The organism is Pelosinus fermentans DSM 17108, assembly GCF_000271485.2.
Classification (GTDB): domain Bacteria; phylum Bacillota; class Negativicutes; order DSM-13327; family DSM-13327; genus Pelosinus; species Pelosinus fermentans.
On record NZ_AKVN02000001.1, the window covers coordinates 1,747,132 to 1,862,474 of the forward strand.

General features: G+C 40.9%; 97 protein-coding genes, 10 tRNA genes, 2 pseudogenes and 1 riboswitch (1 of these 110 running past the window's edge). Of the genes and pseudogenes, 83 read left to right on the forward strand and 26 right to left on the reverse strand.

Annotation, left to right across the window (positions count from 1 at the left end; translation table 11 throughout):
* On the reverse strand, positions 1–1,905 hold the 5' portion of the coding sequence (ldhH, locus tag FR7_RS07735) for an L-lactate dehydrogenase (quinone) large subunit LdhH (protein ID WP_007930779.1). Its footprint begins 264 nt before the window's first position; 1,905 of the gene's 2,169 nt are visible here — the first part of the coding sequence; it begins with the start codon at positions 1,903–1,905; its stop codon lies beyond the left edge, outside the window.
* A gap of 4 nt (positions 1,906–1,909) precedes the next feature.
* A complete protein-coding gene (locus FR7_RS07740; protein WP_007930778.1) occupies positions 1,910–2,515 on the reverse strand; it encodes a LutC/YkgG family protein in 606 nt (201 codons plus the stop codon).
* Positions 2,516–2,834: 319 nt separating this feature from the next.
* On the opposite strand from FR7_RS07740, the gene FR7_RS07745 reads away from it, so the two are divergent.
* From FR7_RS07745 to FR7_RS23800, 7 genes are all read left to right on the forward strand, one after another.
* Entirely contained in the window at positions 2,835–4,463 is a 1,629-nt protein-coding gene (locus FR7_RS07745) for an L-lactate permease (protein ID WP_007930777.1), read from the forward strand.
* Between the two features lie 234 nt (positions 4,464–4,697).
* Positions 4,698–5,480 (forward strand): FadR/GntR family transcriptional regulator, encoded by a 783-nt coding sequence (locus FR7_RS07750; protein WP_007930775.1) that lies wholly within the window; start codon positions 4,698–4,700, stop codon positions 5,478–5,480.
* 138 nt (positions 5,481–5,618) lie between these two features.
* On the forward strand, positions 5,619–6,938 hold the full coding sequence (locus FR7_RS07755; RefSeq protein ID WP_007930773.1) for an MFS transporter: 1,320 nt from the start codon (positions 5,619–5,621) through the stop codon (positions 6,936–6,938).
* A 69-nt stretch (positions 6,939–7,007) separates the two neighbouring features.
* Positions 7,008–7,397 (forward strand): zinc ribbon domain-containing protein, encoded by a 390-nt coding sequence (locus tag FR7_RS07760; RefSeq protein WP_007930772.1) that lies wholly within the window; start codon positions 7,008–7,010, stop codon positions 7,395–7,397.
* An 81-nt stretch (positions 7,398–7,478) separates the two neighbouring features.
* Positions 7,479–7,553, forward strand: a tRNA-Arg gene (locus FR7_RS07765).
* 706 nt (positions 7,554–8,259) lie between these two features.
* Positions 8,260–8,436: a hypothetical protein gene (locus tag FR7_RS07775; protein ID WP_017531557.1), complete on the forward strand. Its 177-nt coding sequence runs from the start codon at positions 8,260–8,262 to the stop codon at positions 8,434–8,436.
* A gap of 497 nt (positions 8,437–8,933) precedes the next feature.
* Positions 8,934–9,071 (forward strand): hypothetical protein, encoded by a 138-nt coding sequence (locus FR7_RS23800; RefSeq protein ID WP_007930771.1) that lies wholly within the window; start codon positions 8,934–8,936, stop codon positions 9,069–9,071.
* Positions 9,072–9,398: 327 nt separating this feature from the next.
* On the opposite strand, the gene FR7_RS07780 is transcribed toward FR7_RS23800, so the two are convergent.
* Together FR7_RS07780 and FR7_RS07785 are read right to left on the reverse strand one after the other, a co-directional pair.
* Positions 9,399–9,788 carry a hypothetical protein gene (locus FR7_RS07780; protein WP_007930770.1) on the reverse strand — a complete coding sequence of 130 codons (390 nt, stop codon included), beginning with the start codon at positions 9,786–9,788 and terminating at the stop codon, positions 9,399–9,401.
* Between the two features lie 602 nt (positions 9,789–10,390).
* Complete coding sequence (locus FR7_RS07785; RefSeq protein ID WP_007930769.1) at positions 10,391–11,038, reverse strand: prepilin peptidase; 648 nt, start codon at positions 11,036–11,038, stop codon at positions 10,391–10,393.
* A gap of 230 nt (positions 11,039–11,268) precedes the next feature.
* Positions 11,269–11,352, forward strand: a riboswitch (cyclic di-GMP riboswitch).
* Positions 11,353–11,470: 118 nt separating this feature from the next.
* Between FR7_RS07785 and cpaB the strand changes: the two genes are divergently transcribed.
* From cpaB to FR7_RS07835, 10 genes are all read left to right on the forward strand, one after another.
* Positions 11,471–12,352, forward strand: a complete 882-nt coding sequence (gene cpaB, locus FR7_RS07790; RefSeq protein ID WP_007930768.1) for a Flp pilus assembly protein CpaB — start codon at positions 11,471–11,473, stop codon at positions 12,350–12,352.
* A gap of 12 nt (positions 12,353–12,364) precedes the next feature.
* Positions 12,365–13,639 carry a type II and III secretion system protein family protein gene (locus tag FR7_RS07795; protein ID WP_007930767.1) on the forward strand — a complete coding sequence of 425 codons (1,275 nt, stop codon included), beginning with the start codon at positions 12,365–12,367 and terminating at the stop codon, positions 13,637–13,639.
* A gap of 9 nt (positions 13,640–13,648) precedes the next feature.
* On the forward strand, positions 13,649–14,485 hold the full coding sequence (locus FR7_RS07800; RefSeq protein WP_007930766.1) for a CpaE/TadZ family protein: 837 nt from the start codon (positions 13,649–13,651) through the stop codon (positions 14,483–14,485).
* Between the two features lie 23 nt (positions 14,486–14,508).
* A complete protein-coding gene (locus FR7_RS07805; RefSeq protein ID WP_007930761.1) occupies positions 14,509–15,630 on the forward strand; it encodes a CpaE/TadZ family protein in 1,122 nt (373 codons plus the stop codon).
* Between the two features lie 3 nt (positions 15,631–15,633).
* Positions 15,634–16,593 (forward strand): type II secretion system F family protein, encoded by a 960-nt coding sequence (locus FR7_RS07810; RefSeq protein ID WP_007930759.1) that lies wholly within the window; start codon positions 15,634–15,636, stop codon positions 16,591–16,593.
* A gap of 52 nt (positions 16,594–16,645) precedes the next feature.
* The gene (locus FR7_RS07815; RefSeq protein ID WP_007930758.1) at positions 16,646–16,846 is read left to right on the forward strand and encodes a hypothetical protein; all 201 of its coding nucleotides are present in this window, start codon (positions 16,646–16,648) and stop codon (positions 16,844–16,846) included.
* Between the two features lie 99 nt (positions 16,847–16,945).
* Positions 16,946–17,353, forward strand: a complete 408-nt coding sequence (locus FR7_RS07820) for a TadE/TadG family type IV pilus assembly protein (protein WP_007930757.1) — start codon at positions 16,946–16,948, stop codon at positions 17,351–17,353.
* A gap of 2 nt (positions 17,354–17,355) precedes the next feature.
* Positions 17,356–18,750: a TadA family conjugal transfer-associated ATPase gene (locus FR7_RS07825; protein ID WP_007930756.1), complete on the forward strand. Its 1,395-nt coding sequence runs from the start codon at positions 17,356–17,358 to the stop codon at positions 18,748–18,750.
* Position 18,751: 1 nt separating this feature from the next.
* Positions 18,752–19,696, forward strand: coding sequence for a type II secretion system F family protein (locus FR7_RS07830; RefSeq protein WP_007930751.1), 945 nt, complete (start codon positions 18,752–18,754; stop codon positions 19,694–19,696).
* Positions 19,693–20,061, forward strand: a complete 369-nt coding sequence (locus FR7_RS07835; protein WP_007930750.1) for a DUF192 domain-containing protein — start codon at positions 19,693–19,695, stop codon at positions 20,059–20,061. Before FR7_RS07830 ends, FR7_RS07835 begins: the two co-directional genes overlap by 4 nt.
* Positions 20,062–20,078: 17 nt before the next feature.
* Here FR7_RS07835 and FR7_RS07840 read toward each other — a convergent pair whose 3' ends face one another.
* Entirely contained in the window at positions 20,079–21,329 is a 1,251-nt protein-coding gene (locus FR7_RS07840) for a pilus assembly protein TadG-related protein (protein WP_007930746.1), read from the reverse strand.
* Positions 21,330–22,131: 802 nt separating this feature from the next.
* Between FR7_RS07840 and FR7_RS07845 the strand changes: the two genes are divergently transcribed.
* From FR7_RS07845 to FR7_RS23160, 8 genes and pseudogenes are all read left to right on the forward strand, one after another.
* Positions 22,132–23,391 (forward strand): hypothetical protein, encoded by a 1,260-nt coding sequence (locus tag FR7_RS07845; RefSeq protein WP_007930745.1) that lies wholly within the window; start codon positions 22,132–22,134, stop codon positions 23,389–23,391.
* Between the two features lie 28 nt (positions 23,392–23,419).
* Positions 23,420–24,742, forward strand: coding sequence for a nucleotide sugar dehydrogenase (locus tag FR7_RS07850; RefSeq protein ID WP_007930744.1), 1,323 nt, complete (start codon positions 23,420–23,422; stop codon positions 24,740–24,742).
* An 18-nt stretch (positions 24,743–24,760) separates the two neighbouring features.
* On the forward strand, positions 24,761–27,385 hold the full coding sequence (locus FR7_RS07855; RefSeq protein ID WP_007930742.1) for a polysaccharide deacetylase family protein: 2,625 nt from the start codon (positions 24,761–24,763) through the stop codon (positions 27,383–27,385).
* A 112-nt stretch (positions 27,386–27,497) separates the two neighbouring features.
* Positions 27,498–29,321: a glycosyltransferase family 2 protein gene (locus FR7_RS07860; RefSeq protein WP_007930740.1), complete on the forward strand. Its 1,824-nt coding sequence runs from the start codon at positions 27,498–27,500 to the stop codon at positions 29,319–29,321.
* A 1-nt stretch (position 29,322) separates the two neighbouring features.
* Positions 29,323–31,194, forward strand: a complete 1,872-nt coding sequence (locus FR7_RS07865) for a polysaccharide deacetylase family protein (RefSeq protein WP_007930738.1) — start codon at positions 29,323–29,325, stop codon at positions 31,192–31,194.
* A gap of 21 nt (positions 31,195–31,215) precedes the next feature.
* Positions 31,216–32,250 (forward strand): glycosyl hydrolase family 18 protein, encoded by a 1,035-nt coding sequence (locus FR7_RS07870; RefSeq protein ID WP_007930736.1) that lies wholly within the window; start codon positions 31,216–31,218, stop codon positions 32,248–32,250.
* Between the two features lie 166 nt (positions 32,251–32,416).
* Positions 32,417–32,530, forward strand: a pseudogene (locus FR7_RS24710) (hypothetical protein); the annotation flags it as partial.
* A gap of 44 nt (positions 32,531–32,574) precedes the next feature.
* A pseudogene (locus FR7_RS23160) lies at positions 32,575–32,979 on the forward strand (transposase); the annotation flags it as partial.
* A gap of 422 nt (positions 32,980–33,401) precedes the next feature.
* Here the strand turns inward: FR7_RS23160 and FR7_RS07885 are convergent.
* The 3 genes from FR7_RS07885 to FR7_RS07895 form a co-directional block, all read right to left on the reverse strand.
* The gene (locus tag FR7_RS07885; protein ID WP_007930733.1) at positions 33,402–34,478 is read right to left on the reverse strand and encodes a tetratricopeptide repeat-containing glycosyltransferase family 2 protein; all 1,077 of its coding nucleotides are present in this window, start codon (positions 34,476–34,478) and stop codon (positions 33,402–33,404) included.
* A 574-nt stretch (positions 34,479–35,052) separates the two neighbouring features.
* Positions 35,053–37,125, reverse strand: a complete 2,073-nt coding sequence (locus FR7_RS07890; RefSeq protein ID WP_064448907.1) for a collagen-like domain-containing protein — start codon at positions 37,123–37,125, stop codon at positions 35,053–35,055.
* A gap of 767 nt (positions 37,126–37,892) precedes the next feature.
* The gene (locus tag FR7_RS07895) at positions 37,893–39,422 is read right to left on the reverse strand and encodes a collagen-like protein (protein ID WP_064448923.1); all 1,530 of its coding nucleotides are present in this window, start codon (positions 39,420–39,422) and stop codon (positions 37,893–37,895) included.
* A gap of 434 nt (positions 39,423–39,856) precedes the next feature.
* Between FR7_RS07895 and FR7_RS07900 the strand changes: the two genes are divergently transcribed.
* From FR7_RS07900 to FR7_RS07950, 11 genes are all read left to right on the forward strand, one after another.
* A complete protein-coding gene (locus tag FR7_RS07900; protein WP_007930707.1) occupies positions 39,857–40,270 on the forward strand; it encodes an acyl-CoA thioesterase in 414 nt (137 codons plus the stop codon).
* A 54-nt stretch (positions 40,271–40,324) separates the two neighbouring features.
* Positions 40,325–41,137 (forward strand): glutamate racemase, encoded by an 813-nt coding sequence (gene murI, locus FR7_RS07905; RefSeq protein ID WP_007930706.1) that lies wholly within the window; start codon positions 40,325–40,327, stop codon positions 41,135–41,137.
* 62 nt (positions 41,138–41,199) lie between these two features.
* The gene (locus FR7_RS07910) at positions 41,200–41,793 is read left to right on the forward strand and encodes a hypothetical protein (protein WP_007941668.1); all 594 of its coding nucleotides are present in this window, start codon (positions 41,200–41,202) and stop codon (positions 41,791–41,793) included.
* 2 nt (positions 41,794–41,795) lie between these two features.
* Positions 41,796–42,473 carry a coenzyme F420-0:L-glutamate ligase gene (locus tag FR7_RS07915; protein WP_007930702.1) on the forward strand — a complete coding sequence of 226 codons (678 nt, stop codon included), beginning with the start codon at positions 41,796–41,798 and terminating at the stop codon, positions 42,471–42,473.
* A gap of 109 nt (positions 42,474–42,582) precedes the next feature.
* Positions 42,583–43,560 carry a 2-hydroxyacyl-CoA dehydratase family protein gene (locus FR7_RS07920; protein ID WP_007930701.1) on the forward strand — a complete coding sequence of 326 codons (978 nt, stop codon included), beginning with the start codon at positions 42,583–42,585 and terminating at the stop codon, positions 43,558–43,560.
* 10 nt (positions 43,561–43,570) lie between these two features.
* On the forward strand, positions 43,571–44,335 hold the full coding sequence (locus tag FR7_RS07925; protein WP_007930699.1) for an acyl-CoA dehydratase activase: 765 nt from the start codon (positions 43,571–43,573) through the stop codon (positions 44,333–44,335).
* Entirely contained in the window at positions 44,265–46,001 is a 1,737-nt protein-coding gene (locus FR7_RS07930; RefSeq protein ID WP_237714766.1) for a hydantoinase/oxoprolinase family protein, read from the forward strand. Before FR7_RS07925 ends, FR7_RS07930 begins: the two co-directional genes overlap by 71 nt.
* Positions 45,995–47,314, forward strand: a complete 1,320-nt coding sequence (locus FR7_RS07935; protein ID WP_007930695.1) for a histone deacetylase family protein — start codon at positions 45,995–45,997, stop codon at positions 47,312–47,314. Before FR7_RS07930 ends, FR7_RS07935 begins: the two co-directional genes overlap by 7 nt.
* 86 nt (positions 47,315–47,400) lie before the next feature.
* Positions 47,401–48,144 (forward strand): ribonuclease PH, encoded by a 744-nt coding sequence (gene rph, locus FR7_RS07940; protein WP_007930694.1) that lies wholly within the window; start codon positions 47,401–47,403, stop codon positions 48,142–48,144.
* Entirely contained in the window at positions 48,141–48,737 is a 597-nt protein-coding gene (locus FR7_RS07945; RefSeq protein WP_007930692.1) for an XTP/dITP diphosphatase, read from the forward strand. Before rph ends, FR7_RS07945 begins: the two co-directional genes overlap by 4 nt.
* On the forward strand, positions 48,734–49,210 hold the full coding sequence (locus FR7_RS07950; RefSeq protein WP_007930688.1) for a metallophosphoesterase: 477 nt from the start codon (positions 48,734–48,736) through the stop codon (positions 49,208–49,210). Before FR7_RS07945 ends, FR7_RS07950 begins: the two co-directional genes overlap by 4 nt.
* A 95-nt stretch (positions 49,211–49,305) precedes the next feature.
* Here the strand turns inward: FR7_RS07950 and FR7_RS07955 are convergent, their stop codons facing one another.
* On the reverse strand, positions 49,306–50,556 hold the full coding sequence (locus FR7_RS07955; protein WP_007950506.1) for a dicarboxylate/amino acid:cation symporter: 1,251 nt from the start codon (positions 50,554–50,556) through the stop codon (positions 49,306–49,308).
* 396 nt (positions 50,557–50,952) lie between these two features.
* Here FR7_RS07955 and FR7_RS07960 point away from each other — a divergent pair, with 396 nt between their 5' ends.
* The 27 genes from FR7_RS07960 (at position 50,953) to FR7_RS08090 (ending at position 75,561) form a co-directional block, all read left to right on the forward strand.
* Positions 50,953–52,227: an ATP-binding protein gene (locus FR7_RS07960; RefSeq protein WP_237769510.1), complete on the forward strand. Its 1,275-nt coding sequence runs from the start codon at positions 50,953–50,955 to the stop codon at positions 52,225–52,227.
* A gap of 60 nt (positions 52,228–52,287) precedes the next feature.
* Entirely contained in the window at positions 52,288–53,148 is an 861-nt protein-coding gene (locus tag FR7_RS07965; RefSeq protein WP_007930679.1) for a response regulator, read from the forward strand.
* Positions 53,149–53,355: 207 nt separating this feature from the next.
* Entirely contained in the window at positions 53,356–54,435 is a 1,080-nt protein-coding gene (locus FR7_RS07970; RefSeq protein ID WP_007930678.1) for a type II asparaginase, read from the forward strand.
* A gap of 252 nt (positions 54,436–54,687) precedes the next feature.
* Positions 54,688–55,644, forward strand: a complete 957-nt coding sequence (locus FR7_RS07975) for a GntR family transcriptional regulator (protein WP_007930677.1) — start codon at positions 54,688–54,690, stop codon at positions 55,642–55,644.
* A 48-nt stretch (positions 55,645–55,692) separates the two neighbouring features.
* Complete coding sequence (gene glmS / locus FR7_RS07980; protein WP_007930672.1) at positions 55,693–56,109, forward strand: methylaspartate mutase subunit S; 417 nt, start codon at positions 55,693–55,695, stop codon at positions 56,107–56,109.
* Between the two features lie 13 nt (positions 56,110–56,122).
* Positions 56,123–57,505 carry a methylaspartate mutase accessory protein GlmL gene (gene glmL / locus FR7_RS07985; protein WP_007930671.1) on the forward strand — a complete coding sequence of 461 codons (1,383 nt, stop codon included), beginning with the start codon at positions 56,123–56,125 and terminating at the stop codon, positions 57,503–57,505.
* Positions 57,506–57,510: 5 nt separating this feature from the next.
* Positions 57,511–58,965: a methylaspartate mutase subunit E gene (locus tag FR7_RS07990; protein ID WP_007930670.1), complete on the forward strand. Its 1,455-nt coding sequence runs from the start codon at positions 57,511–57,513 to the stop codon at positions 58,963–58,965.
* Between the two features lie 76 nt (positions 58,966–59,041).
* Entirely contained in the window at positions 59,042–60,292 is a 1,251-nt protein-coding gene (locus FR7_RS07995) for a methylaspartate ammonia-lyase (RefSeq protein ID WP_007930669.1), read from the forward strand.
* Positions 60,293–60,321: 29 nt separating this feature from the next.
* Positions 60,322–61,227 (forward strand): hypothetical protein, encoded by a 906-nt coding sequence (locus FR7_RS08000; RefSeq protein ID WP_007930667.1) that lies wholly within the window; start codon positions 60,322–60,324, stop codon positions 61,225–61,227.
* Between the two features lie 122 nt (positions 61,228–61,349).
* Positions 61,350–61,643, forward strand: a complete 294-nt coding sequence (gene citD / locus FR7_RS08005) for a citrate lyase acyl carrier protein (protein WP_007930665.1) — start codon at positions 61,350–61,352, stop codon at positions 61,641–61,643.
* Positions 61,643–62,515, forward strand: coding sequence for an HpcH/HpaI aldolase/citrate lyase family protein (locus tag FR7_RS08010; protein WP_007930663.1), 873 nt, complete (start codon positions 61,643–61,645; stop codon positions 62,513–62,515). The genes citD and FR7_RS08010 overlap by 1 nt, the downstream gene beginning before the upstream one ends.
* Positions 62,515–64,056, forward strand: coding sequence for a citrate lyase subunit alpha (citF, locus tag FR7_RS08015; protein ID WP_007930662.1), 1,542 nt, complete (start codon positions 62,515–62,517; stop codon positions 64,054–64,056). The genes FR7_RS08010 and citF overlap by 1 nt, the downstream gene beginning before the upstream one ends.
* Positions 64,057–64,058: 2 nt before the next feature.
* On the forward strand, positions 64,059–65,108 hold the full coding sequence (gene citC / locus FR7_RS08020) for a [citrate (pro-3S)-lyase] ligase (protein ID WP_007930661.1): 1,050 nt from the start codon (positions 64,059–64,061) through the stop codon (positions 65,106–65,108).
* A 261-nt stretch (positions 65,109–65,369) separates the two neighbouring features.
* A complete protein-coding gene (locus FR7_RS08025) occupies positions 65,370–66,773 on the forward strand; it encodes an aspartate ammonia-lyase (RefSeq protein WP_007930659.1) in 1,404 nt (467 codons plus the stop codon).
* Between the two features lie 218 nt (positions 66,774–66,991).
* Positions 66,992–67,837, forward strand: a complete 846-nt coding sequence (locus FR7_RS08030) for a fumarate hydratase (protein WP_007930658.1) — start codon at positions 66,992–66,994, stop codon at positions 67,835–67,837.
* Between the two features lie 14 nt (positions 67,838–67,851).
* On the forward strand, positions 67,852–68,409 hold the full coding sequence (locus FR7_RS08035) for a Fe-S-containing hydro-lyase (RefSeq protein WP_007930657.1): 558 nt from the start codon (positions 67,852–67,854) through the stop codon (positions 68,407–68,409).
* Between the two features lie 295 nt (positions 68,410–68,704).
* Positions 68,705–69,319, forward strand: coding sequence for a succinate dehydrogenase/fumarate reductase transmembrane subunit (locus tag FR7_RS08040; protein WP_007930656.1), 615 nt, complete (start codon positions 68,705–68,707; stop codon positions 69,317–69,319).
* 22 nt (positions 69,320–69,341) lie between these two features.
* Positions 69,342–71,093, forward strand: a complete 1,752-nt coding sequence (gene sdhA / locus FR7_RS08045) for a succinate dehydrogenase flavoprotein subunit (protein WP_007930655.1) — start codon at positions 69,342–69,344, stop codon at positions 71,091–71,093.
* 17 nt (positions 71,094–71,110) lie between these two features.
* Positions 71,111–71,869 (forward strand): succinate dehydrogenase iron-sulfur subunit, encoded by a 759-nt coding sequence (sdhB, locus tag FR7_RS08050; protein WP_007930654.1) that lies wholly within the window; start codon positions 71,111–71,113, stop codon positions 71,867–71,869.
* A 239-nt stretch (positions 71,870–72,108) separates the two neighbouring features.
* Positions 72,109–72,185, forward strand: a tRNA-Pro gene (locus FR7_RS08055).
* A 24-nt stretch (positions 72,186–72,209) separates the two neighbouring features.
* Positions 72,210–72,283 (forward strand) — tRNA-Gly (locus FR7_RS08060).
* An 18-nt stretch (positions 72,284–72,301) separates the two neighbouring features.
* Positions 72,302–72,378 (forward strand) — tRNA-Arg (locus FR7_RS08065).
* A gap of 263 nt (positions 72,379–72,641) precedes the next feature.
* Entirely contained in the window at positions 72,642–72,854 is a 213-nt protein-coding gene (locus FR7_RS08070) for a hypothetical protein (RefSeq protein WP_007930653.1), read from the forward strand.
* Between the two features lie 358 nt (positions 72,855–73,212).
* Positions 73,213–73,785, forward strand: a complete 573-nt coding sequence (locus FR7_RS08075; RefSeq protein WP_237714762.1) for a hypothetical protein — start codon at positions 73,213–73,215, stop codon at positions 73,783–73,785.
* 88 nt (positions 73,786–73,873) lie between these two features.
* On the forward strand, positions 73,874–74,956 hold the full coding sequence (locus FR7_RS08080) for an alanine/ornithine racemase family PLP-dependent enzyme (protein ID WP_007930650.1): 1,083 nt from the start codon (positions 73,874–73,876) through the stop codon (positions 74,954–74,956).
* Entirely contained in the window at positions 74,953–75,420 is a 468-nt protein-coding gene (locus FR7_RS08085) for a GNAT family N-acetyltransferase (RefSeq protein ID WP_007930648.1), read from the forward strand. The genes FR7_RS08080 and FR7_RS08085 overlap by 4 nt, the downstream gene beginning before the upstream one ends.
* Before the next feature lie 64 nt (positions 75,421–75,484).
* Positions 75,485–75,561: transfer RNA gene (locus FR7_RS08090), tRNA-Arg, on the forward strand.
* 109 nt (positions 75,562–75,670) lie between these two features.
* Here the strand turns inward: FR7_RS08090 and FR7_RS24615 are convergent.
* The 7 genes from FR7_RS24615 to FR7_RS08120 all read right to left on the reverse strand — a co-directional run bounded on the left by FR7_RS24615 (position 75,671) and on the right by FR7_RS08120 (position 85,436).
* On the reverse strand, positions 75,671–75,967 hold the full coding sequence (locus tag FR7_RS24615) for a tyrosine-type recombinase/integrase (RefSeq protein ID WP_081489998.1): 297 nt from the start codon (positions 75,965–75,967) through the stop codon (positions 75,671–75,673).
* A gap of 157 nt (positions 75,968–76,124) precedes the next feature.
* The gene (locus FR7_RS08095; protein WP_007930647.1) at positions 76,125–76,559 is read right to left on the reverse strand and encodes a universal stress protein; all 435 of its coding nucleotides are present in this window, start codon (positions 76,557–76,559) and stop codon (positions 76,125–76,127) included.
* Between the two features lie 200 nt (positions 76,560–76,759).
* On the reverse strand, positions 76,760–77,962 hold the full coding sequence (locus FR7_RS08100) for a CynX/NimT family MFS transporter (RefSeq protein ID WP_007930646.1): 1,203 nt from the start codon (positions 77,960–77,962) through the stop codon (positions 76,760–76,762).
* Between the two features lie 279 nt (positions 77,963–78,241).
* Positions 78,242–79,537: a TolC family protein gene (locus tag FR7_RS08105; RefSeq protein ID WP_007930645.1), complete on the reverse strand. Its 1,296-nt coding sequence runs from the start codon at positions 79,535–79,537 to the stop codon at positions 78,242–78,244.
* Positions 79,538–79,855: 318 nt separating this feature from the next.
* Positions 79,856–82,975 (reverse strand): efflux RND transporter permease subunit, encoded by a 3,120-nt coding sequence (locus FR7_RS08110; RefSeq protein ID WP_007930644.1) that lies wholly within the window; start codon positions 82,973–82,975, stop codon positions 79,856–79,858.
* Positions 82,972–84,090, reverse strand: coding sequence for an efflux RND transporter periplasmic adaptor subunit (locus tag FR7_RS08115; protein ID WP_007930642.1), 1,119 nt, complete (start codon positions 84,088–84,090; stop codon positions 82,972–82,974). The genes FR7_RS08110 and FR7_RS08115 overlap by 4 nt, the downstream gene beginning before the upstream one ends.
* Before the next feature lie 887 nt (positions 84,091–84,977).
* Positions 84,978–85,436, reverse strand: coding sequence for a MarR family transcriptional regulator (locus FR7_RS08120; protein ID WP_007930630.1), 459 nt, complete (start codon positions 85,434–85,436; stop codon positions 84,978–84,980).
* Between the two features lie 671 nt (positions 85,437–86,107).
* On the opposite strand from FR7_RS08120, the gene FR7_RS24430 reads away from it, so the two are divergent.
* Entirely contained in the window at positions 86,108–86,236 is a 129-nt protein-coding gene (locus FR7_RS24430; RefSeq protein ID WP_269085742.1) for a hypothetical protein, read from the forward strand.
* Positions 86,237–86,288: 52 nt separating this feature from the next.
* On the opposite strand, the gene wecB is transcribed toward FR7_RS24430, so the two are convergent.
* The 4 genes from wecB to FR7_RS08145 form a co-directional block, all read right to left on the reverse strand.
* Positions 86,289–87,365 (reverse strand): non-hydrolyzing UDP-N-acetylglucosamine 2-epimerase, encoded by a 1,077-nt coding sequence (gene wecB / locus FR7_RS08130; RefSeq protein WP_007930629.1) that lies wholly within the window; start codon positions 87,363–87,365, stop codon positions 86,289–86,291.
* A 278-nt stretch (positions 87,366–87,643) separates the two neighbouring features.
* Positions 87,644–90,976 (reverse strand): glycosyltransferase, encoded by a 3,333-nt coding sequence (locus FR7_RS08135; RefSeq protein ID WP_007930628.1) that lies wholly within the window; start codon positions 90,974–90,976, stop codon positions 87,644–87,646.
* Positions 90,973–92,037 carry a polysaccharide biosynthesis protein gene (locus FR7_RS08140; protein WP_007930627.1) on the reverse strand — a complete coding sequence of 355 codons (1,065 nt, stop codon included), beginning with the start codon at positions 92,035–92,037 and terminating at the stop codon, positions 90,973–90,975. Before FR7_RS08140 ends, FR7_RS08135 begins: the two co-directional genes overlap by 4 nt.
* 2 nt (positions 92,038–92,039) lie before the next feature.
* A complete protein-coding gene (locus tag FR7_RS08145; RefSeq protein WP_071524664.1) occupies positions 92,040–92,939 on the reverse strand; it encodes a dTDP-4-dehydrorhamnose reductase family protein in 900 nt (299 codons plus the stop codon).
* A 459-nt stretch (positions 92,940–93,398) separates the two neighbouring features.
* Between FR7_RS08145 and FR7_RS08150 the strand changes: the two genes are divergently transcribed.
* From FR7_RS08150 to arsA, 13 genes are all read left to right on the forward strand, one after another.
* Positions 93,399–95,366 (forward strand): methyl-accepting chemotaxis protein, encoded by a 1,968-nt coding sequence (locus FR7_RS08150; protein ID WP_007930625.1) that lies wholly within the window; start codon positions 93,399–93,401, stop codon positions 95,364–95,366.
* A gap of 363 nt (positions 95,367–95,729) precedes the next feature.
* Positions 95,730–95,805, forward strand: a tRNA-His gene (locus tag FR7_RS08155).
* 26 nt (positions 95,806–95,831) lie between these two features.
* Positions 95,832–95,907 (forward strand) — tRNA-Gln (locus FR7_RS08160).
* Between the two features lie 4 nt (positions 95,908–95,911).
* Positions 95,912–95,987: transfer RNA gene (locus FR7_RS08165), tRNA-Lys, on the forward strand.
* A gap of 14 nt (positions 95,988–96,001) precedes the next feature.
* Positions 96,002–96,085: transfer RNA gene (locus FR7_RS08170), tRNA-Leu, on the forward strand.
* A 200-nt stretch (positions 96,086–96,285) separates the two neighbouring features.
* Positions 96,286–96,450, forward strand: a complete 165-nt coding sequence (locus FR7_RS23805) for a hypothetical protein (RefSeq protein WP_007930623.1) — start codon at positions 96,286–96,288, stop codon at positions 96,448–96,450.
* 347 nt (positions 96,451–96,797) lie between these two features.
* Positions 96,798–97,244, forward strand: a complete 447-nt coding sequence (locus tag FR7_RS08175; protein ID WP_007930622.1) for an arsenate reductase ArsC — start codon at positions 96,798–96,800, stop codon at positions 97,242–97,244.
* Between the two features lie 46 nt (positions 97,245–97,290).
* Complete coding sequence (locus tag FR7_RS08180) at positions 97,291–98,943, forward strand: FAD-dependent oxidoreductase (RefSeq protein WP_007930621.1); 1,653 nt, start codon at positions 97,291–97,293, stop codon at positions 98,941–98,943.
* Between the two features lie 115 nt (positions 98,944–99,058).
* The gene (locus FR7_RS08185; RefSeq protein WP_007930620.1) at positions 99,059–99,358 is read left to right on the forward strand and encodes an ArsR/SmtB family transcription factor; all 300 of its coding nucleotides are present in this window, start codon (positions 99,059–99,061) and stop codon (positions 99,356–99,358) included.
* A 397-nt stretch (positions 99,359–99,755) separates the two neighbouring features.
* Positions 99,756–99,989, forward strand: a complete 234-nt coding sequence (locus FR7_RS08190) for an arsenic resistance protein (RefSeq protein ID WP_017531500.1) — start codon at positions 99,756–99,758, stop codon at positions 99,987–99,989.
* 324 nt (positions 99,990–100,313) lie between these two features.
* On the forward strand, positions 100,314–100,673 hold the full coding sequence (locus FR7_RS08195; protein WP_007930618.1) for an ArsR/SmtB family transcription factor: 360 nt from the start codon (positions 100,314–100,316) through the stop codon (positions 100,671–100,673).
* Between the two features lie 87 nt (positions 100,674–100,760).
* The gene (gene arsD / locus FR7_RS08200) at positions 100,761–101,132 is read left to right on the forward strand and encodes an arsenite efflux transporter metallochaperone ArsD (RefSeq protein ID WP_007930617.1); all 372 of its coding nucleotides are present in this window, start codon (positions 100,761–100,763) and stop codon (positions 101,130–101,132) included.
* A 21-nt stretch (positions 101,133–101,153) separates the two neighbouring features.
* Complete coding sequence (arsA, locus tag FR7_RS08205; protein WP_007930616.1) at positions 101,154–102,905, forward strand: arsenical pump-driving ATPase; 1,752 nt, start codon at positions 101,154–101,156, stop codon at positions 102,903–102,905.
* Between the two features lie 86 nt (positions 102,906–102,991).
* On the opposite strand, the gene FR7_RS08210 is transcribed toward arsA, so the two are convergent.
* The 4 genes from FR7_RS08210 to FR7_RS08220 all read right to left on the reverse strand — a co-directional run bounded on the left by FR7_RS08210 (position 102,992) and on the right by FR7_RS08220 (position 107,563).
* Positions 102,992–103,471 carry a spore coat protein gene (locus FR7_RS08210; protein WP_007930615.1) on the reverse strand — a complete coding sequence of 160 codons (480 nt, stop codon included), beginning with the start codon at positions 103,469–103,471 and terminating at the stop codon, positions 102,992–102,994.
* A 185-nt stretch (positions 103,472–103,656) separates the two neighbouring features.
* On the reverse strand, positions 103,657–105,501 hold the full coding sequence (locus tag FR7_RS08215; RefSeq protein ID WP_007930613.1) for an APC family permease: 1,845 nt from the start codon (positions 105,499–105,501) through the stop codon (positions 103,657–103,659).
* 475 nt (positions 105,502–105,976) lie between these two features.
* On the reverse strand, positions 105,977–106,285 hold the full coding sequence (locus FR7_RS23175) for a hypothetical protein (RefSeq protein ID WP_007930611.1): 309 nt from the start codon (positions 106,283–106,285) through the stop codon (positions 105,977–105,979).
* A 45-nt stretch (positions 106,286–106,330) separates the two neighbouring features.
* Positions 106,331–107,563 carry a radical SAM protein gene (locus FR7_RS08220; RefSeq protein WP_007930609.1) on the reverse strand — a complete coding sequence of 411 codons (1,233 nt, stop codon included), beginning with the start codon at positions 107,561–107,563 and terminating at the stop codon, positions 106,331–106,333.
* Between the two features lie 155 nt (positions 107,564–107,718).
* On the opposite strand from FR7_RS08220, the gene FR7_RS08225 reads away from it, so the two are divergent.
* From FR7_RS08225 to FR7_RS08250, 6 genes are all read left to right on the forward strand, one after another.
* Positions 107,719–107,793 (forward strand) — tRNA-Gly (locus FR7_RS08225).
* Positions 107,794–108,020: 227 nt separating this feature from the next.
* The gene (gene tig, locus FR7_RS08230) at positions 108,021–109,310 is read left to right on the forward strand and encodes a trigger factor (protein WP_007930606.1); all 1,290 of its coding nucleotides are present in this window, start codon (positions 108,021–108,023) and stop codon (positions 109,308–109,310) included.
* A gap of 31 nt (positions 109,311–109,341) precedes the next feature.
* Positions 109,342–109,947: an ATP-dependent Clp endopeptidase proteolytic subunit ClpP gene (gene clpP, locus FR7_RS08235; protein ID WP_007930604.1), complete on the forward strand. Its 606-nt coding sequence runs from the start codon at positions 109,342–109,344 to the stop codon at positions 109,945–109,947.
* Positions 109,948–109,961: 14 nt separating this feature from the next.
* Positions 109,962–111,224 carry an ATP-dependent Clp protease ATP-binding subunit ClpX gene (gene clpX, locus FR7_RS08240; protein ID WP_007930602.1) on the forward strand — a complete coding sequence of 421 codons (1,263 nt, stop codon included), beginning with the start codon at positions 109,962–109,964 and terminating at the stop codon, positions 111,222–111,224.
* A 129-nt stretch (positions 111,225–111,353) separates the two neighbouring features.
* Positions 111,354–113,030, forward strand: coding sequence for an ATP-dependent protease LonB (gene lonB / locus FR7_RS08245; RefSeq protein WP_007930601.1), 1,677 nt, complete (start codon positions 111,354–111,356; stop codon positions 113,028–113,030).
* 20 nt (positions 113,031–113,050) lie between these two features.
* Positions 113,051–113,245, forward strand: a complete 195-nt coding sequence (locus FR7_RS08250; protein ID WP_007930600.1) for a DUF378 domain-containing protein — start codon at positions 113,051–113,053, stop codon at positions 113,243–113,245.
* A 60-nt stretch (positions 113,246–113,305) separates the two neighbouring features.
* On the opposite strand, the gene FR7_RS08255 is transcribed toward FR7_RS08250, so the two are convergent.
* Both FR7_RS08255 and FR7_RS08260 read right to left on the reverse strand, forming a co-directional pair.
* On the reverse strand, positions 113,306–114,784 hold the full coding sequence (locus tag FR7_RS08255) for an AAA family ATPase (protein ID WP_007930599.1): 1,479 nt from the start codon (positions 114,782–114,784) through the stop codon (positions 113,306–113,308).
* A complete protein-coding gene (locus FR7_RS08260; RefSeq protein WP_007930598.1) occupies positions 114,785–115,324 on the reverse strand; it encodes a hypothetical protein in 540 nt (179 codons plus the stop codon). It lies immediately after the preceding gene.
* Positions 115,325–115,343 lie beyond the last annotated feature (19 nt).

The following is a 115,343-nucleotide window of genomic DNA, read 5'->3' on the forward strand; positions in this document are numbered from 1 at the left end:
TTCTAGCAATTGTCTAGGTTCAGTGTGCACATTAAGACCACGTTTCATATGGCAAGAATCATGATAGGTTACTTTTTGTCCGCCAGTAGTTTTGGTTAGACGGCCAATTTTATCATATTCACCAGCAATAAAGCTAGTAAATTCACGTACATTGTGAACTAGTTTCTCGACTCGCTTGCTCCACTCTGGATCATCCTTAAACAGCTCTACATAGGTAAGGTGCCAAGTTTCAGCGCAAGTTGGGCAGGCAAACATAATATAGTCAGCTTTAGCTTCTTCAAAGGCAATAATATTTTGTTTGGCAATTTTTCTAGCTGTTTCATGGTCGCCCATACCTAATACTGGCTTACCGCAGCAGCTTTGATCTTCAGGGAAGACAACTTCCATATTGAGATCTTGCAGTACTTTATAGACGGATTCTCCCGTTTCAGGGAAGATAAAGTCGATATTACAACCACTGAAGAAGGCAACACGTTTCACTGGTTTGTCTATCTTTTTAGTAACTTTTTTTACTCGATCTCTAAACGGTTTGTCTGCTACGGCTGGTAAACTTCGATCAGCTGCTAAACCAGCAAAGAATAATGGTAGATGTCTAATAACACGTCCAGTGGTAAAAGGTTTTTGTCCAATTGAGGCTAAACGCAGTAAATTGTGGAAGACTTTTCGATTGGCAAGAACGTTTTCAAAGACTGCTTTTACACCAAAAGGCAGGCCATCTTGTTCAACGGATTTTGCTCGAAGATATTCAATCAGACCAGGAATATCAATTTTACCAGGACAGATTTCAGTACAACGGCGACAGCCAATACACATTTCATTGATTTGTTTGAAATCGTCCATGCTATTTAGGAGAGCAGTTAAGATGGCACCAATGCCACCTGCATAAATATGACCGTAAACATGTCCGCCAACCAAGGTATAAACTGGGCAAACATTCAAACAGGAAGCACAGCGAACGCATTGGTAAATTTGTTTTAATTTATCGTCTTTTGCTGCTTTTAAACGTCCGTTATCAAAAAGAATAACGTGAAGTTCTTTTTCTTGCTCCACCCATTGACCATCTTTTTTTACTAAAGCAGGAGCAGCACCAGAAATCATACTCATATAACTGGTCATGAGCTGACCCGTTGCATTCCTTGGCAAGGTTCTTAAGATCGGCACGGCATCCTTAATGGTAGGAATCAATTTTTCATAACCAATAATGACGACTTGAATTGGTGGCAGCGTTGCTACTAAGCGAGCATTTCCTTCATTGGTTACCAAGCCGGTAGCACCGTTTTCTGCAATACCGAAATTAGCACCCGTAATACCCATATCCGCATGCAGGAATTCATCCCTTAGGGCGATTCTGGCTTCTTGTACCATATAAGCAATATCAGGCTCTATATCTTTATTGAGTTCTTGGGAAAAATACTTTGCAACCTGATTTCGATCTAAATGTATGGCAGGCATAACCATGTGAGATGGTTTATGTCCAGCAATGGAAATAATCCATTCCCCTAAATCTGTTTCTTTAACATGTAATCCTTTTTCTTCTAAAAAGTGATTCAAATGAATTTCTTCGGTAGCCATAGATTTGGATTTGGCAATTCGTTTAACGCCTTTTTCCTTGCACAGATTAAAGAGATATTCTTTTAATGCATCGCCATCTTTAGCGCGAAAGACTTTTCCGCCTCTTTTGGTTACTTGTTCTTCGAATTGATCAGCAATTTTCTCCAAATTTTCCACGGTAGCTATTTTCATATCTCTTACAGAGTTACGTAAGGCGTCGATGTCATCAACACTTTCATAAGCCTTAGCGCGAGCAATTGGGTACGCTTCTGCAAATCGATTTAGAGAACCGCGCAAGGTTTCATCCATTAATTTTTCGTTAATTTCTTGTTTTAGGTTACGATTGCTAGACATTATTTCAGACCTCCCTTATTTCTTCATCAATAGCGATAATCACTAGCTGGCTAGGTCCGTGTACACCGATCGTTAACACTCTTTCAATGTCTGATGTACGGCTAGGGCCAGTGATGAAGCTGATGTAACCGCGATCAAATACTTTGGAAATCGTTTCAAAAGCTGCTGTTATGGTAGGTACCACATTTGCACTATTCATTACGACGATCGATATGGGAGGGAGGGTCGTAATGAGACGCTGTTCAATAGCAAGGCCATCTTCACAGACACTACCCGTTTCGGCAATGCCAAACTCCACACAGGCAATACCTATATCTGACGTATCGGCATGAGTTCGAATATCGGATTGCTCAGTGTATAAGTCTAAATTCATAGATTTTAGTATAGCAGGGAGGTCTAACGGGGATACTACTTCAGGAGTGGCTACCACTTTTTTGGCTTCGCTGGATTTTATGATTTCGACAATTACTGACTGGGCTTCTGCTGCTGTTTTTACTCTAAATACCTTAGCTGCAACATTCTGGGCACGCATTGCAAATTCCTCAAAAAATTCGGTTCCGACGCTTTCGGGTGGGAAAGCTTGCTTCCAATTAGTACTTACTTTTTTCATAAGTCACGTCCTCGCTTTTTGATAAAATAAAATATAAATTCTGGATGTAGTGGTCTGACCAGTATATTCTAACTTCAAGATACAAAATCCTCCTTAAATGCGTGAAAAAACGTAAAATTTTATTTATTTGAATTTTTTAAATATATAGGCAGGAATTTAGCCGAGTCTGTTGAAATATTATATCTATGGTCAGACCACTAGTCCAGTGATATGGCTAAAATACTGGTTGATCAAAGAGAGGTGAGAGAAGATTATACCAGTGATTAGGACTAATACGATTTAAAATAATGGAAAAACATAAAAAAGAGGTGTTTATTTAATGACATGGACTCAAGTTTATGATCCGATGAACAATTTGGCGCTTTCATCCCTTTTCGCAGCAATTCCTATTATTGTAATTTTCTATCTTTTAGCCATTCGCCGTACTCCAGGACAAATCGCAGGCGCACTCGCTGCAGCATCAGCAGTGTTAGTAGCAATTTTTGTATATCAAATGCCTGCAGGAATCGCAATCACTGCGACAGCTATGGGTGCTTTATATGGTGTATTCCCAATTTTTTGGATTGTTCTTACCGCTATTTTCATCTACAACATGACAGTAGAAACAGGACAATTTGAAATTGTAAAAGACTCAATTGCGACGATTACCGATGACCGTCGTTTACAAGCACTTTTAATAGCGTTTGGTTTTGGTGCTTTCTTGGAAGGAGCAGCAGGTTTTGGTACTCCAGTTGCGATTTCCGCGGGTATGTTGGTGGGTCTTGGGTTTAATCCTCTATATGCAGCTGGATTATGCCTGATCGCTAATACCGCCCCTGTAGCCTTTGGTGGTATTGGTATTCCTATTATTGTCGCTGGACAAGTGACTGGACTCGATACCATGAAAATTAGTGCCATGGTTGGTAGACAATTACCTTTCTTATCCATTATTATTCCTATCTGGTTAGTTGTATTAATGTCAGGTTGGAAAGCTGCAAAAGAAGTATTGCCTGCATGTTTAGTCGCAGGGATCTCTTTCGCTGGTGTACAATGGTTTTCTTCCAACTATATCGGACCAGAACTTCCCGATATTTTATCTTCACTTGCTTGTATTATTTCTTTGACGATCTTCTTAAAATATTGGAAACCAAAAAGCATTTGGCGCTTTGCTAATGAACCAGCACCTACGCTTGTTGCAAATCGTGCAGCATTAACTTTCGGTAAAGTAATGAAAGCATGGTCTCCATTCATTATCTTGACTGTAATGGTTATCTTGTGGGGCTTAAAACCAGTAGTAGCGATTTTGGATGCTGTTACACTGAAATTCTTAGTACCAGGTTTGGATAAAGTCGTTATGCAGGTGGCTCCAATCGCTAAAGTGCCAACTGCGATGGCAGCTCTTTATAAACTTAACTGGCTGAGTGCAGCAGGTACGGCGTTGTTTATTGCTGCAATCATTACAGCATTTGTATTAGGCGTTGGACCTGGAAGATTTATTTCCATTTTCACAAAAACGTTAAAACAATTAACAAAACCTTTGATTACGATTCCTTGTGTTCTTGGTTTGGCTTATATTATGAATTATTCCGGTATGAGCTCAACTCTTGGCTTATTCCTTGCAGGTACAGGTTCTTTCTTCCCATTCTTCTCCCCATTCTTAGGATGGCTGGGTGTATTCTTAACTGGTTCCGATACTTCTGCAAATGCGTTATTTGGCAACTTGCAGGCTGTTACAGGAACACAAGTTGGTGTTGATCCTATTTTGACAGTTGCTGCAAACTCCTCAGGTGGTGTTTGCGGTAAGATGATTTCACCACAAAGTATTGCAGTAGCTACTGCAGCTACTGGATTAGTTGGTAAAGAAGGAGATTTGTTTGGCTTTACGGTAAAACATTCTCTCGTACTGGCTGTTATCGTTGGTGTTATGACTTATGTGCAAGCTTACTGGCTGCAATGGATGATCCCATAGGTTCCCGGTAAAGGAATGTTATACTAGGGTCTAGACTTATGAAAGAAAATAGTATATCATAAAAGAAATATGATTATAAGTGATGTAATAGATAATCATCGTTACTAACACTTATCTAGTACATGGCGGGCGGCAAACTATGCAGCCCGCCATGTATTTAACTGATAAATCGTACATCCTTATCACTGACATTTATAGATCTCTGCAATGATTAAGGGGAAGATGGGGGATTATATGTTTAAGCCAGTTAAAACAAAAAAAGTTTATGAAGAAGTAATCGAACAAATTAAGCAGCTTATTGTTATCGGGGAATTGCAGCCAGGTGACAAATTATTATCGGAACGTGAATTATCAGAGAAACTAAATGTTAGCCGCGCTTCTATACGAGAAGCATTCAGTGCCCTAGAAATAATGGGGATTATAACGATACGTCCAGGAGAAGGCAGTTTTGTACGTCAGGTGTCTTTTGAAGGAATGCTTGAGCCATTATCTTTTTTATTACATGTAAATGTTGATGATGCAATGAATTTATTAGAAGTAAGAAAAACGTTAGAAGTTGAAATTGCCGCGTTAGCAGCTGCGCGTGCTACGCCAGAAGATATAGAAGAAATGCGGGCTGCGCTGCATCGCATGGTAGATGAAGTGAATGATGGAGAAGTGGGTGACAAGGCAGATGCAGATTTTCATTTTGCTATACTGAAAGCCGCTCATAACCCTATTATGATTAAATTAATGGGAGCAGTTTCTGATCTAATGAATAGTACCTATCGGTTTTCCAGGCAAAAAATTTTTATGGAAGAAAATATGCAGAATGTTTTGTATGATTCGCATTGTTCCATTTTTCATGCAATTGAACAGAAAAAACCTAGTCTGGCTCGAAAAAAAATGGGGAAACATATAACGATGGTAGAAGAATCATTAATTCAGCTCAAACGAGGCGGAATAACATCCTTAACTAAGAGTGAAAAGAACTTTGTACACAATAATATAAAAGCAGATTTTGGCTTTCCATCCTAAAAGGTTGGAGAGCTTTTTTTAGATAAAAACATGTATGGTGAGTGGGGATTTCTAGCAAACTAACTATTGTCATGGAGAGAGAGAAGCGCTATAATACATACATGTGACAAGACAGATGTTATTACTTTGGAGGGCTTTATGGATATTATTACTCGATTAGAAAATGTGCCTGTGACCAAATTCCATTATCGTTTATTAGTAATTACGGGACTTGGGTGGATGTTTGATGCCATGGATACAGGCATTATTGCTTTTGTTCTTCCTACTCTTGCAACAGTATGGGGGCTGACTAGTACTCAAGTTGGCTATATCGGCAGTATTGGTTTGGTGGGGATGGCGTTAGGAGCTGTATTGTCTGGATCAATGGCAGATCGTTTTGGACGTAAGAAAGTATTTTCAGCTACTCTTGTTATGTATAGTGTAGCTACAGGTTTGTGCGGCTTGGCATGGAACTTTGAATCCTTATTATTATTTCGGTTTTTGGTAGGTTTCGGTTTAGGTGGACAACTTCCAGTAGCAGTTACTCTAGTAAGTGAATATGCGCCGCCTACCGCTAGAGGACGTTTTGTAGTATTATTAGAAAGCTTTTGGGGGATCGGTTGGTTAGTTGCAGCTTTAATCTCTTATCTGGTGATTCCCAGCTATGGCTGGAATATCGCTTTTTTTATTGGTGCATTACCTGCTTTATATGTATTTAAGGTTTGGAAGTCAGTACCAGAGTCAATTCCTTATTTACTGGGCAAGGGAAAAGTCAAGGAGGCTCATGATCTTGTTAGTAAGCTGGAAGAGTCTGCAGGAATAAAGCCTGCTGCCAGCATAATTGCGCCAGAGAATAAAGATATAACGCCAGCTGTTTTTGCAGATCTCTGGAAAACGCAGTTTATTAAAAGGACAATTATGTTGTGGATATTATGGTTTGGCATTGTGTATTCTTATTATGGAATATTTACTTGGCTGCCTTCATTAATGGTAGGGCAGGGCTATACTGTTATTAAAACTTTTGAATATGTGCTAGTTATGACATTGGCCCAGTTACCAGGATATTTTGCTGCAGCCTATCTCGTAGATCGTATAGGGCGTAAAGCTACTTTATCCGGTTTTTTAGCGGCTTGTGCTGTGTGTGCTTATTTCTTTGGACAGGGAGGAAATGCAGCTACTGTATTATGGTGGGGCAGTATGATGTCATTTTTCAATTTAGGAGCATGGGGAGTCGTATATACCTATACTCCAGAGTTATACCCTACGAAAGTTCGTGCTTATGGGTCTGGCTGGGCAGCTGCTGTAGGCCGCATTGGCGGCATTTTGGCACCTACGGTTGTCGGTTATATGATAGCTGAAAATGACGGCTTTAATAATGTGTTTATGATGTTTACCATTGTGATGTTAGGAGTAGCGGTTATCGTTTGGTTATTAGGTGAAGAGACAAAAGGCAAGTCTTTGCAAGAAATTAGCAGCTAAGTCTTAGTTGTTGCCTACCTGCTGTTTTTGATGCTATAATAACGTATCATTAAGTAAGGTGGTTTTGATATGGGAATTAATATGTTGATTGGATTAATAGCCGCGTATTTTATATATAATGATGCAAAAAAACTAGGACAGCCTTTTTTTACCTCACTATTATGGGCTGTAGCTAGTATTCCGATGTCCATTGTAATCGTCCCATTATATTTGTTACTTGGCCGTAAACCCAATATAGACAGGCAGCGAAAGGCTGATCCGGATATCATTGATATAGAAGCAACTGTGGTAGAAGAGACGACCCCTTGTCCTATGTGTGGCAGTAAGGTCCAGGAGAGTTTTTTAGTATGTCCTTATTGTAAGCATACTCTGCAGTTAAAATGTCAGTCTTGTGGGAATGAGATAGAACGGGAATCTAAAGTTTGTCCTTATTGTCAGTCTCAGATCGATTATAAATGATGATAGCTTACATCGACAATTGATTAGACAGGATATTAGTTTTATGATATAATAAATTTTGTGACTAAAACTCATTAATGTGCGCCCGTAGCTCAGGGGATAGAGCATTGGCCTCCGAAGCCATGTGCGCAGGTTCGATTCCTGCCGGGCGCACCATATAGAAACTTAAGCCTTCCAAGGCACCTTTATAGAGCATAACACTATTTCCTATGCGCTAAACTCTAGAGTCTTTCTAGGGTTTTCTTTTCGTTCTCCTCGTAGAATATAGGAGGGTGAGCAGGATGGAGTTAGGACACGCAAAAAACAATATTTATAACTGCCAAGAAGAGCAAGAGTGTTACCTCTAGTACCTTAGTGACTTATGAAAGGAATCTAAAGAGGTTCTTTCCATTACCTATTAGACCCAATTGGGAGAGTCCTCAAGAGAACCTTAATGCAATATTTAAGGATGCGTGAAGAATATCTCAAGGGAGAATCCTGCAAGTGGCTCTTTGTAACGCCTAGGGCTACCAGAAGGATGATCATTGCTTGTTTAGCTAACCTCTTTCAGAAACTAAAGAAAACCCTTAAGCTGGCAGGTGAAAAGGTGTCTTGCCACACCTGGAGGCATCCCTTGCTAAGAACTATCTATTGAATGGTGGTGATATCTTTAGCCTATAGAAGATTCTAGGGCATGCGTATATTGTGACCACTAAGAATTATTTACATTTGAATGATAAAGAGGTTAAGAGTCAGCACGCAAAGTTTTAGCCCTTTAGATAATAAAGACTGGCTGTATTAATGACTAGAACTACTATTAATTATTGAGGACATATTGTATAATATAAGTACCTAAGATGCGTGGAAGGGGTCTACTAGAATTATGGAAAAGATACTACAACAAATCCTAGAGGAACAAAAGAAAACCAATACACGCCTTGAAGCTATTGAGGGTCGTTTAGACAACATCGAAGGAAACCTTGCAGAGAACACAAGGTTTATTCATGCGCTATCCCAAGATGAGCACGTACAGCAACCAAAGAGGATATTGCTACTGTAAATGTTAGTATAGAGACACTGAATACTCGCCTATTCAAGCAAGAGGTAGAGTTAACAGTATTAAAAACCGCAAAGTAATTCTTATAGGAACTTCATGGCATTACGCTGTGGGTATCCTATTTTTTTTGTCCTATTGGGATTCTCCTGGAGGTTGCCATAATACACCATTTAAGGATGTAATGCACAACATATCAAGGCGGTTCCCGGGCGAAAGACGGATGTCAAAGATGCGGAATGGATCGCAGATGTAGAGCTGCAGAGGAATTTCAGTAAAGATGCTGCAGTAATTTATGAGCACCATTTTGGTGATAATAGATCAGGATGGGAAGTAAAATATACTGGAATCGGATAAGTTATTTTTCTTGTCTTAAGTAAATCGGCAAGCACTTGCCAATTTAAAAATCACCACCTTGCTCTTATGAGTTTGCGATATTTTTGTGTTTTATCACTTTTAACACCTCAAAAACATATTATGTTATAATAAGGAGGTGTTAATTTATGTCATACGGAAATTGCCATGAAGACGAAAATAGAATAGAAAGATTAGAACTTGAAGTCGAAGAGATAGAAAGAATAGAACAAGAGCTCTTTCGAATAATTCGTGAATTGGCTGATGAAGATGATTGTCGTAGATAACTTTTAGGTTAGCCCGCCAGTGTAATTGGCGGACTTTACATATGTACTATGCGAGCAACAAGCACAGGACAAAAAACGTACTGCAAAACAAGCTTGATCTTAGTAATCAAAATACTGAAATGTTGGCGAACTTTATAACTTCATCAGATTTCATTCTGATCCCTCAGTCTTAATTTATTGAAATAAGGTATTCTCAACTTAGGAAAAGGTTCTTTTTTATTTCAGATAATACTATCTTCAATTTTAAAAGAGAATTGCTTGGCTTTGGCAAGGGAAAAGCTGTCGTCAGCGATATTATTATATCGCTAATGCGACAGCCTCATCTACTCATTTTAAAAACTTTATAGTAACATTATGGACGTATTTCATTTTAGTCGTAATTGGATCTTTGATAAAATTCGGTTCATCTGCAATCATGTTTTCAACAGTACTTTTTTCAAGAATTACATATGGCTTAACGATTCCAAAAGGAGTATGTATTTCTGAAGAAAGTGCCCCAGCTTCAAGATGAGAAATGGTTGCTCCATTGAAATAAACAGTGTACTCACCAATGGTACTTTCGTTTAGGGTAATGCGTATCCCTATGTGGTTCTTCTTGTCAGACATTATTTTTTCGGCAATTGAATATAGCGAACTATGGTTATTCATAAACGCTTCAAATGTACGCTTGTAAAAAGGCATAAACTCTTCCTGCATTAACTTGTCTGCATCAGCCATATAATCCCTCCATAAATTTGTTGTTTTTTTATTCTAACCCATAATCAAATTATTATTTGCTCATAAATAAAAACATCATGAAAACAATAAGAATATTACAGCCGTGGGCGAGTCCAATCGCCTGCGGTGCTAAAAAGATAGAAACTAGATCCTAGGCAACTAGCTACAATGCCATACGATTCAGGAAGACTATACCAAGTATGGAACTGTTTACTTCCATGGTGGAAAAAGAATTATGGAACTAAGATTAGGGAAAGTAATTGCAATAGCCGGCCTAGCGGATTGTCTTGAATAATCGGAAAAATATCGCAAAAAGAATAACTGATATGAAACTGCCTGAAGAACATATGAGAGAACGGGTTTATAAAGCTTTAACATTAATTATGGGGAACAGCCTATACTACTCTTGGTCATATGTATATAGTAATGTTCCTCCGCAATGAATCCGTATATATTTGAATAATATGCTTCTAGAAAACCATAGATACGTTTAGTTTGACTAGTTGATGATAAGCAACAAAAAGGATTAGAGAATATTATAGGTTTTTAAAAGGAAAGAGCAGTCTAAGGATATTTGGGTCTCTGATGTGTGGCACTATTATTCAGCATAATAAAGTGGCAATCGCACTGAGTGCGAAATAAGGACCGTAAGAGATAGTATCTTTGGGTCCTTTTATTTTCCCGAGCAGTAATACGGCACTAACAAATCCGCCGCTTAAAAAACCTAGAAATAAGGTAAATAATAATTTATCAGTACCTAGCCAGAGTCCGAGGACAAAAAGTAGTTTGATGTCACCACCGCCAACACCGCCTTTGGTTATAATTGCTAAAAGCAATAAAATACCGCCGCCAATCACTGCAGCAAAAAGACGGTTTAAAAGTAACGCTGGTAAAAATGGAGAAAAGCACAAGGCTAATACAAACAAGGGGAAAAGAATCTTGTCCAAAATGACCTGCTGTTCAAAATCCATGATACTGATGAGTACCATGAAAGTGATGAATATCCATAAAATAGCAAGCTGCAATCCATCAATCATTAAATAATAACTTAGGCTATAAAAGAAAAAAAGCAAACTAAACAAGTTTATTTCTCGCTTGATATGAGAGCCTGGCAATTTTTCAGGTTTTTCTAAGATAGAGATGGATTGGCATAAATAATATTGCATTATTTTCGATAGTAGTCGACTTACAATAAGTGTAAATATCACAAACAATAAAAAAATACATAAAAATTCAATTTGTTCAGACATAGAGGTCCGCCTTTCAAAGGAACCAGATTGCTATCTGGCATTATGTTCATTATATAATAAAATTTAAAAAAATATAAGAAAATCCCGGAACACTCTTGCCAATTATATTGATATTAAATAATTGTTATGATTTGCTAATTTTTTTATTATTTTTATCTGAAGGGTCTTGTATATTTTGCTGTAATGAACTATTATTAGCATAAATATTTACAATTGTTTTAGAACAAAAAAATTATAATTGGCAAACTTGTCGAAAGATAAGGACGCAAAGCCGTGGGTCTAAAGAGCTATTCTATGACTGCCTGGTTGCATAAATAAATGATATACAATTTTAGTTGTATTCTTTTTATGCAACCGGGTATTTTTACGTTTTAGAGAAAAGGAATATTTTGGTAAATATATTCCGTATGATTTTTGCTGGGAGGATTTATTTTGAATTTGTCTGAACTGCCTAAAAGTATAATGGAAAAAATGACACCGAAGCAGCTGATTCTATTGGCTTTTGCGGCGAGTTTTTTAGTAGCATTACTGCTTTATTTTTATTTGTCAGGATTAGAAGATCATCAGCAGAAAAAGGCACAAGTATTTACAGATGTAGTTATAGCGGTAAAGGATATTCCTGAAAGAAGCGTAATACAAGAAGAAATGCTGAAAACCGTTCAGATGCCAACAGATTTGATACAACCCGATGCAATTATGGAGTTGAAATCCGCAGTGGGAAAAACTACTAAAATTAAAATTCTACAAGGGGATTCCGTAACGGCGAAAAAGTTATTTACCGATGCCGGGATGGAAGGGTTTATCGGCAGTATTCCTTATGATAAACGCGCAATTTCCATTTCCATTACAGATACAACAGGAATTTCCGGTTTTGCCAAACCGGGAGATTATGTAGATGTAATGCTGATTACGGATAAGACCCAAAAGAATACAATTTCAGGTGAAATGATTTTACAGAGTATCCTTTTGCTGGCGATTAATAAGAGCAGCGATATTGTAGATGACAAAAAAGAGGCAAAAAAAGAACAAATGTCAACCGCAACGTTGGCCGTTTCTCCAAAAGATGCAGTCCAGCTTGCTGTGGCCCAGTCACAGGGAACAATCTATCTTGTGCTTCGACCTTTTAAACCTAAAGATAGCTTTATTCTCCAAACCGAAGTGCTAGCTCATCAGTATGGACAGGCAGCGGCAGAACCGGCGCCAGCCAGACCAGTTCAGGCTCCTTTGCCTCAGGAAACGCCAGTAATGAAAATACCGTCATACAGTATCCCTGTTATTCGCGGCAATGTGGTGAATACAGTTGAGGTACGATAAGGAGCAATGGCAATGAAGAAAATACCAAAAATATGCAGACAACTAATTTTTTTCGCCTGGGCTATGGTTTTCATGGCAGGGACTGCGATGGCTCAAGTAAGTATTTCAATGGATGTAAACCAGTCTACATGCCTTACTACCGGTGGGGAGATTACACGAGTTGCAATTGCCAATCCGGAAATTGCAGATATAACCATAATTTCCCAAGATGAGATGCTTGTTGTTGCAAAAAAAACGGGAACAACGACATTATACATATGGACAAATGATGGAATGCGTCAGGAATACGCAGTTAACATACGTGATCATGATACCCAAACCTCGATGGCAGTGGAAAAGATGATCGGCTATGCAGGGGTTGACGTAGAAAAGATAGGCAATAAGGTTTTGCTAAAAGGCAAAGTCAAAAATCAGCTGGAAAAAAGCCGTGCAGAAAAAATAGCAGAAATGTATGGTGAAAAGGTTGTTAATTTGCTGGAAATGACCCATCCTGATCAAATTCAGATTGAAGCGAAAATCTTGGAGATTTCCACAGACAAAGTGAAAAAATTAGGCATACAGTATGCTAATGCTTCCGATATTGATACAGACAGCGGAATCGTAACAATCGGGCAAACCGGTATGTTTGGCTTCGGACAGACCTTTTCCAATTCCCGTGATTCATCCAAGTCAAAGATGGGCGGTTATGCCGATATCAATGCAACGCTCCAGGCATTAATCACAAACGGTGATGCCCAAATTCTGTCCCAGCCAAGTATGGTTACCATGAGTGGCGAAAAAGCAAATATTCTTATCGGTGGGGAAATTCCAATTCCAATGAGTAATTCCGATGGGCAGATTACTGTAGAATGGCGGGAATACGGAATTAAACTTAATATTGAGCCAAGTGTTGATATAGACAATAAGATCACAAGTAAGGTGAATGCTGAAGTGAGTACACTTGACAGCTCTTCAGCGGCGGCGATTAATCTGAGCAGCGGCTTGTCGATACCGGCTCTGCGCTCACGCAAAGCAGAAACGGTTATTCACCTGTCGTCAGGCAGCACCATGGCGATTGGCGGACTTCTCAGTTCGGAAGAAGGCAAACAAGTTTCAAAAGTTCCATTTCTGGGTGATATTCCTATCTTAGGCAAGTTTTTCCGCAGTACGGCTACAAGTAAGGAAAAAAAGGAAATTATTATATTAGTGACACCAACGCTGGTAGATGAGACAACACCGATCAACATGTCAGATGAAATGAAGAAGCTGCTGAAAGGATCAAAAGTAGAGGAAACAGATATAAAGTAAAGATAAAGCGTGGTGAAGCAAAAGGTGGAAGAAGAAATCAGAAGCGGTATCATCATGACGGTATTTAGTACCGCATCTGCTGTTGGAAAAACGCTGCTGAGTGTTAATATGGCAGCTGAACTGGCGAGAAGCGGCTACAAAGTCTGCGTGGTAGATCTGGATTTACAGTTTGGCGATATCTGCAATTATTTGCATTTGTCTCCCCAAAAGACGATTTATGACGCTCACAAGGCGGCTGAAAATACTGTAGGCCAGTTGGATTACGGTGAATACATGACACCTTATGAATATGAAGATACAGTTTTTTCCGTATTGGCAGCACCACTAAAAATGGAAGAGGCATATAACATTCCGACTCAGGCTGTGATTGAAGTGCTTGCTGGAATTCGTGGGGAATATGATTATGTGGTGCTTGATACGACAGCTACGTTTAGTGATCTGAATTTGGCAGTGATGGATTTGAGTACCATGATCACGTTTGTCGGAATTGTGGATTTTATTCCTACGATTAAGAACATGAAAGTTGGCTATGATACCATGCGCAGTATCGGCTATGAAAAAAATAAAATTCGGTTTGTTCTAAATCGCAGCAATTCCAAAACCCATATTGAACTGCAGGATGTTGAGCAGCTATTGGAAGAGCGCTTTTACCATATCTTGCCCAATGATTTTCTAACTGCCATTGATTCTATTCATCAGGGAATTCCCTTGGTCATTAATGATGAAGAGACAGTGTTAAGCAGGGGAATGCAGGAACTGATTGAGAAATATACAAATCGTGCACGGCAAAGAAGCAGCAGGAAAAATGCCTCATTATCATCTTGGGTAAAGCGGTTATTTAAATAATAAAGGGAAAGGAGGAAATAGCCATGCCGGAATATCGTGTCCTGCTGATTGAACAGAATCGTATTATGATGGAGCGTTTATCTAGTGTAGTGCGAAACACAAAGAATTTTCAGCTTGTTTCCAGAGCCATGGATGCGCGGGAAGCTTTAGGACAAGGCGGTGTTTTTGTCCCCAATCTGATTTTATTAGATATTGATGCCCAGGAGAGTATGCAGCTTGTACGTGAATTTGTGCGTGCATTTCCCCAAGCGGGGATACTGGCCTTGAGTAGCCAATGGAATGCCCAGGCGGCCAGTACCATTGTCAAGGCAGGGGCCAAAGGGTATTTAATCAAGCCCTTTACAAGTGAAGAACTAATTGCCGCCATTAATACCTTTGGTAACAGTGGCATGGGGATGATTAGCGAAGTAATGACCTTTTTCAGTCCTAAAGGAAAAAGCGGCAAAACGACTTTGATTGCTAATTTGGGGATGGCTCTGGCACAAAAAAGCGGACAGAATGTGGCCATTATTGATGCCGATTTACAGTTCGGAGATATGGCAGTGTTTTTTAATCTCGATCCTCAAAGTACGATTGTGGAAGCAACGCGGGATATTAAGTTCTTGTCGCCTATTTCCCTCAATTCTTATTTCATGCCTATAGCCGAGCATGTCAGGGTGCTTTGTGGTACAAAACGCCCCGAATTTGCTGAAGATGTAAGTCCGAAAGCCTTTACTGATATGATCAGCATGGCCCGCAGTTTGTTTCGCTATATTTTAGTTGATGTCCCATCAGCTTTTAATCCCATTTCCGTTGCCGCTGCCGAAGCATCTGAGCGGGTTTATCTTGTTTCGATGATCAGTGGAGGTTATGAAGGTAAGCACATGCGGCAGGCGTTGGAGATTTTTAAAGCCTGGCCGGATTATGAGACAAAAGTAAAGACCATTTTTACAAGGGTTGAGCCATGTGATATACAAAAGCAGCAGCAATTAGAAACGCTGATCGAATATCCTGTATGCAGCATCCTGCCCAATGAATACCTGCTTGTTTCCGAAGCGGCTAATAATGGAAGAATGGCAGTGGATATCAAACCCGAATCACCTCTGGCCCGAAGTATTGATCTGCTGGCCGCTCAAATTTGCGGCAGACCGCATAAGGTGGGATAAATCATGCTGATCGTAGCCTTACTCAGCGGCATGCTGGTATTTATCATTTTCCTAGTCTTAATTGAATACTTCGGTAGAGGAAAAACCCATATCACTCGCAAAGTTCTGCGTTATACAGAAGATGCAAGGGATATGAACGATGTCGAGAAGAAAAATGACCATGTTGAAAAATTCATGAAGTTTATCCGGTATTTAGGCTTGAAAGTCCGTGGGGCACCTCAGGCAAAAAGTCTTGAAGTCAAGATGCAGCAGGCGGGTTTTCCCTTGCTGGGATCGGAGTTTCTTGCTCTTGTTGGTGTTGCAGTTCTCTCTGCAGGCATTCTTGGAATGATGCTGACTATGAAAGTGCTCTATGCCATGGCCTTTGGTATACTGACAGGATTGGGATGCTTTCTGTATCTGAATATCCGAATTGCCAATCGGCAGAAGGAGTTTAGCAATCAGCTGGGTGATGTGCTGATCATGATGTCTAATGCCATGCGTTCCGGTTTCAGTTTTATGCAGGCTATGGATTTGATTGCTAAAGAGATGAAACCGCCGGTTTCTGTGGAGTTCTTTAAAACCATAGCGGAAATCCGCCTGGGGGCAGATACAGAAACGGCTTTGCTTAATATGGGGAAACGGGTGCAAAGCTCAGATCTGGATCTTGCTGTTACCGCCGTTCTTATTCAGCGTCAGGTTGGCGGTAACCTGGCTCAAATCCTGGATACCATTGCCGGAACCATTAATGAACGAATTAAGATGAAACAGGAAATCAAAACCCTGACAGCCCAGGGACGTCTTTCCGGCTGGGTGCTGGCAGCGTTGCCCTTTGTGATTGCAATCTTTGCTTCTATTGCAAGTCCAGGATATATGCGGCCATTTATTGATGAGCCGATAGGGCGCGTGATGTTGGCAAGTGCACTTATTTCTGAGCTGATAGGTTTTTTGATTATACGTAAAATTGTCAATCTTGATGTCTAAAGCTTGTTTTAGCAAGCTTTTGCATAAATTATTATTCAAGGAGGAAATAATTATGTTAACTTACTTAAAACATCTCAAAATCCATTATTTGAATGAAAAAGGTCAGGGCATGGTAGAATATGCGGTAGTTGTTGCAGTGGTTATTGCTATTGGAGTTGCCTTACTAGGTGATGGTGGCGCTGGTACAATTACTGAAACAGTAACAAATCTCTATACTACCGTTTTTGGCAGGGCAGCAAATATAGGACAGTAGCCGAATAGAGAATTTGTTTAGTAACTGGGAAAGAAACAGTCTTTTGGTGGAACAAAGGACTGTTTCTTCTTTAAAAAACTTGCAAGGGAGGTTTTTCTCATGATGTATTTTAGGAATAACCGCGGCCAGGCTATGGTTGAATTTGCAATTATTATTCCTTTCTTCTTCTTTATGCTCTATGCTTGCTCTTACTTGGGAATGTTTTTTCATGATTATCTCATCTTAAATGAAATGACCCGTAATATTGCCCGACAGGCATCAGTGGGAATATCTCTTGATACCATAAAAATTAATTACAGTAATCAGACGTTTTTGACAAGCGTTTATATATTTGATTCAAATACAAATGTCCAATTGGTAACTGAGCCAGAAAATGAAAATGATACATCGGAAGGGCAGAATGTCACCGTTACATTGACGGCATCGCGGAATGTGACGAAAGACAGCTTTTGGGAAGTGCTTCCCGAAACCATTTCTTCATCATTAACGATGCGCAAGGAGGAATAGCAATGTCATTATTGGAACGCCTGGGGAAGAAAGAAGGCTTGGAAGAATCCAAACCGATTTTTGCCGGACGGAAAAATAGTTCTACAGATGATCAATACCAAGAATTGAAGCTGGACATCCATCGGCGTATTGTGGATGAAATGAATATCGAACAGCAGCAGATTTTGATGAATGGTCAGCAGGATCGCCGTGAAATTGAAGGCATCATAGCAGAGTATTGCAATCGGGTGCTGGATGAGAATCCCTTTGCCGTTCCCCGGGGAGACCGAACGGCGATTGTGGCGGATCTTTTGGATGAAATGCTGGGGCTGGGACCCATTGAGCCCCTGCTCAAGGATGAAACCGTTACGGAGATTATGATTAATGGACCGAAGCATATTTTTGTGGAACGCTTAGGTAAACTCCATCTTACCAAGGTGCAGTTTCATGATGATATGCATTTAATGAATATCATTGAACGAATCATTGCCCCCTTGGGCCGTCGGATTGATGAAAGCTCGCCCTTAGTTGATGCAAGACTAGAAGATGGTTCCCGTGTCAATATTATCATTCCCCCTCTGTCTCTGATCGGTCCTTGCGTGACCATTCGTAAGTTTAACAAAGACCCATTAACTGTGGAAAACTTGATTGGCTTTGGCTCCTTGAGTGAAACCATGGCAGGTTTTTTACGTGCCTGCATTGCGGCTCGCCTCAATATTGTCGTATCAGGGGGAACGGGGTCTGGTAAGACGACGACCCTCAATGTGCTTTCTTCCTTTATTCCTTCGGATGAGCGCATTGTTACTATTGAAGATGCGGCGGAACTGCAGCTGATGCAGGAGCATGTCGTCACTTTGGAGAGCCGTCCTGCCAATATTGAAGGTTCAGGGCAGATTACCATCCGGGATTTGGTTCGCAATGCACTGCGTATGCGCCCTGATCGAATTATCGTCGGCGAAGTGCGATCAGGTGAAGCGCTGGACATGCTCCAGGCCATGAATACAGGGCATGACGGTTCCTTGACCACAGCCCATGCCAATAGCCCCCGGGATGTATTAAGTCGTTTGGAGACTATGGTGCTGATGGCAGGCATGGATTTGCCCGTAAGGGCCATTCGCGAGCAGATTTCCTCGGCAGTGGATCTGATTATTCAGCAGTCCAGAATCCGGGATGGCAGCCGTAAGATTACCTATATCACAGAGGTCCAGAACATGGAAGGGGATGTCATCATTTTGCAGGATTTATTCCGTTTCATGCAGACCGGGGTTGATGAAAGCGGGAAGATCCTGGGAAATTTTGAGTCTACAGGAATCCGTCCTAATTTCATGGAAAAGATGGAAACAAACGGTATTAAGATTCCGAAGAATTTATTCAGCCTTGGCAATGAAATGCCAAGGGATGAAGATTGGGGGCAGTAAGATGGCGTTATGGATTGCCCTTGCCTCTGGATTTTTTTTGTTTTTGTTTTTTTATTTGTTTGTGATTACCAAGATAGCTCCCAAAACTCAGGTTAAGGAACGGGTACAGCGGCTGCGCCGTCCTGCTACTTTGGATGAACAGGTCCGCTTTGAAAGTGAAAATCTGAATAAACCTTTTACGGAACGTATTATTCTGCCTTTTTTTCATCAGATCGAAGAATGGATGATTCGTATAGCTCCCGGGCGTATTTATGAAATGCTGGCAGACCGAATTATGCGTGCTGGAAAACAGTATGTATGGAGTGTTAATGCCTTTGTTTGTTTTTGGATGATTTCTTCTGTTGCTTTTATGGTGGTTATGGTATTTTTTGCTTTCTACGTAAAGCATATGGCTTTTATTCAGGGCTTTGCTCTGGTGCTTTGTGCCCTGATTTTAGGAGCAGCATTACCCGTTGTATTTTTGGACTCGCTGATTGCCAAGAGGAGGAAGTTGATTTTGCGTCAGCTTCCCGAAGTCTTGGATTTACTCTGCGTCAGTGTCCAGGCGGGTCTGTCCTTTGATGGTGCCATGGCGAAGGTAGCAGACAAAATGAAGGGACCATTGATTGATGAATGCACTAAAATGCTGCGTGATATCCGCATGGGGATGACACGAAGGCAGGCTTTAACCAATATGGCAGAACGATGCCGGATTCAGGAAGTGCATCTATTTACAGCGGCCGTTGTTCAGTCCGATCGTCTGGGAGTCAGTATGGCAAAGACCTTAGTTGTGCAGTCAGAAAATATGCGGGAAAGAAGACGCCAGACCGTTAAGGAACAAGCCTTAAAAGCACCTGTGAAAATGCTGTTCCCCTTGGCAGTATTTATTTTCCCCGCATTATTCGTTGTTGTTCTTTTGCCAACGGTTTTTTCAATTTTGCGTAATTTGGGGTCGATTTCAAAATGAGAAAAATATACCTATCACTTCAAGATTCTGCCGCCGACAATGTACTGGAATTTTCTGTGGCAGATACATTTCTTTCTCGTTTAAAAGGTCTTCTGGGAACAACATCATTAGCAGAGAATCAAGGACTGCTGCTATGTAATTGTAACAGCGTTCATATGATCGGGATGCGGTATGTCCTTGATATTGTCTATTTGGATAAAAATGGCGTCATTTTAAAAATAGTAGAAAACCTCAAACCCTGGCAGGTGAGTTGTTGCTGGTCAGCGAAAGATACACTGGAAGTAAAAAGCGGAACCATACAGCGTCTTAGCTGGAAGGGAGGAGATCAATTGCAGTTAAATAAAAAAGGAGCGAAATCATCATGATTTCGCTCCTTTTTTATTTATTCTGTCAGTCTTACCTTGCCTGAACCGCCGCTGCCACCTGACCAATGAGAATTCTGATATGTTCGGGCACCTTGCCCTAAAGAGACACTCTGCCCAATAAGATAGCCGTTGATTGTTGTGCCGCCACCATTTACTGTAATACTTCCGTGGGGAGCAAGTGCATTTACATTAATCATGTTTCCGCCACTGATCATGATATTGCCGGTTAAAGAGATCAGAGTAATTGTTGCGGTATTGGAAAAGGTAATGGATGAAAAATTGAGTGCAATATCTCCTGTTGCAACAATTACTACATCATTATTTACTACGCCGCCATTAGAATTGGGACCGGAAATAATATTTTTTGTACTGTAGCCACTACCCAAATTTCCCTCTACATATAATGGGGAAGTAAGCTTTAAAGCATCAACCCCACTACCGCCTGCAGCAGAAGCTGGATGAGAAGTAGAAAAGGTATTTACTTTATTGGTGAGAGCATCAATTTTAGCTTTTACAGTTGGGTTGGTTTCAGTAATATCAATTTTATCTGTGCCATATGAAAACTTAGGTGCCAAAACCTGATTTGCGGTTTTATTTAAACCTCCAATATCATATTTTTCGGCTGTTATGGTAATAGGAGCATTAATTTCTGTTCCTGTGCTTGGAATATTATCGGTACCATAGCCCTTTTCACTATTTTTGTCAAATTGAAATATTCCGTTTACATGGATTGGCCCATTAAATTTATTACCGCCAGAACCCCATTCGCCCATTAAATAAAATGTTCCATCACCACCGGAGATAATACTATGATCAAATATACCAAGGGAGCTGCTGCTATAAGAAGCTATCGCATGTACAGTAAGCTTTATAGGATCGTCACTGAATTTGAACAAAGAAATGACAGAGCTCATAAATGGTAGCTGTGAATAGTGTATCGACTCTTCAATCTTTACACGAATTTTTTTTGCACTATCTTCATTAGGAAAGCTGATCTCGATTCCGTTACCGATCCCAATGCCTCCATCCGAAGCCTTCTTGTTTTTTTCTATGTATGTTAAAGCCAGTTGCTGCGCATCTGTTTTGCCCACACCAAGTTTTGATGCACCTGCCAGTACGGCGGCATCAGCAACATTTTGCATATGGGATCGTTGGACATAGAGATAGCCGCAGTCAACGGCAATCGCGCTGATAGCAAAGAGAAAGGGAATGGTAAAAGCCATAAGCATAAGAATAGAACCCTTTTGATTGAAATGAAAACGGTTCATGGAAATATCTCCTTATATAGTAAGAATCAGCTTCTGATGATTTATTATATAATGGATATAACATTATTTTCAAGAAATAGCTAAAAAACATTTTATTATTATAGTATGGAAAGTTTATTTTCTTTCTTTCTTTCTTGCGATCTGCTGATGAATCTTATGTAAAAAAATCTGAAAAAGAATTAAAACTAAACTGTTTCTGGAACTGAGTGCATCCTTCTCTACAGTTGTGCTTTCCAAAGGATCAGATTGCATAGAGCTTCGGATTCAAGCATAATAAGAAGTTTATAAAGATAGACCCGGATATGATGTTGCATCATATCCGGGTCTCGTTAGTATGTTTGATTATACAAAGCATTTCATTAGCGCATGCATTTTTTTATGGTTGATAAATAGCAGTTTCTTTTTGTGAGAACTGCTCAAATATTGAATCAGAGTAGTATTTAAAAATTCAAAATGCAATCACTTGAGTAATGGATAACATTTCTACTTTGCATGACTATATACTTATGGTAACCTGTTATTGTCGTCTAGAAAAGTTCATATATTGTAGATATAAAATTATTGTATTATAAAGACTAAAACAATTTTAATTACCTGAAATTGTGCACTAATTCCAGGTTGCAATTGCAACTTGGTAATTTTTTTATTTACATAAAATATTATAACAAAGTTAATTATTTGAAGAATTTTCATAATATCTATCATACATAGTACATAATCGCTTATACGCTGCAATTTAAATCAAATAAATGATTATCACGGTTTAACATAAACCTATTTTATCAGGGTGGTGAGTTAGTAAGTGAAAAAAAAATTTGGATTATTGTTTGCAATGGCAACTGTAATCAATATGGCTACAGGGAACCATTTTGATGGTGAGCCAAATGGGAACGTGGTACATGCTTCAACAAAAGCCATGGATATGAATGAAGTTGATCCTAATTCTACTGCTGTGTTGCAAGGAAATCCTGAAAAATTGGAAGCTGAAATTACGCAGCTCACAACGGAAATCATAGTACATACAGAGAGCAATGCCATCGGTATTGACAAGAAAACAACGTTTCTTAGGAATAATGCTGATATTGAATCTAAAGCAACGAGTAGACTTAACTATGCTACTGATGCTGACCATACATCATTTCTTAATACAGGTTATATTGATCAGGAAACCTATACAGCTCTCATAGATGAATTGATGCACGTGGGGATGCGAAGTAAGCATTCGGACAACAAGGTAAATTTTGATGGGGAAATTCGTTATCATTATGCATCTAACAATGGTTCCGAGCGCTGGGATCGGGATTCATCCGGAATTCGTATATATCTTGGGGCGGATGCTGTACTTAATAAGGATTGGCATGCTTATGGTGTGTTGGAAAGTAAACAGAGTTTAAGGAATTATAATAATGAATTTAAGCTTTCACGTTTATATGTGGTAGGAAAAGTTGGTACATCCACAGTAACGGCTGGTTCTTTTGGTTATTTAATGGCAGAAGGAAATATTTATGATAGCGGCTTTGAAGGGATTCAAATTGATTTTGGAGGACCGGTACAATACAGGCTGAGCTACGGAGAAACCAATGATACAAAAGAAACAGCGATTGCCACAGCACGGTATGAGGATTTTGATTATAACCTAGAGGCTGGCGTGTATCATTATCAGAGGGATGACAGCAAGCAAAACACGATTTGGACGATTGGTGGAAATTATAATTTCAGTAATTTCAGCATAGGAGCCATGGCTTTAGGCTCGAGTTTAAAAGATAGTAAGGGAAATAGCAATGGTTATGTATTGAGCCTTAGCTATGGAGAGCTAAAATCATGGAGACCGGGCACTTATGAGATAGTTGCTAAATCTTATAACCAGCCGGCAGGTACGTATATTGCTCATGGGATGAATGGTATAGGAAGTTCAATGCAGGGTTTTAAAGGCTATGGAGTGGGAATAAACTATACGCTTAAAGAAAACTTTGTCGCAGGTATAGAACATTACAAACTGACAGATAGAGTTTCTGAAGCCAAAGGTGACACTTGGTGGAGCCACTTAACGTATTATTTTTAAATGAATAGGTAAGTGAGATGAAATAGGTATGGAAACAATTGAAAGAATTCGAGCCAAAAAAGATTTTTTAGCAGTTGTCGGACTTGGTTATGTAGGTTTGCCGCTTGCGGTTGCTTTTGCTGAAAAAGTTAAAACCCTGGGATTTGATATTAACCAAGAAAAAATTAGTATCTACCAAAAGGGAATCGATCCTACTAATGAAATTGGTGATGAAAAAATCCAAAATTCAACCTTAGAATTTACCACAGATCCAACAAGACTAAAAGAAGCCAAGTTTATTATTGTAGCTGTTCCAACGCCTGTCAATGGTGATAAAACGCCTAATTTGGTACCGATTATCAATGCCAGTAAAATAATAGGAAGAAATTTATCCCAAGGCAGCATAATTGTCTTTGAATCCACAGTATATCCAGGAGTTACAGAAGACGTTTGCGGTCCTATTTTAGAAAAGGAGTCAGGTTTAGTATGCGGCAAAGATTTTAAAATCGGATATTCTCCTGAACGGATTAATCCTGGAGATAGGGTGCATACACTTGAAAATATTCAAAAAATCGTTGCGGGTATGGATGAAGAAACAGTGGAGAACATTGCGGCTGTCTATGAGCTGATTATTCATGCAGGTGTTTATCGAGCACCCAGTATCAAAGTAGCAGAGGCAGCAAAATTGGCTGAAAACGCCCAAAGAGATATTAATATTGCTTTTATGAATGAATTGGCAATGGCATTTGATCGAATGGGAATCAGTACCAAAGAAGTGATTGATGCCATGAATACCAAATGGAATGCGTTAGGCTTTTATCCTGGATTAGTGGGTGGTCATTGTATTGGTGTCGATCCCTATTATTTTATTTATCAGGCCAAAATGCTGGGCTATTACTCACAGATTATTGCCGCTGGCAGAAAAGTCAATGATAATATGGCGATTTTTGTCACCGACAATATTATAAAAAAAATGATTCAATCCAATATAAATGTAAAAAAATCTAACATTTACATTATGGGAATCACTTTCAAAGAAAATTGTCCGGATATGCGCAATTCAAAGGCGGTAGATGTTTGTAAACATCTTGCCACATATGGAATCAAAGTAAAGGTGGTAGACCCTATTGCTGATAAAGCAGAATTTAAAAAAGAATTTGATATGGATTTAGTAGATCTAAAAGATGTTCGAAACGCTGATTGTCTGGTATTTTTAGTAGCGCACCAACAATTTAAGGATTTGCGGACAACGGATTTTAGAAAGTTCTTTAAATCGCAAAAGTTACAAACAAAAGATGTCTTTATTGATATTAAAAGTATATTTGAGCAAAAGGCCATAGAAGAAGAGGGATATTCTTACTGGAGTCTTTAATGATAGGAGGTGATATACGTGAAAAATAAAAAAATGATATTAGTACTGGTTCTATTTATCAGTATTTGCCTCATTGGGATATTTTTCTTTAAAAACATTTTTATTAAGCCGACTGGCGGTGACTATCGCAATATTAGGGATTTAGATAGTTCTTATCATGCTGAGGCAGAAATTGAAGAAGCGTTAGCAAAGATAAAAAATAGTCAAGAAAAAGCAACTGTAATCATGGGCAGAAATAATGGTCAGCGTCAGATTGCTTTGACTTTTGATGGCCTAACAGATCGCACTAGCGTGCAGCAGATTTTAGACCTATTAAAAAAATATAATATGAAAGCAACATTTTTTGTAGATGGGATGCAGACAGCTGAAGATCCGCAAACAGTAGTAAATATTAAAAAGGCAGGGCATAAAATAGAAAACTATTCATTTTCCGGCATTAATAAAATGGAGACTCTGCCTATGGAAAGAGTAGTGAAAGATTTCAGCCGGGCACAAAAAATCATCAAAGTGATCACCGATCAAGGGCCAAATCTTTTAAAATGCAATGATACTAAATATACGGATCAATTGTTACAAGCAGCAAAAGCCTGCGGCTTTAATAGTGTAGTGAAAACTGATGTCTTTTTGAATGTGAAACAAATGAATTCTCTTGTGGCAGCAGACACATTTGTCGACAAGCTTAAACCGGGAAGCATCGTTTCTGTTAAACTAAAATCGAATGCTGAACCGATTACAAATGAACCAGGAAAAACGGATTTACAACCGGCAATTGACAAACAGCCCGGATTAAAAGAACTGTTACAAGAAGCAGACTTGAGAGAAAAGGAAACGATTGAAGCAGTAGAAAAACTTTTAATTGCTCTTAGCAAGGCAAATTATACTGCAGTCTATGTGGAAGATTTCGCAGCTGACGATCGTATTCAAAAGTCAGCAAAAACCGCTTTGCTTGACTCCTCTTTTCTGGTAAAAGCAGCTTCTTACCTGCAAGAACAAAGTACATCTTTATTTACCTTACCAACAGCTTTTGCAGCAGACATTGCGGATAATCATATAAAAGAAATTAAGATCATTTCTACTATAGAACCTGCGATTCCCTATACCTTCGGAGGATTAACCAATGAAATTGTGGTGAATGATGTACTCGGAAGATTGCATGATCTAGGGATAAAAGCAACTTTCTTTGTGGCGGAAGTAGAAATGAAAAAATATCCTGAAACGCTGCGGAGAATCATCGAAAATGGACACGAAATTGGGATTGCCATAAGACCGAAAGATGGAGAAACCTTTGAGGAAACCCGAAAATCGATTATGAGTGCTCGCAAGATATTACATGAACAATTTGGCGTGGACACAAACTTGATAAAGCAACCATGGGGTGCTGTATCGGATTTAACAAAAGAAGCCACTTCTAGCTTAGAATGCAAATTGATCGGTCAATCTGTCAACGTTGTGCAAAGTAAACACAAAGATTACACTTCAGCTGATCAAGTTATGGCAGAGATCTTCGGCAAATCCATGTTTTCTTTAGGTAGGGGACAAATTGTACATTTTAGAATGGATTATTATACAAATGATCGATTGATTGGTGATTTGGTTGAAACCATTAAACAACGTAAAGTGGATAACATTGCCTATGTAACATCTTATGATAATCCTGCGAGCAATCCGGATAATAATTCGCAGTATACCATTAAGCCAGTAGGAGAAATTCTCAATCACGATAATTTTATTTATCAGTATCCGGTAGATTCGGGTAATGTTCCGACCCGCATAAGAAATCACTGGCATGGACTAAAGATTGATCAGCATAATTTCCTGGTTGAGACCTCTAAACGCTATATAGGGAACAGAACTGTTACTTACGAAGACCGTATGCTCGGTTTTTCTAAAATGGATATCCGCCGTCTGGATAAGAGTGGATTCATACACACCAAAGATAAGGTTATTTTCCTTACCTTTGATGACTGGGGAACAGATGCAGCAATCAATAAAATACTATATGTCTTGCGTAAGCATAATGTTCCAGGGACATTTTTTATTCTCACGAACAATGTACTCAACAACCCCAATCTGCTCCGAACCATTGCTATGCAGGGTCATGATATCGGAGGCCACTCTGATAAACATAAGCCAATGGTAATTAATGATCCCAAAACTGGTAAGCTAACCCAAACCCAAGGTAAAGAAGAATATACTAAAGAACTTTCGACATCATATCAAAAATTGCAAGATGTTATAGGAGATGTGACGATCAACGGCAAACCTGCTTTGACCGGATTTTTCCGTCCACCACAGTTGGCAATCAGCAAAATGGGCGTTGAAGCGTTGTTTGAAACAGGTTATGAATATATTATTAATGGTTCATGCAGCACAAATGATTATAAAGCTGAAAATGTTCCTCAACTTATAAGAACAATTGAAGATGGAGTATATACAAAAGAAGGTGAAGTAAAAAAGGGTGCTATCTTAGTCATGCATATGTCAGATACCGCTGCCTATACTGCTGCGGCCTTAGATATACTGCTGACTGCAAATGAAGCCAAAGCAGATTCAGATCCTTCCAAATTTAAAGTAGGCAGGTTATCAGACTATTTAGTTGATGGCTATTCGCAAATCAACCGAAAAATTGCTGAATTGAAATAGTGATAATCATGTTTGACGCAGCAAAAGTATAAATCATCTTTTAATGAAATGACGAAGTGATTTAATCTATGCTGCTTTAATCAGCAGCATAGAAATGGCAAGGAAGTGGATAATGGATAAGATAAAAACAGAAGAGGATATTTTACTTGTTGCTAAACCTGATCGCAGGCTGATTTCTAAAGTACCTGATAAAGAACAGTTGCGTACCAATGTAGACAGACGCCGCGTTAAGGGGATTGAGGATACTAACGATATAGCAGCTCTTGCCGAAAATGAAAAAATGGGCAGACGGTACTTGGTAAATTATGATGTTTCCATCCAATATGTTTCTTCTGGAAAAAAAGTAACATGTCTGGGAAAAGGCGTTGATATATCAACTACCGGTATGTTGCTTGAGGTTTCGTCAGAAGTGGCCTTAGATTTGAGCTTGGCATCCAAAATCAAACTCAAGTTTGTCATAACGCCTGGCACGATGCCGGAAGGTTATGAAATGAAAGTTGATATTGCTGCCCAATATATTCGCTTTGGCAAAAATGCAGAAGGGAAAACTCTGTGCGGAGTAGCATTTTTAGAATCACTTGCACAATATGCAGCAAAGAAGAAAAATTGGTATATGCTCTCTGCAGCTTCATTTTTCCTATTCTTTATCACTGCCTGCATTCTTCTGATGAGAGCAGAAAGCGTACTTTATTTTAAATTTAACAAAATATTGTATATGTACAGCATTATTGCAGCTAGCTTTTTGCTGACCCGATACCTGTTTGGTTCTTTTTATCGCTCTGTTCCCATAGATAAAGACTTTACACCCGGAGTCACAATTATTGTTCCTTGCTTCAACGAGGAACAGTGGATACAAAGAACGATTTTAGGCTGCATTAATCAAGATTATCCCATCAACAAACTAGAAGTGATTGTTGTAGATGATTGCTCTAATGATAAATCCGTTGAGAAAATTAAAGAAATGATAGAAGAACTAAAGAGCAAGGAACAACGCTATGATGTTGAAAACAGGCTTCATTATATTGTTCAGGCAACAAATGCAGGTAAACGGGAGGCATTGGCAAAAGGAGCACTAATGGCACAGCATGAATTAATTGTGTTTGTTGATTCGGACAGCTTTTTAGATCCTTTTGCTATTCGAAATATTGTCCAGCCCTTTAAAGATACAAAAATGGGCGGCGTTTCCGGCAGAACCGATGTTGCCAACACCTATACCAATGTACTTACGAAAATGCAGGCTGTACGCTATTACATTGCCTTTCGTATCATGAAGGCTGCAGAAAGCTATTTTGATGCGGTCACCTGTTTATCTGGTCCTCTCTCATGTTACAGAAAAGATTTGCTTCTTAAATATATGGATGATTGGCTAAATCAACGATTTTTTGGGGAGAAAGCTACATTCGGCGATGACCGAAGCATGACAAATCTTATACTAAGAGAAAATCGTACGGGTTATCAGGATTCTGCGATATGTAATACCATTGTACCTAATACCTATAAGGTTTTTTTGAAACAACAGATGCGCTGGAAACGCTCATGGCTTCGAGAATCCCTAATTGCAGCCGGATTTATGTGGAAAAAGGAACCATTTATGGCCTTATCTTTTTATATGGGCGTACTTGTACCCCTCTTGGCACCGATTATTGTAATTTATAATTTAATTTACATTCCAATTACACATCGCGTGTTTCCTTTAACCTTTATGATCGGTATTCTTTTAATGGCTTTGCTCATGAGTATGGCTCAATTGTTTCTAAGAAGAAGCTCAACATGGATTTACGGATTGTGGTTTTGCTTATATTATGAGGCCGTACTTTTGTGGCAAATGCCTATTGCTTGGGTTACCTTCTGGAAGACGACATGGGGAACTCGCATGACTCCAGCGGATCTTGCAGAGCTGTTAAAGAAGAATCGCAAAAAGCAAGAAAGGGCATAAGATGATGACAATAGCAAATGAAAAATTTACTGCCCAAAAAGATAGAAGAAAAAAAATACGTGTAGTGATGCAGATTATAATCCTCCTTACACTGCTTGCTATTTGCATCACCGCATTATTTACGTTAAAAGCGTATCATCCGTATACATCGCAAAATACAAACGTTTCCGGAGATAAGGGCTTTGTTGCCCTTGCCTATTTCGGTGTAGAGCGAAACGGTAATCAAAATCTAATCGGGGCGGGACGTTTATATGGACATTTGCAGGCATTAAAAGATTTGGGTTATGTAACGGTCACACAAGAGGATGTTTTAAACTACTACCAAACAGGTAGAAATCTGCCGGAAAAATCTCTCTTTTTGATTTTTGAAGATGGCAGAAGAGATACAGCTATTTTTTCACAAAAAGTTTTAGAAGATTTGAATTTTAAAGCAACCATGCTGACATATCCGGAAAAATTTAAAGGAAAAGATACGAAATTTTTAATGCCGAATGAGCTGAAAGAACTTGAGAAATCAACTTTTTGGGAAATGGGTACCAATGGATACCGACTGGCATTCATTAACGTATTTGACAGATACGATAATTACCTTGGAGAATTAGATCCATTGAAACACGCTCGCGTTGCGCCTTATTTGGGACGTAAATATAATCACTATTTGATGGATTATATTCGTGATGAATATGGTATTCCGAAAGAAAGTTATAACAGGATGAAAGAGCGGATCTCTTATGATTATGAAGCTGTAAGAGATAGTTATACAAAGTACATTGGGTACGTACCTGGAATGTACATCTTGATGCACTCCAATACAGGAAGCTTTGGCAATAATGATAAAGTAAGTGCTGTGAATGAATCTTGGATTAAAACATTATTTAAAATGAACTTTAATAGGGAAGGTTTTTCCTTTAATCAGAGAAACAGCAGCCTTTATGACTTAACCAGGATGCAGCCCCAGGCCTATTGGTACACCAATCATTTGTTGATGCGTATCAAATATGATATCAATCAAGACTTGGAATTTGTCAAAGGCGATTTGAACAAACAAAAAGCATGGGAAACCCTTAAAGGGGCTTTGGAAATTCAAGAGGAGACGATGATCCTAACCTCTTTGCCAAAAGACAAAGGTTTATTGCGCTTAAAAGATAGTAACGAATTTAAAGACCTCAAGCTTTCTGTAAGAATGAAGGGAAACAAACTTGGTCTGCAAAAGATATACCTCAGGGCAGATGAAAATTTAAACAGATCCTTGTCTGTATATATTCTCAATAATGTTCTATATGTTACGGAAAAAAACGACGGTGCCGAAAGGGAACTGTTTAAATTAAGCTTAGATAAGCATGATGGTAAAGAAAGGTTATCCATTCCTGAAGATAAAAAAGCGGCTGAAATGCGAGAACTGGAAACCTTCGTAAAATATGCCGATTCCGCTGAAACAGCAAAGATCTATGCAGAACGATTGAGAGATAAGAATATGGAGAATGCTCCTGCCGTGACAGAAGGTGCCGAGGAATATATACCGGACCTTAGTGTTAATGCAAAAGGTGACCGTGTGCTGTCACTATCTCTCAAGAAAAATCGGATCAGCATTATGATGGATGGAAAAGATGCTGCTATTGATTTACCAGTATCTGAACCAAAGGCAGGCTCTGTTTATCTGGAAACAGCATGGGGCGGTTATGGCTGGAGTCAAAGAAATTTGGCCGATGATGTGTATGATGGTGTGTTTGAAAAGCTTATGATCACGGAAAATACGGGAGCAGAAACCGAAAAAATTTTATTTGATAGTCGACTGCAAGGATTTGATGCTTTCAAATTTAAAGTAGGGCAGCTGTGGGAAGCCCTTATAAATTGGTTTATTATAAAATTGTAATCAATAGGAGGAAGTGAATGCATGAGCAGCATAGGTTATAAAATTATCAAAACAGTTATTTTTGCATCGGTTTTTATTATCTTGATTGGCTGCAATTATGATAATCAATCTGCTGTTAATGCAGTCGCAAAAGAACCAACAAAAATATCAGCATGGTTAGCCTATTGGGACTTAGGTGCCGGGGAAAAAGATTTAGAAAGAGTTGGAAAGAAAATAGAGAAACTTTCTTATTTTGGCGCATATTTCGATAGTAATGATCGCCTTTTCATACCCAAAGAGCTCAGTAATAAAAAAATCGAATTGCAAAAGAAAAAGGGAAAATATGAAACCTACCTTACTTTTGTCAATGATAAGCAGAATTCTGATGGATCGGCTGTGATGAAAGATACAGAAGTCCTTCGCAGGTTATTTTCCGATGATGCGTCTATGGAGAAACATATTGATGAAATCATTACATTGACATTGCAGGGTGGATATGATGGTATTGAAATCGATTATGAAAGAATATGGAAGGACGAAACCATTGGACAGACTTTTTTGCAATTTGCGGATAGATTGTATGCAAAAACCCTGAAAAATAATTTAAAACTAAGGATTGTACTGGAACCGAGTACACCCTTTTCTGCTATTGATTTTGTCAAGGGTCCGGAATATGTCGTTATGCTCTATAACCTTTTTGGATTGCATAGTACACCCGGTCCTAAAGCCAATAAGGAGTTTATTCAAAAAACAATAACACAAATGGAAGCTTTGTCGGGTGAGAAATCGGTAGCATTTTCAACTGGCGGATGTCTATGGGGCGATAACGGTGAAAAAAGATTCCTGACAGAAGTGGAAGCAAAGACCCTGGCTGCTATATATGATAGTGAAACCCGAAGAGATGAAGAAAGCCAATGCGTAGTTTTTGATTATAAAAGTGAAGGCGTATCGTATCAAGTCTGGTATGCGGATGTGAAAACGTTAAATTACTGGATGAGGATTGCGAAAGAGCAGGGGGCTAATCATATCAGTCTGTGGCGTCTAGGTGAGAATGTGGATATCGACAAAATAAGATAAGAAGTTTCAAAAAAAGAGCCCCTCAAATAGGAGGGCACTGAAAAAGTCTCTTTGAAGCCAAAAAGGTATAGTCCTTCAAGAAAACAGAGGAGACTGTACCTTTTTTGCTGTATAATGAAGGTATTAAAGGGAGCAGGTGAGTCAAATGATTCAACAACAACAATCTATGGTTTTAAGTCCCTATATAGAGCTCTATAACTTGATTATTTCCAAAGATAATATATTGCGGCAAATCAACGAACTTGTAGATTTCTCTTTTGTGTATGAGGAATTGAAAGAGCACTATTGTCTGGATAACGGCAGAAATGCGATTGACCCGATCCGGATGCGGGCATGTATGTATGCAAGGCCGGTCACATGGCAATCTGTAAAGCGCGGCAAGGGAAAAAAAGCGTTGGGAGAAACCAAGCTGATACGTACTATTTCGATATTGAGCTTTGCAAACGATGCCCGTTGAAAGAAGGGTGCTACAAAGAGGGAGCCAAAAGCAAAACTTACTCGGTGAGTATCAAATCTGGTGAGCACACCGGACAAATGGCGTTCCAGGAAAGCGAGTACTTCAAGGAAAAGGCGAAGGAGCGCTACAAAATTGAAGCAAAGAACAGTGAGCTCAAACACAGACACGGGTATGACACAGCGTCATCTTCGGGTCTTGTTGGCATGGAGTTACAAGGGGCAATGGCGATCTTTACTGTGAATATAAAGAGAATATTGAAACTGATAAAGTAAGAGACAAGTTATAAAGGTTTTCTCAGATAGTACAAGACGACCCTTATCCCTAAATTGGGACAAGGGTCGTCTTGTGTTTCGTACTCTTTTGCTTTTCCCTCATCAAAACCACAAGTTTTTCAGTGGCCTCTCAAATAGAGGGGCTCTTTTTTTGCTTTTAATGGAAAGTGCTAGATGACTATGTAGTAGAATCATTGCTAAAGTAAGGAGCAAAGACAATTAGCAGCATGATGATGAGTCATCTTCACAAAAGCCAAATAATAGGATAATGATAATGATAATAATCACGGACCAGTTGTTACCTCCGCGTCCACCACATCCAAAACCCATAACAAGACCTCCTTTTAGAGCGAGTTACTATCTATATTGCTATAGTATGATATAGATAATAATTTTGTAGATTGTCTTTTTAGAATAAGTTATTAAGAATTGAATAATTTTTCGAAATACTCTTTGTTATAGAGGACGCTGGGATGATTAGGGACATAGGATTCGGCATTTTTATTATGTTCTAAAGCGGTCTCGTTTTCACCAAGTTTGGAATAGCAAACACATAGCTGGAGATGAGGCAGCCAAGTTGAGCAAGCGTAGTTCTTAAGAGAGGAATGATTACTTGAATCTTTTAAGTCAAGTGCTAGCTTATACCAGAATATAGCAAGAGAATATTTTTGGGAGTTGAGAAAATGATAGCCAAGACGACAGCAAAAGTCTGGTCGAGGTGTATCATATTCAAAAGATTGATATATATATTTTAACTTCTGTTGTTCATCCCTAAGGAAAGCAAAACAATCTGATAGTTTGCCACAGGCAGAAATATTATCTTCTACCCAACCTAATTTAGTATCCAAAAACTTTTGATAGTACTCGACAGCTTTTTCATATATGTGGTGGTCTACTAATTCATTCGCATAATAAAAGAGATCTCTGGGAGAGAAGACTTCGCCATCTGCAATACGCTTTTCATAGATTTTTAGATTGCGGTCAGCGGTATCGCATCTTTCTTTTTTATGGGTAACAGTAACATCACTGTCTATGATTTTACCATTTACAGCCAGATATTCATGTACAGCTCCAATCCATTGGAACTGTCTTGCTCGTTTGACTAATCTATTTCTACGTAGACTTGAAACAATATTGCCATTAGCATCTGATGCCAGATTATAATTCATCGTTACAGAATCGACGGTAGAGTCAAGGTCTTGCTTTAAAAGCAGCAGTTTTTGTAAATCATTTTCAAGTAAAACATCATCAGCGTCTAGCCACATTATATAATCTTGTGTTGCATGACTAAAAGCGAAGTTACGGGCTGCTCCAAAGTCGTCGATCCATGTAAAATCATAAATTTTTTCAGTGTATCTTGCTGCGATTTCTTTCGTTTTATCTGTAGAGCCTGTATCCACTATAGTGATTTCATCCATGGCATTTTTGACAGATTCAAGGCAACGGCCTAATGTGTTTTCTTCATTCTTTACGATAAGACATAAACTTATTGTAATCAAATTCATCACCTACTTATATTTATAAGCTTTATTGATGGTTCAGAGTAGTGGCATTTTTATCAGGTTAGCATTTGTAAGATCATATTATAGTAAGTTTTATAGCAGAGAAATTAATAGGATTGAAAGTTTACCCCCTCTCAAAATAACTTAGGACCATAGTATAATATGTAAATGGTGATGATAATGTGTCATAAGTATAAGAACAAGAAGAAATTCTATAATATAAATGAGTTCTATGAATGGGAACAGGTTAGTGGGGGAGTTATTCTTTTTTAGTATGATCGAGAATGTATGTTTCCCAAAGTTACTATGTAGTTAAATAGAATATTGGCCGAGACTCCTAAAGTCTCGGCCAATATTCTATTTGTTGCTATTCTTTTTTGTTATGATTTTATGATCATGGTTATTGTGAGCTTATAGTTAATTAAAATAGGAACTGCCATATATATTATCCAAAGAGAACAGCATTAAGAGCCCTGGTAAGTGCTGTAGCACTCACGATATTGTGCCAGTAACCGTAATACGAATTTCGTAAGTGTGGGTTCCAGTAGCAGGGGTATCAATCCAAGCCACGTTAGGGGCCTGTGGCACCGGTAGCTCCCGTTGGACCGGTAGCTCCAGTAGCACCAGCATCACCAGTAGCTCCAGTAGCCCCAGTAGCACCAGCATCACCAGTAGCTCCAGTAGCCCCAGTAGCACCAGCATCACCAGTAGCCCCAGTATCACCAGTAGCTCCAGTAGGACCAGTATCACCAGTAGCTCCAGTAGGACCAGTATCACCAGTAGCGCCAGTAGCACCAGCATCACCAGTAGCACCAGCATCACCAGTAGGACCAGTATCACCAGTAGCGCCAGTATCACCAGTAGCTCCAGTAGCACCAGTAGCACCAGCATCACCAGTAGCGCCAGTATCACCAGTAGCTCCAGTAGCACCAGCATCACCAGTAGCACCAGCATCACCAGTAGGACCAGTATCACCAGTAGCACCAGTAGGACCAGTATCACCAGTAGCGCCAGTAGCTCCAGCATCACCAGTAGCTCCAGCATCACCAGTAGCTCCAGTAGCACCAGCATCACCAGTAGCACCAGCATCACCAGTAGCCCCAGTAGGACCAGTATCACCAGTAGCACCAGTAGGACCAGTATCACCAGTAGGACCAGTATCACCAGTAGCACCAGTAGGACCAGTATCACCAGTAGCTCCAGTAACACCAGCATCACCAGTAGGACCAGTATCACCAGTAGCTCCAGTAGCTCCAGTAGGACCAGTATCACCAGTAGCTCCAGTAGGACCAGTATCACCAGTAGCTCCAGCATCACCAGTAGCTCCAGTAGGACCAGTATCACCAGTAGGACCAGTATCACCAGTAGCTCCAGTAGCTCCAGTAGCACCAGCATCACCAGTAGCTCCAGTAGCACCAGCATCACCAGTAGGACCAGTATCACCAGTAGCTCCAGTAGCTCCAGCATCACCAGTAGCTCCAGTTACCCCAGCATCACCAGTAGCTCCAGTTACCCCAGCATCACCAGTAGCGCCAGTAGCTCCGGTAGCTCCAGCATCACCAGTAGGACCAGTATCACCAGTAGCTCCAGTAGTACCAGCATCACCAGTAGGACCAGTAGGACCAGTATCACCAGTAGCACCAGTAGGACCAGTATCACCAGTAGCTCCAGTAGCACCAGCATCACCAGTAGGACCAGTATCACCAGTAGCTCCAGTAGCTCCAGTAGCTCCAGTAGCTCCAGTAGCACCAGCATCACCAGTAGGACCAGTAGCTCCAGTAGCTCCAGTAGGACCAGCATCACCAGTAGCTCCAGTAGGACCAGTATCACCAGTAGCACCAGTAGGACCAGTATCACCAGTAGCTCCAGTAGCACCAGCATCACCAGTAGGACCAGTATCACCAGTAGCTCCAGTAGCTCCAGTAGCACCAGCATCACCAGTAGCTCCAGTAGCTCCAGTAGCACCAGCATCACCAGTAGGACCAGTAGCTCCAGTAGCTCCAGTAGGACCAGCATCACCAGTAGCTCCAGTAGCACCAGTAGAACCAGCTCCAGTAGGACCAGTAGCTCCAGCATCACCAGTAGGACCAGTAGCGCCAGTCGATCCAGTAGCACTAGCAGTACCGGTAGCGCCAGTAGCACCAGTAGCACCAGGAGCGCCAGGAGCGCCAGGAGCGCCAGGAGCACCAGGAGCACCAGGAGCACCGGTAGCGCCAGTAGGACCAGTAACGCCAACTTCTTCTGGCACCTCAGCGATCACTAGAGTTGCTTTAATTGGGACTAATGGAGAAAATGTTACACTATTAGGTGTTCGATTCACTAAACCTAGTCCGATTGGTGCAACATCAACTTGTATAAGTGCAGATCCAGCGACCGGCCCCATTGTTAGGGGTGAACTTACTAGCACTTCATCAGCTTGTGTTGTTACGATTGAAAAAGTTATACCACTTGAACCGGGAGATGATTCAGTTGCTACCGACCAATTGACAAGATATCTTCCGGTTTTGATTAGGATGACGACTCCTGTTAACGGGTTATAAAGTACGGGCCCAAAACTGCTAAGAACGGTTTCAAATAGAACAATATCATTTGGATTGATTGTACCGGGCAACAGTCGTCTAAGTTGAAGACCTATTGTATCCAACCTGATTCCTCCTCGCTTTCACTAAATTTAATTAAGCTTCAATGGAGCTAAAAGACTGAGTTTTAAGTTTTTCAGCAAAAAAACTAGCTACCATATGCGCTTCTTTAGTAATACTCTGTGCTGGATTAGCAGCGTCCAAGGGATATACATTAAAGTGAACCCCTTTTTTAGAAAGAGTATTTATGAAATATAATATGTAAATAGTGATAGTAATGTGTCTTATAACAAAAAATTGATGTTATTTTAAATCAGGATTTTGTTTTTCTTTTTACAGAATGGTTGTAATTTTCGTTAGGTGGTATTGCTATTTTCTCATTTTTTTTGACAAAAATAAAAAAAAAGTACTATAAATAATAGGCTTTGCTCCTTGACCGAATGGCCATAAGAATCTTCTTTATAATGTGTGAGCCTTGATTTACGACCTACGGCACAGAGAGCTACTTGTGGGCATTTGTTTTGCGTGGACGTAGCTTAAGCAAATATGAATAAGTGAGGATGATTAGATAGAATATTTTGTTAGATGGTGCAGTCAGCAAAAATCATCGGATTTATGCAGCGAATTTTAGATTTTTTTGCTATGCTAAAAGTGAAAATGGCTGTGGTTTGCTTGCAATACTATGACAGCCTTGGTCTTGAAATGGCAAAGAAACAATATCCGTTTACGTTTTAGTAACGATTATTTTAAGAGGAATGAAGCCTGTGGTTCATTCCTCTATTGTGTTTTTATTCAAAAAAATTCCTTGCTGTAGGGGGCTGATGATACTATTTTAACTACTTATTAATGCAATCCGAATAGAAGCATTGACGTTAGTTTGTGTTCCTCCTGCTAACGTTTGCAAGGTAACTGCAGCAGCACTAGTATGATTTCTAACAGTTAATACATCACCAGCAGCAGCGGTGATAATTAACGTACCTGGATTAGGTTGCGTACCAGCCCCAGAGCCATAGGTACTGCCGGCAACAGGAGCGCCGTTTTGGAAGAGGGTGAACTGGTTTGGCTCTACACCTGCAACTATGAATGAGATTTCATAATCACCAGCACTACCAAGTACAATAGAAGTTGTTCCTGGTGCATGGGTAATGGCGCCTACAATAACACCGTTATCGCTAAATGTTATATCTGCTTCTAGTGCAACAACTTGAGCAGCTAAATTATAGACGTAGGCGTATTCCGATAAGCCAAGAAGTCCGGTCGCGCCAGTAGCACCCGTAGCTCCCGTTGTGCCAGTAGCGCCAGTAGCTCCAGCATCGCCAGCAGCACCAGTAGCTCCAGCATCGCCAGTAGCTCCAGTAGCGCCAGTAGCGCCTGCAGCACCAGCATCGCCAGTAGCTCCAGTAGGACCGGTAGCTCCAGTAGCGCCAGCAGCGCCAGTAGCGCCAGTAGCGCCAGTAGCTCCAGCATCGCCAGTAGCGCCAGTAGCTCCAGCATCGCCAGTAGCTCCAGTAGCGCCAGTAGCGCCTGCAGCACCAGCATCGCCAGTAGCTCCAGTAGGGCCGGTAGCTCCAGTAGCGCCAGCAGCACCAGTAGGGCCGGTAGCGCCAGTAGTTCCAGTAGCGCCAGTAGCTCCAGCATCGCCAGTAGCTCCAAGAGCTCCAGTAGCTCCAGTAGCTCCAGTAGCTCCAGTAGCTCCAGTAGCGCCAGTAGCTCCAGTAGCTCCAGTAGCTCCAGTAGCGCCAGTAGCACCAGAATCGCCAGTAGCTCCAGTAGCGCCAGTAGCTCCAGCATCGCCAGTAGCTCCAAGAGCTCCAGTAGCGCCAGTAGCTCCAGTAGCTCCAGTAGCGCCAGTAGCACCAGCATCGCCAGTAGCTCCAGTAGCGCCGGTAGCTCCAGCATCGCCAGTAGCTCCAGTAGCTCCAGTAGCGCCGGTAGCTCCAGTAGCGCCGCCAGCAGCACCAGTAGGGCCAGCAGCACCAGTAGGGCCGGTAGCTCCAGTAGGGCCGATAGCACCAGTAGGGCCGATAGCACCAGTAGGGCCGATAGCACCAGTAGGGCCGATAGCACCAGTAGGGCCGATAGCACCAGTAGGGCCGGTAGCTCCAGTAGGGCCGATAGCACCAGTAGGGCCGATAGCACCAGTAGGGCCGATAGCACCAGTAGGGCCGGTAGCTCCAGTAGGGCCGATAGCTCCAGTAGGGCCGGTAGCTCCAGTGGGGCCGATAGCACCAGTAGGGCCGGTAGCTCCAGTGGGGCCAGTAGCTCCAGTGGGGCCAGTAGGCTTAGTAGTATCGATACAACAGCAGTTTGCTGGAGATGTGCATAGTGGGAACTTAGGAACTATAGGTGAGAATCTAGTCATTGATGTATCGTCAAAGGACATAATAAGATTGACCTCCTTTAGTAAAATATTAACTCTTATTATACTATTTAAATAGTGATAACATTGTGTCGTCATTATGTAAGCATAACAACAAAAGATTAGCTCCTATTTAAAATTGGATATATATCCATCAGAGGACTTTACAACAGGATTCAAATTTCTTAGTATTTATAATAGGCCTAACTTCAAGAAGTAGTGCTGTGATTTGTCAAAAGTTTTTTTGACAAAAATAAAAAAGAAAAGTACAATAAATAATAGGCTTTGTTCGTTGATCGAATGGCCATAAGACTCTTCTTTATAATGTGTGAGCCTGATTTACGACCCACGGCATAAGATAGCTGCTTGTGGGCCATTTGTTTTGCGTGGACGTAGCTTATGCTAATAAGCAAATATGAATAAGTGAGGATTCAATTATGATTACGGTACGAGAGAAAGTTCGCTTTGTTGAAACAGATATGATGGGTGTTGTACATCATGCTAACTATTTTCGTTGGTTTGAAATGGGGCGAGTAGAATATTTAAGACAGGTTAACATATCTTTGCTTGAAATGATGGCTGATAACATTGTTTTTCCAATTACTCATGTAGATTGTCAGTATCGTGCTTCTGCCAAATTTGATGATCATATTTTAATTGAAACAACAATGACGGAAGTATCACCAGTAAAAATGGTTTTTACATATAAAATTGTTCGGGAAGCCGATGGTGTACTATTAGCTACAGGAAGTACTCAAAATGTATTTACCGATAATCAGGGGAAAATTATTCGCTTGCCTAGTAGGTACATTTCAAATTTAAAAATGGGTTTTGAAAGTGTAAGAGAATAAGTGTATATAAAAAAATAGATTTAGATAGAATATTTTGTTAGGAGGTGCAGTCATTTGAGTACTAATGCACCAATTGGTATCTTTGATTCTGGAATTGGTGGTCTTACTGTTGTTAAAGAGCTTATGGAAATCATGCCTGGAGAAAATTTGATCTATTTTGGGGATACAGCGCGTACACCTTATGGGTCTAGGCCTCCAGCCGAAATTATCGGATTTATGCAGCAAATTTTAGGCTTTTTTACTATGCAAAAAGTGAAAATGGCTGTGGTTGCTTGCAATACTATGACAGCCTTGGGCCTTGTAATGGCAAAGAAACAATATCCTTTTACGCTGGTAGGTGTTAATACAGGGGCAGATATGGCCCTGGCTGTTACCAAAAGCAAAAAAGTAGGGGTTATTGCGACAAAAGCTACCATTGAAAGCAAGAATCATGCCAAGGCTATTGGGAGAAAAGATGCTGCTGTACTTGTTTATTCTCAGGCTTGCCCAAAACTTGTACCATTAATTGAACAAGAGCAGCTTGAAGGACCTGAAATTGAACTGGCAATAGCTGAATATCTGCTGCCGATGAAAAAACAGGGAGTGGATGCAATCATTTTAGGTTGTACTCATTATCCTCTTGTGAGTTCAGTGATTGAAAAAGTTATAGGTAATAAGATTGTCGTTATTGATCCTGCTAGAGAGACTGGATTGGAGGCACAATACTTACTGCAGCAGCAAAAACAATTATCTTCATTAAATCAGGGAAACGTTAGATTGTGTTTTTCTGCAGATGTGGAACGGGCAAAAAGAATTGCAGGCTTTCTATTTGATACAGAAAAGGTAGAATTTGAATTGGTAAATTTAGAGAAGTTTGCAGTAGTTTAGTCATTTATATAGGAGTAATAAGGAAAGTTTCATAGTCCTATGGGGTAAAATTTGGTATACTAATGAAGGAAAAAACTTCTGGAGATGGGGGCCTTGGTGTGGAAATCTTGGTGACGATAGTAATAATAGCTATAATTATGGCAATAGCAGTGTGGTTGTTTATTGCCAAACAAGGTGATGCTGACTTTGAATTTAAAGTGAATGAGCGTACGGAATTTAAATTAGTTGACCAAACCGAAAAAACAGCTACTTTTTCTTGTGAAGTAGCATTTATCAATAAAGGTTCACAGGATGGTACGATAATGGATGCTTATCCTCGTCATTTACTGCCCTATGAACAATTTGATGGTGTTGACGTAAATTCTAGAATGGAACTTACTACAGCACTCCGAACCGATAATTATTTTGAAGCTGTGATTATTCCTAAAGGAACGGGTGGAATCGTTATTGTTACGGTTACATTTACGGCGAAGACAGGTAATATTAAAGATGCTTTGCAAAATTTATATGATTTGTCTGTAGATATGCCGATTGATATTGTATATCAGATTGTAGCTCGTACTCCGTGGTATATTCATAAGGCACGTATGATTATGAGTTGCGATGAAATCAATAGGGCTATGCAGGCAAAAGGTACTGCGAAATGGGAGGGCTAGTAATGGCAGAACTTGAACTCAAACCAGTAGGTACGCGTATTTTAACAGATAAAGACAATATTGTAGATATGATTGAAAAGTATACCAAAGAGGATATTGGACCGGATGATGTAGTATCGGTAGCTGAGAGTGTCGTTGCGATTACCCAGGGACGTGTGGCAAGGCCCGAAGATTTTAAAGTGTGCTTTTTAGCGAAGATTTTATGTCGCTTTGTACCTCAAAAAGGTAGTTTATCTAGTGTATACGGTATGCAGTCATTAATGGATGCAGAAGGTAAGTGGCGCGTTTTATTTGCCATGATTATAGGAATGTTTGCCAAAATTGTGGGGAAGAATGGTGTGTTTTATGAACTGGCAGGTTCACATGCTGCTCTAGTTGATGATGTTACGGGCACAATGCCTCCATTTGATAAATGTCTGGTATACGGGCCTTTGGAGGCAAATAGCGTAGCAGAGGAAATTAAGCGTCGATTAGGCTGTTATGGTGCAGCAGTGGCAGATGTAAATGATTTAAAACGAGCATTGGTAGTAGGTGCTTCAGCAGGTCTTGATCCTAAGAAGTTGGCACATATTTTGATTGATAATCCTTTCGGTAACGCTTCCCAACGGACACCGATTGTTATTATTAAAAATTATGCAGCAGTAGAGAGAAGGACAGAAAATCTTCTTTCTATTGAGTAATTGATTAACAAAGAGGATAGAATACAGCTATCCTCTTTGTTATTTTTGCTGTAAAATTAACTAATACGATAGGTCTAAAAATGTATGGAATTTGTGTTGGAGGAATGACATGGCTAATATTGGTATTACTACAACCGTACCTGTGGAGATTATTTTAGCAGCCGAAAATGTGCCAGTAGATTTAAATAATGTATTTATTACTGATAAAGAAGCCAATCGATTAGTAGAAGGAGCTGAAGATGCAGGTTACCCTCGTAATATATGCGGCTGGATTAAAGGTTTATATTCTGTAGTCGTAGAGAGGGGAAATATAGATACAGTACTTGCAGTTACCCAAGGAGATTGCAGTAACACTCATGCCTTAATGGAAACTTTGCAATTGGTAGGTGTGGAGACCATTCCCTTTGCGTATCCTTTTGATCGGGATTATGATCTTTTGAAATTGCAGATGGATAAATTAATTACAGCTTTAAAAACGGATTGGGAGCAGGTTATGGCTGTAAAAAAACGCTTAGATGGGGTCAGAAGTAAAATTGCTGAAATGGACCGCCTTACCTGGCAGGAAAATCTAGTAAGTGGCTGGGATAACCACTTATTTCAGGTTAGCTGCAGTGATTTTAATGGAAATGTGAATGAATTTGAGCAGGATATTGATCAGTTTTTACTAAAAACAAAGTCTGCCAATGAATTTACAGAAGATATCCGCTTAGGGTATATTGGTGTTCCGCCTATTTTTAATGATCTATATAGTCATTTTGAAAAGATGGGAGCAAGAGTTGTCTTCAATGAAGTGCAGCGGCAGTTTGCCATGCCTTATCAAGTAGAGGATTTAGTGGAACAATACAGACTGTATACCTATCCTTATGGTGTATTTCAGAGAATTGAAGATATTAAGGGAGAAATAGAAAAACGTAATTTGGATGGTATTGTGCATTATGTCCAAAGTTTCTGTTTCAGGCAGATTGAAGATATGATCTTTAGGGAAAAATTAGATATACCCATACTAACCATCGAAGGAGATAAGCCGGGTAAGCTTGATGCCAGAACGAAACTTCGAATGGATAGTTTTTTGGAAATGCTGCGATGAGGTGAAAGATGTGTTTTGTGGTATCGATTTAGGCAGTCGTAGTGTAAAATTAGTTATAATGGATCAAGAAGGTGTAAACCGTTCTGAAATCTTTGAAACCGTACAGTTTTATCGAAACTATGGACAGCCTGGGAAAAATGGATTAATTGTTGACTTTGCCTCTGTGGGTGTAGGGGAATTTGATAAGGTGGTTGCTACTGGCTATGGACGTAATACCATCAATATTGTAGGAGCTACTGTCATTGCAGAATTAAAAGCACACGTGATAGGAGCCATGTGGCAGACGGGACTTAATAATTTTACTTTATTGGATTTAGGTGGACAGGATAGTAAAGTCATTAAAGTGCGTAAAGGTAAAATGGTAGATTTTGCGACAAATGATAAATGCGCTGCCAGCACAGGGCGATATTTAGAAAATATGGCAACGGTTCTCGGGATTAGTTTAGCAGAGCTTAGCAGTTATAAGGAAAATCCTGTAGAGTTGTCTGCAACTTGTGCTATCTTTGGAGAGTCTGAGCTTATTGGACGTATTGTGGAAGGTTATAGCGTTCCAGAATTGGCAGCTGGCGTTAATTATACGATTTTCAAGAGAATCAAACCGATGCTCCATTCTCTTGCCAGTGAAGTGATTGTCTTTACAGGAGGCGTGGCTTTAGGAAAAGCCATTGGACAAACCATCTCTTCTGAACTTGGAGTAGAGGTTGTTGTACCAAAGTATCCGCAACTCAATGGAGCAATCGGCTGTGGGGTTTATTCCTGGGAAAAGAGGGGATAATATGTTCTTGGGGCTTGATGTTGGTGGGACATTTACAGATGGTGTAGTAGTAGCAGATGGGAAAGTAGTCAGTATGGTTAAGACTCCTACTACTAAGGAGAATCTATTGCAATGTATTTTGACAGTAGTAGATAAGATGGTGGAGGATACTGGCAGTAAGGCGTTTGAACGGATTGCATTATCCACGACAATTGTAACCAATGCAATAGTGGAAGGTAATATCGACCAGGTTGGCCTATGCATTATGCCAGGACCAGGGATGAATCTAAAGGATATTCTGCCAGTCGCACCTTATATCTTATCTGGTTATATTGACCATCGTGGCCGTGAAATGGCTCAGCCTAATAAAGAGGAAGTACTGAGTGCCTGTCGTCATTTTTCTTCTTGTGATGTATTTGTTGTTTCGGGGAAATTTGCTGTTCGTAATCCTTGTTTTGAATCAGCAGTGACGGATTGGATACAAGAGCAAGCCAGCCCTATGCATATTAGTGCAGGAGGAAAAGTTTCAGGTTCGCTTAATTTTTTAAGACGTACTAATTCGGCTTATTATAATGGGGCTGTATGGCGGCATTTTAATGCTTTTGCTACGGCAGTAGAAGAAGCATTAAAGATGCGTGGGATTTATAGTCCTGTTTTTGTGTTAAAAGCAGACGGAGGTACACTGCCTTTATCAGTAGCCAGAAATTATCCTGTAGAGGCTATTTTTACTGGACCCGCTGCCAGTACTATTGGTATTATGGGTATGAATGGAGATGCTGCCGTTTCTGGAATTTCTCTTGATATTGGGGGCACTACTACCGATATTGCATTGTGGCAAAAGGGAAGACCTGTTTTAGCAAAAGAAGGGGCAGCTGTTGCTGGACATAGAACTGGAGTTCAAGGATTTCGCCTTAAGTCTGTCGGAATCGGCGGTGATAGTTTGGTTTTCTGGGAGAACCATGTATTGAAGGTAGGACCGATGCGTCATGGCCCTGCTATGGCGGCAGGAGGTCCTAAGCCGACTGTGACTGATGCTATGGTAGCGGCGGGGTTCATTGATTTTGGCGATCGTGCCTTAGCAGTAAAGGCAATGATGCTGCTTGCTTTACAAGGGCAAAGCCCAGAGGCGATGGCGAGTCAAGTAATAGATAAGGCAGTGGATGGCATTTGCCAGGCGATAGCCGATTTGCTGGACGAACAAGCTGCTGAACCTTTATATCATGTAGAAGAAATTGTTTGTGAAACAAAATTTGTATTAGAAAATATAATTGGTGTAGGCGGCGGAGCGGCAGGTCTTGTACCTCTGGTTGCTAAAAAGCTGGGAATTAGCTATACACTTCCTGAGAATGGGAAGGTTGCTAATGCCTTTGGTGCGGCGGTAGCAAGGCCAACTATTGCTATTACTCTTCGTGCTGATACTGCAGAAGGACATTATACCGTTCCAGAATTAGGGATCAAAAATAGACTGCCTCGAGGGAATTTTTCCTTACAAAATACTTATGAGTTAGCAGAAAAACATTTGGCAGAGTTAGCCCAGAGAAATAGTATTTCTGTCGGTGAAACGCAAATCGTACAATCAGAGGAATTTAATATGGTTCGTGGTTTTACTACAGTGGGAAAAATTATGACCTGCCGCTTGCAGGTAAAACCTGGCGTGCTGCAGTATGGTGAGGAGGAGTTATGTTGAATGCTCAAAAGTTAGGACTGGTATTTTTTCCAGCTTTTGACTGGGCGATTAGCCCAACTCATCCTGAGCGGGAGGAACGTTTGTTATATACCCGTGATCAGATTGTAGAAGAAGGACTGCTGGACATGCCAGCGATACGGGAATATAAGCCTAAAATCGCTAACCTTCAGGATCTTGAAAGAGTACATGTGGGAGTGCCTGATATAACATCTTTGATTACCAATGCTCATTTGGTGTCAGCAGGTGGAGCGATTGCAGCTGCTGATGCGGTAATGAAGAAGGAAGTACAGCGGGCTTTTGCCTTAGTACGCCCGCCAGGACATCATGCTATGCGCATCGTTCATGGGACTCGTGGATTTTGTACTATTAATATGGAAGCGATTATGGTCGAATATTTGCGCAGAACCTATGGCATTAATAAAGTTGCCATTGTTGATACAGATGTGCATCATGGTGATGGTACCCAAGATATCTTTTATCATGATCCTGATACATTATTTATTTCCTTCCATCAGGATGGGCGGACCTTATATCCGGGGACTGGTTTTACCAATGAAATGGGCAGTCCTAATGCTCTTGGTACTACAGTAAACATACCTTTGCCGCCAGGAACGACAGACCGCGGTCTTCATGAAGTACTGGATCATCTGATTATGCCAATTTTGGGAGATTTTAAACCTGACATTATTATTAATTCTGCCGGACAGGATAATCATTATAGTGATCCTTTAGCGAATATGGCAATTACGGCACAGGGTTATGCACGATTGGCTGATACACTAAAGGCGGATATTGCTGTATTGGAAGGCGGATATTCCATTGAAGATGCTTTGCCTTATATAAATGTAGGGATTGTATTAGCCATGGCAGGAATGGATTATAGTAAAGTTATTGAACCTAATATTGCAGATTGCCCTTCCCAAACTTCTTCTGTCACTCACTATATAAAAGATGTAATCAAGGAACGCCAAGATATGTGGGGGAGAAAAGAAAAGCTGCAGCGTGAAGCAATTATGAAGCATGGTGAATTCTGGCAGACAGAACGCAGTATCTATTATGATGATGTAGGTATTAATGAACAGCAGAAAGAAAGAGTACGCTTATGCCCTCATTGTTCTGGATATGTAACAATTGAAACGAAGGCGCGCAGTAGTCTTCATTATAAAACAGCTTATATTGGTATGATTCCTCAGAAGGCTTGCCCGGTTTGTCTAAAAGCAGCTTATGATGTGGTACATGCAGCAAAGAAACAAGGTAATTATCAGCACTATATGGTGCAAAATAAACAGAAAGATCGGCTGGAAAGATTATAACAATGTGTATAAAATAGAACTAGTACCTCATCTGCGCTAAAACTATAGATATTTGAGGTATATATATTGTAGGAGGAGTCGAATAGATGAACCGACCAGATGGCCGAAAGGCTGATAAAATGCGTCCGTTAAAAATCACTCGTAATTATTTAAAATATCCAGAGGGATCGGTGCTGATAGAAGTGGGCAATACGAAGGTAATATGTGCTGCCACAATTGAGGATAAAGTACCACATTTTATGAAGGGTTCAGGTGAAGGATGGATTACTGCTGAATATTCTTTGTTGCCTCGCTCTACGCAGGTGCGTAATATTCGTGAGTCTGCTAAAGGGAAAATAACAGGAAGGACTCATGAAATTCAGCGGCTAATTGGCAGAGCATTGCGGAGTGTGGTTGACTTAAGAGCATTAGGGGAAAAAACAATTTGGATTGATTGTGATGTTATACAAGCAGATGGCGGTACTCGGACGGCTGCGATTACAGGAGCGTTTGTGGCCTTGGTCGATGCAGTTAATAGTATTTATACCAATCATGAAAAACCTTTCCCTGTAAAAGAGTTCTTAGCAGCGATTAGTATTGGTGTTGTAAAAGATACGGTGATTGCTGATTTGTGTTACGAAGAGGATTCGGCAGCAATTGTGGATATGAATGTTGTAATGACTGGGAGCGGCCAATTTGTAGAAGTGCAGGGAACAGGTGAAAAACGTCCTTTTAGTCGACAGGAGCTGAATGAAATGCTGGCTGTTGCAGAAAAAATGGTAGGGGAATTAATTGATTATCAAAAAGATATTCTAGGACCTTTATCGTGGAAAATCGGACGTGAGCCATGAAAGAATTAGTGGTAGCAACTACGAATAAAGGGAAAGTTGCCGAGATTGCCTTAGCTTTGGCCGACTTACCTGTCAAAGTGTTAGATTTAAGTGATTTTGGTGATATTCCTGAGGCTGTGGAAGATGGTGATAGCTTTATGGCAAATGCTCAGCTAAAAGCTAAACATTATGCCCACTATACGGGAAAGGCCTGTTTAGCGGATGATTCTGGGCTAGAAGTGGATGCATTAGGAGGCTTGCCAGGCATTTATTCTGCACGTTTTGCCGGGGAAAATGCTAATGATGCTGCAAATAATCAAAAATTGTTAGCAGAATTAGCAGGTGTTGTCCCTGAAAAGCGCACTGCTAGATTTCGTTGTGTTTTGGTACTTGCTGACATTGATGGGGCGATTATGACTGCTGATGGAGTAAAAGAAGGGATTATTGGTCAAGAACTGCGTGGTTTAGGCGGCTTTGGTTACGATCCATTGTTTTATATGCCTGAAATGGAGAAAACCATGGCTGAATGTTCAAAGCGTGAAAAAAATGAAATTAGCCATAGAGGGCAAGCACTGAAGATTATGAGCAAGATACTGGGAGAGTATTTAAAATGAAAATAGGGGTCATGAGTGATACCCATGGCGACCATGCGGCTGTCAGGCAAGGGATAAAAGCAGCAGGTTCTATGGATATGTGGCTGCATGCAGGAGACTATAGCCAAGATGCAAGCTATTTGGCTAAGTTAGTGAATGTTCCTGTTTTTGCAGCGAGAGGAAATTGTGATGGCCAGGCAGCTGCTAAAATTGATGAATTTATAGAGGTGTCTGGTAAAAAAATATGGATAACCCATGGACATCGTTATGGTGTAAAGCAAGGTGTCAGTCAATTGGTGGAATGGGGCAGGCATTATGAGGTGGACATTGTAATTTATGGACATACGCATATCCCGGATAGCCACTGGGAAGAAAATTTACTTATTTTCAATCCGGGCAGTGCTGCTGAACCACGCTCTGGATATGGTAGCTGTGGTATTTTAAACATAAATCCTGAAGGGAAAATAACAGGAGAGATTCTTACATTTGAGTAAGAAAGTAAAATAAGAATATAGAATGAGGGTCTGCTCTACATCTTGTGTAGAACAGACCCTCATTACGATAAAAGGTGCTTAGTTTAATGGTTTACTCAATCATAATTCTTGGTATAAGCGACTTTTAATACTTCATCTGGCAATTCATTTTCCCAACGCGCTACAACTACAGCAGCCACGCAGTTACCGATCAAATTGCAAGCTGTACGAGCCATATCAAGGATACGGTCAACTTCAAGGATAATACCAATGCCTTCTACGGGCAAACCGAAGGCTGCTGCGGTACCGGCAATAACAATCAAGGAAGCGCCAGGCACTGCTGCAATACCTTTTGTAGACATCATTAATGTCACAAGCATAATCAATTGAGTTTCGATTGGGAAGGGGATATTATAAACCTGAGCGATAAAGATAACAGCTAAAGCACTATACAGTGTGGAACCATCTAAGTTAAATGTGTAACCCGTCGGCAGCACGAAAGTAACGATATGCTTTGGAACGCCAAACTGCTCTAATTTTTCCATTGCAATTGGCAATGCTGCTTCGCTGGAGGCAGTGGAGAAAGCAATCAAGATCGGCTCTTTTATAGCTCTTAAGAGCTGGAAGAAATTCATACGGATAATTAATGAAGCACAGGCTAATAACAACACAATAAAAAGTACTAATGCAAAATACAAGGAACCGATCAGCTTGGCTAGAGGAATTAGCATACCCAAACCGAATTTGCCTACTGTGTAGGAAATGAGGGCAAAAACACCAATAGGAGCTAGTTTCATGACATACCAAGTAAATTTGAACATGATTTCAGCAACGCTGATTGCTAATGTAACGGTTGGTTTTCCTTTTTCTCCCATAGCAGCTGCTGCTACACCGAAGAAAGTAGAGAATAAAATGATTTGCAGCATATCGCCGCGTCCCATGGCATCTACCACGTTGGTAGGTACAATGTTAACGATCATTTGCGTCATATCAATGGTCTTTGTGGCTGCTGCTGCTGCGGAACTCACATCAGTACCTGTTGCGATTGCGACACCTGCACCAGGCTGGAATATATTTGCGACAGCCAATCCAACGAAGAGAGCCAACGTTGTAGCGACTTCAAACCAAATAATTGCTTTGGCGCCTAAACGGCCTAGTTTTTTAAAGTCACCAGTACCTGCAATACCCATAATTAATGAACTGAAAATTAAAGGTACCACAATCATTTTAATCATACGGATAAATGTATCACCGACAGGCTTTAATGCTTGTCCATAGACTGGGAAGATATAACCGAACACAACACCTAGAATAAGAGCAATAAAAATTTGAGTTGTCAGGCCTATTCCCTTTTTTCCTTTTTCCATAAACGAATCCTCCTATAAATTTTTGATTACTTGGAAACACCAAGAGATAAAGTAATCAAGATATTGCCTTGATTACCTTTACTGCACTGCACAGTAAAGAGAAAATATTTTTAATGATGAAATACTTTCTTCTCCTAGTATAGAATGTAACCATCTGCTAAACTACAGAAAACAACTGAAAAAAATTATTATGCAATTCAGAATTATATAAGAATAGCTTTTTGGTGCGATGAGGATTATAATATTGTATGTCGAATTTTGCATTTGCAATGAGCGGCTAAATCGTTCACAAAAGGAGGGAGTTTTCTGTTATCTATTTTGCTAAAAAAAGTGCATGATGTTTTTAGGGGTATACAAGATTTATTTCATAAATATAAATCTCTTATCAATACAATATTGCTTGTTTCCTTAACTGGTATCGTATATATTTATCCTTTTGGCAGCTATTTTCGTTTTACCCTAGCGATTGTGCTGTTAATTGTCTTTTTATTATATTTTGAGCAGTTTCCCATTTTATCTGGTACAATCTTGACAGGAGCAGTAATTGTATTTTTCCGTACGACAACGGATTTTTTAATAAGCGGTCATGATTATAGGACTGCCATCATGTATAACTTACCTTCTCTGGCATATTATATCTCTTTTGCTGTACTCTTTTACTTATTTTCCATTCGAAAGTACAAAGATCACATATTGGTTCTTATTCTCTTATTGAGTGTGGTTGATATCCTAAGTAATATGGTCGAACTTTTTTGCCGTTCCGAATTGATTGGTGCAAAATTTGCAGTGGTTTTTCCAAGTATTGTAGTCGTGGCTATTGTACGGGCTTGTTTAGCTTTTGTTGGGTATTATGCGTTAAAGCAATATCAATCCTTTATTCTTGCCAATGATCAGGCAAAGCGCTATATCGAGCAAACTCTTATGGTTGCTAAATTGAAAAGCGAGTTATTTTATCTGGAAAAATCCTCTCAGGATATCGAAAATGTTATGGAGAAGGCCTATTGGCTTTATAAGCAATTAAATTCTAAGGTACAATTCGATAGAGAGCACGAACATTTGCCTGCAGAGAATGCTCTTGCAGTTGCAAGAGAAATACATGAGATAAAAAAAGATTACTATCGAGTCATTACAGGAATTGAAAATATTCTTAGACCCTCAAGCAGGGCTCAAAAGATAAAGCTATCAGAAATACTGTTTATCATTGAACAAAATACAATACGGTACTTGAATGTAATTGATAAAAAAATTGATATAACCTATGAGTTAGCAGATGATTTTCTTACAGATAAGCATTATACCCTGGTATCCATATTAGATAATCTCATTATGAACTCAATTGAGGCCTGTGGTGATGATGGAATTATTAAGGTAATTGAAACCAGCTCCAATGACACTCTATATTTTTCTGTGGAAGATAATGGGGTTGGTATTGATGAACAAGAATTTGAACTCATTTTTAATCCTGGTTATTCTACAAAATTTTCGCCCCGTACTGGTAAAATTTCAACAGGACTAGGTTTGGCCCATGTGAAAAATTACATTGAGTTATTAGGCGGAACTATTCGTGTGGAATCGCAGCCTGATGTATGTACTCGGTTTTTAATCGCGTTACCTCGCTCGGGCGTACTGATTTCTAACAAAGGTGCTGATTTTTCTGTACCTTACTCTTAATGATATATATTGGAGTAAACGATTTATAATAAAGTATTTTTATAAGAAAGTGGTGCTAATATGTCGTTACGTTTTGTGATTGTTGATGATGATCTTGTAATTTGTAGAATTCTACAAAAAATTATTGAGCAAAATCAATTAGGTACTGTTGTTGAGCAATGCAATGACGGCTTAAAGGGTGAGAGGATCATTCGGGAATATCAGCCGGACATTGCATTGGTTGATTTGTTACTGCCAGGTCAAGATGGAGTGGAACTTATTGAAAAGGTGTCTGCTGCAGCGACCAATACTTCATTTATCATGGTTTCTCAAGCCACGAGCGAACAATTAATTACGAAAGCTTATGAAGCCGGTATTGAGTTTTTTATTCATAAACCCATTAATGTCTTAGAAACGGTATCTGTAATCAATAAAGTGCAGGAACATCGTAAGTTGAAACAAATTATGTCTTTGATGCATCAAACCATTTCCCAATATCCTCATGTCCGTCCTGCTGTTGAGGAAGGACCGAAAAATCTGCAGAAGACTCGCATTTACAAAGTCTTTTCTGATTTAGGAATTATTGGTGAGGCAGGTGTAAAAGACATTTATCGAATGGTACAGCTAATTCTGAAGAAAGGTACAGAAAGTAAGTCTTATCAGTTATGTGATATTTATCAGCAAATGTCAGAAGGAATGGAGCAGGATGCCAAGGCAATTGAGCAGCGAGTGCGTCGTGCTACAACGAAAAGCTTGCACAATCTTGCCAATTTAGGGATTGATGATTATTACAATGAAATCTTTCAGTCCCATAGTTCTTCATTGTTTGATTTTAAAGAAGTACGCCAGGAGATGAATTTTATTTTGGGAAAAAGCCAATATCGAGGAAAAATCAATGTCAAAAAATTCATTGAAGGGCTATTATTTATTGCAGAGGTCTGATGGATAAGATGGTAAGTGGGTGCTACAACATAGGAGGTTGTAGCACCCCACACTATTTATCAGAGGATATATGCTAAAATTAGTAGTTTATTGAATATTCTTAATCTTTTGAGTATGTTGCGGTTTTTAGAAAGGATTTTGGATAGAGCTATACGAAGTAGCATCTTGATTGTCTTATGATGATCAAATTTTATAAGGGGTGGTATTATGAAGAAACGTATTCTCGGTATTTTTGTAACCCTTTGTCTCTTACTGGTCTGTTTACAGGTAGTCGCTTTTGCGGCAGAAACTCCAGAAAAACCTAATGTTGTAATTCTTGCAACAGGAGGAACCATTGCTGGTGCAGGTGTCAGCAGTACTACAACTGTAGGGTATACAGCTGCTGTTACTGCCGTAGACAAACTTATTTCTAATGTCCCCGAATTGACTAAAGTTGCAAATGTACGGGGAGAACAAGTTTTTCAAATTGCCAGTGAAAGTATAACCATGGAAAATTGGTTAACTCTGGCCAAACGTGTCAATCAACTTCTTGCTCAAGATAACGTAGATGGCATCGTTATTACTCATGGAACAGATACATTAGAAGAAACCGCATATTTTCTTGATCTAGTAGTGAAAAGTGAAAAACCGGTTGTACTTGTTGGCTCGATGCGTCCTGGTACTGCAATGAGTGCTGACGGTCCTCTCAATTTGTATCGTGCTGTTATTCTTGCTGGTACGAAAGAAGCTGCTGGCAGCGGTGTCATGGTAATGCTCAATGACACGATCCATTCCGGACGAGAGGTAACAAAAACGATCACTGACCGTGTTGATACGTTTCAATCACCAATTAGCGGTGCACTAGGGGTATTTACTGGTGATAAACCTGTATTCTATCGTCAATCCTTACGTAAAAATACGGTGGCGACGGAATTTGATGTCACTAACCTGACGTCATTGCCTCGTGTTGATATTGTGTATCATTATGCCGGCAATGCTGGTACTATGATTGATGCTGCTGTACATGCTGGTGCAAAAGGAATTGTTCATGCTGGAACCGGTAACGGCAGTATTGGAAAAGCGGAATATCCTGCAGTTGAGAATGCTCTTAAGAATGGCGTAGTTGTTGTAAGGAGTGCCCGTGTTGGCAGTGGGATTATCGCTCGTAATGGGGAAGCAAATGATGACATGTATGGTTTTATTGCCAGTGATAACCTGAATCCCCAGAAAGCGCGCATTTTATTAATGCTGGCTCTCACCAAAACTACTAATGTAAATGAAATTCAACAAATGTTCTGGAAATATTAAAGTCATACTGGATTGAATTTTGTATATGCAATGAACCGCGAGGATGGATGACGCTATGTGTCTGTAAACACGATGGTGCCGCCAAAATCCATGCGGTTCTTTTAAAAAAAATGGCAGCAGTAGTTTTTTGAATATTTATAATACTTTCTGTATGATGCTATGAGACGGGTTGCATTTTTGCGAAAAATATGACATAATTAATCATGGTTAATAAATTGGATTAATGGATTAAGCCAATTGTGAGGTGCGATTATGATTTTACAGCGAGTGGGTATTCCGATCTATTTGCAAATTAAAACATACATTTTGGATAAAATAAAATCTGGAGAGTATGTATCGGGTGCTAAAATACCTACAGAAAGAGAATTGTCTATCGAATTAGGTGTGAGTCGCAATACTGTCAGCGCTGCTTACAAAGAACTTTTGCTGGAGGGTGTGCTCGAAGCGCAGCAAGGACGTGGAACGTTTGTAAAGACGGCTACGGATGATGCGGAAGCGGAAGTCGTCGGTGGAAGACGGGAGAGATTGGTCAAAATTATTGATGATGCCATGGCAAAAGTAGTAGAGCTAGGTTTCACAGTAGATCAATTTGCGGCAATTGCCAGTATCCGGGCCATTGAAAAGAATCAAGCTGTTAAAGAATTGCGAGTGGCTGTTGTTGATTGTGCTTCTGAATTCATTCAACGCTTTATTAACCAGATTGGTCAAATTGCAAACGTACGATTTGAAAGGGTAATCTTAGCAGAATTAATTGAAGGACGAACTCCCATTGAATTATTGCAGGCTTGTGACTTAGTTGTTACGACGTTGGGGCATCAAGCAGCAGTTGTTGGCTTACTGGGAAAGGCAAGTAAAGTAATTGGCGTAGCTACGGTTCCAAATCTTGATGCAGTTATCAAATTGGCCCGCTTGCCGGCAAACACGCAAGTGGCAATTGTGGCAAAGAGCGATGCATTTGTATCCAATCTGCAAAATTTACTGGAGAAGACATCAATTAATCATTTGGATTTTACAATAGTCCAATCAAGTGATTTCTCAGAGATTAATAGGATGATTGCTAATTATAAAGCAGTAATTGTCAGTGAAGAACGTGAAATACTTGTACGCCAAATGGTGAGTGAAAGTCAGGAAGTGATTACGTTCTATTATGAAATTGATCGCGGTTCCTTGAACCAGGTTCTGATGAAGTTAGTCAGTCAAGCACTTTAGATAGTAGAAATACTAGATATAGATTTTAATAGCAAAGGAGTAGTTAGGATGGAAAACAATAAAGTAAAAGTGGTTTTGGGGGTTATTGGAGCTGACTGTCATGCAGTAGGTAACAAAATTTTAAACTATGCCTTTACTTCCGCAGGATTTGAAGTAGTTAATTTAGGGGTGTTGGTTCCTCAAGAAGAATTTGTAAATGCAGCTATTGAAACGGATGCAAAAGCCATTCTCGTCGCTTCCTTATATGGACATGGGGAAATTGATTGCCGGGGATTGAGAGAACGCTGCCGTGAGTCCGGCTTAGGTGACATTTTATTATATGTTGGCGGAAATTTGGTAGTTGGTAAAACTGATTTTACGGAAGTACACGATAAATTTATTGAAATGGGTTATGACAGAGTCTATGAGCCAGGCATACTTCCTGATCAAGTGGTCATTGATTTAAAGAATGATTTAGGTTTATAAGGGAGTCTTGATGATGAATCATATTTTACTGATTGATTTTGGGAGTACTTATACCAAAATTACTGCAGTGGATGTTGACAATGAAATAGTATTAGGCACTGCTCGTGGTATAACTACTGTAGAAACTGATATTATGAATGGACTAAATCAGGCGATCGATGCCTTGTTCCTCAAGACGGGTAAACTAACATTTTCAAAAGTATTAGGCTGCTCTAGTGCAGCCGGTGGATTGAAAATGGTAGCCGTTGGATTGGTGCCTGAACTTACAGCAGAAGCTGCCAAACGTGCGGCTCTAGGTGCTGGCGCCAAAATTATGGGTGTATATGGTAACGAATTAAATGAATATGAAATACAAGAAATAGCTCAGTTGCAACCGGAAATTATTCTATTAGCTGGTGGTACCAATGGCGGTAATAAAGAAGTGATTCTGCATAATGCTAGAATGCTTACTACCCTTGGCAAAGATATTCCTGTCATTGTGGCAGGTAATAAATCGGTAGCACCTCAAGTAGTCAGGACATTATTGGAAGCCATGACGGAGGTAGTACATACTGAAAATGTAATGCCGAAGTTAAATGAACTAAATATTGAGCCTGCACGTGAAACGATTCGCGGTGTATTCTTAAGGCGGATTGTGGAAGCGAAAGGTCTCAATAAAGCAAATCAGTTTGTTGATGATGTTGTTATGCCTACGCCGGCGGCGGTATTAAAGGCTGCAGAACTCTTAAGCAAAGGTACCGAATATGAGTCTGGTCTAGGTGACTTAATGGTAGTGGATATTGGTGGCGCAACTACGGATGTATATTCCATTGCCAAAGGTGATCCTACTAAAACCAATGTAGCCTTGCGAGGACTGCCAGAACCCTTTGCGAAACGTACAGTCGAAGGCGATCTGGGGATGCGGTATAGTGCGACAGCTTTATTTAAAGCAGCTGGTGCCAAAAGGATTGCAGATTATGCCCATGTTTCTGCAGAGGATGTGGAGGCATATGTGCAAAAGGTCGAAGCGAATATTGAATATTTACCACAAAATGAAATTGAAAAAAAAGTAGAAATCGCCATGGGGAAAGCTTGTACTTCCCTGGCGGTGGAACGCCATGTCGGACAGCTTGAAACGATATTTACATGTTTTGGTTCTGCTTTTGTACAAAAAGGCAAGGATCTGAGTGATGTTAAGACGGTGGTAGGTACTGGTGGCGTAATTGTCCATCATGAACAGCCGAAAGAAATTCTAAAGGGTGCAGCATACAGTGAAAGTACGCCTGAAATGTTAAAACCTGAATGTCCAAAGTACTTGATTGATGAAGAGTACATTATGGCATCCATGGGGTTATTGGGTGAAGTATATCCGGATGTAGCAGTAAGAATGATGAAAAAATATATTGTGCGGGGGTAGCAGTAATGGAATTGAAAAATAAAAAGTGGACACATGATCACTTCTATGGTGTACGCGAAGAAATATTGAAACATTGGCCAACAGGTGCTGATGTAAATTTTGAAGAAGCTGTTAAATATCATGAAACAATCCCAGCGAAAAAGCATTTTGCAAAGCGTTTAGTAAAAGCGAAGAAGAATGGTGAAACCTTAACTCAGCCTAGAGCAGGGGTTGCATTATTAGATGAACATATTAATCTCTTGAACTTTTTGCGTACAGAGGGAGAAGCGGATCTTCTGCCAACTACGATTGATAGTTATACTCGTCAAAACCAATATGAAAATTGTGCAAATGCAATTGAAGAAAGTATGAAAGCCGGCCGTTCCTTGCTAAATGGTTTTCCAGCAGTAAATCATGGAGTTCATGGTGTACGTAAGCTGGTAGAAAGTGTAGATGGTCCATTGCAAGTACGTCATGGTACGCCGGATGCCCGCTTATTAACAGAAATCACGTTAGCAGGTGGATTTACATCCTATGAGGGTGGCGGTATCTCCTATAATATTCCTTATGCCAAAAGTGTTTCTTTAGAAAAAACAATTTATGATTGGCAGTATAATGACCGCTTGGTAGGTATTTATGCTGAGCATGGCATTGAAATTAACAGAGAGCCTTTTGGACCTTTGACAGGTACGTTAGTACCACCTTGCATTTCTCATGCAGTAGCCATCATTGAAGGTATTTTGGCAGCGGAGCAGGGTGTTAAAAATATTACATTAGGTTATGGCCAATGTGGTAATCTATTCCAAGACGTTGCAGCGATTAAAGCCTTAGAGCAGCTGGCAGAAGAGTATTTGGTAAAACATGGATATAGCGACTGCATATTAACAACTGTATTCCATCAATGGATGGGCGGATTCCCGCAAGATGAAGCAAAGGCATTTGCTGTAATTTCTTGGGGCGCAGCAGCTGCTGCTTTAGCAAAGGCTACGAAAGTTATTGTTAAGACTCCTCATGAAGCCTTAGGGATTCCTACCAAAGAAGCTAATGCGATGGGACTTCGCGCAACGAAGCAATTAATCAATATGCTGGCAGACCAACCATTCCCGATGACTGCGGAAGTAGATATCGAAGTGGAAATGATAAAAGCAGAAACCCGTTGTATTTTGGATAAAGTTTTTGAACTTGGCAATGGAGATTTTGCATCTGGCAGTGTTCGTGCCTTTGAGGCCGGCGTTCTGGACGTACCTTTTGCTCCTAGCCAGTATTCCTTGAATAAAATTCTGCCAGCCCGTGATAATAACGGCGCTGTACGATTATTTGATGTAGGAAATCTACCTTTCACACAGGATATTATTGACTTCCATAAAGCTAAAATTGATGCTCGTGCAAAAGAAGAAGGACGTAAAGCAAGTTTCCAAATGGTAATTGATGATATTTATGCGATTTCCAAGGGACGCTTAGTAGGCAGACCTAATAAATAAATCTTAAATTCAGCAGGGCGGCAAAAGGTATTCTGCCTTATGCCGCCCTACATAAAAAGGAATGGAGAGTGTAATCATGAAAATTGTAAATGTTGTATGTTCAAAAGGTCGTACTGGTTTTTATTTTGATGATCAACGGGCTATTAAAGCGGGAGCTCAGCATGATGGTTTTAGCTATGTAGGAGAAACGGTTACTCCTGGATTTCATTCCATTCGTCAAACTGGGGAAGCTGTATCCGTAATGATCGTATTAGAAGATGGACAAGTGGCTTACGGCGATTGTGCTGCTGTACAATACAGCGGAGCAGGCGGACGTGACCCTTTGTTTTTAGCCGAAGATTTTATTCCTGTGATTGAACAAGAAATTAAACCACGTCTCGTGGGTCGTGAATTAACTTCCTTTAGACAATTGGCAGGCGAAATTGACAGCATGGTTGATGCTAAAACAGGTAAACTCATCCATACTGCACTGCGTTATGGCGTAACCCAAGCAATTTTAGATGCTGTCTCCAAAGCAAAACATAAATTGATGTGTGAAGTAGTTGCAGAAGAATATAATACGACTGTTAGTGAAACCGCAATCGATATTTTTACCCAGTCTGGGGATAATCGCTATGATAATGCTGATAAAATGATCATCAAAGGGGCGCAGGTATTACCTCATGCCTTAATTAATAATGTAGAAGAAAAATTAGGCAAGAATGGTGAATTGCTGCTTGAATATGTTACTTGGCTGAAGAATCGGATACTAAGCTTGCGTACCAGCAATTCTTATAATCCTGTACTGCACATTGATGTATACGGTACAATTGGTGCTGCCTTTGATTTGGATACCGAAAGAATGGTCTCTTACTTCCGTGAATTAGAAAAAGCGGCTGCTCCTTTAAAACTTCGCATTGAAGGCCCAATGGACGTAGAAGATCGCGAAAAACAAATGTTAGCGTTAAAAGAAATTACGGCTCGTTTGCACGAAGAAAAGATCAATGTAGAAGTGGTTGCTGATGAATGGTGCAATACACTGGAAGATATTAAATATTTTGCTGATAATAATGCTGGTGATATGCTGCAAATCAAAACACCGGATTTAGGCGGAATTAACAATACCATCGAAGCTGTTTTATATTGTAAAGAAAAAGGCGTAGGTGCATACCAAGGCGGTACTTGCAACGAAACAGATCGTTCCGCACAGGTTTGTGTACATCTTGCTATGGCAACCAAACCAGTACAGATGTTAGCAAAACCAGGCATGGGCGTGGATGAAGGCATTATGATTGTATATAATGAAATGCAGCGTATCTTGGCTGTTCGCCAGGCTCGTAAGGCGTAAATATGAGAATGTTAATGCATGAGCAATTAATGTATGCTAGTTATTTTGCACCCAGAGGACGTAATCGTATGTTTGTTCTGGGGCAGCAGATTAGTGAACGTTATTTGTCACCATTGGATCGTCTAATTGGCATTGTTGGTGGTCCTGGTGCAGGTAAATCTTCCTTAATTAAAGGTATGTTTCCTGGATTAGAATTAACAAATGATGATGATGGTGTAAATGTACGTCCCTTGCCTTTGCTCAAAAATATTGAAAAAGATTTCTTTTCCAGTCATACCTATCATATTGATATTCGTTTTGAGTTGGCATTTACTCAACTTCATGTATTAGCAGATGCTATTAAAAAAGCATTATCTCATGATAAACGGGTCATAGTAGAACATTTTGATCTGTTATATCCTGCACTGGGGGCGAATGCTGACGTGCTCTTAGGCGTAGGCGGGGAGGTTATCGCTGTTCGTCCTAATGTTTTTGGTCCTTTTCCCCAGGAAATTGCTGATGTGGTTGTAAAGACTTTAAAGTATCGTAAAATGGCTCATACTGCTGAAGATCTGACAGAGAGTATTTTATTAAAAGATTATGGTGCTATCTTGCCTTTTGGTCACAGAGATGTACATCATGGTTTTGTCCTGGAATATCCTGTAGAGCTTGATGCCGATCTAAAGGAAGTTGAAAAAAAGGTTAAAGCATTCATTGATGAGGGGCTGAAGGTTTGTTACTCAGATGAAGGGCATATTGAAATTGGTGATGTTTCATGGGCGTGTACGGGACCGCGGACCCATGTGCATAATACGGAAGATATTGAAGGTTTTCGTCTGCTCCATGAATATAAATATGACCCTAAAACGAAAACTTACCTTATTATTGGCTTGGTAGGACCATTAGAAGAGAATCTTGATGGTTTTTCCAGCATGATCTTTCATGCATCATTGTAAAAGTGTATAATTAGCTGTAAATGGGTACTGTCTTCTTCAAGAGAAGGCAGTACCCATAAGAGCATCAAAATCATGATTGCACAAAGATACATATAAAGAATTTTCATTAGGAGGTTAGAAAAATGGCAAGTATTGCAAAAACTGCTCAAGCGGGAACCTTAGAATCAAGTGATGTTATGATTACTGTAGCTCCTGGTACCCAAGGAAGCGGTATTGTTATTGAATTAGAAAGTATTGTCCTGGCTCAGTACGGTGAAGATATTAAGATCATCTTAGAGAAAACGGTGAAGGATCAGGGGATTACGGATATCTATATTAAGGCAGTAGACCGGGGAGCGCTGGATTGTACCATCTGCGCTCGGACTCTGGCTGCATTAAGCCGGGCAGGTGCTGTGCTAAAGGAGGAAATCATATAATGGATTTAAGAAGAAGTATGTTATTTATTCCAGGAAATAATCCCGGAATGCTGCAAAATGGCGGTGTATTTGGCGCAGATTCGGTTATTCTGGATTTAGAAGATGCTGTGGCTCCCATGGAAAAAGATGCAGCCCGGTTTTTGGTTGCCCAGGTTCTGCGCACTGTGGATTATGGAGTTAGTGAAACTGTGGTTCGGATTAATCCTTTAGATACCTTTGCTGCTGTGGATATTAAAGCGATTGTTCCATGTTGCCCTGATGCAATTCTAGTGCCAAAAGTAGAAAGTGCAGCTGATATTCATCAAGTGGCTGCTATGATTGCCGCGGCGGAAAAACCAGAGCAAACACCTGTGAAGATTATTGCTCTATTAGAAACACCTTGCGGGATTGTCGAAGCGTATCATATTGCGAAGGCGGACCCGAGGGTAGTTGCTCTTGCTTTAGGTGCAGAAGATTATACAGCAGGTCTGGGGGCTATGCGTACCAAAGAAGGTACTGAGATCTTTACAGCACGTACCATTGTTATCAATGCAGCTGCGGCTGCGAATGTTCAATCCATTGATACTCCTTATACCGATGCGAATGACGAAGAAGGTCTGCTTGCCGATACACAGCTGGCTAAGAGATTGGGCTTCAAGGGGAAATTGTCCATCAATCCTAGGCAGATTGATGTAATTCATACTGTATTTAACCCAAGTCTAAATGATATTGATTGGGCCCAGCAAGTCATCCATGCCATTCGTAAAGCAGAAGCTGAAGGATCAGGTGTGGCGTCATTAAATGGTAAGATGGTGGATTTGCCAATTGTAAATCGTGCAGAACGCATCTTGCATTTAGCAGAATTGTTAGGTTTGATGGGGGGAGAAAAATAATGAAAAATGCAATTGGACGTGAAATACCTGAAACCATTTCCGGCATAGCAGCAATAAAGCCCTTTGCTGGTGCTTTTGCTACCGTACCAGAAATGACACGTCAGGCACCTAAGGTCAAAACCATAAAACCTGCCGATCGCAAATTGGTCGATAACTTAGTTGAAGTATTTAAAAAGATACCCGTAACCGATGGAATGACCTTGTCTTTTCATCATCACTTCCGAAATGGTGATGGCGTTGTAAATATGGTCCTGGCAACTGCGGCGCAGTTAGGATTGAAAAACCTAACCGTTGCGTTAAGTTCTGTCTTTCCTGTACATGCACCGATTATTGAACATGTAAAAAATGGTGTGGTAACGGGACTTGATACGAATTATATGTCCGGTCCAGTCGCTCAGGCTGTATCGAAAGGATTATTTGATAAACCTGTCGTTCTGCGTACTCATGGCGGACGCGGACGAGGGATTGAATGTGGTCAGCTTAAAATCGATGTGGCGTTTATTGCAGCGCCGGCAGCTGATGAATATGGTAACCTAAATGGTGTAGAAGGTCCGGCAGCATGCGGTTCACTCGGTTATGCTTTTCCTGATGCTCAATATGCAGATTATGTAGTGGCTGTGACGGATTATATAGGTGAATACCCTCTATCACCTATATCCATACCTCAGACGAGGGTAGATTATGTAGTAAAAGTAGAATGTGTCGGGGACCCTAAAGGTATTGTTTCGGGTACGACTCGTATTACGAAAGATCCAGTTGGACTTAAAATTGCTGAAACGGCAGCAAAAGTAATTCAAGCTACTGGACTTATAAAAAATGGATTTGCATTTCAAACAGGTGCAGGTGGGGCTTCCTTAGCAACGGCTGCTTTTGTCCGGAAAATGATGGAGAAGGATAATGTTGTGGGGAGTTTTGCCTTAGGCGGCATTACTGGCTATATGGTGGATATGCTGGAAAGCGGTTTGTTTAAGAAATTGATGGATGTTCAGGGGTTTGACTTAGAAGCGATTCGTTCTTTATCTACCAATCCAAATCACTTAGAAATTGGTGCTGATTTTTATGCAAGTCCATTTAATGCCGGATGCGCCGTTAATCAGCTGGATGTGGTCATTCTAGGAGCTACAGAAATGGACACTGATTTTAATGTGAATGTAGTTACAGGCTCCGATGGCGTTATTATGGGTGGTTCAGGCGGCCATGCAGATGCAGCGGCAGGTGCAAAAGTTACGATCATCGTAGCCAATTTATTACGTGGACGTTTGCCCATTATTGTGGATAAAGTGCTTACAGCCACGACTCCAGGTGAAACGATTGATGTTCTTGTTACAGAAAGAGGTGTGGCAGTAAATCCTCTTAGAGCCGATTTAAAAGAAAAATTCCTGGCAGCAGGATTGCCGGTAAAAGATATACAAGAATTAAAGCAATTGGCAGAGAAAATAGCCGGAGCCCCTAAAGCAGTAAAGACAGGCGAAAAGATAGTTGCAGTAGTAGAATATCGTGATGGCACGATTATCGATGTTGTGCGTCAAGTGGAGGGCTAGTGATGTTGTGGGGCACTATGGAAGAGCGGGTAATCAATCTGAATAATGCTAGACAGGTTAGTGCCGTGAGAGAGTTTCTCTCCAGATTTTCCTTAACCTTTACTGAACAAGTAGACTATACCATTGCCTTATATAAAGATGATTCTATTGTAGCGACAGGTTCGTTTGCTGGAGAAGTATTGCGTAACATTGCGATTGATGAGTCACTGCAGGGGGAAGGTCTGACGTCAGCAGTCGTCAGCCATTTAATGCAGGAAGCAGGACGGCGGGGAATCTATCATTATTTTATTTTCACCAAGCCTGACAAGGCGCATTTATTTAGTGCATTAGGATTTAAAGAAGTTGGTCGGGCAGATCCATATGCGGTGCTTTTAGAAGCTGGTATCGGGTCGATTGATTCGTATTGTAAGGAGATGGCTGCTTTGACAGTCCATCTGCCTTCAGGAAAAAGAGCTGGCTTAGTAGTAAACTGCAATCCTTTTACTTTGGGACATCAGGCGGTAATTGCCAAAGCAGCTAAAGAAAATGCAGCTGTAGTGGTATTAGTAGTCAGTGAAGAGGGATCTGTATTCCCTTTTGACATCCGCTTTTCTTTGGTGAAGCAGGGATTAGCCGGCTATGATAACGTAGTCGTGCTGCCAGGAGGTAAATATATTGTGTCGGCTGCTACATTTCCTGGCTATTTTACCAAGGGAGACGAAACGGTAACAGCGCAGACAAGGCTGGATGCTACTATTTTTGCTAAACATATTGCACCTGCCATGGGGATTACTTGCCGGTATATGGGGGATGAACCGTATTGCTTAGTGACAAAGGCTTATAACCAAGCAATGCTCGAAATTTTACCACAGCATGGGATTAATGTGCTGGAAATGCCAAGGATTTCTGTTCAGGGAGATGCTGTGAGTGCCTCGAGGGTTCGAGAACTCTTAAGGCAGGAAGAATGGGAGGAAATTCAGACTTTAGTACCAGATACGACTTATCAATTCCTTCGCTCTCCTGCAGCTATTCCTATTATAGAAAAAATACAAAGCAGTATATCGAGACATTAAAGGATGTATTGAAAATAAATAAGAGAGTCGGTCAGAAATGAATATAGAGATTAATTGCTTATTATATAATACCGTTTATCCCTATATTCTATTTCTGACTGCTAACATGTGTATAGATAAACAACTTTTAATGCATGATAGATATGTATTTTTTCTTACTTGCAAAATAGAAAGAATTTTGCAATAAATCATAAGAATAATGTATACAAAATACAATTGCCATGCTATAATCAAGTAAAAGAATAGTGGAGGTGCTGTTTTGTGCGCATTGAGCATGATTTTCTAGGAGAAATACAAATACAAGATGAAGTTTATTATGGAGTACAAACGACTAGAGCCTTAGAAAACTTTATTATTACTGGTCATAGAATGAATACTGATTTTATTGCATCGTTTGGTATTGTAAAAGCAGCAGCAGCCAAAGCTAACATGAGAACTGGCCGTATGCCAATCAAAATTGGCAATGCTATTGTGCAAGCAGCGCAAGAGATCATTGAGGGAAAGCTGCATGATCAATTTATAGTGGACTGCATCCAAGGTGGAGCGGGAACTTCCATGAATATGAATGCTAATGAAGTCATAGCAAATCGAGCACTTGAAATATTAGGTGAGGCAAAGGGCAATTATGCGCTTATTTCACCTAATAATCATGTAAATATGGCGCAATCTACTAACGATGTCATGCCAACAGCTATGCGCATCTGTACCATTACAAAGGCCAAAAAGCTGATTGCTGCATTAGAAGATATGGCAGCTGCTTTTACTGTTAAGGGAGACAGCTTTAATCATATCTTGAAAATGGGTCGTACCCATTTGCAAGATGCAGTGCCTATTACATTAGGACAAGAGTTTTATGCATATGTAGAGGCTACTAAACGAGCAATCAAACGCATTAGAGAAAATGTTAAGAATATGCATTTTGTGAATATGGGAGCTACTGCTGTTGGAACTGGTCTAAATGCGGAACCAGAATATATTGCCTTTGTGATAGAAGAACTTTCCCGCTTAACAGGTGAAGAGATTCATTCTGCTGCTAATTTAGTGGATGCTACCCAAAATACCGATCAGATTGCTGAAATTTCCAGTGCCCTCAAAGTTACGGCCTTGGCTTTTTGTAAAATTGCCAGTGATTTAAGACTTATGTCATCGGGACCACGCTGCGGTTTGGGAGAACTTTCTCTTCCTGCAAGGCAGCCGGGGTCATCGATTATGCCTGGCAAAGTAAATCCTGTCATTCCCGAGGTTGTGAATCAAGTGGCGTATCAAGTAATTGGCAATGACTTGGTTATTAGTTTAGCTGTAGAAAATGGACAGTTTGAATTAAATGTTATGGAGCCGGTCATGGCATATAATCTCTTTAATTCTTTAACGATATTAACAAATGTAGTCAATACATTAAATCATAAATGCGTGAAAGATATTGAAGCTAATGAAGAACGTTGTCGTGAGATGATTGATAAGAGTGTAGGAATTGTGACGGCGCTGTTACCTCATATTGGATATGAGCAATCTTCTGCAATTGCAAAAGAGGCTTTAAAAACAGGAGCATCTGTTAAAGAACTGGTTATTTCTAAAGGTCTATTAACAGCTGCTCAATTAGAAATTATTTTATCACCAAGTGAAATGACACAACCTGGTATCGCTGGAAAACAATTCTTAAAATAATTGAAATGAATATGGTGAATTTACGGTCAAGAAGTGCATTTACAGTGTACTTTTTGACCGTAAATCTTATGGGAAGACTATGTATAGAGTTGCGTTACTATAAAAATAGTTATATAACGCAAATATTCTATAAAATTTATATTATTGTGATAGAGTGAGTGGTTTACCTGAAAAGTTTGTGATATAATACACTTGAATATTAGAATAGGGGGATGAGCATGCGTACAATTGAGGTAGAGCAAATTACTCAGGCGATAGCAAAAATGTGCATGGATGCTTGCTATTATTTGTCCGAGGACGTGTATGACGCTTTAGTGTCAGCTGGAAGAAAAGAAGAATCGGCTTTAGGTAAAGAAATTATTGGAAAGCTCGTAGAAAACGCCAATATTTCTAAAAATGAACAAAGACCTATTTGTCAGGATACTGGTATGACAGTAGTATTTATGGAAGTAGGACAAGATGTTCATTTGGTAGGTGGCAGTTTAGAAGAGGCAGTAAATGCCGGTGTTGCTAAAGGTTATACAGAAGGCTATTTGCGTAAATCCGTAGTGGCCGAGCCTTTGTTTAATCGTAAAAATACTACAAACAATACTCCTGCGATTTTACATACTAGCATTGTACCTGGTGACAAAGTTAAAATTAAACTAGCGCCTAAAGGTTTTGGCAGCGAAAATAAAAGTGCCTTAAAAATGCTTGTACCTGCTGATGGTGTTGAAGGTCTGAAAAAAGTTGTTCTTGATACGGTAAAAACAGCAGGACCTAACGCCTGTCCTCCGATGGTCATTGGCGTAGGTGTAGGCGGAACCATGGAAAAGGCTACAATACTCGCTAAAAAGGCTCTTTTGCGTTCTGTCAACAAACGTAATGATCATCCTGAATATGCGAAATTGGAAGAAGAATTATTAGAGATGGTTAACAAAACAGGTGTAGGTCCTCAAGGACTAGGTGGGGTAACTACAGCTTTAGCAGTAAATGTTGAATATTTTGCTACCCATATTGCGGGTTTACCAGTTGCTGTTAATATTAATTGCCATGCCACACGGCATGCTGAAGTTGAACTTTAGGAGGTGTAGAGAAGATGGCAGAAGTAAAACGGATTACCACTCCATTAACAAAAGAAATGGCTCGTTCCTTAAAAGCTGGTGATAGTGTGTTAATTACTGGAACGATCTTTAGTGCTCGTGATGCAGCTCATAAGGTAATGACAGAAGCTCTTGACCGAGGCGAAAAATTACCTGTAGATTTTACAAATCAAATTGTATATTATTTGGGACCTACGCCGGCAAAACCAGGAGATCCTATTGGTTCAGCTGGTCCGACCACTGCTGGACGTATGGATAAGTATACACCACAGATGATTGAACAAGGTCTTAGTGGCATGATCGGTAAGGGATATCGCTCTCCAGAAGTAGTGGAAGCTATGAAAAAAAATAGTACAGTGTTCATGGTAGCTATTGGCGGTGCAGCAGCTTTGATTGCAAAAACCATTAAAGCCTATGAGGTGTTAGCATATCCTGAATTGGGCGCAGAAGCATTGGCTAAGCTTACAGTAGAAGATTTTCCTGCAATAGTAGCGATTGACTGTGATGGCAATAACTATTACGAAGAAGGTCAAAAGCCCTATCGTAAAATATAATCGTCAATTAAGTAATAGAGCGATCTTGAGTCGGACAAGCTAAAGACAGCTGAAAAGTATTTAAAGTAGAAAGGACCAAGTGCACAGGGGCTGCTGCTGATAGAGGAGTGGCCTAGGGTTACTTGGTCCATAGGATAAAACTTTTCTGCTTAGTAAAAAAGACACTTGCGAATAAATTCACATTTATGTAAATTTATTAAAGGAAAAAACCAAACAGTGTCGAACTAGCTTTATTTGTACAGTGTGTTGGTAAGAAATTTATACCAACTATGTAAATATTACAGGAGGTAAAAGCATGAAGAATTTTGATTTTTGGATTCGTCGTATTCATTCTCTATCTGGTGTTATAGCATTGGGTGCATTTTTATTGGAGCATATATTTACTGTATCAACAGTAATGGGGGGCCCTGCGAATTTTGATAAATCCGTAGCGGCACTTGCAGCTATGCCTTTTTTGGTTCCAATTGAAATCATCGCAATCGGAATGCCAATTGCTTTTCATGGTATTTTAGGTGTGGTGTATGCTTTAAAAGCAAAAAATAACCCACTTCGTTATGGTTACTGGAACAATTGGATGTTCTACTTACAACGCATTACTGCTTATATTGCCTTTGTTTTCATTATCTGGCATGTATGGACATTGCGTATTGTCGGCAAAGCAATGGGCGGTCATTTGATTGGTTATGATTTTATGCACAATGTGTTATCTGATCCTTTAACTTTTGGATTCTATGTAATTGGTTTGTTATCATCCGTTTTCCATTTTACCAATGGATTGTTTGGTTTTTCAATTACTTGGGGAATCGTATCAGGACCACGTGGACAGCGTGTTGTGAGTATCGCAACCTTGGCATTATTTGTACTCATTTCTAGTGTAGGACTTACAGCTCTTACACATTTTGTGAAATAATTTAAAGTAAGGAGAGAGCTTAGTGAAAAAGAAAATTATAGTTGTTGGCGGCGGTTTATCCGGCCTCATGGCAACACTTAAAATTTGTGAAGCTGGCGGCGAAGTAGAATTATTCTCGTATTGCCCGGTAAAACGTTCTCATTCCCTTTGTGCACAAGGTGGTATGAATGCTTGTATGGATACAAAGGGTGAAAATGATAGTGTCCATGAACATTTTGATGATACTGTTTATGGTGGTGACTTCCTTGCCGATCAGACTGCAATAAAAGGCATGTGCGAAGCCGCTCCAAAATTAATTAAAATGTTCGATCGTATGGGTGTTACATTTACTCGTACACCAGAAGGTTTACTTGACCTTCGTAATTTTGGTGGTCAGAAAAATAAACGTACTTTATTTTCTGGTTCCACAACAGGTCAGCAGCTTCTTTATGCACTTGATGAACAAGTTCGTGCATGGGAAGTAAAAGGTGCTGTTAAGAAATATGAATTCTGGGAATTCATTAAAATTATTAAAAATAAAGAAAGCGTTTGCCGCGGTATCGTAGCACAAGACATGAATTCTATGGAAATCAGAGCTTTCCGTGCTGATACAGTTATCCTTGCAACAGGTGGTCCAGGTATGGTATTCGGTAGATGTACTGCTTCGACAATCTGCAATGGTTCAGCAGTATCTGCTGTATATCAGCAAGGCGCTCTTATTGGTAACCCTGAATTTATTCAGATCCATCCAACAGCTATTCCTGGTTCAGATAAAAACCGTTTGATGTCTGAAGCTTGTCGTGGTGAAGGTGGACGTGTTTGGGTATATAAAGATGGTAAACCATGGTACTTCTTAGAAGAAATGTACCCTGCTTATGGTAACCTTGTACCTCGTGACGTGGCATCTCGTGCTATTTACGATGTATGTGTAAATCAAAAACTTGGTATTAATGGTGAAAACAAAGTATATCTTGATCTTTCTCATATTCCAGCAGATTACCTTGAACGTAAATTAGGCGGTATTTTGGAAATATATTCCGAATTTGTTGGTGATGACCCACGTAAAGTGCCAATGCAAATTTATCCATCTGTTCATTATTCCATGGGTGGTATCTGGGTAGATGCAAAACATAACACAAACATTCCTGGCCTTATGGCATCTGGTGAATGTGACTATCAATATCACGGTGCGAACCGTCTTGGTGCAAACTCACTTCTTTCCGCTGCTTATTCTGGTACTGTTTCCGGTCCGGAAGCTATGCGCTGGGCTAAAGAAGGAGAAAGAGGTTCAGAACTTACTGATGAAGATTTAGCAAAAGCAGCAAAAGAGTGCCAAGAAGAATATGAAGCTATCTTAAAAATGGATGGATCGGAAAATGCGCATGAACTTCACCATGAACTTGGTGAGGTAATGAACAAATACGTTACCATTGAACGTGTAAATAAAGACCTTGATTATTGTTTTGATGAAGTAAAGAAAATTCTTAAACGTTGGGATAATATCGGCATAGGCGATAAATCAAGCTGGGCAAACCAGGAAGGTATGTTCGCAAGACAGCTTCGCAATATGATTATTTATGCTTTAGTTGTAACAAGAGCAGCACGTATGCGTGATGAAAGCCGTGGGGCTCACTATAAACGTGAATTTCCAACCCGTGATGACGAACGCTTCATGAAAATAACAGTCGCGGCGTATGATCAAGAAACAGAAGAACCGCAGATCAGTTATGCTGATTTTGATCATTCATTGGTTAAACCCCGTCCTCGTAACTATGCTGTTGCCAAGAAAGAGTAAGAAGGAGGTAGATAATAATGGCGGAAATAAAGAAAAAAGTACATTTTATCATAGAAAGACAAGATGGTCCTAATTCCCAGCCCTATACAGAAGAGTTTGAAGTTGATTATCGTCCTGCGCTTAATGTTGTTGCATCTCTTATGGAAATTCAAAAGAACCCTGTAACAAAAGACGGCAAAAAGACAACTGCTGTTGTTTGGGAATGTAACTGTTTGGAAAAGGTTTGTGGTGCTTGCATGATGGTAATCAACGGTAAAGCGCAACAGGCTTGTGCTGCTCTAATTGATCATCTAGAACAACCAATTCGTTTGAGTCCAGCTAGAACCTTCCCTGTTATCCGTGACCTTGCGATTGACCGTTCGGTAATGTTTGAAAGTTTAAAGCGCATACACGGATGGGTAGATGTAGATGGAACCTGGGAAGTTCATAATGATGCTCCGCGTCAGAATCCAAAAACTGCAACTATTGCTTATGAAATCTCTCGTTGCATGACTTGCGGTTGTTGCATGGATGCTTGCCCAAATGTAAATCGGAGTTCTGAATTCATAGGACCGGCTCCTATTGCACAAGCACATCTATTTAATCTGCACCCAATTGGTGAATATCAGAAAGAAGAGCGTCTAGATGCTTTGATGGAAAAGGGTGGATTGGCAAGTTGCGGCAATAGCCAAAACTGCGTACAAGCATGCCCTAAAGATATTAAGCTGACTGAGTATATTGCGAAACTAAATCGTGATACGAATAAGCAAGCACTTAAGAGCTTGTTTAATAAGTAAGCTAGTTGGCAAGATCTCATGTATCCACAAAAGTAAGTAATTTACCACTGAGATATATGCAGATTCTTGGAAAACAATATTGACATAATAATTTAATTATGTTATTATATTATTTGTGAGTTGGCTGTAGCCGAGAAAAATGCTCGGCTACAGTTGATTTATGAGTAGACATAAAAAATACTTTTTAAAAAGTATTTGACAATTTCCCTGGAATATATTATAATAGATAATGTGATTAACGGGGCGTGGCTCAGCTTGGTAGAGCACCTGGCTTGGGACCAGGGGGTCGCAGGTTCGAATCCTGCCGCTCCGACCATCAAAATTAGTATCCAATTTATGTGCGGGTGTAGCTCAATGGTAGAGCGCTAGCCTTCCAAGCTAGTTACGAGGGTTCGATTCCCTTCACCCGCTCCATTTATGTCAAAAAAATATGTGCTTGTAGCTCAGCTGGATAGAGCAACGGCCTTCTAAGCCGTGGGTCGCACGTTCGAATCGTGCCAGGCACACCATTAAGAAGTTGAAAGTTTGCATACTGTGCAAGCTTTTTTTTATTGTCTAAAAGTGCAATAGGACATCTCGTAGATGCAGCGTTAGAATTTAAATTTAATTAGACTTCTATATTGGAAGGTCATATTTCTTTTATGTAGTGGTCATAATAACTATATCTGTAAATGGAAGATGGATAATGACGTTAATAGCTTTTGATGCTTGTAAGTAAATTGCCTTTACCAGGCTGGTATCGATTAATAGCGAGCAAGGAGGGAAAATACTAGTGGATAATAAAATTAACAGATATAAAAACAATGATAAAGTATCGTTTGAGAAGCGAACATTATTTGGAAGCTCTTTAGTGAAAGGAGTTATTGTTAGTTATCGATTTCTTAATTATAGCTGGATATATTTAGTGGAATGCGGCAATGAAAAAAAATTAATTGTTGTTCCGGAAGATGAACTCTGGTTATTAGAAGAGGGCAGCGGAGAATGAAATAAAAGGAACATAATGAGCAGTAATGATGCTCGTTGCTGTATTTCTTAATTGCTCGATTCTGTTCTATTGATTTTACTATGAATATTCTATATAATGTTAGTACATTTATAAACAGCTATTTAGAAGAGATGTATATTGAATTTTATATTATATCCTTGGATATATCTTTAGATCGTTGTAATCTATATAGATAAAGAAAGGAAGGTGGAGTCTGTATAGAAGGCTCTGCCTTTTTGTTTAAACAAAGCATAGTAAAGTCAGTGGCATGTCTATTGTACGAGTATCACTTTTTAGACGGAAAGATATTATATCATTAGGAGGTATTATTATGAGAATACTAGGGTCCATTTTCGTATTGCTGGTATTGGTATGCAATCAGGCTTTTGCCATATCTCTTATTAATAGAGATGAAATTAAAGCAGCACAGTATTATGGGGAAAAGCATGCTCATATGGAATGGGAAGAGTTCTTATTGCCATGGATTTCTTATGAAGAAAAAACACCAAGGCTTAATGAGTTTTCCGAAAAAGCGTATCTATATACGAAGTTTTTATTAATTGCTACTGATGCAAGAGAGAAGCGCCTGAAAGGAATAAGCCCTCAGTTAAAGGACAGTGAAGATATCTTAACAAATTATAATGGTTATCTGACCTTTAGCGTGACTTTGTATGGTTCTCAGGAGAAGTTTGGTCAGAACGCTGTTGTTACTTTAAAGCAAGGTGATGCCTCCGCAAAAGCATATCAGGTGGTTATACCTCCTATAGCAGAAAAGATGGCAAAAAGTACCGAAAAACCTACATATAGATTACAATGCTATGTATATTTTTTAGAAAAAAATATAGTTTATGATAAGCCTGTTATATTATCAATTTCTACAAAGGATAAACGGAAGCATAATTTTTATTTTGATTTTGCGCAGGTGAGATAAAAAACTAAAAATGTAAGAAACTAAAGATAGATATATTAATGATTCATTATTGCGAGGCGCGTAATGATGTACTAGCGGAGGGTAGAATATGGATGATACTACAATTCTGGAAGTCGATTTAGATAAAATTATATATAATACCTCTCAAGTCGTAGAAAGATGTCACCGTTTGGGAATTGCAGTATTGGGAGTAACTAAAGGGTTTAGCGCTATGCATCAGATTGTATCAGCTATGGTAGAAGGAGGCGTTGATGGCTTAGCGGATGCCAGGCTTGAAAATATCATAGAGCTTCGCAAACGAAATTTTAACCAGGAAATGACATTATTAAGACTTCCACGATTAAGTAATGTTGAAACAATTATTCGGTATGCCGATACGAGTATTAATTCGGAAATGACAGTAATAAAGGCTCTATCGGAAACTGCCAAAAGGTTAGGAAAGAGACATAATATAATTTTAATGGTAGATGTAGGTGATCTTCGGGAAGGATTGATGATTGATCAAGTTCTTGATGCTGTGATGCAAATTTCTAGTTTAAAAGGAGTACATTTATTAGGCTTGGGGACGAATATGGGATGTTTTGGTGGAATCTTACCCAGTCCAGAAAATCTAGGGATTTTAGTTACATTAGTACAAGCGATAGAGAAAAAAGTAGGAATACGATTAGAAGTAATTTCAGGTGGTGGAACTTCTAGCTTATCTTTGGTAGAGAAGAACAATGTTCCTGTGGGAATTAATCAACTGCGTATTGGTGAGGGTATTTTGTTAGGTACGGATACAACGCATAACCGCAAAATACCCTGGTTGCTGCAAGATGCCTTTCTGCTTAGAGCTGAGGTAATTGAGGTAAAATGTAAGCCTTCTGTACCGACTGGAGACATTGGTAGAGATGCATTTGGGAATATACCTCAATTCATTGATAAGGGAGTACGTAATCGAGCGATTTTAGCTTTAGGTAAACAAGATGTGGATGTAGAAGGGATTGTTCCAGTCCGGGAAAGCATAAAAGTTATGGGGGCAAGTAGTGATCATTTAATTCTTGATATTACAGATTGTGAGGAACAAATAAAGGTAGGAGACGATGTTGAATTTTCCTTATCTTATTCTGGATTGCTTTCGGTGAGTGATTCTAGTTATGTTACAAAAAAATTCAAAAGAGGGATATTATGATTGAATTGGTGCAAAGTGTTGAACCGGCTTTGATAAAGCGATTAGTAGAGTTAGAAATAAGTGCCTTTGGTCATGGTGGAATGAATGAGTGGCATCTTGTTCCATTCATCAGGCACGGACGTGTTTTTATTATTCGCAAGGATCGAGAAATTGTTGGTTTGATTCAATACATGCTAGATTGGACGTGTCCTCAAAAAGCATATATGGTTGGCGTATCTACGGATAAAAAATGGCGGGGGCAAGGGCTGGGAACCAGGCTTCTGCAAGAGAGTTTTAAGAGCTTACATCAAGAAAATATTACAGAAATTGAATTAACAGTAGATCCGAATAATGTTGCAGCAGTCGCAATATATGAAAAAAAACTTGGATTTCAGATTATAGAACGTAGAGAGAATGAATATGGGATGGGGGAGAATCGGTTAGTAATGAAACTAACGCTTGCTGATTTTATGAATAAATCATAAAATAAAAATGGTTGACATAATTGGTTAAAACCATTATACTATTTAAGTAAGGTAATTACACAATGACTCCGTAGCCCAGCTGGATAGAGCGCTTGACTACGAATCAAGAGGTCGCAGGTTCGAATCCTGCCGGGGTCACCATAGATATTTCAAGGGTTTTACGAGGTTTTCGTAAAACCTTTTTTTCGTTTTTATAGCAGTTTGACAACAACCGTGACAACAACGCGGCCGAACTGCATTTTCTAAACGGTCAATGAAGTGGTGTTTCATGATTGAGTGGAGCAGCCGGAAAGGAAGAGTTGAGCCATGAGGCGATTTTTTCCTGGCCGCCGGATATCCTGTGGGTGTAGACATTAAGCAGCATTTGCGTGGTACTGTGGCCCAGTCTGTACTGAGCATCTTTGATACTGACGCCGTTGGCTGAAAGGCGACTGGCGTGGTCGTGGCGCAGTTTGTGAAAGCTAATGTTAAGTTTTGAGGTGTTTTCGCAATGAGGCGCAGACGCGTAAAGCCGGGCAATTGCCTGGTGTGGTAGCGGATGACAGATAACCGGTTTGTAAGTGTCACTGCCCGTAAGGTGAGTTGACGGTTACTATTCGATTTTCTCACAGGAAACACAGCAGCACGCTGATTGGCGTGCTGCTGTGTTTTGCAAGGGAAGCCGAAGAGTGCCGGGCAGCTCTTCTTTTTTTGTTTCAGTTTCGCTATTTAATTACCATTACGGGGATTTTGGTGTATGCTACCAGGGTACGCGCCACACTGCCCAGCAATAAGCCGGCAAAGCTACCCAGTCCCCTGGTACCGCAGATAATCAAGTCAGCCCGGTAGGAATCGGCAGGAAGCAAAATTTCTTTAACGGCATTGCCAAAGAGCGAATGCGTTGTGACCTCAACGTCGTTCGCCTCACAAATAGCCTGGGCTTCTAAAAGAATTTGCTTAATTTCCTGTTCCGCTGCTTCTCTCACTTCTGGAGACGCATAGGCGCCGGCGGACCGCGTACTAATGGCGGAGGGAACCAGAACCATGACCACGTCGATTGTCGCATGAGCGAGCTGCGCCATGTGAATGGCCCAGTCCAGTGCTTTCCTGCTGTGTTCGGAGCTGTCGTAGGCAACAACAATTTTTTTCAGATCAATCATTTTTCACTACCTCTTTTCCATAAATATACTTATCGTACCGCAGGATGAACCATATCTGTTAACGGCTGCCGTATACATGGTCATAGGTTAACGGGATACGGTTATTCAGGCTGTCGTAGGCTAACAATTTTTCCAAGGCAGTCATTCCTTGATGACCGCTTGCCATTGGCAGGTAATCGCGCGTCTAACCTCTGCTTGTCTTAATTGGGGCTTTGTTTGGGCTCGTCCATTGGGAAAATGTATCGGTTTCGCCCGGCACCAAGACCGGCATATAGAAGAAGTAACGTGATAATTAGCCATACGACAATAGAAGAAGTCCAGGTTTGCGTGTAATCAAATAGATAACCAATTATAATCGGACCTGCGGCCGCTAACAAATAGCCCACAGACTGAGCCATTCCCGATAACTCTGCAGCTTGGGCGCCATTGCTGCTGCGTAGCCCGATAAAAGTAAATGCTAAGCTGATGCAGGCACCTCCGCCAACTCCCATCAAGGCAACTGATGTAGTGAGCAGTATCATATTTTTACTCAGCAGAAGTCCAAGCAGTCCCATAAAATAGACCAGGCAGAAAATTGCCGTAATACCACGTTGGTCGTTGAGGCGATCAGCTAATATTGGTACGATAAAAGCGGCAGGGATGGCAATGATCTGGAAAAAAGACAGTAGCCAGCCGGCAGTTGCCATACTTAAGCCATGGCTTTGGAGAACTGCAGGAAACCAGGCAATGAAGCAATAAAAAAGAAATGACTGCAGCCCCATAAAGAAGGCCACTTGCCATGCCAGAGAAGAATGCCAAACTGAGTTAGCAGTGGAAGCTGGTTTTGCGACTTTCACTGCTCTTTCGCGATGATAAAGTTGAGGCAGCCAAAAGATGATGGCTGCTACAGCAACCAAGATCCACACCAGCAGGGACTGACGCCATCCCCAATGGAGATCGTTGGCAAGCGGCACGCTCATGCCAGATGAAATTCCCGCCGAGAGAGACATGGCAATTGAAAAAATACTGGTTATTAATCCTACTTTTTCGGGGAATTTTTGTTTTATAATACTGGGGATTAGAACATTACCAACCACAATTCCCGTACCAATCAGAAATGTTCCGGCGAACAAGGCGGCACTTCCTCCTGCAGAGCGCAGTAGTATGCCGGCAATTAATACAATAAGGCTAAGAAAGATGGCAAGTTCATTGCCTATTTTGGTGCCTAATTTAGAAGAGGGCAGCGAAAGTACGGCAAAGGTAAGCAATGGCAGTGTCGTAAGGAAACCAGTCATACCGTTTGAAATACCAAGATCGGACCGTATATCACTAACGAGCGGTCCTACTGCTGTCAGCGGAGTTCTTAAATTAGAAGCAATAAAGATAATTCCTAAAACGAGTAATACATTCTTGTGTTTTATCATGGGTGTAAAGTGTCCTTTCAGTTCTCAATATTCTTAATTAATTACAAATTATGATTGAATTATAGATGAAGTGATTGATAGATAAAAATGTATAATACTGCGCCGACCGCACACCACCATGGAGATACACTTTCGAGCCATCCAATGCTTGACACCGCCTTTACGTCACCATCGTCCGACTGATGGGAACAGTTATACTCGTGGCTCTACTAGCCCAGACCATCCATACATGTTTTTTATCACATTGTTCATGCACTGGCAGCATATCTCCTTAGTGGTTTATTCGCTGCCTATCGCCTTGTCGAGCCGGGCTTTGCTGATGTTATAGTCAAATAATGAGTTAGTATAGTTGGTTTTTGCCTGGTTTAGTGCCAGTTCGGCATCCATAACATCTAAATTGGTACCGACACCGGCACTATAAGCTCTTTGCGCAATAGCAAAATTCACACTGGCTTCTTCAACAGCTATCTTGTTGGTGCTTATTCGTTTTTCTGCTTCCTTCATACTCAAATAAGCATCGCTGATTTCCAAGGAAATGTTATCCTGTGTTTGTTGCGCTTGTTTCCGTGTGGCTAACTCGCCTGATTGTGCCTGCCTGATTTTGGCTTTGGTATTGCCGGAGTCAAAGAGATTAAATTGGGTTACCAACATAGCGGTCCAATCTCTGTTCGCCGTGCCTGCAAAGTCGTCATTATCCCAGGCCATGGTCCCGGTCAGCATAACCTTGGGATGTTGTCCGCTTTGGGCAATTTTGATTTGTGCTTCTTCTATTTTAATATTCGCCTGCTGTTGAGCCATCTCCGGACGATGCGCCAATCCATAGGAGGTAACGTCGTCAAGAGCCAAAGGATATTCTTGATAGATTAGCGGTTCTGTCAACGTAATTTCGCTGCGCAGGGGTAAGCCCATCGTTTTATTTAGGCTGTAGACGGCTAAATCATAATTGTTTTGCGTTTTTACTAAATCATTTTCCGCATTTGCCAGCCGAACCTTGGTTTGCAGTACGTCATGCCAGGGTGCCACGCCGATATCGTACATTTGCCGGACACGAGTAAGATGAGCGCTAAAATCATTCACCGTTTGTTTGGCAATTTCTAATAGGGTCTGGTTTTGCAGCATATTATAATAACCTGTACTGGCCTCTAACTTGAGATGCTGTTTGGTGGCTGTGATTTCAAGCTGAGACACCCTGTGACTGAGTTTCGCTTGTTCAATTGCGTTTTCCGCTTTGCCGCCAGTGTAGAGCGGAAGGCTGGCGATGATCTGGTTGCTGAAATAGTTATAGGGGGAGACGGCTGCCGGGGAGGGTGACCACGTGGGCGGAGAATTTGAACGCATATCTGTATGAGTATAATCAATGGATATATTTTTATTGGTTTGTGCCTCTTTCAGCGCCCAAACCGACTGTTCTTGGCGCGCTTCTGCAATTTGCAATGCCGGATTATTCTTATAAGTCAGAGCAATACTCGCATCAAGTGAGAGCTCCAGCGGCGCTGCCAGGGCAGTTTGGCAAAATATAACGAAAGCTGTAACCGCCACAAAGACTGTTTTAACGAGAATAAATGGTGATTTCATGGTTTCTCCTTTCGATTGGAATATTTTAAATTTATCTTGTTTTGCCCGCGATCTTTAGATAAGCAGCACAGTGACAGGGCAATGCGGCGTATCTGTTATTATGCTGCATTGGCCGCTGTCAGTGAGCTTAACTGAGATAAAGAATCCTTGATACTCAGAACAGGATGGGTGCAAAATTGCGGGTGGAATTTACAAAAGTTGAAGCAACAGCAACAGCAACAGTACGCTGTTTGAGGCGTATTGTTGCTGTTTTATCTGTCCTGAGCTTCGTGGGCATCATCACTTTTTCTATCTATTCGTTATCATTGCATATCAGGTTTATTGATTAATTGGCTGTCTGGTAGGCTCTGGTGGAGTGTTGTGTATGCGGGTATCCGGCTGTGCCTTATACCAGGTAGCATACATAACCGGCAGCACCAGCAAAGTCAAGATGGTTGCTCCCAATAAACCGCCGCCGATGGCAATCGCCATGGAGCCCCATAAAGTACTGGATATCAGCGGAATCATGCCTAGGATAGCGGCTGCGGCTGTTAGCAAAATAGGGCGAAAGCGGCTGATTGTCGCTTCCACAATAGCGTCCCATAGCGAGTCGCCGGCCACCAGATATTGTTCAATCTGTTCCATCAATATAACGGCATTGCGCATAATAATACCGAACAAGGCCAGAATTCCCAATTGGACCACAAATCCCATAGGACTTCCGGTGAGGAGGAGACTGATGGATACACCGATAATACCAAGCGGCGCTGTTAAGAGGGTTAACAGCATTTTCGGTATACTTTGCAGCTGCGTCATGAGCAGAATCATAATTACAATCATCATGGCTGGGATGGGCTCCGCCAGGAACTTGCTGCTTTTAATACTGCGTTCCGTTGCACCGTCAAATTCAATGAAATAGCCGGCTGGCAGACTGCTTCTGAGTTCCTGGAGGCTGCCGTAAACTTGCTTGGTCACGTCCGAGCCGGTAAGTTTAGACGTGGGATTCAGTTCCGCCTGTACCATAATCATGGGTAGCAGGTCGCGCCGGTAAATTAAGCCTTCTTCGGCGTCATAACGGATGGTGGCGATTTGGTCAAGCGGGACATATTTGCCGTTGCCGATATGGATGTTGAGGTCTTTTATCCGTTCAGGGTTATTACGGTCCTCTTCCGCAAATCGGAGAACCATGCTGACGGTTTTATCATGCTCACGAAATTCGGCAATAGGTGCTCCAGACAACTGGGTTTGGAGGGATGCGGCCAATTCATGGGAACTGAGTCCGAGAGCTTTTGCTTTTGCCTGGTCAATCTCCAAGTGGAGCACTTTGCTTTTCTCATTCCAGTTGAGGTTTACGTTTTGTGTAGCCGGATGGGCAGCCATGACGGTGCGGGCTTGTTCAGCGATTTCACGAACTTTTTCATGGTCAGGGCCTTTTATCCGCAGCATCACCGGATAATCGGGTCCCGTTCCAGTGAATAATAACTTTATATGCCCTCGAACGCCTGTAAATTCGGTGTTTAATAATTGCTCGGCTTTTTGGGCCAGTGTATTACGGGCTTGAACATCCTTGGCCACTACAATGAATTCAGCGAAATTCGATTTATTGAAGGTTGGTTCAAAACTGAGCACAAAGCGGGGAGCTCCTTCACCTACATGATAGGTGTAATAGGAAATATTCGGGTCGCCGTCCAATTCTTTAGCAAACTGGCGGGCCACTTCCACGGTGTTGGTCAGCGAAGCTCCTTCCTGTAATTTGAGCTGGATGACGAGTTCCGGACGGCTGGAAGCAGGAAAAAATTCCTGTTTGACCAATCCCAAGAGAAAGATAGAGCCGATAAATACGGCGGCAGTAGCTGTTAGTACGGTTTTGCGGTGACGCATGCACCAAAGTAACAAGCGTTTAAATCGCCGATAAAACGGGGTGTCATAAAGGTCATGGTGCGCATTGCTTTCATCGGCTGTTTGCTGGGCCGATTTTATTTTAATAAACTGGTACCCGAGCAAAGGCGTGACTGCTCCGGCAACCAGCCAGGAAGCAATGAGGGCGAAGAATATAACCCAAAAGAGAGTGACGCAAAAGTCAGCGGCAAGCCCTTTGGAAAAACCGATAGGAATAAAACCTGCGCAGGTTATTAACGCACCGGTCAAACGGGGATAGGCGGTAGAGGTATAGGAAAAACAAGCAGCGTCAAAGCGGCTCCAGCCTTGCTCCAGCTTGACGATCATCATTTCAGTGGCGATGATGGCATCATCGACCAACAAGCCTAGCGCAATGATGAGAGCCCCCAGCGATATGCTCTGCAGGGCGATGCCTGTCAGGTACATTAAGGTAAAGGTAATGGCAATGACCAAAGGAATGGTTAGGGCCACGACCACGCCGGACCGCATACCCAGACTGGCAAAGCTTACGATTAAGACGATGACGATCGCTTCCACCAGGGATTCAACAAATTCGCCGATGGAGGATTTCACAACTTTCGGCTGATTGACAGTTTGATTGATTTCCAGCCCGGCCGGCAGTTCTTGTTTTATTTGGGAGAGAGTGCTATCAAGATTTTTACCCAGTGTCAGAATGTTGCCGCCGGGTTCCATCGCCAGCGAAATGCCGACCGCCGGCTGACCGTTATAGAACATTTTCGGGTTGGATGGTTCGGCATAGGCGCGAGTCACCTTGGCTATGTCTCCCAGACGGAAGGTGCGGCCACCAGCCTGAATGGGCGTAGTGCGGATGTCTTCCAGATTTTCAAACATCCCGGTAATTCGTAAGTAAGCATTGTCCGATACCGTTTCCAGCATGCCGGCGGCGGCCATGGCATTTTGCTCCTTTAAGGCGGCTGTAATTACGGACGGATCAAGACCTAAACGGGCCAGTTTGCTATTTTCGATTTCAATATAGATTTTTTCGGTTTGCACCCCCAGGAGCTGGACTTTGCTCACACTGGGAACGCTTAAGAGAACGCGGCGGATTTTTTCGGCTCTTTCCCGCATTTCCTCGTAGGTATACCCATCGCCGGTCAGCGTATAGATCACGCCATATACTTCATCGAACCGATCATTAAAGCTGGGTTGTGAAACGCCTTCCGGGAAGGTTCCTTTGATATCATTCACCATATTGCGGGCTTCCACCCATCTGGCCCGAAGTTCCTTGGCGGGCACCTGATCTTTGAGATTGACGTAAATCACCGTATATCCCGGTGTAGAGTAACTTTTCAGATAGTCAAGCCCAGGAAGGTCCTGCAGTTTCTTTTCAATTTTATCCGTAACCTGCTCTTCCATCTGGCTGGCGGTGGCTCCTGACCAGGCAACGCTGACAATCATTTGTTTAATGGCAAAATCCGGGTCTTCCATGCGTCCCACATTCTGATAGGAGAAGAGGCCGGCCACAAAAAAGAGGATGATAAAGAAATAAATGAATTGTTTGTGGTTTAATGACCAGGCGGTAAGGTTAAAATGGCTCATAGGGCATCACCGGTTGTTTTTACCCTCTGTCCTTCTTTCAATTTATGAACGCCGGCGCTGACAATCAGGTCGCCTGACTGCAGTCCAGCCAGTACCTGGATAGTGCCATTACCGAAGGGCCCGGTTTGGATGGGGCGCAGTGTCAGAATATTGTCGTTCACGACCCAGACGGCGGGCGTATCGCCAGTCTGATAGAGTGCAGACAGTGGAATGGAAAATGCAGTATGGGCAGCGCCGCCGGCTAAGGAAACGGTGGCCGTCATACCCAGTTTGACAGTTGGCGGCGGATTGAGCAGGCTGACGCGCACTTTGAAGGTACGAGTCGTCGGGTCAGCCATGGGCGCGATTTCTCGCACCTTGCCGTCCAATGTCATGTTAGGCAAGGCCCAGAAGGTAATGTGGAGCTGTTCGGCGGCTTTTAGTTCTTCCAGCCGGTTTTCAGGAACATTGATTTCGATTTCCTGCTCTCCGTCTTGGATAACGGTGACAACCGTCTGGCTGGCGCTGACAACCTGGCCGGCCTCGGCGGTGATTGCGGAGACAACCCCTGCTTGATCGGCTTTCAATAAGGTGTAATCCAGCTGATTAGCGCCTTGCGTATACTGGGCCCCTGCCTGCTGCACAGCAGCCGCCGCTGCATCATAGGCATTGACATACTGGTCATACTGAGCGCGGCTGATCGCGCCGCTGTCCAGTAATTCCCGGTAGCGGCTCAAATTGCTTTCCGCCAGCCTAAGTTGTGATTGGGCGGAATATACCTGAGCAGAATTACTGCTTACCGTCTGCTGAATGTCTTTAGCATCAATCTGCATCAGCACATCGCCGGCATTGACTACGCTGCCTAGCTGCACATTGCGTTTGATGATCTTACCGGTGACTTGGAAGGCCAGCTGGCTTTCCAAGAGGCCGCGTACTTCACCGGCATAGCTATAACCCTGCCTTGCAGTTACTGGCTGGACGACCTGGGTACGGACCACTGGAAGGTTTTCTGGTTTACTGGTTGTTTTTGCAAAATGTGTTTTTGCCATGACTCCGGCCAGTAGGCATCCTACCGCTAAGGCGGCCAGGGCATAGTAACGTTTTTTTCGGCTGAGATTCAGTCGCATGTTGAACATAGAAACACTCCTTATCGTATATAATCTGTTTTTTCGGAAGAGAATTTACGGTGCGCGCCGGGCGATGCCAAACAGCAGAATGTCCAATAACTCCGTCAGCCATTATTTGCACTAGCTTGGTATCGACAGGGCGCAGCTGGCCTCTGGCATGCCCGAATTAATGGCGGCAGCAATTCTCTGCCACTGGCTCTTGCGTAGCTCCATGATGCTGCCCCATTCCTCCGGGTAATGCCGTTTTAAATCAAACAGAGCGTTCTGGCTGAAAACGGTGAATAATTCACGGTATGTAGCGAGAAACAAAATATAAAGACAAATCGTTGGCAGAGAAGCCTGGTTGAAGCAGCAGGCATTTATTTATAAAAAAGTTCACCAGGTGAACGATAACTTTAAAAGATAAGGATGTCGTTCGCATATTTTCGCAAAGGATATCCTTGTTGCTGAAGCATTGTATTTTAGCTGTAACCAGATAAACTTAATTTGATTATATGGCGATGTACACCAGGTGAACGATTTATTTTACTACAGGCAATAAAATAAATGAATAGGCAAAGAGCCAATCAGACCACATTGCTGCGTGACGTCGTATTCACTAGTAAATCTTCCTTTCTCCAGATTGTTTTTTTGCTAAAAGAGAAATAGATGTTGCAGTTCGGCATTAGAGAAATAGTGAAGTGTATGATTGGTTTCGATAATCAGTCGTTGGGAAAGTCGGATAGGAAGGGCTTTAAATGCAAAATATTTTTTCTAAAAAAGTTAACCAGGTGAACGATAATGAAGAATAATTAGAATGCCGGTGGAGAAGGCTTATTTTGCCGGCATTTGTTGCTAAAGATCTCGTTATTCAAATTTCAATATGGGCTAACAGGGTAAACTATAAAGTGAATTTTTTATTCCTGCTGCTCCATGTGGTCAATATACTGATCCAGCTCTTGCAGGATATCGCTGAGAAACAAATATTCTTCCGGCGTTAATGAATTAATTTTTTTCATAATGCCATTGTCAAAGGTTTCGTGAAATTCGAAGTGTTGTTGAACGGCAATCCGGCCTTTGTCCGTCAATTCCAAAAGAATATTTTTTTTATTGCCGGTTTCCTGATAACGGTAGACCAGATCTTTTTGGATGAGTTTATGGATGACCTTTGGCAGGGCGCTTTTGAAAATACCTTGTCGGTCTGCCAGTTCGGTCACGGTTATGCCTGGATGTTTGCCAATCATGTCGAGGGTATGAATTTCTGATGAGTATAAGAGGCTGTCTGTGCCAAATTTTTTTGGCTGTTTCATTGTCTCAAAAAATTTCCTTGACAATCTGAATAAAAATTTCAACATTTCTTTTCTTTGTTCCACCATTGTTTTAACCTCATATCGTTAGTAATATGTCATGTTTTGATGTTCTATGATTATATTGTACACCAGGTGAATTATTTGTCAAGCAAATTGCTACAGGCAACTCACAATGACCGGAGGAGAGGCCGGAGCAGTAAATTTGGGCTGCTCCACTTAGAGGTAAAAAAAGATGGCTACCACTCTATGTCCGGCCGTCCGCTCTTTGCGGCGCTCTGCTGTTGTTTCGCTAGCGGCCAAATTATTTGGGGGGGACGCGGCCACGGCAGGGCCCTTCACTCAGCTTAGAAGCAATTGGACGGCGGCGGCACCAGACGGCCCGGTTACGCTGGGACGGACTCACCCCCTGCCCCCCTCCCGAGGAACAAACGGGAGGGGAAATTCGGCGCTTCGTTGCCAGGTGGCTGATCAGACGGTTTACCATGAGCAACTGCCAAAAGCGCGCGGTCGCACATCGTAAGCCTGCCCGGATGCGCTTGCAGGCTGGGTAGGGAAGGCACCGGCCACGGTGGTTGGCCACACCCTCATAAAAATATGCAACTGGTTAGGAAAAACTTTCTTTGTATAGCTCCACTTAGAGCCCCGATGATTTGGTGTAGAAGTATTAGTACGATCTGCTCCCAAAGAAAAACGTCCCGCCGCCGAACTCGCGCTCGAATCCCATACCGCCGCGTCTCGTGCGGACGGACCTTTTGGCAGCAAGGGAGCCGCTGACGATGAACGGAGGTGTGGCGTATGTGGGGCTAGCTGGTGTGACAGTGGCGAGTAGAGGTTGCGTTGTGGGGGGTGCTACTGGAACAAGCTAGACCGGGATGACCGTAACCCCCGTCCAAGCACACCGCCTTTTTTCAACGGGTTCTATATGCCCAGTAGGATTTTAAGAATTTTCTGGCTTACATTTGCGACAAGATATTCCGGCGGAGGTTCCCAGTTCTGGCCTTGATGTAAAACCGTTTGCACAGCCCGTAAGATTGCCGCGGGGTCACAACCGGCAAGCTGATTGCTGCCGGCTTCCAAGGTTTCCGGTCGTTCGGTCACATCCCGCAGCGTCACATTCGGTGTTTTATAAAGACAGCACTCCTCCTGAACTGTGCCGCTATCACTCAAAACACAGTAGGCGTTTTGCTCCAACAATACAAAATCAAACAGACCTAATGGTTCCACGATCTGGATGCCTATTCCGGCAAAGGTCTTTTTCTGTTTTGCCAGCTGGGAGCGGGTGCGAGGATGCAGACTGCAAATCAGCGGCAGCCCATATGCTGCATAGAGTCCATGCAGGGCTGTGATGAATTTCTCCAGACGGTCCCCGTCGTCGACATTTTCCGTTCGGTGCAGGGTTACTAGAAAATAGCCTTGGGCAGCAACACCCATCGCCTGAAGCACCTGGCTTTGTAAAATTTTGTCTGCGTAATGGCTGAGAACCTCGCCAATGGGATTGCCCGTAACATAAATACGGTTGCCGTCGATGCCTTCCCTCAGCAAATTAGCCCGGCTTCGCTCCGTGTAAGGCAATAGAATATCACTGCAATGATCGACAATCCGGCGGTTGCTTTCTTCCGGTACCCGGTCATCATAACAACGGTTGCCTGCCTCCATGTGGTAAACCGGAATGCGCAGTCGTTTGGCGACCAGCGCCGCTAAGGCGCTGTTAGTATCTCCCAGTATCAGTAGGCGATCGGGCCTTTCCTTTAACATTACCTGTTCACAACCGCGGAGTATCTCGCCTATTTGGCCCATCGCGGTCTGTGATTGGCAGTCCAGCAGATAATCCGGAGAACGCAGCTTTAGTTCCGTGAAAAATATATCACTCAAGGTCCGGTCAAAGTTTTGGCCGGTATGCACAAGAATATGCTCACAAAGGTCGTCCAGGAGAGGAATAATCCTGCTTAAGCGAATAATTTCCGGACGTGTGCCCAAAATGGTCATAATCTTCATCACAGCAACCCCCTTCCATTTTCAAATGTCTATGATCTAAGATTAAATTTTAACTTGGGAGGTCATTAAAACTATGGATTACGAAATAGTTATAATATCAAACAGACCTCACCTTAGTCAGGGAGCGCAATCGTGTTTAGCGGGCTTGAATAGCAGGATATTTGATGACACAAATTACACCTCGTTTTCATTAAATTTTGAGGGGGGAAGGGTTCAATGAAAGTTTTGCGAGCAAAACTTTCATTTGAACCCTTCCCCTTTATTACTTTTGATAAAGTTTACTTTTCCTGCCAGGATAATTGCGCCTGCCGTTTGCGGCAAATCGTTAAGCCTGCAGGAACAGGAATCGTCATTAATTCATAGTTGCGTGTGTCCTGTGCCAAGATTTCTATCGCCTGACAAGCGGTTCCGCACCAATTGGGGTCCATCATGGCCTCGTCTTTCGGATGGGTATCATGCAGCAAAATGAGACCGTGGGGAGCCACAAAAGGGAAAAAATTCAGAAAGTCCTGTAACACCGCCGCTTGCGAATGATCGGCATCGATGAATAGCATATCAATCTGCAGAGGCCTTACCGCTAATTCCCTTGCAAAATCCTGTGTTGTCCCCTTAAAAAAGCGAGTTTTCGAAGATTGTTGCATGGCTTGCCCGGCTTCCGCGCTGATATCCACGCCAACTAATTGCTCCGCAAAAGGGATAATGCGGTTAAAAAGATAACACCGGTATAACCCAAGCTCCACGTAGACCTTCGGCTGTATGACACCAGCCAAATGAACAATAAAGTCTTCATGCCAGTTTAATTTCACGAATTTTTCAGCCCCCTTGACTTGCGCATATTTTATAACGCCCCATTCTCGGCCTTCATTTCTAACGATTTGACCAATACGGGAAAAATAGAGGTTTTTGTTATATTCCCATTCGGGCGGACCACCATTTTCATAATAGCCGTCTGGCCGGGGGTGGTACAAGTGCACCGTGGACGCATCGGTTTGACAATAATTGCAGCCGTTGCTTAATAAGCGTTGGATAAAATCATTGTCATCATAGGCCATGCCTACAAAATCCTCATCGTATCCCCCAATCGTAAAATACTGGCTGCGATGTAAGGCCATCAAAAACGGCAGCTTGACATTTAAGTCAACGCATTTGTCATAGATATCAGGGTCAGAGGTTCCATCATTGTTATTTATATATTCCAGAAAAGCTCCATCGCGGTCATCTTTGCCCACTGGAATACCCAGTAATTTGGGATTATCTAAGATAGGCGGCACAAGCTTAGCGATGGTATCATTGTTATGAAACATTTCCGCGCAGCCGATAATCAAAATATCCCCGGAAGAGTGCTTTACGCCAATATTCATCGCAAAACCGGGTACCCGCCACACCATCTTGCCGTTTAGATTTCTGTGTCCGGTAAATACATACTTCAAATTAAGTTTTCCCTTAAACTCGTTACAAACCTCTTCGGTCTCATCCTGTAATCCATCATTAACCACAATGACTTCAAAATCAAAGGGTATGGTCTGGCGGGTTAAGGACCATAAACCCCATCTTAACAAGTGCACTCTTTGAAAGGTAGTCATAATTATGGATACTTTAGGCCGGGTTATTTTTCTTTTCCGGTTTTGTTCAGCCATTCGTTCCTGAAAGACCGTGGTCAGCAACCGGTGCCATTTCTCCGTGGCATCCGGCGTATCGGGAATTACGTCAAAATCATACTCCGCATAGGAGTGCGCGGTTTGCAAGGAGTTGGTCACAAGCCTGTTTGCTTGCCGCAAGTTGGTCTCTTGCTGCTCGGTTGTCGCACCCGCTGACCGGAGATCATCTTGTAAAAAAGCAATGGTATAGCGATTGGGATCAATGATATCCATATGCGTGGCGTTTTGAATGATGACTTCCACGTTTGGGTAATGTTCTGCCAGATAGCTTTGGGCATGGGCGGCATAATCGTCCTGGATATCGGCCAAAGGCGCATCAAGACCAACAGAAGCAGGTAAGGACGCCAGCAGGGCATCTCCAAAATCTTGTGCTGCTAGTGATCCCATAGCAAGGGCAACTTTTACTTGGCCTGGTGTAGTTTCCGACGGTTCCGGACTACCCAGTTCGCCCCACTGGAAATGATAAACAATGCTGTTAAAGGCGGTTTGATGTTTGATTCCAACGGGCTGCAGTTTCATCATCAAGACCGTATCGCCGGCGATGCATGTTTCTCCCCGCCGGGCAATGACCGGTTTATAAAGATTGCTGCCCATAAGCACCTGTCCTTCCGGATAGCCTCCGACCCGCTGAAAATACTCCTTACGGATCAAGAGAGGCATATACAGGCCGCCGTCCGCTACTTTGGCTTCGGTCAATTCACGGGCATACTGTTGAAACTCGCTTTCTTGATAGGATGCATAATCCTGGCCAAAGTTTCTTTCCACACCGTATTGACCACTAGGCAATCTTCCGGATTCAACCAAGCGGGAAACGACGCAGTTTGTTCCGTTATAAGCCTGCCATAGATGATCAAACCAACCCGGCGTAAAGGCCATGTCGGAATTAATAAAAACGACGAAATCTCCCCGGGCCCTGTCAGCCGCAAAATTATAGGCCCGGTAAACATTATTAACATACCACTCCTCTTGTTGCTCAGGAGTGTTTGTATAAATATAATGCGGTATATAGTTATCCCGCAAATGACTAAGCACGGCGTCGTTAGCGTCATTGGCGACAAAGAAAAACTCCTTGTCAGTCATGTCCGTATATCTAAAGACCTGCTCATAAACGAAATCCAACCACTCAACGCTTTTATAGACTAAACATACAATGGAAAATTTCGGCCTAAATACTTCTTCCCGGTATTGTTCTACATAGGCCAGGGCCTCAACGAATTTCAAAGGCTGTGGCGCTTCATCATCGATCCACAAACCTTCCGGGAATAGCTCACAGGGAACCTTTGCCAGAGTCAGGCTATCTTCACTGATCAAACGGTCAAGCATATCATAGCCGCGTTGTCCGTGAGATCTGTAAATCAGATATTTATAGGCCAAGTGCTGCTGCGAAGCGAATCCGTAATGCAGTACCTGAATGTCTTCCGCCCAGGCCATGTGTTGAATTGTCACAGGATGAGGCTTTTGATGGAGCCCCGGTTTCGGCTCACTAAAGCAAATGCCGGGGACGACCCGCCATAGACGGCAAAACCAACCCAAGTCAAATAAACTGTCTAAACGTCGCCAGGAATGACTGCGCCACAGATTCAGCTCATGAAAGCACACGCCATCCAGCTGTCGTTCTTCACAGGTTTTACACCATTCTTGCAGACAATGTGCGGCATTGGCAGTCAAAACCTCGTCCGCATCCAGCCATAAGATAAAATCCGGGTTCAGCTTTAGGGCCTCCTGCAGCAGGAGCTGTTTATGGTTTTGCTCATTAATAAAATCATTATTTGCAGTGCGCAGGACATAGGGGGTTTGCTGCAACATATATTCAAAGCTGCCGTCGGTACTGCCGTCATCATAGACGACTAAATCATCCACTAGGGGTTTTACATACGCTGCAAACCGCTCCAAGTTACCTTTACACATTTCATTATAGATCTGGCAAATACATACAATCTTATATTTTTTCATCGCAAAAATTCTCCATCTGTTTTATCCTCCTGACCAATCAACAAACGGTGTTTTGTCAATAAGGCCAACGTTTCTGCAGAAGTCATGACAAAATCACCGGAGCTATATTCTTTTGATAACGCCTGTAGCCCCGGATCTGTTTTAATCAATTCGGGAAGCATCGGCTTGATTGCATAATAATTGCCACGATCATAGGTCCGCCAGGCCTCTTCTTCCGAAACGAGAATTTCATGCACCTTTTCTCCCGGACGAATGCCAGTATATTTTATGGATATATTTCTGTCTCTCATCATGGCTTTGGCCACATCGACAATACGGGCCGCGGGAATTTTCGGTATATAAATTTCACCGGGCTGAGCTCCTTCGAGGGCGGCAAAAATGGTATCAACCGCACTTTCCAGGGGCAATAAGAACCTGGTCATTTCCTTGATCGTAATTGTAACAGGGCCGCCATGCTTGATTTGCTCATGGAACAGGGGAATTACAGAACCCCTGGATGCTAGCACATTGCCATAGCGTACGCAAATAAACCTCGTCTGGGGAATGGTCACATTGGCAGCAATAAATAGCCGCTCTTGGAGGGCCTTGGAGATACCCATGGCATTCACTGGCTTGCAGGCTTTATCCGTAGAGACTCCAACCACCGTTTCTATGGAAAGCTTATGTTCACGTATCGCCCGGATGATATTTTCCGCGCCAAGCACATTGGTCAATACCGCTTCATAGGGAAAGTACTCACAAGAAGGCACCTGTTTGAGGGCGGCGGCATTTATGACAATGTCCGCGTCCCTTAAAACGGAGCAAACGGAATGATACTCACGGATGTCCCCGATTCTGAACTCAATTAGTCGGGCAAAATTGTCATAAACCACCTCATCGGTAGCCTTGCTTTTGTGTTGGTATTCTATCCGCATAGCGTGCTGTTTCGCTTCATCTCGCGAGAAGATGATAATCTTCCGAGGGGAACCGAGTTCCTTTTGTAAGAGCCGATGAGTTAACACTTTACCCAGTGAACCCGTACCACCGGTAATGACAATCACTTTATTATCGAATAGCGTCATGTTTATTCCCCCTTGGCCGTATCTTTTCGTTTGGATTTTTGCGAATAATCGTTATACATGTCACGTACCAGTTCCGGCCAAGTTGGCGGGTTATAGCCCGTGAGGGAGAGAAACGTCGAAGAGTCCAATGATCGATCAAGTCGAATACTGTCCTCCGGTTCAATGGTAATTTTCTTTTCATACTGGACACTGATGAGTTTCAGTAGCTCATATTTTGAGATTGGATTGGCGGATAGGTGGTAAAGCCCCGTCAGTTCCGGACGGGGAATGATGTAATCCCTGATAATGCGTGAAAGTTCAATGGTTGGGAAGCCGGAATAAAGGACCTTTCTAAAACCACGCACCTTTTCTTTTTGGCTCAGGAACCATTCGACCAATCCGTATTTTCCTTTCAATTCATGCCCGATTATAGAAGTGCGCAGGGTAATACAATGCGGGTAAGTTACCTCACCAAGATATTTTGTTCGTCCATAAAGATCATCGGCATTCGAAACATCCTGTTCCGTATAAACTCCTTTTTCTCCATTAAAAACGCAATCCGTACTGATATGAATCATGCGCGTACCAGCCGCGCCGCACAGCAAAGCAATACGGTGCGGAAGTAATGCGTTAACGGTAATTGTTGTGAGCGGATCTTTGGCCTCCGGCACTTGTTTAATGATGCCAATGCAATTCACTAGGATATCTGGCTTCACTTCAGCAAAAACATTTGCAAGACTCTCTATTTGCTGCACATCTACATTACTGCGTACCTTCTTCATCATATCCGGAGGAAGCCAACGCGATAATTCATGCGCAGAGCGGACTGTAGTATAGACATCAAGATTCACAGCCTCGGAAAGAAAGCGAAACAAGGCATGCCCTAGCATCCCCGACCCTCCCAAGATCAGTACCTTTCTCATACTATTTTCACAACCTTTAAGAAAAAGTTCCTACACTTTCTTGTGTGTAGGTGCGCGAATAAACAATATGTTCAGTATTGTTACTCAATCTATTTTATTCAGGGCGTGCCTAGATGTTCTTATACCTTATTATTTATTAATCGATCAAAAATATTATGCTATTATACGGCAATAGCACAAGGGACGGTTTGGAAAAGTTGGTCATTAGGAATTATCGGTGCTTTGACGAGAAAGGAATTAAAATATAATTCTGAATTAAAAGACTATTGTTGTTGCTTTCTGTAGTTTTGAAAAATGTACATGTTATAATAACAAGCAATATTAAAAATTGATAGTTTTCTTTATTGTAAAAAGAAGGGAATTTCAGAATTTATTAGAATAGTAGTAATGGTTATAAAGCTCTCATTATAGAAGAACTATCATTAAAATAAGTTGGAAATGTAGAGAGGGGGATCATTTATGTTTGAAAGAAATAGTTTAAGAACAAAGTTAATCGTATTCTTTATTTTATTTGCAGTTATTCCTGCGGCTATTGGTGGAGCAATCAGTATCTATAAAAGTGTAATCACGACTAAAGAGGCGGCGATACATAGCAACAATAATACAGCTTCGCAGATTGCCAAGCAAATTGAAATTATGCTAGATGACTCAACGGGAATGACTGAAGGATTGGCTGCAAGTCCGACAGCGCGTTCTTTAGAAGGAATTGCCTTACGTGATATGATTATAAATTTTCAACAAAAAAATCCTCAATTTGAATTGATCTATGTAATGGATGCAAGCGGTATGCAGGTTGCAAGAACAGCTGGTACGTTAGCGAATCGTGCAGATAGGCCTTATTTTATAGAAGCAATGAAGGGGAATACATTTTTTACCGATATTTATATATCTTCTTTTACTAATGCTCCTAGTATAACAATATCTGTGCCAATTAAGAATTCAGCAGGAACAATTCTGGGAGTTTTTGCTGCTGATATTGGTTTGCAAAGTCTCTGGGCAATTGCAGATAATGTTAAGGTGGGAAAAAATGGTTATGTTGAGATTGTCGATCACAATGGTGTAGTGATTGCTTATCCAGATCATGAAAAGGTCTTGAAAAAAGAAAGCTTTGCAGCAATTGAATATGTAAAAAAAGTAATAGAAGGTCAAACAGGATCAATAGAGACCATTTCAAGCCGTGGTGACAAGACAATTAGTGCTTTTACTCCAGTACCCAAGTATCAATGGGGAGTCATTGTAAATGAACCGCTAAAAGATGTTTATGATGGGGCTATCACAGCGTCATATATTATTATTGGGATCTTGCTGATTTCTCTAGTTTTGGCTGCGGTCACAGCGTTTTATATAGCTCGCAGTATTGTTACTCCGCTGCAGAAAGTAGTTCATTCCGTTGAATTAGTAGCAGGAGGCGATTTATCGCATACATTAGTTGCAGACGGAGTTTTGGAAGTGAATCAATTAGTGCAAGGTGTTAACCAGATGACGGTTGCTTTGCGGAAAATTATTTTGCATACAGCTTCAGTTGCCGAATCTGTAGCTGCTTCTGCAGAAGAGTTGACGGCATCAGCTACTGAAGTAGGCAGAGCCTCAGAAGAAGTAACAGCCACAATTCAGGATGTAGCTCAAAGTGCTACTACTCAAGTGAGGTTATCTGATGAATCTTCTACTATTATAATGGAAATGCAAGCAGGTATTGCGGATGCTGTTCAAGCGGCCTGTGAAGTGGCTGGCGTTTCAGAAAGAAGTGAACAGTCAGCTGAAGGTGGTCTTAAACAAGTGAATCATGCTGTTCAATTGATGAATAATATTCGTCAAGATGTGGGTGATGCAGCAGAAAAAATAAATATTCTTGGTGAGAAGTCAAGGCAGATTGGACAAATCGTTGAAGTAATTACAAATATTGCAGGACAAACCAATCTGTTGGCGTTGAATGCTGCAATTGAAGCTGCAAGAGCAGGTGAACAAGGACGTGGTTTTGCAGTGGTAGCAGATGAAGTGCGAAAACTGGCTGAGCAATCCCAAGAAGCTGCAAAAGAAATTGCTGAAATTATCGGTGCAATCCAAAGTGAGACAGTGCAAGCGGTAGATGCAATGGATAAAGGCAGCAAAGAAGTAGGAGAAGGCGTTAAGGTCGTTTCTGCTTCAAAAGTAGCATTTGAGGAAATTTATGTAGATGTAAAGGAAATGCGAAGACAGGTAGATAGTATCTTAGCACTGATGGATTTGCAGTTAACTGGAAGTGGACAAGTTGGTCAATCCATCACTGGCATTGCTGATGCATCAAGAACCAATGCTGCGAGTTCTCAAGAAGTGGCAGCAGCGAGTGAAGAACAAAATGCCTCTGTACATGAAATCGTGACAGCTGTTTCTGGTTTAGCAACAATGGCTAGTGAGTTACAAGAAGTAGTGCATAAATTTAAAGTATAAGATTGGTAAGGTACAACGCTGCCATTACTAGTTGTGTTGTACCTTTATCGTATCAATCAATTCTCATTTAGTAAGATATCGTAAGATTAGTCTAATGAAGTTGTTGTAGAAGATATTTAGTGAAAAAATGAGAATTAGAAAGAATAAAAGACTTTCTGTGAAATAATTATATAAAATGTCCAAATATGGAGATTGTATATATAAATAATAATTGGTATACTAATGAAGTTGTTGCGAGGCGTTGAAGAAGTTAACTGATTGAAAGTAAAAACTTTTAAAAATTTGCTTGACATAACAAGGTGGACATGATACAATAAATCTTGTCGCTAGGGGATGTTAAGAGAAAACATCGCAGATAATATGGTGGCTGTGGTGAAGCGGTCAACACGGCGGATTGTGGTTCCGTTATTCGAGGGTTCGATCCCCTTCAGCCACCCCATTCATTAACTCTAGTAATAACGATATAGGGGTATAGCCAAGTTGGTAAGGCACGGGACTTTGACTCCCGCATCCGTTGGTTCGAGTCCAGCTACCCCTGCCATTATGGTTCACTAGCTCAGTTGGTAGAGCACCTGACTTTTAATCAGGGTGTCCCGCGTTCGAGCCGCGGGTGAGCCACCATTTAACTTAATTATGCGGGAGTGGCGGAATGGCAGACGCACCAGACTTAGGATCTGGCGCCGCAAGGTGTAGGAGTTCAAGTCTCCTCTCCCGCACCACACAAAATGCAAGGCTTTCAGGGTTTTACCTGAAGGTCTTTTTTATTGCTGTAAAACCGCCTTCTTATCTCTAGTTCACCCATGCCCAGACCTGCGACGCCTAGCGGCGATTATAAGTGACGCTCAGCTGCTATCGCGTTTTGCTGGCAGCAACCATCCAAATATCATAACAAGGAGTAATAATAATTGAGGTGGCAGTGATGGATGTAGTCGAAATATTAAAAGCGCTGGGTGATGGGACTCGGCTGCGGATTTTGCACTTATTTATAGGAATCAGTTTTCTGATTAATTTATTTCAAATCTGGATTCCCTATGACAAAATCAATACGTGGCTTTCTGGGAGAAACCGGATTATGGCACAATAGTGAGTTAGTTATTTGAGAAATGGAACCGTATTGGAAAAGGGATATCCTTTTGCGGTACGGTTCTATTGCTTTACATAGTTATATATTACCGCGATTGCAGTACATATTACCGTCGTAAAATGTTTATTATGATCGCTAATGGCTTGCACGTGCCAGCATAAATTTTGCAGTTAAGTATTCTAGCTAAAATTAACACAATGTTAACAAAGGGTACATTGACTAGAAAAACGATCGTAAGGTATCATAAAAACATATTCAAGAATTTAAATATGATGTGCTAAAGTTGAAGTGATATGGCAGATGGTTAGCGACAAGACCTAATAAACATAACGAGAGGAGTGGGCATCATGAAGAAAGCGAAATTGGTCATTATATGTACGCAAAATAGCGCACGCAGCCAACTGGCAGAAGCCTTTTTCAAAAAATATGGTGATGATATGTTGGAGGTTCACAGTGCAGGTTTTGAGCCTACAGAAGTGAATCCATATGCGGTACAGGTCATGAAAGAGATTGGCATTGACATTAGCGGCCAGCATTCCAAAGGTGTTCGGGAGTTTTTAGGGAAAATGTCATTTGGCTACGTCATTGCTGTTTGTAAAAAGGCTGAAGGCAAGTGCCCCGTGATCTTTCCAGGAGCACGGCAGTTGTTATCCTGGCCCTTTGATGATCCGGCTGCTTTTGAGGGAACAGAAGAAGAAACACGGCAAAAGTTCCGGCAAGTGCGTGATGAAATTGATGAGAAGGTCAAGGAATGGTTACAGGAATACCGTGGTCAGCAGGATCATCTAAAATAAAATTGCCACCAGCAGGCAAACCTGGTGGTTTATGAGGTGGGTTATTATGAAAATTATTATCATTGGTGGGGTAGCGGCTGGCACTTCTGCGGCAGCCAAAGCAAGAAGAAACAATGAAAATGCTCAAATTACATTATTTGATGCCGACAGTGATGTATCTTATTCGGGATGCGGCTTGCCGTACTTTATTGGAACTGAAGTGGAAGGCCGGGAGCAATTGGTTCCCAGGGATGCCGCATTCTTCAAACAGAAATATAATGTGGATGTATACACCAGACATCAAGTGTTAGAAATTCAGCCGCAAAGTAAAGTACTTACGGTTCAGAATTTAGTTACGCAAGAAATCTTTCAGGAAAGGTATGATAAGCTGGTTGTTGCCACTGGTGCAAAATCCGTTGTGCCTGCTATAGAGGGGGGCAATAAGCCCAATGTATTTTATTTGCGGAATGTAATCAATGCCGACCGTATCCGTGAACAAGTGCTAACAGCCAATCCAAAATCGGCTGTTATTGTCGGGTCTGGATTTATCGGCCTTGAAATGGCGGAAAACTTAACAGCTAGAGGAATCGCTGTTAGTGTTGTGGAAATGGCAGGGCACGTTATGCCTGCCTTAGATCAGGATATGGCGGTATACGTAGCCGATCATCTGCTTGAGAAGGGCGTACAGGTAATCGTCAACGATTCAGTGATTCGCCTGGAAGGAGAACCTTCCGTCAGCAAAGTGATATTGAAAAGCGGCAAAGAAATCGATGCGGATTTTGTGATAATGGCTGTTGGGGTAAGACCCAATATAGAACTGGCTCAAAAGTCAGGTATTGAACTCGGACCAACAGGAGCCATCAAGGTCAATCGGAAGATGCAGACCAATATAGATGATATCTATGCCTGCGGTGACTGCGCAGAAAGTTATTCTTTAATGACCGGCAAACCTTTGTATCGGCCGTTAGGTTCTACTGCCAATAAAATGGGACGAATCACTGGTGATCAGATAACCGGCGGTGATTTGGAGTTCCGGGGAATTTTGGGGACAGGTATATTTAAAATGTTTGATATGGCAGTAGGTCAGACTGGTCTTACGGAAAAGGAAGCAAAAAAAGAAGGTTATGAGGTTGTCGTCTGTCATAATATTAAACCAGACAAGCCCGAATATTATCACGGCAGTGAGATGGTCATTAAGGCGGTTGCCGATAAAAACACTGGCAAGGTTTTAGGGGTGCAGATTGTCGGAAGATCTGGCGTCGATAAACGAATTGATGTCTTTGTAACTGCCATTACTTTCGGTGCGAAAGCAGAAGACTTGTTTCACCTGGATTTAGCCTATGCACCACCATTCTCCACAACCAAAGACCCGGTGATGTATACCGGAATGATTCTGGATAATGCCATCAGGCGCGGCAGAGTGCTGATGACTCCGGCTGAGGTACAGGAAAAAATAAAAAATGGCGAAGAAGTGAAGATTATTGATGCTAGGGTGACCAAGCAATACGAAAAAGCCCATGTCGAGGGTGCTGTGAATATCCCCCAGGAGAATATTCGTAAAGCACTGGATTCCCTTGATAAAGAAATGGTTACAGTGACTTATTGTAACAAAGGGGTTACTGGGAATGCTGCTCAAAATATTCTAATCAATCATGGTTTTAAGAACGTATATAACTTGTCGGGCGGCTATAAGAATTATAGCAAGAATAGCAAAAAATAAAGCAGTGGTTTAAACATCATATAGTAACGATGCAGAAGTAGAAGGAGGGAGCTAATCACTCCCTATCTTCTTTATGACGAAAAAAATAGAAATGAGAAGAGAGGAGGGTATCATCATGGAGGGCGTAGCGTTGATTTTTAAAGCACTGGGGGATGATATTCGCCTGGAAATTGTACGGATGCTGATTGATAAGGAACTTTGCGTATGTGATATTTTAGCGGCTTTCGATAAATCACAGCCGGCCATTTCACATCATCTAAAGATCTTAAAGCAATCCGGCATTGTAGTGGATAGCCGCGACGGCAAATGGATTTATTACCGATTAAATCCGGAAGCATTTAATCAGGTTGAGGTCTTTTTGCAGTTGTGTAAAACGGCAACGAATGAACGGTATAGAACTTGTAGCCCTAATTAAAATACAATAAGCCAGGATAATTTTTAGTTGTCGATTGTAGCTAGGGGCAGGTAGTGCTTTTGCATGCTGGTCATGTAAGTGTTGTTAATTATTTGTTGACACATATGAGTAAAATCGAATATAATCATATTCGAAAGGAAAACCACATCTTGATCCATAGAAGTTGCTAAGAAGTACTTAAGATTTTGGCTGACGAGCGAGAATTTTAAAGGTGACAAAATTCCAAGAAGATGGTGGCAGTTGGTTAGTAGGCTGTCGAATTTGATAAGGTGAAATTTCGGATAATTGTGTTGGAAGTAATTTAACATCTCTTGAGTAAACGGTTGTCAAAATTCTTGTTGGATTAACTTTGGACTTTTTTGAAAGATATTTAAGTTTATGGGTGACATTTTGTATTGTGATTGGTGTCGGTTTTGGCAAGGCGTTTCCTGGGGTAGTTGATTCATTGAGTAAAATGGAAATCAGCCATGTGAATTTACCCATTGCAGTTTTAATCTGGCTAATGATTTACCCTATGATGCTAAAATTTGATTTTTCCGCTATCCTGAAAGTCGGCGACAGACCGAAAGGACTATTCATCACTTTGTTTGTTAATTGGTTAGTAAAACCTTTCAGCATGACTCAGCACTAGTTTGATTTTGAATCAAAGTCGGTAAAAGAAAAAGCCTAGATATTATTTCTAGTATTGGTAGTCCTACATTGTTTGGCAATATCTGAGGTTCGGGTGAAACTAGAAGCTGCTATTTCGAACCTAGCATCGCTCCTAATACAATTGGTTTCTCAACAAGAAGGTCAAAAATAAACTATGTAAGGTCTGACTCTTTATGTGACTAAGAAATGCATATGGGATCATATTGACAAAATTAAAGCCCTAATACATGATTAAAAATGAATATAGACATATACTGGGAATGCTAATACTTTGTTTGATTTGATGGTAAAGGAGGTAGTCACATTGAGTATAACACGAATCGTAAAAGCTTTAGGGGATGGAACCAGACTTAGGATTGTAAATTTATTACGAGTTGAAAATTTATGTGTATGCGAAATTGAAGCCATACTCCAAAGTAGTCAGTCTAACGTGTCTAGGCATTTGGCAAAACTTCGCGATGCGGGTATTATTTATAGTGAGAAAAAATCACAGTGGGTATACTATGGAATTAACGCAGATATAATAAAGGAGCATTCCTTTATAAAAACTTTATTAGATGAAGACTTTGGCAAACATCTTCAGTATCAACATGATATAGCTACGCTGAGAACGTATCGTGAACAGAACTATGAATGCGGGCCGTTAGAAACTACAAGTGCTTAGCACTTGTTTTTATTAAATACTATATGAGTATAATTTAATATAGGCATGTACGATTATTGTAAGGAATAAATTAAAGGGGCGATAAAAATGAGTAAAATTGAAATTTTTGATCCAGCAATGTGTTGTGCAACAGGAATTTGCGGACCTGGTATTGATCAAGAGCTTTTAAGAGTGGCTACGACTGTGAATGCTCTTACTAAGAAGGGCGTTACGATCATTCGCTATGGTCTTTCTAGTGAGCCGCAAGCCTTTATCGATAATAAGAGGGTAAATGAGTATTTGATGAAGGAAGAAGTGGAAGTTTTACCGATTACAATCGTAGATGGAGAAGTGGTTAAGACCAGGAGCTATCCGACAGCGGATGAATTTGCTCAGTGGTCAGGTGTAGCGAAAGAAGAACTAGCCGCTGCTGCTGAAAAAGAGAATGGCTGTGGTTGTGATGAAGGTGGATGTTGCTAAGTCAAAGTAGGAGGCTATTACATGTATAAATTATTTAATCCAGATAATATAAAGCTGACAAAGTATTTATTTTTCACCGGCAAAGGCGGGGTAGGGAAAACTTCGACAGCCTGCGCCACTGCAATTACCTTAGCAGATCAAGGTAAAAAGGTTTTATTAGTCAGCACCGATCCAGCATCGAATTTGCAGGATGTTTTCGGTATCAGCCTTACGAGTAAAGGCACTCCCATTCAAGAGGTACCTAATCTTGTAGTTGCTAATCTGAATCCGGAAGAAGCTGCAAAGGCTTATAAAGAATCAGTAATTGCACCTTATAAAGGTAAGCTTCCAGCAAGTGTTTTACAAAACATGGAGGAACAGCTTTCCGGGTCTTGCACCGTAGAGATTGCAGCTTTTAATGAGTTTTCTAATTTTATTACCGATGAAAAAACACAAATAGAATATGACCATATTCTATTTGATACGGCACCAACGGGTCATACTTTACGGATGCTGCAACTACCATCTGCATGGAGTAATTTTATTAGCGAAAGCACCCATGGAGCATCTTGTCTGGGGCAATTGTCGGGCCTGGAAAGCAAAAAAGAAGTATATAAGAATGCTGTTAGTACTCTAGCAGATGACAAATTGACGACCTTGATTTTAATCTCTAGACCTGAATATTCCCCGCTGCAGGAAGCAGAGCGAGCTTCTAGAGAACTGAAGGAATTAGGAGTTCATAATCAGCTATTAGTTGTGAATGGTGTACTAGAATTAGATGTTGAGAATGATGAAATCGCAGATAAACTATATGCTAAGCAACAAGAGGCATTACGGAATATACCTGAATCTTTACATGAAACTCCGACTTATAAAATTCCATTACGCGCCTATAATGTAACAGGAATTAAAAATATCAGAATGCTGTTAAAAGAAGATTATTTAGAAAGCCAAAATTATAAGCTAAATAAAGAAGAATTGCCTAAAGTCAAAGCTTTAATTGAGGACCTTTACGCATCGAAAAAAAGAGTAATCTTCACTATGGGAAAAGGCGGCGTCGGAAAAACGACCTTAGCAGCGGCGATTGCCATTGGTCTTGCTGAGAAAGGGGTAAAAGTACATTTGACAACCACCGACCCGGCAGACCATCTGAAATTTGTAGTAGAAGAAGGTCATGGAATTCGGCTAAGTAAGATTGACGAGAAGGAAGAACTACGTAATTACACGGAAGCTGTTTTGTCAAAGGCAAGAGAAACAATGGCAGAAGAAGACATTGCGTATGTAGAAGAAGATCTTCGCTCTCCCTGCACCCAGGAAATCGCCGTATTTCGTGCTTTTGCTGAGATTGTAGATAATGCGGATGATGAGATTGTAGTGATTGATACGGCACCTACTGGTCACACGTTGCTGCTATTAGATGCTACACAGAGTTATCATAAAGAAATACAAAAATCCCAAGGTGATATACCAGAAGCCGTGAAGAACTTATTGCCAAGATTACGAGATGAAAAAGAAACAGAAGTAGTCATTGTAACTCTTCCAGAGGCTACTCCAGTATATGAAGCAATGCGATTACAAGAAGATCTAAAAAGAGCAGGTATTAATAACAAATGGTGGGTTATTAATTCAAGTTTACTCATGACGAACACCCAAAGTCCATTATTAAAAACAAAATCCTTAAATGAAATTCCTTGGATCAATAAAGTGGATGAAATAGCGCAAGGCAACTTTGCTGTAATTCCCTGGAAAGGCGAAGAAATAAAAGACGAAAAATTAGTAGACTTAATCAGATAAATGGTAAAAGAAACGCTAATGAATTAGCTCAAAAGAGGCTGTCTCAAATTTTATTTTGAGACAGCCTCTTTTATGTAACTATGGTATCAGGATTGTGTATTATACATGCCCTTGCTTTGCATGTATTGGAAGAGCCCTTGCCCATGTCCTTGCTCTTCTTTTTGAATGTGGTTAAGCGCTTGACGTGCATTAGGATCAGCAAATTCGAAGATCGCCGTATCATAGGCTCCGGAGACAAATTTTTCTGTCATTAACATATCCGTACAGAGAGTACTATCGCTTTGACTTGCAATAGAACCTTGAGGGGATGATGAAGTTGTAGTTGAGTTGCTTTGCCCGGATTGTTGATTTTGCTGTGAAGTCATATTGGGAATTTGACCGTTTAGCATTTGGTTGATAGTATTTAGGTGCTGCTGCTCTTGTCCAGCGTAGGAGTTAAACAACTGCTTTAGAGCTGGATCTTGGGCTTGGTTGGCATAAGACTGGTATTTCTCGACACAGATTTGCTCGTGCTTTTTTTGATCTTCCAATAAAGATTTTTCCTTTGGGGTTAACTGTAGCGTCATATATATCACCTCCTACTACTATTTTGTTTCATAGCTTAAATTTTATTCATAATTGTATAAAGAGGTAAGTGATACAAAGAAAACAGAGTACGAAGAACATCGAGAGTAGAATTTGTTTCTATCTTCTCCGTTGTGTTCTCTGTGTTTTCTCTGTTTTAACAGTGTGGCATTTCTTACAATTTTATTTATTTTTGCAAATGAAATGGGATGGTGGTTACAATAACATTTTCTCTTAAAATCAATAAGGTGCGAAGGATCCAGCCTGTTTGGTTATGCAGTAGGCGGTGCCACCATTTCTTTGTTTGAAACTCAGGAATCAGAATTGTAATATAATCTTCGGGATTTTTTTGATGTTCCAAATTGATAATGTAGTCTAGTATAGGCTGGATCACTAAACGATAGGGAGAATATACAGTTACGAGCTCAATTCCAGGATTCCAGCCACGCCATTTTTCTTCGACTTTTCTGCCGATTTCTTCGTCTGTGGCAATATGTAAGGCTACCACATCATCGCTAATGCTTTTAGCATATTTAAGAGTTTCAGCTACGACACTGGTGGGGGTAGCGATGGGGACGATTACCACATTTCGGCCTGTTTTTAGATTGGCTTTAATATTTGGATTGAAGTCTTCTAAAGGAAGGTGTAATTGTTCAGCCATATCATTATAATGAGAGCGAATTTTTTTGAATATACAAATCATAATAGGGATAAATACTAGTACAAGCCAGGCACCATAAAAAAACTTAGTAATTGCAATAATCAAAACAACGATTCCGGTAACGGTAGCACCGATGGTATTCACAGTAGCACGTAGACGCCAACCCATAGTTCTTTCTTTTCTCCAATGAACTACCATACCTATTTGGGCAATCGTAAAGGATAGAAAAACACCGATAGCATATAATGAGATCAAATGTTCCGTATTTCCTTGATAAATTAGGATTAAAATGCCAGCAACAATACTTAGTAGTACAATGCCATTAGAAAAATTTAATCGTTCTCCTCTTACTCCCAAATAACGAGGCATATAGCCGTCTCTAGCAAGGATGGATAATAAAAGAGGCAATCCGTTAAAAGAAGTGTTGGCAGCCAGGTAGAGGACTAACATAGTGGTAATTTGTATATAATAATATGCCCAGCCGCGTCCAAAAGTGAGTTCGGCAATTTGGGATAAGGCTGTTATATCATGTAAAGGTAAAATGTGAAAATGCATAGTTAAAAATGAAGTGCCAATAAACATAATGCCAAGGATTCCTGACATCCAATAGGTAGTAATCGTAGCATTGCGTGCTCCTGGAGAACGGAACATCGGGACTCCATTAGAAATTGCTTCAAGACCTGTCATGGAGCTGCAGCCATTTGCAAAGGCTCGAAGTACGAGAACCAGAATTGTCCAATCCATTTGCTTTACTAGTGATTCAGGAGGAAAAATAGGTGCTTGATTCGTAAGTGCTTGATATATTCCTGTGCCAATTAATGCGATAATGCCAAGAATGAAACCGTAGGTAGGAAATACAAATGCGGTAGAGGATTCGCGGATGCCGCGTAAATTTACTAGCATTAGGACTCCGAATAGAATGATTAAATCCATTGCAACTTCGTGTTGAGCAAAATGGGGGAAAGCTGAGATAATGGCAGCCGTTCCAGCTGAGACACTTACAGCGACCGTAAGTGTATAATCGGCAAATAAGGCGGCTGCTGCGGTGAGTGCTGGCATTTCTCCTAAATTCGTAATGGCAACAGAATACGAACCTCCACCTCCTGGATTAACTTTAGCTACTTGTACATATGAAATGGTAACGATTGCCAAGAGGGCCAGGATAGCCAGAGAAATGGGTGCTAAATAGCCGTAAGCTAACATGCCAGGAAGAGTTAGCATGAGCATAATTTGTTCTGGCCCGTAAGCTACAGAGGATAAGGCATCAGAAGAAAAAATGGACAGAGCCTTCCATTTGGGGAGTTTTTCATTATGTATCTCTTGATTGTGTAATGGTTTGCCAATAAGGATTCGTCGAACGAATCGCATCATAGTTGAATCTACCTCCGATATTTATTGTGAAATGTGTTTTATCCGATGACTAAACCGCTTTAAGAATCCCATCTTCTATAAATGGGAGTTAAAGCGGCTAAGTCCGAAGGATAAGTGCGAATAATAATGCCATAAGATTCGTGATTGTAGCTGGCTGAGGGATGATAGACCATTTGGCATAGAATCAATTATACAGTAGTTATGGTAAAAGGAAAGGGTGATTTTAAACCGTTTAGCAATAAATAACAATAATTTATACCAAATAAAAATATCTATCGTCAATATCCTTGTGATTAAGAGTATTTTCTTCTATTTAGATCTATTTGCAACAATTCTGGACGATAATGCTGCAAATAGGGGAATGGCATGTAGAAAAGTTATAAATGTTTAAATTTAAAGGCACCAGATACCTCCGGTGCCTTTAGAGTGTATATACTTATATTTAAGGGTAAGGGGAAGCTTTGCATAAGAGGTTTTAATCGCGACGAGGCCAGCAGGAATTAGGATTGCAAGGTCGAGGCCAGCATTGTTGTTGGCGGGGCCAACACTGCTGATGAGGCGAGCATTGTTGTTGACGGGGCCAGCATTGTTGTTGACGAGGCCAACACTGCTGACGGGGCCAGCACTGCTGCTGACGAGGCCAGCAAGAAGATGACGGACCGCACCCTACAATAATGACTCGTTCATCATCATCGTCATCATCCCAGTCAGACATTTCTGGTCGATCCCATTTAGGTCTTTGTTCGTTATTATCATAGTAATCATCATCATCGTCATAATACATACTTATATCCTCCTTTTTAGTCTAAAGATACTCGCTATATCGAGGTTACCACTCACCGGTATAAGGATTATAGGAACAGGCAGCAGGAGGGGCCAGCCATGACTTATTAGAATCGTTGCCTTGGGCTAACGGACGACAATCCGTGCAAGCATAGCGATATTCACAATCCTTACATTTTTGGATTTGATTTTTAGTCGTGTGCCAGCATTGTTGTAGTGGATGATCTGTAAGTACATCAGCTAATGAATGCGTGAGAATATTGCCGCATACTTGATTTCTTGCAAAGATGCAAGGTATGACATCACCTGTAGAAGTAATCGCAATTTTTCCTGCCAGGCATTGGCAGTAAGTCTGAGAAGCTATAAAAGAAGCTTCATCGGTGTAAAAGGGCGGTTTAATCGGCGGCTTGGTATAAGTAGTTGGAAGTAAATGCTGATCGTCCCCTCTGCCGGTGGGGCGAATAACATCGGGATACGCATCGGGCATGCCCAATTCTTCATAAAGCTTAAGAATATTGGGTACTTCGTGTTCGTTGGCTTTCATAATAATAGAAGCAATGCGTAAAGGAATCTTGGCTTCTAATATTTTCTTGATGGCAGTCATGGTTTTCGTAAAGCTATTAGGATGCAAGGTTACGCTGTCATGGACGGAGGCGTTATTAGCATAAATAGTTGTAGCGATGTTTACATTATATTGTTTAAAGAAATCGATACAGTCATCATCAACTAATGTAGCGTTTGTAAAGATTTCGATATATTCATAACCGATTTCATAGGCCTTGATGACTAGGTCGCGCCATTTAGGATATAGTAATGGTTCACCGCCAATGAATTGAATATCAGTAGCTCCTGCTGCTTTTGCTTCTTCTATTAGGGAGAGCCAGCGGTGATGAGGTACGAGATCCAATTCCTTGCGTGAAGGGCCGCTTTCGGAGTAACAGTGTAAACACTTGCTGTTGCAGGCTGCTGTTAGTTCTAACCACAGAAACTCAAGTTTTGCGGGGGAATCTGGCAAGGAGCGCTCTGGCAAAGAAGCAGAAGATGTTTCGTCAAAGAATCCTAAATCTTTTTGTTCCAACTTATTTAAGAAATTCATGTATTGTGTGCTTTCGGCAGACGACATATCCCAAAGATCCTCCAAGGCGTTGCTTTGACAGGCACTGAGTAGCCCGGCTGCACTTTGGTTAATGGAATGAACCTTTCCCGTTTTAAAGTCGTAGATTGCAGCACGAACAGCACCTTTCACTAATTTGCAGTGTTTTTGTAAGTTATAATACAACAGATCAGCCTCCTTTTATGGTGGATTTATTACATAATATGCAAAAAACGGTATCTTGGTGTGTGTCATCTTTCAAAAAAAACAATCGGATGTTGACAAAAAATAAGATTACATATATAATTAATAACGTTGTTGATGACAGTTAAATATAATATGCGGAAGTAGCTCAGTGGTAGAGCATCGCCTTGCCAAGGCGAGGGTCGCGAGTTCGAATCTCGTCTTCCGCTCCATAGAAATATTGAACTCGGCAGTTATTGCTGGGTTTTTTGCATATATCTTGTTTTTGTTATTTACTTATGGTATCATATGGGGTATGACATTCTAAAGTGTAGTGATTTATGTCTAAAGTAAGGAATTTATTTGAACTAACATAGAAAACATGTTAAAAATGGTAATACTATTTTTGGCGTTACACATAATGTCGCCAACTAATTACATAGGGAGGATACAATACGAAATGAAAGCAACAATGGAGAAAATAGACAATCATAAAGTGGTCTTTGAAATTGAAGTACCTCAAGTGGAAGTAGCAAAAGCAGTTGAAAAGGCATATCGTAAATTATCTAATAAAGTAAATATTCCGGGGTTCCGTAAAGGAAAAACACCTCGTCGCATTTTAGAAATGCATATTGGTAAAGAAGCTCTATTAGATGAAGCTTTTGAAATCATGGCTAGCCCTGCGTATGCTCAAGCTCTTGAAGATAATAAAATTGAACCAGTAAGCCGCCCTCATATTGATGTCGTTACTTTAGCAGAAGATAAAGATTTACTTTTTAAAGCTACTGTAGTGGCAAAACCAGAAATTACTTTGGGACAATATAAAGGATTGAAGATTGCTGCAGCAGTAGAAGAAGTTACAGAAGAAAAAATCAACGCAGAAGTGGAAACCATGCGCAATAGTCATGCCAAAATGGTAGTAGCAGAAGATGCAGTGATTGAAGACGGTGATTTTGCTATTATTGATTTTGAAGGATTTGTAGATGGCGTAGCTTTCCCTGGCGGAGACGGCAAAGCCTATCCGTTGCAAATTGGTTCGAACACTTTCATTCCTGGCTTTGAAGAACAAGTAATTGGTGCAAAAGCCGGTTCTGAAATTGATGTAAATGTAACCTTCCCTGCGGAGTATCATGCTGCTGATTTGGCAGGCAAAGAAGCTGTATTTAAAGTAAAAGTTCACGATGTAAAACGCAAAGAACTGCCAGCATTGGATGATGAATTTGTTAAAGATGTAAGCGATTTTAATACAGTAGAGGAATTAAAGGCTGACATTAAGAATAAATTAGAAAAGGCTGCTAGTGAAAAAGCGGATCGTGATTTCCGTAATGAAGCTATTAAGCAAGCAGTGGAAAATGCCACAGTGGAAATTCCAGATGTTATGGTGGAAGACCGTATTTCAAAAATGATCGAAGATTTAGGTGCCAACTTAGAAAGTCGCGGAATGAAGCTGGATGATTATATGAAGTACATGAACACAGATTTAACAGCATTACGTCAAAATTATCATGAATCAGCTGTAGCGAATGTTAAAACTGATTTACTGCTGGAAGCTATTGTAAAAGCTGAAGCATTAGAAGTAAGTCATGAAGAAGTTGATGCTGAAATTGCTACGATTGCTAAAGGATACGGTGCAGAAATCGAAGATGTAAAAGCGATTATCAACGGACAAGGAAAAATGTCTACTGTATTTGATTCCATATTACGTAAAAAAGCAGCTCAACTGATTATTGACAGTGTAGAAAAAGAGTAATAGAATAATAAATCAATAGAGGTGTTATGCTATGAATTTTGTACCAATAGTAGTAGAGCAATCAAGTCGTGGGGAACGATCCTATGATATTTTTTCCAGACTTCTAAAAGATCGAATTATATTTATTGGTGGTCCCATTGATGATAATGTGGCAAATCTTGTCATTGCCCAATTACTGTTTTTGGAATCGGAAGATCCTGAGAAGGACATCCATGTGTACATTAACAGCCCAGGTGGCGTAGTGACAGCTGGATTGGCTATCTATGATACCATGCAGTATATTAAACCAGACGTTTCTACCATTTGCCTTGGTTCAGCGGCAAGTATGGGAGCTCTTTTGCTTACTGCAGGTGCAAAAGGAAAGCGTTATGCACTTCCGTATGCCCGTATCATGATTCATCAACCTTTGGGTGGAACCCAAGGGCAGGCTACCGATATCGAAATTCATGCTAGAGAAATATTGCGACTTAGGGAACTTCTTAACGGGATTCTTATTCAACACACTGGACAGACAAAAGATAAAATTGAGCATGATACAGAACGTGATTTCTTTATGTCTGCAGAGCAGGCTAAGGAATACGGTCTGATTGATGCTGTAGTTGTCCGTGGAGAAAAACGTCATGAAAGTCCCAAATAAAGAGGTGATATAGTATGTTAAAATTTGGGGATGACAAAGGTCAACTCAAATGTTCTTTTTGCGGTAAGTTGCAGGAACAAGTTAAAAAGCTGGTAGCTGGTCCTGGTGTATACATTTGTGATGAATGTATTGAGCTGTGTAATGAGATTATTGAGGAAGAACTAAGCGGAGAGATTGATATTGAGCTTCGTGATGTTCCAAAGCCTAAAGAAATAAAAGATATTCTTGATCAATATGTAATTGGTCAGGATGCTGCTAAAAAAACATTAGCTGTAGCGGTGTATAACCATTATAAGCGTGTTAATTTTGGCAGTAAAATGGACGATGTGGAATTGCAAAAGTCCAACATTGTAATGCTTGGACCAACTGGTAGTGGTAAAACACTGCTGGCTCAGACATTAGCCAAATTGCTAAATGTACCTTTTGCTATTGCCGATGCAACATCGCTTACAGAGGCTGGATATGTTGGAGAAGATGTGGAAAATATCTTACTCAAACTCATCCAAGCGGCTGATTATGATGTGGAGAAAGCAGAAAAAGGCATTGTCTACATTGATGAAATTGACAAGATTGCCCGTAAATCGGAGAATCCGTCAATTACTCGTGATGTATCTGGGGAAGGTGTGCAGCAGGCACTTCTAAAAATTCTGGAAGGTACTGTAGCGAGTGTACCTCCTCAGGGAGGACGCAAGCATCCTCATCAGGAGTTCATTCAAATTGATACAACCAATATCTTGTTTATTTGCGGTGGTGCGTTTGATGGTATTGATAAATTGATCAGCGCTCGTACAGGCAAGAAGAACATGGGCTTTGGTGCTGAAATAAGAAGCAAAGGTAAAAAGAACATTGGTGATTTGCTGCAGCAAATTCTGCCGGAAGATCTTTTAAAGTTTGGTCTTATTCCAGAGTTTGTTGGTCGTTTGCCAGTAGTGGTAACGTTAGATGCTCTAGATGAACAAGCTTTGGTACGCATACTGTTAGAGCCTAAAAATGCTCTAGTAAAGCAATATCAAAAATTCTTAGAGATTGATAATGTGCAGCTTGAATTTAAAGAAGATGCATTAGATGCTATCGCTAAAGAAGCATTGAAGCGCAATACAGGAGCACGAGGGCTTAGAGCGATTATTGAAGGCATTATGTGCAATGTGATGTACGAAGTACCATCTCGTGCGGATGTAGCAAAATGTACTGTAACAAAAGAAGTGGTCTTAAGCAAAGAAGAGCCTATATTAGTTACAGTTGATCGCAAAGCAAAGAAAAAAGAAGAGTCGGCATAAAGATGATTAATAGAAAAAGGAGAGACAATGTCTCTCCTTTTTTATTTACTGTTTTTTACAGGATAAAATCAAGTTGTTTGCCTATACTAAAATCAGAATCAGAATTGTTGGGGAGGAGGTTTTGGATCAGTGGATTATGCGATAAATATTGTTACAGTAATACAATTCTTTTTTGCAGTTGTTATCGGATTGTATTTTTGGAATTTACTGCGATCACAACAAGGAAACCGGGTAGCAGTTGAACGAGAATCAAAAAAAGAAATTGACAAATTGCAGAAACTGAGATCAATCTCATTAACGGAACCTTTATCAGAAAAAACTCGACCCACGACTTTTGCTGAAATTGTTGGGCAAGAAGACGGTTTAAAAGCATTAAGAGCAGCTTTATGCGGACCTAATCCTCAGCATGTGTTAGTGTATGGACCGCCAGGGGTTGGTAAGACAGCAGCAGCAAGACTGATACTAGAAGAGGCTAAGCGCAATAGTTTATCGCCTTTCTCATCGAATGCAAAGTTTATTGAAATGGATGCTACGACAGCTCGTTTTGATGAACGTGGAATTGCAGATCCTTTAATTGGTACAGTACATGACCCCATTTACCAAGGAGCAGGTCCTTTAGGGGTGGCTGGCATTCCTCAGCCAAAAGCTGGAGCAGTAACGAAGGCTCATGGTGGATTGTTATTTATTGATGAAATTGGTGAGTTGCATCATATCCAAATGAATAAGCTGCTAAAAGTTTTAGAGGATCGTAAGGTGTTTTTAGAAAGCTCCTATTACAATAGTGAGGATACCAATATTCCAAGTCACATCCACGATATCTTCCAGAATGGTTTGCCAGCTGATTTTCGCTTAGTGGGGGCGACAACTCGTATGCCCCAGGATATTCCTCCTGCTATCCGTTCGCGATGTGTAGAAATCTTTTTCCGTCCCATATTAGCCGATGAAGTGAGCAGGATTGTGTATAATGCTGCTAAAAAACTTAATTTTCCGATTGAGGACAAAGCCGTTGAAGTGATTAAACAATACTCTACCAATGGTCGTGATGGTGTTAATATTGTGCAAATTGCTGCAAGCGTTGCGATTAATGAGTCTAGGCAGTCCATCACTTGTAAAGATGTAGAATGGGTCATAAATTTTGGACACTATAGCAGACGACCGGAAAAGAAAGTCCCTGATGCCCCTCAGGTTGGCTTCGTCAATGGATTGGCAGTACACGGGGCTGACATAGGGGCAATTACCGAAATTGAAGTAACAGCCGTTTCAGGAACTGGTAAACTTACCATAACTGGCGTGGTTGATGAAGAAGAATTAGATGTACCGGGTCGTACCATACGCCGTAAAAGCATGGCGAAATGTTCTTTGGAAAATGTTATGACTGTACTTTCCAATTGTTATAAAATGGATATACATAGCTATGATATCCATGTGAATTTTCCAGGTGGAGGTCCTGTGGATGGTCCTTCGGCAGGAGTGACAATGGCAGTTGCAATCTATTCTGCCATTAAGGGAATTCCCGTTGATAATAAAGTAGCTATGACAGGAGAACTTTCCATTCGCGGCTTAATTCGCCCCGTAGGTGGGGTAAGTGCCAAGATCTATGCAGCGGAGCAAGCTGGAGCGTGCCGGGTTTTGATACCAAAAGACAATTGGCAAGAGTCTTATCAGGGACTAGCTGTTCAAGTCATAGCAATTGAATCTCTTGAGGAAGCTATCGAAAATGCTTTAATAAAAACAGTCGATATACTTCACAAAGATACTATAATACCTCAGCCTGAAATTTTAGCAGCGGCAGGTATGGAAATTTAAGTTTATAAGGTGGTAAAGATATGGATAGAATTGCTTTAATTCTGGTCATTGTTGGGGCTCTGAATTGGCTTTTAGTGGGACTGTTTAAGTTCGATCTAGTAGCCACCATTTTTGGCGGGCAAACCTCTTTCTTAAGTCGCATTATCTATGTATTAGTGGGCTTATCAGGTATCTGGTCCATCAGTTTTCTAAATAGAGGCAGAAGGTCAGCATAAGATATTGCAGGTTGGCAAGATAGCCTTCTACATAAAGAAGGCTATCTTGCTATTAAAAATTTAAGATGTTGTTAATAATGCTCTGAATTCATCACCATTCAGGCATTCCTTTTCTAACAATAAGGCGACTGCTGCTTGCAGGGTGGTTTGGCGATTAGAGAGAATGGTATAAACATACTGCTCTGTTTCCTTTATAATGGATGTTATAGTGGCATGTAAAAGATCCTTTGCAAGATCTTCTACGGATATGATGCCTAATGTTGACATGCCATTATGAATAATCTCTTTTGCTAAGTCGATTGCCTGCTTAAAGTCATTGGATGCACCTGTACTACGATTGCCTAAGTTTATCTCTTCAGCGATTGCACCAGCTAGTGCTACCGCAATTTTATTTTTAATGACATCCAATGTATATAAATACGTATCATCTAATGTTGTTTGTCTTACATAACCTAAGGCATTACTGCGAGAAGCAATGTTAATTGTTGCCACAGAACCAGGTCGTGTGATTTCACTTACTAATGCATGTCCTGCTTCATGGATAGCAATACGTTGTTTCTCCAGTGTGTTAGGTCTTCTATCTAACTTTTCACCCATGATTACTTTATCAATCGCACTTTGAAAGTGCTTAGATGTGATGGTTACCTTTTCTTCACGCAGAGCCAGAATTGCTGCTTCATTGGTTAAGCTTTCTAAATGGGCTCCTGAAAAGCCAAAGGTATTTGCGGCAAGTGTTTCTAATGAGACATCTGCTGCTAATGGTTTATTTTTAGTATGCAGGCTAAGGATATGCAAACGTCCTTTTTTATCAGGCAGTTCTACTTTTACATGTCTATCGAAACGTCCTGGGCGCAGTAAGGCTGAATCAAGGATGTCGATGCGATTGGTAGCGCCAATAATTAATATCTTAACGCTGTCATCAAAAGAGAGGCCATCCATTTGTACCAAAAGTTCATTTAGGGTTTGGTCATATTCTGTATTACCTGCATTCTGCCCCCGTTTTCCTCCCAGAATATCTAATTCATCAATGAAAAGAATTGCACTATCTTTACGTTGCTGCTTGGCGAGGGATTTGGCAGATTGGAACAATTGACGTACACGCTGTGCACCAACCCCGACGTACATTTCTACGAATTCTGAGCCACTAGCCGAAAGGAAAACGGAATCTGTAAATTGAGCTGCTGCCTTTGCTAAAAGGGTTTTCCCCGTTCCTGGAGGACCATTTAATAAAACGCCCTTTAGTGGACGGATGCCTAGATGGCTAAGACGAGTTGAATCTTTTATAAATTCTACGGCTTCTCGTAATTCTTGCTTTGCCACTTCTTGGCCGCCAATGTCATCAAATTGGATGAGGGAAGAGGTAGATAGTCCCTTCTTATTCACAGCAAAAGACTTCTTAGTAACGTTAGCATAATAAAAGTAGATCCCAGCAATAATGAGTGTTGCAACAAAAAATACTAGGATGCCATCAAATCCCTGCCAAAGCATAAAAAAGAGAAGGCCTGCGACTGTACCTATACACAACTCTGTTAAATACATTTATCTCACCTCTTTGTCATCTAATTGTCTGGGGATTACCTGATAGAGATTCCCCGTTGCAGTGGTGAGCTGAAGATATAGATAATTCGTATCTATATATACTTGTACTTTTATATCAGAAGCAATAGCCTTTTCTTGAACGCTGTTATACATGGTGCTAAAGTTTCCTGTGGCGAGCCCTTCAAAAATTTGATGATGAATGGAATAATAAAACTCCTCCAAGGCGGGGGTCTTATGATCATTAAGGATGAGTTTATATCGTTTGGTCCCGATGTTCGTCTTAATGGTGTGATTGATACTCTCGTAAGTTGTTTGCAGATTATTGATATTGCTAAGGGTCACATGAATTTCTAAAACGGTTTGAGCTTTGTCTTGGTTGTTTAAGGTTACAGCTTCCACACCTTCGATTTCTTCTATGGCTAATGTTAATGGTTTCGTCATTGTGTGCTGTTGCCAAAAATAATAGCTGCTGCTGGCAGCAGCGAAGGTGAATAGGACACTGATGATAATAATTGACCAGTTGTATTTTTGCCAATTCATATATTTTCCCCTCTCAAAT

Bases quoted from the DNA above. Each gene is read 5' to 3' on its own strand.
- FR7_RS07740 (WP_007930778.1), bottom strand. From the start codon at position 2,515: ATGAAAAAAGTAAGTACTAATTGGAAGCAAGCTTTCCCACCCGAAAGC.
- FR7_RS07745 (WP_007930777.1), top strand. From the start codon at position 2,835: ATGACATGGACTCAAGTTTATGATCCGATGAACAATTTGGCGCTTTCA.
- FR7_RS07750 (WP_007930775.1), top strand. From the start codon at position 4,698: ATGTTTAAGCCAGTTAAAACAAAAAAAGTTTATGAAGAAGTAATCGAA.
- FR7_RS07755 (WP_007930773.1), top strand. From the start codon at position 5,619: ATGGATATTATTACTCGATTAGAAAATGTGCCTGTGACCAAATTCCAT.
- FR7_RS07760 (WP_007930772.1), top strand. From the start codon at position 7,008: ATGGGAATTAATATGTTGATTGGATTAATAGCCGCGTATTTTATATAT.
- FR7_RS07775 (WP_017531557.1), top strand. From the start codon at position 8,260: ATGGAAAAGATACTACAACAAATCCTAGAGGAACAAAAGAAAACCAAT.
- FR7_RS23800 (WP_007930771.1), top strand. From the start codon at position 8,934: ATGTCATACGGAAATTGCCATGAAGACGAAAATAGAATAGAAAGATTA.
- FR7_RS07780 (WP_007930770.1), bottom strand. From the start codon at position 9,788: ATGGCTGATGCAGACAAGTTAATGCAGGAAGAGTTTATGCCTTTTTAC.
- FR7_RS07785 (WP_007930769.1), bottom strand. From the start codon at position 11,038: ATGTCTGAACAAATTGAATTTTTATGTATTTTTTTATTGTTTGTGATA.
- FR7_RS07795 (WP_007930767.1), top strand. From the start codon at position 12,365: ATGAAGAAAATACCAAAAATATGCAGACAACTAATTTTTTTCGCCTGG.
- FR7_RS07805 (WP_007930761.1), top strand. From the start codon at position 14,509: ATGCCGGAATATCGTGTCCTGCTGATTGAACAGAATCGTATTATGATG.
- FR7_RS07810 (WP_007930759.1), top strand. From the start codon at position 15,634: ATGCTGATCGTAGCCTTACTCAGCGGCATGCTGGTATTTATCATTTTC.
- FR7_RS07815 (WP_007930758.1), top strand. From the start codon at position 16,646: ATGTTAACTTACTTAAAACATCTCAAAATCCATTATTTGAATGAAAAA.
- FR7_RS07820 (WP_007930757.1), top strand. From the start codon at position 16,946: ATGATGTATTTTAGGAATAACCGCGGCCAGGCTATGGTTGAATTTGCA.
- FR7_RS07825 (WP_007930756.1), top strand. From the start codon at position 17,356: ATGTCATTATTGGAACGCCTGGGGAAGAAAGAAGGCTTGGAAGAATCC.
- FR7_RS07830 (WP_007930751.1), top strand. From the start codon at position 18,752: ATGGCGTTATGGATTGCCCTTGCCTCTGGATTTTTTTTGTTTTTGTTT.
- FR7_RS07835 (WP_007930750.1), top strand. From the start codon at position 19,693: ATGAGAAAAATATACCTATCACTTCAAGATTCTGCCGCCGACAATGTA.
- FR7_RS07840 (WP_007930746.1), bottom strand. From the start codon at position 21,329: ATGAACCGTTTTCATTTCAATCAAAAGGGTTCTATTCTTATGCTTATG.
- FR7_RS07850 (WP_007930744.1), top strand. From the start codon at position 23,420: ATGGAAACAATTGAAAGAATTCGAGCCAAAAAAGATTTTTTAGCAGTT.
- FR7_RS07860 (WP_007930740.1), top strand. From the start codon at position 27,498: ATGGATAAGATAAAAACAGAAGAGGATATTTTACTTGTTGCTAAACCT.
- FR7_RS07865 (WP_007930738.1), top strand. From the start codon at position 29,323: ATGATGACAATAGCAAATGAAAAATTTACTGCCCAAAAAGATAGAAGA.
- FR7_RS07870 (WP_007930736.1), top strand. From the start codon at position 31,216: ATGAGCAGCATAGGTTATAAAATTATCAAAACAGTTATTTTTGCATCG.
- FR7_RS07895 (WP_064448923.1), bottom strand. From the start codon at position 39,422: ATGACTAGATTCTCACCTATAGTTCCTAAGTTCCCACTATGCACATCT.
- FR7_RS07900 (WP_007930707.1), top strand. From the start codon at position 39,857: ATGATTACGGTACGAGAGAAAGTTCGCTTTGTTGAAACAGATATGATG.
- FR7_RS07910 (WP_007941668.1), top strand. From the start codon at position 41,200: ATGAAGGAAAAAACTTCTGGAGATGGGGGCCTTGGTGTGGAAATCTTG.
- FR7_RS07915 (WP_007930702.1), top strand. From the start codon at position 41,796: ATGGCAGAACTTGAACTCAAACCAGTAGGTACGCGTATTTTAACAGAT.
- FR7_RS07920 (WP_007930701.1), top strand. From the start codon at position 42,583: ATGGCTAATATTGGTATTACTACAACCGTACCTGTGGAGATTATTTTA.
- FR7_RS07935 (WP_007930695.1), top strand. From the start codon at position 45,995: ATGTTGAATGCTCAAAAGTTAGGACTGGTATTTTTTCCAGCTTTTGAC.
- rph (WP_007930694.1), top strand. From the start codon at position 47,401: ATGAACCGACCAGATGGCCGAAAGGCTGATAAAATGCGTCCGTTAAAA.
- FR7_RS07945 (WP_007930692.1), top strand. From the start codon at position 48,141: ATGAAAGAATTAGTGGTAGCAACTACGAATAAAGGGAAAGTTGCCGAG.
- FR7_RS07950 (WP_007930688.1), top strand. From the start codon at position 48,734: ATGAAAATAGGGGTCATGAGTGATACCCATGGCGACCATGCGGCTGTC.
- FR7_RS07955 (WP_007950506.1), bottom strand. From the start codon at position 50,556: ATGGAAAAAGGAAAAAAGGGAATAGGCCTGACAACTCAAATTTTTATT.
- FR7_RS07965 (WP_007930679.1), top strand. From the start codon at position 52,288: ATGTCGTTACGTTTTGTGATTGTTGATGATGATCTTGTAATTTGTAGA.
- FR7_RS07970 (WP_007930678.1), top strand. From the start codon at position 53,356: ATGAAGAAACGTATTCTCGGTATTTTTGTAACCCTTTGTCTCTTACTG.
- FR7_RS07975 (WP_007930677.1), top strand. From the start codon at position 54,688: ATGATTTTACAGCGAGTGGGTATTCCGATCTATTTGCAAATTAAAACA.
- glmS (WP_007930672.1), top strand. From the start codon at position 55,693: ATGGAAAACAATAAAGTAAAAGTGGTTTTGGGGGTTATTGGAGCTGAC.
- glmL (WP_007930671.1), top strand. From the start codon at position 56,123: ATGAATCATATTTTACTGATTGATTTTGGGAGTACTTATACCAAAATT.
- FR7_RS07990 (WP_007930670.1), top strand. From the start codon at position 57,511: ATGGAATTGAAAAATAAAAAGTGGACACATGATCACTTCTATGGTGTA.
- FR7_RS07995 (WP_007930669.1), top strand. From the start codon at position 59,042: ATGAAAATTGTAAATGTTGTATGTTCAAAAGGTCGTACTGGTTTTTAT.
- FR7_RS08000 (WP_007930667.1), top strand. From the start codon at position 60,322: ATGTATGCTAGTTATTTTGCACCCAGAGGACGTAATCGTATGTTTGTT.
- citD (WP_007930665.1), top strand. From the start codon at position 61,350: ATGGCAAGTATTGCAAAAACTGCTCAAGCGGGAACCTTAGAATCAAGT.
- FR7_RS08010 (WP_007930663.1), top strand. From the start codon at position 61,643: ATGGATTTAAGAAGAAGTATGTTATTTATTCCAGGAAATAATCCCGGA.
- citF (WP_007930662.1), top strand. From the start codon at position 62,515: ATGAAAAATGCAATTGGACGTGAAATACCTGAAACCATTTCCGGCATA.
- citC (WP_007930661.1), top strand. From the start codon at position 64,059: ATGTTGTGGGGCACTATGGAAGAGCGGGTAATCAATCTGAATAATGCT.
- FR7_RS08030 (WP_007930658.1), top strand. From the start codon at position 66,992: ATGCGTACAATTGAGGTAGAGCAAATTACTCAGGCGATAGCAAAAATG.
- FR7_RS08035 (WP_007930657.1), top strand. From the start codon at position 67,852: ATGGCAGAAGTAAAACGGATTACCACTCCATTAACAAAAGAAATGGCT.
- FR7_RS08040 (WP_007930656.1), top strand. From the start codon at position 68,705: ATGAAGAATTTTGATTTTTGGATTCGTCGTATTCATTCTCTATCTGGT.
- sdhB (WP_007930654.1), top strand. From the start codon at position 71,111: ATGGCGGAAATAAAGAAAAAAGTACATTTTATCATAGAAAGACAAGAT.
- FR7_RS08080 (WP_007930650.1), top strand. From the start codon at position 73,874: ATGGATGATACTACAATTCTGGAAGTCGATTTAGATAAAATTATATAT.
- FR7_RS08085 (WP_007930648.1), top strand. From the start codon at position 74,953: ATGATTGAATTGGTGCAAAGTGTTGAACCGGCTTTGATAAAGCGATTA.
- FR7_RS08095 (WP_007930647.1), bottom strand. From the start codon at position 76,559: ATGATTGATCTGAAAAAAATTGTTGTTGCCTACGACAGCTCCGAACAC.
- FR7_RS08100 (WP_007930646.1), bottom strand. From the start codon at position 77,962: ATGATAAAACACAAGAATGTATTACTCGTTTTAGGAATTATCTTTATT.
- FR7_RS08105 (WP_007930645.1), bottom strand. From the start codon at position 79,537: ATGAAATCACCATTTATTCTCGTTAAAACAGTCTTTGTGGCGGTTACA.
- FR7_RS08110 (WP_007930644.1), bottom strand. From the start codon at position 82,975: ATGAGCCATTTTAACCTTACCGCCTGGTCATTAAACCACAAACAATTC.
- FR7_RS08115 (WP_007930642.1), bottom strand. From the start codon at position 84,090: ATGTTCAACATGCGACTGAATCTCAGCCGAAAAAAACGTTACTATGCC.
- FR7_RS08120 (WP_007930630.1), bottom strand. From the start codon at position 85,436: ATGGTGGAACAAAGAAAAGAAATGTTGAAATTTTTATTCAGATTGTCA.
- wecB (WP_007930629.1), bottom strand. From the start codon at position 87,365: ATGAAGATTATGACCATTTTGGGCACACGTCCGGAAATTATTCGCTTA.
- FR7_RS08135 (WP_007930628.1), bottom strand. From the start codon at position 90,976: ATGAAAAAATATAAGATTGTATGTATTTGCCAGATCTATAATGAAATG.
- FR7_RS08140 (WP_007930627.1), bottom strand. From the start codon at position 92,037: ATGACGCTATTCGATAATAAAGTGATTGTCATTACCGGTGGTACGGGT.
- FR7_RS08145 (WP_071524664.1), bottom strand. From the start codon at position 92,939: ATGAGAAAGGTACTGATCTTGGGAGGGTCGGGGATGCTAGGGCATGCC.
- FR7_RS08150 (WP_007930625.1), top strand. From the start codon at position 93,399: ATGTTTGAAAGAAATAGTTTAAGAACAAAGTTAATCGTATTCTTTATT.
- FR7_RS23805 (WP_007930623.1), top strand. From the start codon at position 96,286: ATGGATGTAGTCGAAATATTAAAAGCGCTGGGTGATGGGACTCGGCTG.
- FR7_RS08175 (WP_007930622.1), top strand. From the start codon at position 96,798: ATGAAGAAAGCGAAATTGGTCATTATATGTACGCAAAATAGCGCACGC.
- FR7_RS08180 (WP_007930621.1), top strand. From the start codon at position 97,291: ATGAAAATTATTATCATTGGTGGGGTAGCGGCTGGCACTTCTGCGGCA.
- FR7_RS08185 (WP_007930620.1), top strand. From the start codon at position 99,059: ATGGAGGGCGTAGCGTTGATTTTTAAAGCACTGGGGGATGATATTCGC.
- arsD (WP_007930617.1), top strand. From the start codon at position 100,761: ATGAGTAAAATTGAAATTTTTGATCCAGCAATGTGTTGTGCAACAGGA.
- arsA (WP_007930616.1), top strand. From the start codon at position 101,154: ATGTATAAATTATTTAATCCAGATAATATAAAGCTGACAAAGTATTTA.
- FR7_RS08210 (WP_007930615.1), bottom strand. From the start codon at position 103,471: ATGACGCTACAGTTAACCCCAAAGGAAAAATCTTTATTGGAAGATCAA.
- FR7_RS08215 (WP_007930613.1), bottom strand. From the start codon at position 105,501: ATGATGCGATTCGTTCGACGAATCCTTATTGGCAAACCATTACACAAT.
- FR7_RS23175 (WP_007930611.1), bottom strand. From the start codon at position 106,285: ATGTATTATGACGATGATGATGATTACTATGATAATAACGAACAAAGA.
- tig (WP_007930606.1), top strand. From the start codon at position 108,021: ATGAAAGCAACAATGGAGAAAATAGACAATCATAAAGTGGTCTTTGAA.
- clpP (WP_007930604.1), top strand. From the start codon at position 109,342: ATGAATTTTGTACCAATAGTAGTAGAGCAATCAAGTCGTGGGGAACGA.
- clpX (WP_007930602.1), top strand. From the start codon at position 109,962: ATGTTAAAATTTGGGGATGACAAAGGTCAACTCAAATGTTCTTTTTGC.
- FR7_RS08250 (WP_007930600.1), top strand. From the start codon at position 113,051: ATGGATAGAATTGCTTTAATTCTGGTCATTGTTGGGGCTCTGAATTGG.
- FR7_RS08255 (WP_007930599.1), bottom strand. From the start codon at position 114,784: ATGTATTTAACAGAGTTGTGTATAGGTACAGTCGCAGGCCTTCTCTTT.
- FR7_RS08260 (WP_007930598.1), bottom strand. From the start codon at position 115,324: ATGAATTGGCAAAAATACAACTGGTCAATTATTATCATCAGTGTCCTA.